The sequence below is a fragment of the Oscillatoria sp. CS-180 genome (genome assembly GCF_028330965.1).
GTDB lineage: Bacteria > Cyanobacteriota > Cyanobacteriia > Phormidesmidales > Phormidesmidaceae > Halomicronema.
In genome coordinates, this window is the sequence record NZ_JAQMUB010000087.1 from 57,672 (window position 1) to 139,554 (window position 81,883).

General features: G+C 49.1%; 79 protein-coding genes and 1 pseudogene. 37 read left to right on the forward strand and 43 right to left on the reverse strand.

The features are described 5' to 3' along the window. The first annotated feature begins 189 nt into the window (after nucleotides 1-189). Complete coding sequence (locus PN498_RS21630; RefSeq protein WP_272065487.1) at nucleotides 190-900, forward strand: response regulator transcription factor; 711 nt, start codon at nucleotides 190-192, stop codon at nucleotides 898-900. Nucleotides 901-993: 93 nt separating this feature from the next. Here PN498_RS21630 and PN498_RS21635 read toward each other — a convergent pair whose 3' ends face one another. From PN498_RS21635 to PN498_RS21650, 4 genes are all read right to left on the reverse strand, one after another. After that, nucleotides 994-1,545 carry an NUDIX hydrolase gene (locus PN498_RS21635; RefSeq protein ID WP_272065488.1) on the reverse strand — a complete coding sequence of 184 codons (552 nt, stop codon included), beginning with the start codon at nucleotides 1,543-1,545 and terminating at the stop codon, nucleotides 994-996. Between the two features lie 110 nt (nucleotides 1,546-1,655). Continuing rightward, nucleotides 1,656-2,159 (reverse strand): 2-amino-4-hydroxy-6-hydroxymethyldihydropteridine diphosphokinase, encoded by a 504-nt coding sequence (folK, locus tag PN498_RS21640; protein WP_272065489.1) that lies wholly within the window; start codon nucleotides 2,157-2,159, stop codon nucleotides 1,656-1,658. An 85-nt stretch (nucleotides 2,160-2,244) separates the two neighbouring features. After that, a complete protein-coding gene (locus PN498_RS21645; RefSeq protein ID WP_272065490.1) occupies nucleotides 2,245-2,379 on the reverse strand; it encodes a hypothetical protein in 135 nt (44 codons plus the stop codon). Nucleotides 2,380-2,561: 182 nt separating this feature from the next. Next, nucleotides 2,562-2,969 (reverse strand): hypothetical protein, encoded by a 408-nt coding sequence (locus tag PN498_RS21650; protein WP_272065491.1) that lies wholly within the window; start codon nucleotides 2,967-2,969, stop codon nucleotides 2,562-2,564. 181 nt (nucleotides 2,970-3,150) lie between these two features. Here PN498_RS21650 and pyrE point away from each other — a divergent pair, with 181 nt between their 5' ends. After that, nucleotides 3,151-3,768 (forward strand): orotate phosphoribosyltransferase, encoded by a 618-nt coding sequence (gene pyrE / locus PN498_RS21655; protein ID WP_272065492.1) that lies wholly within the window; start codon nucleotides 3,151-3,153, stop codon nucleotides 3,766-3,768. Between the two features lie 23 nt (nucleotides 3,769-3,791). Here the strand turns inward: pyrE and cruG are convergent, their stop codons facing one another. Both cruG and cruF read right to left on the reverse strand, forming a co-directional pair. After that, nucleotides 3,792-4,994: a 2'-O-glycosyltransferase CruG gene (cruG, locus tag PN498_RS21660; RefSeq protein WP_272065493.1), complete on the reverse strand. Its 1,203-nt coding sequence runs from the start codon at nucleotides 4,992-4,994 to the stop codon at nucleotides 3,792-3,794. A 21-nt stretch (nucleotides 4,995-5,015) separates the two neighbouring features. Further along, a complete protein-coding gene (gene cruF, locus PN498_RS21665) occupies nucleotides 5,016-5,942 on the reverse strand; it encodes a gamma-carotene 1'-hydroxylase CruF (protein WP_272065494.1) in 927 nt (308 codons plus the stop codon). A gap of 662 nt (nucleotides 5,943-6,604) precedes the next feature. On the opposite strand from cruF, the gene PN498_RS21670 reads away from it, so the two are divergent. From PN498_RS21670 to PN498_RS21720, 11 genes are all read left to right on the forward strand, one after another. Next, complete coding sequence (locus PN498_RS21670; RefSeq protein ID WP_272065495.1) at nucleotides 6,605-7,771, forward strand: F420-0:Gamma-glutamyl ligase; 1,167 nt, start codon at nucleotides 6,605-6,607, stop codon at nucleotides 7,769-7,771. A gap of 208 nt (nucleotides 7,772-7,979) precedes the next feature. Beyond that, a complete protein-coding gene (locus tag PN498_RS21675; RefSeq protein WP_272065496.1) occupies nucleotides 7,980-9,239 on the forward strand; it encodes a GNAT family N-acetyltransferase in 1,260 nt (419 codons plus the stop codon). A gap of 41 nt (nucleotides 9,240-9,280) precedes the next feature. Continuing rightward, entirely contained in the window at nucleotides 9,281-9,763 is a 483-nt protein-coding gene (gene ruvX / locus PN498_RS21680) for a Holliday junction resolvase RuvX (protein ID WP_272065497.1), read from the forward strand. Beyond that, entirely contained in the window at nucleotides 9,760-10,329 is a 570-nt protein-coding gene (locus PN498_RS21685) for a DUF3727 domain-containing protein (protein WP_272065498.1), read from the forward strand. Before ruvX ends, PN498_RS21685 begins: the two co-directional genes overlap by 4 nt. Nucleotides 10,330-10,522: 193 nt before the next feature. Then, nucleotides 10,523-11,650, forward strand: a complete 1,128-nt coding sequence (mltG, locus tag PN498_RS21690) for an endolytic transglycosylase MltG (protein WP_272065499.1) — start codon at nucleotides 10,523-10,525, stop codon at nucleotides 11,648-11,650. Between the two features lie 58 nt (nucleotides 11,651-11,708). Beyond that, on the forward strand, nucleotides 11,709-12,227 hold the full coding sequence (locus PN498_RS21695; protein ID WP_272065500.1) for a YqeG family HAD IIIA-type phosphatase: 519 nt from the start codon (nucleotides 11,709-11,711) through the stop codon (nucleotides 12,225-12,227). Nucleotides 12,228-12,625: 398 nt separating this feature from the next. Continuing rightward, nucleotides 12,626-13,747: a glutamate 5-kinase gene (proB, locus tag PN498_RS21700; RefSeq protein ID WP_272065501.1), complete on the forward strand. Its 1,122-nt coding sequence runs from the start codon at nucleotides 12,626-12,628 to the stop codon at nucleotides 13,745-13,747. Between the two features lie 284 nt (nucleotides 13,748-14,031). Beyond that, on the forward strand, nucleotides 14,032-15,039 hold the full coding sequence (gene galE / locus PN498_RS21705; RefSeq protein WP_272065502.1) for a UDP-glucose 4-epimerase GalE: 1,008 nt from the start codon (nucleotides 14,032-14,034) through the stop codon (nucleotides 15,037-15,039). Nucleotides 15,040-15,237: 198 nt separating this feature from the next. After that, entirely contained in the window at nucleotides 15,238-15,495 is a 258-nt protein-coding gene (locus PN498_RS21710) for a hypothetical protein (protein WP_272065503.1), read from the forward strand. Between the two features lie 8 nt (nucleotides 15,496-15,503). Next, on the forward strand, nucleotides 15,504-15,704 hold the full coding sequence (locus tag PN498_RS21715; RefSeq protein WP_272065504.1) for a hypothetical protein: 201 nt from the start codon (nucleotides 15,504-15,506) through the stop codon (nucleotides 15,702-15,704). Continuing rightward, complete coding sequence (locus PN498_RS21720; protein WP_272065505.1) at nucleotides 15,701-15,985, forward strand: hypothetical protein; 285 nt, start codon at nucleotides 15,701-15,703, stop codon at nucleotides 15,983-15,985. The genes PN498_RS21715 and PN498_RS21720 overlap by 4 nt, the downstream gene beginning before the upstream one ends. 85 nt (nucleotides 15,986-16,070) lie before the next feature. On the opposite strand, the gene PN498_RS28515 is transcribed toward PN498_RS21720, so the two are convergent. Then, nucleotides 16,071-16,313, reverse strand: a complete 243-nt coding sequence (locus PN498_RS28515; protein ID WP_334312279.1) for a hypothetical protein — start codon at nucleotides 16,311-16,313, stop codon at nucleotides 16,071-16,073. A gap of 498 nt (nucleotides 16,314-16,811) precedes the next feature. Here PN498_RS28515 and PN498_RS21730 point away from each other — a divergent pair, with 498 nt between their 5' ends. From PN498_RS21730 to PN498_RS21750, 5 genes are all read left to right on the forward strand, one after another. Then, nucleotides 16,812-17,651 (forward strand): alpha/beta fold hydrolase, encoded by an 840-nt coding sequence (locus tag PN498_RS21730; RefSeq protein WP_272065507.1) that lies wholly within the window; start codon nucleotides 16,812-16,814, stop codon nucleotides 17,649-17,651. A 196-nt stretch (nucleotides 17,652-17,847) separates the two neighbouring features. After that, nucleotides 17,848-18,021, forward strand: coding sequence for a MerR family DNA-binding transcriptional regulator (locus PN498_RS21735; RefSeq protein WP_272065508.1), 174 nt, complete (start codon nucleotides 17,848-17,850; stop codon nucleotides 18,019-18,021). Nucleotides 18,022-18,218: 197 nt separating this feature from the next. Next, nucleotides 18,219-18,515 (forward strand): BrnT family toxin, encoded by a 297-nt coding sequence (locus PN498_RS21740; RefSeq protein ID WP_272065509.1) that lies wholly within the window; start codon nucleotides 18,219-18,221, stop codon nucleotides 18,513-18,515. A gap of 34 nt (nucleotides 18,516-18,549) precedes the next feature. Beyond that, on the forward strand, nucleotides 18,550-18,789 hold the full coding sequence (locus PN498_RS21745) for a hypothetical protein (protein WP_272065510.1): 240 nt from the start codon (nucleotides 18,550-18,552) through the stop codon (nucleotides 18,787-18,789). 362 nt (nucleotides 18,790-19,151) lie between these two features. Continuing rightward, nucleotides 19,152-19,958 carry a hypothetical protein gene (locus tag PN498_RS21750; RefSeq protein WP_272065511.1) on the forward strand — a complete coding sequence of 269 codons (807 nt, stop codon included), beginning with the start codon at nucleotides 19,152-19,154 and terminating at the stop codon, nucleotides 19,956-19,958. Between the two features lie 351 nt (nucleotides 19,959-20,309). Here the strand turns inward: PN498_RS21750 and rimK are convergent, their stop codons facing one another. Continuing rightward, on the reverse strand, nucleotides 20,310-21,215 hold the full coding sequence (gene rimK, locus PN498_RS21755; protein WP_272065512.1) for a 30S ribosomal protein S6--L-glutamate ligase: 906 nt from the start codon (nucleotides 21,213-21,215) through the stop codon (nucleotides 20,310-20,312). After that, nucleotides 21,212-21,721, reverse strand: a complete 510-nt coding sequence (locus PN498_RS21760) for an ATP-dependent zinc protease family protein (RefSeq protein WP_272065513.1) — start codon at nucleotides 21,719-21,721, stop codon at nucleotides 21,212-21,214. Before PN498_RS21760 ends, rimK begins: the two co-directional genes overlap by 4 nt. A gap of 260 nt (nucleotides 21,722-21,981) precedes the next feature. Between PN498_RS21760 and typA the strand changes: the two genes are divergently transcribed. Further along, nucleotides 21,982-23,772: a translational GTPase TypA gene (gene typA / locus PN498_RS21765; protein WP_272065514.1), complete on the forward strand. Its 1,791-nt coding sequence runs from the start codon at nucleotides 21,982-21,984 to the stop codon at nucleotides 23,770-23,772. A 141-nt stretch (nucleotides 23,773-23,913) separates the two neighbouring features. On the opposite strand, the gene PN498_RS21770 is transcribed toward typA, so the two are convergent. The 3 genes from PN498_RS21770 to PN498_RS21780 form a co-directional block, all read right to left on the reverse strand. After that, the gene (locus tag PN498_RS21770) at nucleotides 23,914-26,712 is read right to left on the reverse strand and encodes a UPF0182 family membrane protein (protein WP_272065515.1); all 2,799 of its coding nucleotides are present in this window, start codon (nucleotides 26,710-26,712) and stop codon (nucleotides 23,914-23,916) included. 248 nt (nucleotides 26,713-26,960) lie between these two features. Then, complete coding sequence (locus tag PN498_RS21775; RefSeq protein ID WP_272065516.1) at nucleotides 26,961-28,808, reverse strand: lipase family protein; 1,848 nt, start codon at nucleotides 28,806-28,808, stop codon at nucleotides 26,961-26,963. A gap of 213 nt (nucleotides 28,809-29,021) precedes the next feature. Next, nucleotides 29,022-30,893 (reverse strand): hypothetical protein, encoded by a 1,872-nt coding sequence (locus PN498_RS21780; protein ID WP_272065517.1) that lies wholly within the window; start codon nucleotides 30,891-30,893, stop codon nucleotides 29,022-29,024. 571 nt (nucleotides 30,894-31,464) lie between these two features. Between PN498_RS21780 and nfi the strand changes: the two genes are divergently transcribed. From nfi to PN498_RS21795, 3 genes are all read left to right on the forward strand, one after another. Next, complete coding sequence (gene nfi, locus PN498_RS21785) at nucleotides 31,465-32,196, forward strand: deoxyribonuclease V (RefSeq protein ID WP_272065518.1); 732 nt, start codon at nucleotides 31,465-31,467, stop codon at nucleotides 32,194-32,196. Between the two features lie 416 nt (nucleotides 32,197-32,612). Then, nucleotides 32,613-34,037, forward strand: coding sequence for an NADP-dependent phosphogluconate dehydrogenase (gndA, locus tag PN498_RS21790; RefSeq protein WP_272065519.1), 1,425 nt, complete (start codon nucleotides 32,613-32,615; stop codon nucleotides 34,035-34,037). A gap of 105 nt (nucleotides 34,038-34,142) precedes the next feature. Next, entirely contained in the window at nucleotides 34,143-34,427 is a 285-nt protein-coding gene (locus tag PN498_RS21795; protein ID WP_272065520.1) for a DUF3288 family protein, read from the forward strand. Between the two features lie 854 nt (nucleotides 34,428-35,281). Here PN498_RS21795 and PN498_RS21800 read toward each other — a convergent pair. After that, nucleotides 35,282-35,923, reverse strand: a complete 642-nt coding sequence (locus PN498_RS21800; protein WP_272065521.1) for a hypothetical protein — start codon at nucleotides 35,921-35,923, stop codon at nucleotides 35,282-35,284. Between the two features lie 102 nt (nucleotides 35,924-36,025). Here PN498_RS21800 and PN498_RS21805 point away from each other — a divergent pair, with 102 nt between their 5' ends. Both PN498_RS21805 and PN498_RS21810 read left to right on the forward strand, forming a co-directional pair. After that, nucleotides 36,026-36,256 (forward strand): helix-turn-helix domain-containing protein, encoded by a 231-nt coding sequence (locus tag PN498_RS21805; protein WP_272065522.1) that lies wholly within the window; start codon nucleotides 36,026-36,028, stop codon nucleotides 36,254-36,256. Between the two features lie 118 nt (nucleotides 36,257-36,374). Further along, a complete protein-coding gene (locus PN498_RS21810; protein ID WP_272065523.1) occupies nucleotides 36,375-37,925 on the forward strand; it encodes a hypothetical protein in 1,551 nt (516 codons plus the stop codon). Nucleotides 37,926-37,934: 9 nt separating this feature from the next. Here PN498_RS21810 and PN498_RS21815 read toward each other — a convergent pair whose 3' ends face one another. The 6 genes from PN498_RS21815 to PN498_RS21840 form a co-directional block, all read right to left on the reverse strand. After that, nucleotides 37,935-38,267 carry a DUF5895 domain-containing protein gene (locus PN498_RS21815; protein WP_272065524.1) on the reverse strand — a complete coding sequence of 111 codons (333 nt, stop codon included), beginning with the start codon at nucleotides 38,265-38,267 and terminating at the stop codon, nucleotides 37,935-37,937. Between the two features lie 98 nt (nucleotides 38,268-38,365). Further along, on the reverse strand, nucleotides 38,366-38,752 hold the full coding sequence (locus PN498_RS21820; protein WP_272065525.1) for a DNA phosphorothioation-associated protein 4: 387 nt from the start codon (nucleotides 38,750-38,752) through the stop codon (nucleotides 38,366-38,368). 171 nt (nucleotides 38,753-38,923) lie between these two features. Continuing rightward, complete coding sequence (locus PN498_RS21825) at nucleotides 38,924-39,247, reverse strand: HEPN domain-containing protein (RefSeq protein WP_272065526.1); 324 nt, start codon at nucleotides 39,245-39,247, stop codon at nucleotides 38,924-38,926. Beyond that, nucleotides 39,237-39,647 (reverse strand): nucleotidyltransferase domain-containing protein, encoded by a 411-nt coding sequence (locus tag PN498_RS21830; protein WP_272065527.1) that lies wholly within the window; start codon nucleotides 39,645-39,647, stop codon nucleotides 39,237-39,239. Before PN498_RS21830 ends, PN498_RS21825 begins: the two co-directional genes overlap by 11 nt. Continuing rightward, nucleotides 39,640-39,804: a hypothetical protein gene (locus PN498_RS21835; protein ID WP_272065528.1), complete on the reverse strand. Its 165-nt coding sequence runs from the start codon at nucleotides 39,802-39,804 to the stop codon at nucleotides 39,640-39,642. The genes PN498_RS21830 and PN498_RS21835 overlap by 8 nt, the downstream gene beginning before the upstream one ends. Before the next feature lie 27 nt (nucleotides 39,805-39,831). Then, on the reverse strand, nucleotides 39,832-39,996 hold the full coding sequence (locus tag PN498_RS21840; protein ID WP_272065529.1) for a DUF4058 family protein: 165 nt from the start codon (nucleotides 39,994-39,996) through the stop codon (nucleotides 39,832-39,834). A 166-nt stretch (nucleotides 39,997-40,162) separates the two neighbouring features. Here PN498_RS21840 and PN498_RS21845 point away from each other — a divergent pair, with 166 nt between their 5' ends. Next, nucleotides 40,163-40,891 (forward strand): Uma2 family endonuclease, encoded by a 729-nt coding sequence (locus PN498_RS21845; protein ID WP_272065530.1) that lies wholly within the window; start codon nucleotides 40,163-40,165, stop codon nucleotides 40,889-40,891. Between the two features lie 11 nt (nucleotides 40,892-40,902). On the opposite strand, the gene PN498_RS21850 is transcribed toward PN498_RS21845, so the two are convergent. After that, nucleotides 40,903-41,061, reverse strand: a complete 159-nt coding sequence (locus PN498_RS21850) for a hypothetical protein (RefSeq protein WP_272065568.1) — start codon at nucleotides 41,059-41,061, stop codon at nucleotides 40,903-40,905. Between the two features lie 91 nt (nucleotides 41,062-41,152). Continuing rightward, on the reverse strand, nucleotides 41,153-42,685 hold the full coding sequence (locus tag PN498_RS21855; RefSeq protein ID WP_272065531.1) for an AAA family ATPase: 1,533 nt from the start codon (nucleotides 42,683-42,685) through the stop codon (nucleotides 41,153-41,155). Nucleotides 42,686-43,133: 448 nt separating this feature from the next. On the opposite strand from PN498_RS21855, the gene PN498_RS21860 reads away from it, so the two are divergent. Then, complete coding sequence (locus tag PN498_RS21860) at nucleotides 43,134-44,672, forward strand: peptide ligase PGM1-related protein (RefSeq protein ID WP_272065565.1); 1,539 nt, start codon at nucleotides 43,134-43,136, stop codon at nucleotides 44,670-44,672. A 67-nt stretch (nucleotides 44,673-44,739) separates the two neighbouring features. On the opposite strand, the gene PN498_RS21865 is transcribed toward PN498_RS21860, so the two are convergent. The 6 genes from PN498_RS21865 to PN498_RS21890 form a co-directional block, all read right to left on the reverse strand. Next, entirely contained in the window at nucleotides 44,740-45,555 is an 816-nt protein-coding gene (locus tag PN498_RS21865; protein ID WP_272065532.1) for a Nif3-like dinuclear metal center hexameric protein, read from the reverse strand. Between the two features lie 57 nt (nucleotides 45,556-45,612). After that, the gene (locus PN498_RS21870; protein ID WP_272065533.1) at nucleotides 45,613-46,692 is read right to left on the reverse strand and encodes a D-alanine--D-alanine ligase family protein; all 1,080 of its coding nucleotides are present in this window, start codon (nucleotides 46,690-46,692) and stop codon (nucleotides 45,613-45,615) included. A 431-nt stretch (nucleotides 46,693-47,123) separates the two neighbouring features. Further along, on the reverse strand, nucleotides 47,124-47,297 hold the full coding sequence (locus PN498_RS21875; protein WP_272065534.1) for a hypothetical protein: 174 nt from the start codon (nucleotides 47,295-47,297) through the stop codon (nucleotides 47,124-47,126). 175 nt (nucleotides 47,298-47,472) lie between these two features. Beyond that, nucleotides 47,473-49,026, reverse strand: a complete 1,554-nt coding sequence (kaiC, locus tag PN498_RS21880) for a circadian clock protein KaiC (RefSeq protein WP_272065535.1) — start codon at nucleotides 49,024-49,026, stop codon at nucleotides 47,473-47,475. A 162-nt stretch (nucleotides 49,027-49,188) separates the two neighbouring features. Continuing rightward, nucleotides 49,189-49,503 carry a circadian clock protein KaiB gene (gene kaiB, locus PN498_RS21885; RefSeq protein WP_272065536.1) on the reverse strand — a complete coding sequence of 105 codons (315 nt, stop codon included), beginning with the start codon at nucleotides 49,501-49,503 and terminating at the stop codon, nucleotides 49,189-49,191. 86 nt (nucleotides 49,504-49,589) lie between these two features. Continuing rightward, nucleotides 49,590-50,480, reverse strand: a complete 891-nt coding sequence (locus PN498_RS21890; RefSeq protein ID WP_272065537.1) for a circadian clock protein KaiA — start codon at nucleotides 50,478-50,480, stop codon at nucleotides 49,590-49,592. A gap of 337 nt (nucleotides 50,481-50,817) precedes the next feature. Between PN498_RS21890 and PN498_RS21895 the strand changes: the two genes are divergently transcribed. Then, nucleotides 50,818-52,797, forward strand: coding sequence for a sensor histidine kinase (locus PN498_RS21895; protein WP_272065538.1), 1,980 nt, complete (start codon nucleotides 50,818-50,820; stop codon nucleotides 52,795-52,797). 71 nt (nucleotides 52,798-52,868) lie between these two features. Here the strand turns inward: PN498_RS21895 and PN498_RS21900 are convergent, their stop codons facing one another. The 4 genes from PN498_RS21900 to PN498_RS21915 form a co-directional block, all read right to left on the reverse strand. Continuing rightward, nucleotides 52,869-53,333: a response regulator gene (locus PN498_RS21900; RefSeq protein ID WP_272065539.1), complete on the reverse strand. Its 465-nt coding sequence runs from the start codon at nucleotides 53,331-53,333 to the stop codon at nucleotides 52,869-52,871. Nucleotides 53,334-54,076: 743 nt separating this feature from the next. After that, complete coding sequence (locus PN498_RS21905) at nucleotides 54,077-54,427, reverse strand: hypothetical protein (protein ID WP_272065540.1); 351 nt, start codon at nucleotides 54,425-54,427, stop codon at nucleotides 54,077-54,079. Between the two features lie 150 nt (nucleotides 54,428-54,577). After that, on the reverse strand, nucleotides 54,578-54,979 hold the full coding sequence (locus tag PN498_RS21910) for a CsbD family protein (RefSeq protein WP_272065541.1): 402 nt from the start codon (nucleotides 54,977-54,979) through the stop codon (nucleotides 54,578-54,580). 522 nt (nucleotides 54,980-55,501) lie between these two features. Continuing rightward, a complete protein-coding gene (locus PN498_RS21915) occupies nucleotides 55,502-55,714 on the reverse strand; it encodes a YqaE/Pmp3 family membrane protein (RefSeq protein WP_442951438.1) in 213 nt (70 codons plus the stop codon). 169 nt (nucleotides 55,715-55,883) lie between these two features. Here PN498_RS21915 and PN498_RS21920 point away from each other — a divergent pair, with 169 nt between their 5' ends. Next, a complete protein-coding gene (locus tag PN498_RS21920; protein WP_272065543.1) occupies nucleotides 55,884-56,906 on the forward strand; it encodes a DNA topoisomerase IB in 1,023 nt (340 codons plus the stop codon). 128 nt (nucleotides 56,907-57,034) lie between these two features. Then, complete coding sequence (locus PN498_RS21925) at nucleotides 57,035-57,502, forward strand: phage holin family protein (protein ID WP_272065544.1); 468 nt, start codon at nucleotides 57,035-57,037, stop codon at nucleotides 57,500-57,502. Nucleotides 57,503-57,681: 179 nt separating this feature from the next. Here PN498_RS21925 and cax read toward each other — a convergent pair whose 3' ends face one another. Continuing rightward, nucleotides 57,682-58,809, reverse strand: coding sequence for a calcium/proton exchanger (gene cax / locus PN498_RS21930; RefSeq protein WP_272065545.1), 1,128 nt, complete (start codon nucleotides 58,807-58,809; stop codon nucleotides 57,682-57,684). Nucleotides 58,810-59,255: 446 nt separating this feature from the next. Continuing rightward, nucleotides 59,256-59,825, reverse strand: a complete 570-nt coding sequence (locus PN498_RS21935; RefSeq protein ID WP_272065546.1) for a phycobiliprotein lyase — start codon at nucleotides 59,823-59,825, stop codon at nucleotides 59,256-59,258. 270 nt (nucleotides 59,826-60,095) lie between these two features. Here PN498_RS21935 and PN498_RS21940 point away from each other — a divergent pair, with 270 nt between their 5' ends. The 3 genes from PN498_RS21940 to PN498_RS21950 all read left to right on the forward strand — a co-directional run bounded on the left by PN498_RS21940 (nucleotide 60,096) and on the right by PN498_RS21950 (nucleotide 64,509). After that, the gene (locus tag PN498_RS21940; protein ID WP_272065547.1) at nucleotides 60,096-60,602 is read left to right on the forward strand and encodes a GNAT family N-acetyltransferase; all 507 of its coding nucleotides are present in this window, start codon (nucleotides 60,096-60,098) and stop codon (nucleotides 60,600-60,602) included. A gap of 120 nt (nucleotides 60,603-60,722) precedes the next feature. Further along, a complete protein-coding gene (locus tag PN498_RS21945) occupies nucleotides 60,723-61,355 on the forward strand; it encodes a hypothetical protein (protein ID WP_272065548.1) in 633 nt (210 codons plus the stop codon). Between the two features lie 433 nt (nucleotides 61,356-61,788). Next, nucleotides 61,789-64,509, forward strand: a complete 2,721-nt coding sequence (locus PN498_RS21950) for a cation-transporting P-type ATPase (protein ID WP_272065549.1) — start codon at nucleotides 61,789-61,791, stop codon at nucleotides 64,507-64,509. 426 nt (nucleotides 64,510-64,935) lie between these two features. Here the strand turns inward: PN498_RS21950 and PN498_RS21955 are convergent. The 5 genes and pseudogenes from PN498_RS21955 to nuoH form a co-directional block, all read right to left on the reverse strand. Next, nucleotides 64,936-65,859 (reverse strand): annotated as a pseudogene (locus PN498_RS21955) (NAD(+) kinase); the annotation flags it as partial. Between the two features lie 65 nt (nucleotides 65,860-65,924). Continuing rightward, nucleotides 65,925-66,230, reverse strand: coding sequence for an NADH-quinone oxidoreductase subunit NuoK (nuoK, locus tag PN498_RS21960; RefSeq protein WP_272065566.1), 306 nt, complete (start codon nucleotides 66,228-66,230; stop codon nucleotides 65,925-65,927). Between the two features lie 130 nt (nucleotides 66,231-66,360). Beyond that, nucleotides 66,361-66,975 carry an NADH-quinone oxidoreductase subunit J gene (locus PN498_RS21965; protein WP_272065551.1) on the reverse strand — a complete coding sequence of 205 codons (615 nt, stop codon included), beginning with the start codon at nucleotides 66,973-66,975 and terminating at the stop codon, nucleotides 66,361-66,363. A 67-nt stretch (nucleotides 66,976-67,042) separates the two neighbouring features. Next, nucleotides 67,043-67,645, reverse strand: a complete 603-nt coding sequence (gene ndhI / locus PN498_RS21970) for an NAD(P)H-quinone oxidoreductase subunit I (RefSeq protein ID WP_272065567.1) — start codon at nucleotides 67,643-67,645, stop codon at nucleotides 67,043-67,045. A gap of 66 nt (nucleotides 67,646-67,711) precedes the next feature. Continuing rightward, nucleotides 67,712-68,830 carry an NADH-quinone oxidoreductase subunit NuoH gene (gene nuoH / locus PN498_RS21975; RefSeq protein WP_272065552.1) on the reverse strand — a complete coding sequence of 373 codons (1,119 nt, stop codon included), beginning with the start codon at nucleotides 68,828-68,830 and terminating at the stop codon, nucleotides 67,712-67,714. A 212-nt stretch (nucleotides 68,831-69,042) separates the two neighbouring features. Here nuoH and PN498_RS21980 point away from each other — a divergent pair, with 212 nt between their 5' ends. Beyond that, nucleotides 69,043-69,999 carry a ribonuclease Z gene (locus PN498_RS21980; protein ID WP_272065553.1) on the forward strand — a complete coding sequence of 319 codons (957 nt, stop codon included), beginning with the start codon at nucleotides 69,043-69,045 and terminating at the stop codon, nucleotides 69,997-69,999. 157 nt (nucleotides 70,000-70,156) lie between these two features. On the opposite strand, the gene PN498_RS21985 is transcribed toward PN498_RS21980, so the two are convergent. Next, nucleotides 70,157-70,801 (reverse strand): LysE family transporter, encoded by a 645-nt coding sequence (locus PN498_RS21985; RefSeq protein WP_272065554.1) that lies wholly within the window; start codon nucleotides 70,799-70,801, stop codon nucleotides 70,157-70,159. A gap of 153 nt (nucleotides 70,802-70,954) precedes the next feature. Here PN498_RS21985 and PN498_RS21990 point away from each other — a divergent pair, with 153 nt between their 5' ends. Both PN498_RS21990 and PN498_RS21995 read left to right on the forward strand, forming a co-directional pair. Next, on the forward strand, nucleotides 70,955-71,329 hold the full coding sequence (locus tag PN498_RS21990) for a response regulator (protein ID WP_272065555.1): 375 nt from the start codon (nucleotides 70,955-70,957) through the stop codon (nucleotides 71,327-71,329). A 198-nt stretch (nucleotides 71,330-71,527) separates the two neighbouring features. Beyond that, complete coding sequence (locus PN498_RS21995; protein ID WP_272065556.1) at nucleotides 71,528-72,523, forward strand: homocysteine S-methyltransferase family protein; 996 nt, start codon at nucleotides 71,528-71,530, stop codon at nucleotides 72,521-72,523. 96 nt (nucleotides 72,524-72,619) lie between these two features. Here the strand turns inward: PN498_RS21995 and PN498_RS22000 are convergent, their stop codons facing one another. Both PN498_RS22000 and PN498_RS22005 read right to left on the reverse strand, forming a co-directional pair. Next, nucleotides 72,620-75,484 carry a hybrid sensor histidine kinase/response regulator gene (locus PN498_RS22000; RefSeq protein WP_272065557.1) on the reverse strand — a complete coding sequence of 955 codons (2,865 nt, stop codon included), beginning with the start codon at nucleotides 75,482-75,484 and terminating at the stop codon, nucleotides 72,620-72,622. Nucleotides 75,485-75,888: 404 nt separating this feature from the next. Next, entirely contained in the window at nucleotides 75,889-76,575 is a 687-nt protein-coding gene (locus PN498_RS22005; protein WP_272065558.1) for a hypothetical protein, read from the reverse strand. Nucleotides 76,576-76,691: 116 nt separating this feature from the next. Here PN498_RS22005 and PN498_RS22010 point away from each other — a divergent pair, with 116 nt between their 5' ends. Together PN498_RS22010 and PN498_RS22015 are read left to right on the forward strand one after the other, a co-directional pair. Next, on the forward strand, nucleotides 76,692-77,048 hold the full coding sequence (locus PN498_RS22010) for a DUF6464 family protein (RefSeq protein ID WP_272065559.1): 357 nt from the start codon (nucleotides 76,692-76,694) through the stop codon (nucleotides 77,046-77,048). A gap of 89 nt (nucleotides 77,049-77,137) precedes the next feature. Continuing rightward, complete coding sequence (locus tag PN498_RS22015) at nucleotides 77,138-79,693, forward strand: glycosyltransferase family 39 protein (protein ID WP_272065560.1); 2,556 nt, start codon at nucleotides 77,138-77,140, stop codon at nucleotides 79,691-79,693. 16 nt (nucleotides 79,694-79,709) lie between these two features. On the opposite strand, the gene PN498_RS22020 is transcribed toward PN498_RS22015, so the two are convergent. Then, the gene (locus PN498_RS22020; protein WP_272065561.1) at nucleotides 79,710-80,291 is read right to left on the reverse strand and encodes a hypothetical protein; all 582 of its coding nucleotides are present in this window, start codon (nucleotides 80,289-80,291) and stop codon (nucleotides 79,710-79,712) included. Next, entirely contained in the window at nucleotides 80,288-81,253 is a 966-nt protein-coding gene (locus PN498_RS22025) for a DUF6208 family protein (RefSeq protein ID WP_272065562.1), read from the reverse strand. Before PN498_RS22025 ends, PN498_RS22020 begins: the two co-directional genes overlap by 4 nt. Nucleotides 81,254-81,883 lie beyond the last annotated feature (630 nt).

Consider the following 81,883-nt stretch of genomic DNA (forward strand, 5'->3'; position numbering starts at 1 on the left):
CCAGCTTTACCAATACTTCACAGAAAGTATTGATTCAGTCTAGGAAAAGCTCGGTACAGTTTTTGCTGATTCCTTGAGCTCTCCTGGAAAAGAGTTCTGAAGAAACATTGCCGATGTGACTATCCCCCTAGTGCGATCGGTCTAATGTTAACAAAACCATCTGTGTCCTTCTGGTAAGACGTTTGCGCTATGGCTACCGCCAAGATCCTCGTTGTTGACGATGACCCCGCTGTTCGTAACCTCGTATTTCGCTTCCTGTCTAAACAGGACTATCAAGTTGAGTCCGCTCAAGATGGAAAAAGCGCATTAGCCGTTTTTGAGCAACTCAATCCTGATCTGGTTGTATTGGACGTTAATCTGCCAGATGCGAACGGTTATGACCTGTGTAAAGAAATGCAGACACGTACGGGTGTTTTCGTACTGATGCTCACAAGTCGCAGCGACGAAGCCGACAAAATTCGAGGATTTACTGAGGGAGCTGACGACTATCTCACCAAACCATTCAGCTTAGGCGAACTGGAGGTCAGAGTTGGAGCAATTCTGAAACGCCAACGTCCTGTCACAACAGCAGAACAGCAGCGCCTTAGCTTCAATAGCTTAGAAATTGACCCGGTGCGCCGCGAGGTGACTCTGGCTGAGGAGATTGTTCCACTGACAGCACTAGAGTTTGACCTGCTGCATTTCTTAGCCAGTCACCCAGGTCGGGTATGGCGCCGAGCTGAGCTAATTCAAAAGGTCTGGGATTACGAATACGTTGGCGATCAGCGAGTTGTTGACGTACATATCGGACAAATTCGTAAAAAGATTGAAATCGATACCAGCCAACCCGCAATGATTCAGACCGTACGCGGCGTGGGATATAAATTTGAGCCACCCGCTACCGTTGTCACATCGAATTAATTCATTGCGCTTGGCGAGTCCGTCCAGATTGGGGCGTAATAATCTGTCGCGGATCTCCGCCAAGCGCTCGGCCAACTCGTTTCGAGGAGTACCTCAAGAAGAGAAATAGGGTTTGGCAATGAAATAACTGGCAATGGATTTGGCATCGACGCCTTCACCTTTGAAGATGGCGCGTTCAAACTCCTCACAGGTCATGTGAACGACGTCAATATCCTCATCGACGTCTCCCTCTGGTGGATTGTCTACCGCTTCTAAATTAGTTGCCAAAAAGGCATAGATAAACTCGTCAGAATATCCGGGAGCTAGAGGAAAGTTACCCAGAGATTGCCAAGTATTAGCCCGATATCCAACTTCCTCTTCAATTTCTCGCTGAATGGTTTGTGCTGGCGTTTCATTCGGTTCCACTGTGCCCGCTGGAAACTCTAGCAAGCGTCCTTGGACGGCAAACCGATACTGACGGGTCAACACCAATTTTCCCTCAGCCGTCACAGGAATAGCCAGGGCACCCCCTGGATGACGAATACATTCCCAATCGCCTTCGGACTTGTTGGGAAGGCGCAGACTATTAATTTCAAAATTGAATTTACGTCCTCTGAACAGCAAGCGCTGCTTCAGCAACTGAGGGGGTTCATTACCAAGGGGCATAGGGGTTCAGCAATATCAGTAGCATCAGCCTACAGAGTGTCCTGCAGAATCTTCTCCGACGGCCCGTATGGATGCTACCGTACCATACTGAAGATTCTTCTCTAGTCATCTCAAGCCAAGAGAGTGACTCCGGGCAATTTTTTAACGCCCTGATGGGAAATAGCCGCAGCAATCTGAGCGATCGCCTTACCTGAAATGGGATCCCGCCAGTCACCAGCCACCTCTGCCAACGGCACTAGAACGAATGCCCGCTCATGCATTCTGGGATGGGGAATTTGCAGGGTTGGGGTAGTCATCACAACATCCCCAAACAGCAATAAATCCAAATCCAGCAGCCGAGGTCCCCATCGCTGGCGCCGTACCCGTCCGAATTGGGCCTCTATGCGCAAGAGGGTACGCAGCAATTCCTCAGGGGCTAGATCGGTTTCTAAGAGGGCACAAGCATTGTAATAGTCGGGCTGAGGAGGACCAATAGGAGCAGTCGTGTAGACACTAGAACACAAGACTGTTGAGATATTGGGGTGTCGCCCTAGGGCCGTAACAGCTCCCTTCAATATGATCAGAGACTCTCCTAGGTTGCTACCCAACGCGATCGCGCTAGAAACAGTTGGCATTCGACACCACAGCAAAAACTGGTCAGGCAATTATCCTAACGCTCACGGCATTGGGGAGAAGACAAAGGATGATGTTTTCCTAACATTACGTCTCAGAATGCTGTCTATAGCCGTCGCCAATTCCATTAAGACAAGACGGCGAGTCATCTGGCAAGGATTTAGGGTGAGGGCTACAAAGGTGAGGTGTACCCAAGACAAAGCGCTCAATAGCTGAAGTCATAGTAAACTCCCAGCTAAAAACAGGCTTTCATCCAACCTAGACGAAGCCTGTTTTAGTAAAAGCTTTGAAGTGTGCTGAGCAGATTTGAGGAAGTGAGGTACCAAATGGATTCAGAGCAACCGCCAGGAAGCTATGAAGTGCCCTGCAAACGATAACTTCTTTTTGAAATCTCGTCGAGGCATCTACTCAAAGATGAATTCGCTACCAGAAATGGCGCCTATTGGAGACGTCTCCGGCAAGAAGAGGATGGATGTGTCGTAGGGATTGATTAAGTCAGGGACACGAATCGTATCGTCTGACCGAGTTTGCTGCTCCATCAAATAGTTGTAGACATCAAACACAGCATAAGCGTCATCTACAACGGCTTGCTCAGGGAAACCAAGAACCCCAAACATCGTTCCTAGCTGGCCGCCAACAGTCCGATTGATGGCATAAGAGCCCGTATTCGAAAAGAAAATATCGTTTACTGCATCGGGAACGTAGGCTGATCTAGCAATAGGAGGTTCGTCGGCCTGAGCCGTAGACGCGATCGCGACGGTTGCAGCGATCGCCGCCAATGCGCTGACAGAGCATACTAAAAATTTAGACATCTCACTTCCTCACTCCACTGAATCCACAAGCAACGCAGAATGGTTTTTAATGCCGCCCTGCCTTGACGAAGGCGTACACTAAGTTCCACGTCGTACGGCTGATAATGAATATTATCTTGGCCGCACGTCATTTATAGCGCATACCTGCAAAAGCGGTACATCTTTTCTTCATTTTTTCCCTATGGACTTCACCACAAAATCCTCCATCTTGTCTCTGACTACGTTGCAGTTGTCAAATCTTCGCGATCGTCTGCTCGATCTGTTCTGCGAGGTAGCTTACAAAGAAGGCGATTTCACATTGTCTTCGGGGCAAAAGAGCAGCTATTACATCAACGGCAAACAAGTTACCCTCCATGCCGCAGGCGGCATCATGGTCGGACGATTGCTGCTGGACAAACTTCCGACAACAATAACAGCGGTAGCAGGACTCACGCTGGGGGCTGATCCAATAGTGACAGCAGTCAGCATCGTGGGGGCCTATTGCAATCGCCGCATCACTCCGCTTATTGTTCGCAAAGAGGCGAAGGGACATGGTACCCAGGCTTACATTGAGGGACCTGTACTGCCACCTGGTGCATCTGTAATCGTGCTAGAGGATGTGGTGACAACGGGGCAATCTGCTTGGAAAGCCGTCGAACGATTACGCGGTGCCGGATACGCCGTAGATACGGTGCTGGCGCTTGTAGACCGACAGCAGGGTGGCAGCGAGTTTTATGCGGAGAAAGGATTGACCTTCGAAGCGCTACTGACGATCGCCGATATCCAAGCGCGATATGCAGAACAACAGACATCAACATGACCATCTAAGAACGGTGTAACGCTTCAGGTCATATCGTATTGCCGACCACGCCAAGAGGTTGGGGTCTGCACAGAAGACAGCCAGATACGCAGGACTGCCAGCGGATCGGCCAAGGGTGAGAGCCAGAACGCCCAGCGACTTTGGGCTTGACTGAGGTCATAAGACGGCAGAATCGCAAACTGCAAGGCAATACGAGCGGCAATCAAACTAGCATTGAGGCCGAGACTGAGCTGCACTGGCAGAGTTGGGTTTTCAACGGTTAGCCCCATCAGCAGAAACGGCAAACCGAGCCAGGGTAGCGCCTGCACACAAGTCAAGAACCAGAGGTCGCCACAGACCTGGCTAGAAGACGAAGCGTCCTTCAGGTCAAGCGATCGCCCCCATTCTCTCCATGTTTCCTGAAGCCCTTCATACATTCGCACTTTCAACACTGCTGAGCCATCCCAAAAGCCGACTTTGGCACCTATTTGAGCTGCCTGCCGGGCCAAAGTGACATCGTCGCAAAAGGACATCCGGGCAACGGTGTATCCCCCCAGTTGATCGAGCAGTTCCCGCCGACAGAGAAAACACTGGCCGTTTGCCATAACCCGCTCTGCGCCACTCTCAGAAGCCCCGGTCGGCCCAAACCGATACACCAGCGTCATCAACAAAGCAGGCTGTAGCCAGATCTCCCCAAGACTTTTCAGAATAAAGCGTGGAGACAGCGAAACCAGGTCATAGCCTTCGGCCTCAGCAGCGGCAATGAGAGCCGGAACCAGACCGGGTTGAGGTTGGGTATCGGCGTCAATGCCTAGAATCCAGCGGCTTTTGTCTGAGCTATGGGTGTAACCATAATGCAGGGCCCAAGGTCTACCGACCCAGTTGTCAGGCAATGGATCGTCCGTGAGCAATCGCAGTCGGGTATCCGTTTCCTGGGCCTTTTGCACCAGTTCGCGCGTACCATCCTGGGAACGACTGTCAACCACCAAGATTTCTCTGACCTCATAGGTCTGCTTGGAGAGACCGTCTAGACACGGAGAAAGTCGGGCAACTTCATTGAGGGTCGGCACTACAACGCTCACAGTCCCTAACTGGTCAGGCTGGGCTCGCTGGGGTTGCAAAGGCGGACGACGTGTTGGCCCCTTTAACAAACGAGACATCAACACCATCACCGCAGGCAGCTGAAGCGCCAGCAAAATCAAAGAAACAGCACTGCTGAGCACCGAGGATGTATCAGTCGTGATCATTCAAATCGGCCCTATTCAATGCTATTTGGAAGCAGCAGCAGGGGTTGCAGCCATTTCAACGATAGGCACCTTTGCCTGGCTGGCAGTAGCCGTCTCCAAAGATGCATCAGTCTTATCCGGAGCCAGCAACCAGCACACGATCGCGGGAATTGCGCCAACGATAAGACCTAACAGGATGGGCGTGAAAATGCCGCCTCCCATACTCATGAACATGGCGAAAGCAAAGTTAGCGAGATACATGACTAACGGCAGCGTCAATCGTCTGCGAGTGAGGCCCTGTACTTGCTCATTGCGGCGCCAGAAAGTAGCTGCAACAGCCATGAAAATCATGCCTGTGAAAAACCATCCGGCGAAATTCTCATAGGGCATGCCGAAAAAGGCACCCGGCTGATGCCAATACCAAAACGGCATCGCCGTCTGACTCATCGCCGGATCGAGAACGAAATCCCAGGACATGAGGAGTAGCGCGCCTACCGCGATCGCAGCCCCCTGTCGCCATACAGACGACACCCGGTTCATCAACCCTCCCCGAGCCAAGAGGTAGGACGAAATGCCGAGATAGAACCACGACAGTGGAATTGTGAAGGGAACCAATCCAGCAATTTTGTAGCCAAGGCCATTCAAATAGGTATAGTCGCCAAAGGGAAAGCCTGTGCTAGTGCCCGACAACTCGCTCGACAAAGAGATGGCGATCGCTGGAACAAGAAATGTCAATAATGCCTTAAGTCCCAATTCTCGATACGCATAGAGTGAGACTGCTGTCGCTCCAAGCAAAATGTAAATAACACCGCCGCCCGCCATACTCCAGCGATATAGCACGGGACCTGCGGGCAGATACTGCAAAATTTCAGGGTGGGGCATTACCCACAAAAGCCCTGCCAAACCAAATGCCATTGAGAGAACGTGGCCCCAAAGACACCACTTTTCTATACGCATCAACCGAGTCATTTAGATAAACCTCAAACCGCATTTCAAGCTGCCGCTAATTTGCCGCCGCAGGAGAGTTGCAACATTTCTTATTGAAATCGTGCCCCACTTCTCAGATTTTGTAAAGTTTCCTGAAAATCGCTTTTGGGGTGACACCAAGTCCATCAACGAAGAACGCATTCACGACTCAGTGTATCCATGCAGGCGCTGCGTAGCCACTTTGTCGCTGCTCCATCAGTCCCAAAGTTCACGAATCGGCCTGCTTTAATTTCCCAAAATCGAGGACCTACAAAACTTTGAGGCCCCAAGACTTGGGAAGTCAAGGACACAAATCCAGACTCAATGGCCTAAGTCCTGAGTTGACAGTTCTGCCTATCCTCTGCTGTTCCGTACACGAAGTCAAATGAGTGGGCTGCAAAGTCTCAAAGTGCTCTACGACTCTCTGCTCGCAAAAAGTCGTTTGCCCTGAAACCGATTCATGAGTTGATTACTTTGAATGTGCACTTCTAAAGGAACTTCCTCCAAATGCTCGCCTGGGAATAATTTCGAGCGTTCTCAGCATAGTTGCTCTAAATTAGCTCTCAAGAAAGGGTGCAAAGTTTTATAGACTGACCCTTTAGGCAGGGATTGCCCTTTAAAGCGGATGTCCCTGCGGGTAACGGCAATAGGGATGGCGTAAATTCATGATTCTCGTTTGGTTGCTAGGGGCGATCGCTCTGTTAGGTCTACTCATCTGGGGCTGGCTGGAATGGCAGTATCGTCAGCGTCCTGGCAATCGGCTAGCTTTTGCAGCGGGTCAGTGGAATCTAGAACAGTATGATTCTGACCACTACCAAATCTTGGGCACGCCGGAACTCATCAACCGTACACAGGCCCTTGAAATCATGGTGCCAGAACTGACTGCGGAAACGACGCTGTTGTCCGGAGACAGCCTAGACGGAATTCAGGTCAACGTCTCCATCGTGCCCAACCATCCTGATGCTGAGGCCCGTTCTGATGGCTACTGGTTCGCTTATATCGTCAAGCTGCGAAAGCGGACTCAGTTCAAAGTACAGGTGGATATTACCGGACCAGGCTTGCGATCGCTCAAAGCCCTTTGGGTACGCATTCACTACATGACCTATGGTCCGGGAGGGCGAATTCCTAAAACAGGGCACGTCATTGTTCCGCTAAAATTCCCTAAATCCGATGCGATTCCGGCCTGGCGAACAACGCCTCAGGCCGAGGTTTTGCCCATTCCGACCCACCTGTTAACTCATTTAGATACGTCTGTTGAAGTCATCAAACGCTATGTGGCACCCCATGCCAAGCCCGGCGATATTGTGACCCTGGGTGAAACCCCCCTAGCGATCATGCAGGGACGCTGGCGACATCCTGCAACGGTCCAACCGGGTTGGCTAGCGCGGCGCCTGTGCTATTACTTCTTGCCCACCTCTAGCTTGGCAACGGCCTGTGGTCTGCAAACCCTAGTAGATGTCGTCGGTGCCTGGCGAGTATTTTTTGCCTTTGTCGGGGGCGCTTTTATGAAAGCTGTTCTGCGTCGGGGCGGTGGGTTCTATCAGCTTGCTGGAGAACAAGCCCGCTTGATCGATGATGTGACGGGGACATTGCCCCCCTACGATCAGTTCATTGTTTTGGGGCCAGAAGCACCCCAGCTTGTGGTCGATGAAATTGAGAAAGCAACCGGACTCGGGGCTGCGATCGTCGATGTCAACGATTTGAAGGCTGTCAAAATTGTGGCCGCTAGCGCTAGCGTGAATGCCCAACTCGTTGCACAGGCTTTGATCGATAATCCTGCGGGCAATGCCGATGAGCAAACCCCTTTGGTCTTGGTGCGTCCGCTGGCTTGAGGAGCGCGATCGCTCAGTTGTCTCACCAAAACTTTTTTGTACGAAAAAAGCAATTGACGCGCTGACGTTGAGACGGTACGAGGCAAGAAGACCTATCTTCACTTAACAGAAGATCTAACCCTTCCTTCTAGCTAGAACAGACTGCCGCGTTATGATGACAGCACGAGACTTTTTCCCAGCTCTCGCTGATGCTTGTGGTTAATTCAGCATGACACACCCAGATCTGCAAAATTCGGATTTGCATTTACGTCCTCTTTATCCGAGGGATGTTGATGTTTTAGGAAGCTGGCGAGATGCAGGGGTTGCTATTCCAGATTTAACCTCTGAATTTCCCAATCACAGCAATCGGCGTCTAGTTCACCATCCTCTAGCCGTGATGTGGCAGCGCATGACTGCGGTGGCATTACCCAGTCGCCCCAAATGGTCTGGGTTTGTCGCCACCCTCAATGACAATCTCTGTGGTGTGATTGAAGTTTCTCCCTTCAACCGGACTCGTAGCACCTGGCAGGTCGATCGCATCGTTGTCAATCCTGCTTCTTTGCCAGCGGACACTAAAGGACCATTGGACAGCGTTGGTTCTCAGCTACTACGCCACTGTTTCGACAAGGTCTGGGAAGCCCGCATGTGGCTAGCAGAAGTCGATATTGAACAAAAATCAGCTCTGGCACTTTACCGTCAGAATGGGTTTCAACCCTTAGCCCAGGTCACCTATTGGGAAATTTCTCCCGATGCTTTGATGGAGCAGGCAAAGCAGGGAGCTGATTTGCCTAATCTAATGGCGGTGAATAATGCTGATGCGCAACTGCTCTATCAGCTCGACACAGCGGCCATGCCGCCGTTGGTCAGACAGGTGTTCGATCAGCAAGTACAGGACTTCAAAGTCGAGCCTGTTAAAGGCATGACTCGAACGGCCCGGCACTGGATGCAGCGAGAAAAGCGGATCCAGAGCTACGTGTTTGAACCTCAGCGTAAAGCGGCGATTGGGCGCTTTGATTTGACGGCGTGTCGCGGCAAGCATCGCTATCACTCCGCCGAACTTACCGTTCACCCCGCTTATACCTGGCTCTATCCGGAGTTACTCAGTCACATGGCGGGGATTCTGCAAGGCTATCCTGCGATGCCGCTGCGAGTCACCTCGCGGGATTATCAGCCTGAGCGCGAGGAATTCTTGATGCAGATTCAAGCGACACCGGTGGAACGAACACTAATGTTGTCGCGCTCGGTTTGGCACAAGGTGCGGGAGGCTAAGCCGGCGGCACTGGAAGGACTACAGCTACCTGAAGTCCTAGCAGGATTACAACCTGCTGGCAAGCCGATTCCTGGCCGCTTGTCATGGCAAAACGATTGGGACGAGACGCTTTTGAAGCGATCGCCTTCACCCAAGTCCTTTAAGCGCACTGAGAAATCTGACACTTTTGAGCCGCCTCATCGACAAAAACCGGATAATCTGTCAGGCCAATCAGGATAGAGTATTGGCAGAGCGACAGCTAATAGGACGAGGTTTCAAACGTGCCCCAGGAGTATGTCTCTGCACTTGGTCTAGACATCGGTCATAAGCGCATTGGAGTTGCTGGGTGCGATCGCCTGGGTCTGCTTGTCACCGAATTGACCACTCTGAAACGAACCTCTTTCCGCGCTGTAATTGTTGCCCTGACCCGCTTGATAGAAGAGCGCCAAGTGACTGTGCTCGTGGTGGGAATGCCTTACACCATGAGTGGCGAGGTAGGGCAGCAGGCCAAGCGAGTAAAATCTTTTGCCGAACGTCTTTCATCCGTGCTCCAATTACCCGTAGAGTATGTAGATGAGCGGTTGACTTCCTTTCAAGCTGAGCAAATGCTGATTGCCGAAGGAACGTCTCCCTCTCGAAACAAAGGTTTGATTGATCAAAAGGCAGCGGCTATTATTTTGCAGCAATGGCTAGACCAGCGCTCTGATCGTTTTTCAGACCCACTCGTACCCTCATTTGAGCCTGTTACAGGAGACCCGGAATGACTTCGGATTCTGAATACGTCCAGGATGGTCCCCCTATTTCCCTCAAGGACGATTCGGGAAGGACTTTAGTGTGTCAAGTTGAGCAAACATTTGAGATCGAAGGAAAACAATATGCCCTATTGCTTCCCTTTGATACGCCTGTCGAGATTTTTTCTTGGGAAGAGGATGAGGACAACAACGGTGACTCTTTAGTCGATGTGGATGAACGCGATATTGATCAGCTATTTCCGACTGCGCGAGCTGTTTTAGCCGAACATGATCTCACTTTGCAACGTAGTGCTGTTACGCTGACGGTGGTTGGTACTATTCCAGAACCTGATGACGAAGAATGTTTCACTCTAGAAATTGGTGAAGTGGATTCTCAAGGTGAACCAGACACTGAAGAGTTTCAGACCCTTGCGACGTTTTTTCATAAGGACATCGAATATACGGTCTGTACGCCAGTCGATCCGCTCTTGCTCTTTGCTCAGATTTCGGACGCAGGTGACGCTCGGATGATTCCTCCTGAAGAGTTTGAACGATTGCGTTCAGAAATCGAGTCCACTATCTTCGATGTTTTGGAGTAAGCTACCGTCTAGATTGAGCTTAGTTTCGATCAACTGTTGCGAGCAGATCAGGTGTCTGATAGCGATTTATAGCCGTAGCCAATTAGCTGGAGACGGACAAGCTTACCCAATCCATAGGGATGAGGGATTGATTCTGTTTTCCGCTATAAAATAGCCACGGTTGAATCGTTGCTCTATTTAACTCCTAGGACTGATGGCTTCTCGTCTACCCAAAATTCTGTTTTTCTTCTTGTTGCTGCCGATCGCTTTAGGTGTGGCAGGCTGGCAAGGATGGACCTGGTGGAGTTGGGCCACATCCCCAGTCAAAGCAGAGATAAAACCAATAAGTGACAGCCCAGAGGGTGATGCAGCTGAGGTTTCCAACCCCACACCTGCATCGGAAACCGTACAAATTCAAATTCCTCAAGGGACACCAGGCCAGCAGATTGGACGTGATTTGGAAGCTGCTGGCCTGATTCGATCTCATGTTGCTTGGAATGTGTGGAGTCGCTGGCAAAACCTGCGTCAAGACGTGGGCTATCAGGCCGGTACCTACGCGCTTTCACCCGCTCAGTCGATGCAGGATATTGCTCAGCAGATTCGTCTTGGAGACGTTTTGGAAAGCTCTTTCACGATTCCTGAAGGATGGACCCGTGAACAAATGGCGATCGCGTTTGAAGATCGAGGCTTTTTCTCAGCTGCTGCCTTTCTGGAGGTTACGCAGCAGATCCCTCGCGATCGCTATCCCTGGCTGCCTCAAAATCTGCCTCATTTAGAAGGCTTTCTCTACCCTGACACCTATTCCTTACCTGCCGAAACGGTCACTCCTGAAGGAATTCGAGACCTCATGTTGAGCCGCTTCGAAACAGTGGCACTCCCTGTATACCAGCAGAACGGCTCCGATTTTTCCCTACTGGAATGGGTAACACTGTCCAGCATTGTGGAACGGGAAGCCGTTATTCCAGAGGAACGCTCAGAAATTGCAGCAGTTTTCAATCGTCGCCTCGAAGAGGGCATTGCGCTAGGCGCTGACCCGACTGTGGAATATGGTCTAGGAATAACTCAAACACCAGAGCAGCCTTTGACCTTGAACCAGGTCAACACGCCTTCCCCTTACAACACTTACCTTAACCCTGGATTGCCGCCGACACCCATTGCCGCTCCCGGACTTGCCAGCCTAGAGGCCAGCTTGAATCCACCCGACACGATTTATCTCTACTTTGTAGCCCGCTACGATGGCACCCACGTGTTTAGCCGAACCTTAGCAGAACACGAAGCCGCACAAGCGCGTATTAGAGACGCCATTGATGCCCAAGGAACGGATAATACGACGGCGGAATAGTTGAAATTCCTGGAAAACAATCTGCATGTTTCAAAAAGGGGAGGGGTCCTGAGTTCATATGTGCAACCATAAACTACAGCCCGATTTGGTTCTAGGTGAACCTGTTTTGGGGATCACACCAGAAATTATTCATCGCTACCGGCTACGAGGCCTGATACTTGACGTTGACGAGACGCTAGTGCCCTTCCGGGAAATTGAGACAACGTCGGAAGTCATAGCGTGGTTCAATACCTTAAGAGAACAGGTCCCGATTTGGCTGGTCAGCAACAACATGAACGAGTCTCGTATTCGTCGCATTGCCGAGAGTCTGAAAGCGCCTTACATCATCGCGGCGGGCAAACCCTCTCGGCGCAAACTACGCCAGGCAGCGGAGGCAATGAAGCTGCCGGTCGAGCAAGTGGCTATGGTCGGCGATCGCCTCTTTACTGACGTTTTGGCCGGCAATCGCTTAGGCATGTTTACGATCCTCGTAGAACCGATGGTTTATCCCATGGGCAAACCTGGAAAGTATCTTTTGAGGTCAGTCGAGGTTTGGATATCTCAGGTTTTGGGCGTTTCTCTCCATTCCGCACAGTGATTATCTTGTTACAAGAGAAAACTAGTTTTCACAAAACGCAAGGAAGATGAAAACTAAAGAAAAGATTATGAAACTTTTAGTTAAGTTCCAAAGTCGGCGACCATAAGAGTAATTACATGGGGTCAAGCTTAATAAAGACCCTAGTTTATAAGAACGCCTGTTAGGGCATTGTTTCCGTTGAGGGCAATGCCCTTAGTTTTTGCCGTTTCAATTCCTTTCTTCTAGCCGGTGATCTGCCTCTAGCCCTCTTGCCTTGTGTACACCCAATAGCATTTAAGTATCTAGCCCATAGCCAAATGGCTCGCCGCTGGTCCTAACGGAACTGGCGACGGCCATATCACTTCACAAAACGCTACTAGCTGTCTATGATGACTGCTGGAATGGGCATAGGTGAGAGCGTGGCACACCCACAGACCGTTGTGGTCAAGATTGGAACGTCGAGTTTAACAAAACCCAATGGGCATCTGGCGATCGCCGTCATTGCTAGTCTGGTGGAAACACTCTGCGCACTTCAAGCATCAGGCCATCAAATCATTCTGGTTTCCTCAGGAGCGGTTGGGGTCGGCTGTGCTCGTCTGAATTTGTCAGAGCGACCCAAAACCATATCTATGAAGCAAGCCGTTGCCGCCGTCGGACAGGGACGACTGATGCGGGTTTACGACGACTTTTTTACGACGTTGGGACAGCCTATCGCTCAGGTCTTGCTAACCCGTAGTGACCTAGTGCAGCGATCGCGTTACGTCAATAGCTATCGAACGTTTTGTCAGCTACTACAGTTGGGCGTCATCCCCATCGTCAACGAAAACGACACCGTAGCAATTGAAGAACTCAAGTTTGGAGACAACGATACGCTGTCCGCACAAGTTGCTAGCTTGGTTGGAGCTGACTGGCTCTTTCTACTCACAGACGTTGATCGGCTTTATTCTGCGGACCCCCGCTATCATCCTGAAGCCCAACCCATTCATATTGTCGAGCGCATCGAGCAGCTAGAAGACTTGCAGGTGAGTATTGGCGATCGCGGTAGTCAATGGGGAACTGGAGGCATGTTGACCAAAATTGAAGCAGCCCGGATTGCCGCAAACGCCGGTGTCCGCACGGTAATTACTGATGGTCAGCATCCAGAAAACTTATCCAAAATCCTGAATGGCGAATCCCTCGGTACGCAGTTCTCACCCAAGTCAACGGTTGCTAATGCCCGTAAGCGCTGGATTGCCCAGAGCCTCATTCCAGCTGGCAAGCTCTATTTAGACGATGGTGCCGTCAAAGCAATTCAAACGGGTGGAAAATCGTTGTTACCCGCTGGCATTACCGAAGTTGAGGGGGAATTCGAGCCGCGATCTGCTGTACAGATCTGTGATGCTCAAGGACAAGAGATTGCGCGGGGAATCGTCAACTATAGCCACACTGAGCTGACTAAAATTTTAGGGCATCAGTCAGAGGATATTGCGAAAATTCTAGGCTACGTCGGTGTAGACACGGCTGTTCATCGAGACAACATGGTCATCTCCGCTTCGTCCTAACCGTATCGTCAACAATGCTGGAAATTCGCATTAATGAGTCGGAATTTGCAGACTAGGCTTGAACAAGCTGATGTGTGCGAGCGTCCTCTCCAATGAAGGGATGATGAACTTACCCAGATCTACGGATCATTCTGCATAGCTCTGCCTCACGTTGGGAATAATTTTGCCAAATAGTATTCTTGGCATAGCCTGCTGAACTGCGAGTTTCTCGATAAGCCAACACTCTGCTTCAAGAACAATAGCGTGCATTCTATTCCAACGATTTGGAGAAGGAGAACCCCACAATGTCCGCAGAAAAACCGACAATTCTGGTGACTGGCGGTGCCGGTTACATTGGCTCTCATGCAGTTCTGGCACTGGAAGCCGCTGGTTATCCGGTCATTATTCTGGACAGCTTGGAGTATGGTCATAAGGAGCTAGTCGAGCAATCTCTCAAAGCGAAGCTGATTGAAGGCAAAACGACCGATCGCGCTTTACTCGATCACATCTTCCAAACCCACAATATCGGCGCAGTGATGCACTTCGCAGCTTATATCGCTGTAGGAGAATCGGTACAAGAACCTGCAAAGTACTATTACAACAATGTTGTCGGGACGCTGACGCTATTAGAAGCGATGCTGGCTGCTGACATCAAGCAGTTCGTCTTCTCCTCAACCTGTGCCATTTACGGACCGCCTAAGACAGTCCCCATCCCAGAAGATCATCCCAAAAATCCCATCAGTCCTTACGCCTCTAGCAAGCTGATGGTTGAAGAGATGCTGAAGGACTTTACAAAATCCTATGGCTTGAACGCAGTTGTTTTCCGATACTTCAATGCGGCAGGTGCCGATCCACAGGGTCGATTAGGAGAAGATCATCAGCCTGAAACCCACTTGATTCCTCTCGTTCTACAGGCAGCCTTAGGACGTCGAGAGAACATCGCCATGTTTGGGACCGACTACGATACGCCTGATGGCACCTGTATCCGCGACTATATTCACGTAGCGGATCTCGCTTCTGCCCATGTCTTAGGGGTCGAGTATCTCAACAAAGGCGGCGAAACAGCCTTTATCAATCTAGGCAACGGCAACGGCTTTTCTGTCCGAGAGGTCATCGAGACAGCTCGTCAGGTCACAGGAGAAGCGATTTCGGCTGTGGAGCGCGATCGCCGCCCCGGAGATCCACCCCGTCTCATTGGTAGCAGCGAACAAGCCCGTCGAATTCTCGGCTGGCAACCTCAATATGCTGATCTAGAGTCCATCATTGCCCACGCCTGGCAATGGCACCTACACCGTCACGGTCGCGCCTCATAACCCCAAAAATCTATGTAGGGTGGGGTCCTCAACCCATATCTCCAAAGCGTTCCACCAAACTATGGAACGCTCCACCCTATCCAGATCTATCGCATTCCTTATTCATCCTTACGAACGTCCTACACAAAGTAGGAAACATCGCCCTATGAGATCCTCAATGTAGGATGGAGCCATCTCGACAACTAGAAACACAGTTCCATGACGGTCATCAACCTGGTCAAAATCCCTATCGAGACCATCGACCTATCACCAGGGAGTCACTTGCTCATTCCCAACGTGACTTGGCAGCAATATGAATTACTGCTCAGCGAGCTGGGGGAGGATCGCCATATTCCCCGGATCAATTACTGCAACGGTATTCTGGAACTTATGGCTCCTCTCCCAGCTCATGAACGTCCGCAGTTTTCCTATACGGTTGCCCTGGGGGATCAAATGAATTATCATCACCAACCATAGCTGCCTCCGTGCAGCTTGCTTCCCCGAAAATTTGGTCGGCGGCACTGGCAAGTGATGGCAACACAAACCAGCGCCTAACCCATAGACAGTCCACGCCTGTCGTACGGGCTTTGCCTATTTTAGGTCGCCCTACCGAAGCGCTCCGTCTAAGGGCGACTGAATCTTCGGGGATTCCAACCCAATCCAATTCTTTGGAGGAATCCTCGTGATTACCATTCAATATTTTCTGCCGTCTCATCACACCGAGGCGGCACCGCCGTCGTTGCCGAGTAACCCTGCTCATCCCCAGCGACGACACAAACGCCTGCGCCTCTATCTCGTCGGCACCGAAGCCGATACCCAAAGCGCGATCGACCTCTTCCACCTGCGGAACTGCATCGAGCGCATCGAGTGGAGTCCGAAGATCGACGTGCCGGAAAACGGCGTGCTGATTCGCCAGGATCCCGGCGATGTGTTGCGGTACTTGCAGCGCGATCGCTTGTTTGAGTAACGACTGATTGAGGAGTGCTAAGGGGGAAGGGGCGATCGTGGCTCTTTTTGGAAGGAGGCGATCGCTCCGGCCCAGTAGAGATCTTTCACTTACCCTCAGCCATCCAGCGGACTTCGCACCCTTCACCACCCTGACTCAAAACATAGGTATCAATCATCAGGGTCTTGACATCTTTATGACCAAGTAACTCTTGCACTGTACGGATGTTATAGCCATCTTCTATATAGATGAGCCGCAAAACTGTGACGCCAGGTATGGCAACCGCCATGTTTGTGAATACTCGCAGTTTGTACAGCCTTTCTAACGACTCTCTGGATTGATTGTTCATAGACATGATGCCGTCGGATCTGCTGACTGCGAGGATCAACAGATCGCTTCCATGCGGGGAATACAAGTTGCCAGTTCCATTCCCTTTCAGCATTCGGATACTGGCAGGCAAGGGCATAAGGGAGTTCTACCAAACCATATTTCATCGACTCCCATTTCGCTAGGATGGCGCTTTTGGTGGAACAAGATGAAATCTTGAATCTAATAGATGTAGGATTTCTCCGTTTTTGAGCTGAAATGCCGCAGCCGTGTGGACTGACGTACTGGGTCAAGCCAGCGAGGCTTCTGAGATTGTGTCATGGAGATCAGAAGTGCTGGATAACACCCTACATTCCCAGAGTTAACTATCAGATTTGCTATCTAACACCCCGAAAGGATGGAGTTAGAACGTGAAGTGGCCATATAACGCCCAAGAAATTGGGTGTTATCCGGCAGATCTGAGATATAACTGCGGGCATGTGGGGGATTATCTGGCAGATCTGACGTTGATTATATAGATATGCAAGCAAGCAGACGAACAATTGGTGACCTTGGCATGATCGAGTTCGGTTTCTCAAGTAGCGGGACCAGGGTGATCTTCCTTCATGGCGGGCCTGGCCTTTACGGATACATGCAGACTTTTTGCGAAGGATTCGCCAAACACTGCAGTGCGGTCTACTACGAACAAAGAGGTTCGAAACAAGGAGACATGGGTATTGGAATTCACCATCACCTCCAAGACTTAGAACGAATTGTGGATTATTATTCCGGCGAATCTAAACCTATAATAGCTGGGCATTCATGGGGTGCCATGTTGGCCATTCTTTTTGCTGGCCGCTATCCGAAGTCAATTCAGAAAGCAATTCTGACCAGTTGCGGCCCATTGAATCAAGTCCAAGGCGATGAATTTCAAAAAGTGATTAATGTTCGATTTGGCGATCGTAAAGAATACTACGATAATCTTTGGAATGCTATTGATAAGGAAAAGGACGAGACGAAGCAGCAGAAACTGGCAGACCACTATATCGATAATATTATGGAAATCTACCAAATGGATTCCATTTCTGGTTCAAAAATCCAACCACGCTATTGGGACTACAAAGGTGCACATAAAACGATGTGTGAATCTGACGAGTATATATTCAAAGGTGAGTATGAGAGTGCTTTATCCAAAATCCACACTCCATTGACAGTTATTCATGGAACATACGACATCATGAGTCCTGATTCTATTTTTAGCTTGGTTCGGAAGCATGTTCCACATGCGAGAACATTTGAGCTAGCGAGAGCCGGTCATTACCCATGGGCTGGACCTCGCCGCGAGGAATATCTTGAAATCCTAAAGCAGGAAGTGAAATAGCATATCAAGTCGGTCGTCACAACTCTGGCATCGCTCCGCGCTACCTCCGCGTCTTATCCCTTATTACGAACAGATGCTTGATGCACTCGTCCTCACTCTTCCGTTTAAGCAATCTCATCCTATTGATGTAATTGACCTAGGATGCATATTACAAACCGCAATCCACAATCCTCTGAAGACAGGAGCCGAGGCGACGATGGATTTGATGAAGATCGGGGATTTAGCCAAGCAGACAGGGCTTTCGATTAGAACGTTGCACGACGACGACGAAATCAGGTTGCTGTCGTCCTCCCATCGTACCGAAGCTGGACATCGACTGTATGACAGTCGGGATATTATGCGCCTACAACAAATTTTATCGCTGCGTTAACTGAGTAACTCAGGAATTGGGCTAAGGCGATCCTAGCTACATTTAAGTACGCATAATGCTATCTGATACTTTCAGACAATAGACAGATAACGGCCAGATAGGGGTGCCTGTCTACAACACTGTTTGCCCCAATACATAACTCACACTTCACATAGTTGTATTGACGTTGTAAATACGTCTTGCTTAAAATACACAATATGGACGTGTATTTTGTACTCAACGGTATTACGTTTGTCTGGAACGATAAAAAGGCGCAAATTAACCCCCAAAAGCATGATGGCGTAACGTTTCAGCAAGCTGCTGAAGCTTTCTTTGATCCGCTTCTGGTAGTTGTTGATGCAAATCGCAATGACGAAGCACGGGATGCCATTATCGGTCTCGATAGGCGTTGGAATCTCTTGTACGTCGTTTTTATTGAGCGCGAAGACGACATGATTCGCATCATTTCAGCCCGTCAAGCCACACGAAAGGAACGTGAATACTATGAAAACTGATGCATTGAAAAAGCGGTTAGATAGAAACCGCCCAATGACAACGATTACAATTCGGATGCCCGAAGATGTTATCGAAGATTTGAAAAGAATTGCACCCTTGCTTGGGTTTTCGGGGTATCAACCCCTGGCTCGTGCCTATATTGGGCAAGGTCTTCGGGCTGACTTAGAACGCTTAGAAGGAGATACCGTCTCTGCATTAATTGCCAGTCTAAAGCGCCATGGTGTCAGCGATGAAATTCTGCAAGAAGCTCTCGGCGAAGTGACTCAAAAATAGCCAAGTTTAGCTGTTTTGGCTGAGTCTCCTAACAATACGTCAGTGCGGGCGGAGCAAAAGCTATCGACTAAAGTCAAAGTTGCCGACCGCCGCACAATTTAGCCGTTAGCTTGCAAAGCCTGGTTAGAACCCACATCCTATTTTTAAGCAGCAGTTTGGAGCTATCCATAGTGTGTAAAAAATCTCATAGCGAGCGTGTGAGGGGATGATTTGGTGTAATAAGTTAGTTGGATAGTGCTGAGTCTAAAGGGGTTTTTGCACTAGTGATTCTTGCCCAACACTGCTAAAAGTTTTCTTTGTATGCTGAGCATCTATTTATTAATTCTCTGCGCGAAAAGATGAGCAATCTAACGTATAATTCAATGTCTAAAACTGTCACTTTTGCTATGTGTATAAGTTTGATGGCTCTTGCAGCATGTTTTGAGGATCAAGAAACTACACAGTCAAGACAGGCAGCAGACCAAACGATGCAATCGGCTCCACCTCTAGAGTGTCCAGAAGTTACTCAAGGAATGTTCTACGAAGAGTTTCGGAGTAAATTAATAGACTGTCAGTGGATCGCAGACACAACTAATCCTACGAGCATATCTGAAGACAGAGAAAGAAGACTTGCTGAAACTAAAGGCTGGAGCGAAGTACAATCTTGCGTGCCGACAGGCTTGGGCGGTTGTAAATTTAAGTTCCATAGAAATACTGGAGAACAGTTGCTTGTAACAACAGTAGGCGAAGGACATGAGGTTGATGATTGGGAAACCTCATGGGGGACTGATTCCTCGCAAGAGACAACACCGACTTTAAGCGATGAGAGTATCGAGAGTCTGTTAGATGGAAGATACTTTTATGGAGAAGCTGCGAGTCCAGACGAGCAAGGTGCTAACTACGCTGTGTTCGAGAAAGCAGAGAATGTAGTCACTGGACTTTTGTACATTAATATTAACAGTGGAGATTTTGCTTGTTTTAAGGGAGAGATTGAGGTCGATACTGTGTCTATATACTTCTGGCTAGGCCCAGACGAAGCGATAAGGTTGGCAGATCCAAACGTAAGTTCTATCGATTTAGGTGGCTACACAAATTTTCCATTTGAATCTTTCGAAGAGCTCAATGATATGCTTCAAAGAACTCTGGAGTATTGCATTCAGGGTTTAGAGAACGAACAACTTCCTCTATAAATTTAACGGCTTCCTTCACGATATAGATGCTTACAATTGAGATCAATATTTCACTATTTGGTGTAATTGCTGCTTTGGAAGTTGGGTTTACACAAGGGAATTCAGTGTGAGTCGTTGTGTGGATTTGAGCAAGTAATTATGTCCTCGTGCGCTTTTGTGAAATTGTGGATGGAAAGTTGCTTTCGAGTTTTTTCTATGAAGACAATACGGTACTTGGTTAATAACAATTGAACCAGTGACCACTGGTCACGCAACGATCATTCCAAGGTGCATGTAGTGTGTTTAATGGACATGGACTAAGAAACAGGCAGACTCTGTTTCAATAGTTTTGACCGTCTAAGCAGCGTGCAATCAGTACTGAATGCGATCGCGGTCCTTATTAGGTCCAGCATTTTTTTCGATGTAGTCAATAATCTTTCCAGCAACATCAATACTGGTGTATTTTTCAATGCCCTCTAGCCCTGGTGAAGAGTTGACCTCCATGACGACAGGACCGTGGTTAGAACGCAGCAAATCAACCCCGGCTACTCTCAGTCCCATCGCTTTGGCAGCCCGGGTTGCAGTGCTACGCTCCTCAGGCGTTAGTCTAATTTTTTCGGCAGAACCGCCCCGATGAAGATTAGAGCGGAATTCGCCCGGTGCCCCTTGACGCTTCATGGCCGCAATCACCTTATCGCCGATGACGAAACAGCGCAGGTCAGCTCCTTGGGCTTCTTTAATAAATTCCTGGACCAGAATATTGGCATCCAATCCTCGGAAAGCTTCGATCACAGATTTGGCGGCCTGATAGGTTTCTGCCAAGACAACACCAATGCCCTGAGTGCCCTCTAGCAGCTTGATGACGAGAGGAGCACCCCCCACCAGATCAATGAGACCGTCGATGTCTTGGGTTGAGTGGGCAAATCCGGTGACGGGCAGACCAATGCCGCGACGGGCCAGAATTTGCATACTGCGGAGTTTGTCGCGCGATCGCGAAATGCTTTGGGATGTGTTTGCGGTGAACACGCCCATAATTTCAAACTGACGGACAACCGCTGTTCCATAGAACGTATTAGACGCACCAATGCGGGGAATGATGGCATCGACTGATTCTAAAGGCTTGCCCTGATAGAGCACCTTTGGACTATGGGAAGTGATGTCCATATAGCAGCGCATATGGTCAATCACTCGCATCTCATGCCCTTGTGCTTCTCCCGCTTCTTTGAGTCGTCGAGTGGAATACAGGGTACTGTCACGAGACAAAATGACAATTTTCATAGCACATTAAACTCATCAATTTCTTCGTCGGCGGATTCTGAAGCAGGAGCAGCACTAAGCAGGTAAGAGCTTCCTGGATTGACCAAAAACCGTCGTCGCACCGCTTCTCGACCCAGCAACATGCGAAACCCCATGACATCTCGGTTTGTCAGCGTCAGTTCAATAGGCCACACCTGCGTCCCCAAGGCAACAGATGTTTGAATCACAGGTCGCTCTTGAGCCTGTCCGCCAGAATTCCGAACTTGTCTCTTCTCAAGCACGGATGCAGTCACAGGAATAGAGAGCTTAGTATCCCGCTGTAGAGGATGCACTTTGAAATGCACCATCAAACAGCCATTTTCTTCAAAATAATCGACATCAAATGCATGGATGGCAGAGGTTCGTGCTCCAGTATCAACTTTAGCTTTGATTTGGTGAATGCCTAATTGAGGTAGGGTCACCCATTCGCGCCATCCGATGACGCTTAAATTGTCTGAAGAACCTACAGAATCAGAGGTTGTTTCCACTAACGAAATTATTTCAACTCTCCAATTTTACTCAGTCAGTCGAGTTTACAGATCATTCCTGTGATAGAGCCTGATATCTTGAGCGATCGCCCGTTTTTTCGACGAGCGAGACAGGTCTATTATTTTTCTCTCAAGATTCCAAAATCGAAGACACACTAAGGGATAGAAGCGTGCGTTACAATTGTTAAGATTGGCTACTGTTTGGGGACATCCCTTTACGCGATCTCAACTTTCTAAATACAACAGGCTTTCGAAGAATCATGACTCTTCCCATTCGCAACGTCGCTATCATTGCTCACGTTGATCACGGTAAAACGACGCTCGTAGACGCGCTTCTAAAACAGTCCGGTATTTTCCGTGAGGGGGAAGATGTTCCAGACTGCGTGATGGACTCTAACGACATTGAGCGGGAACGCGGTATCACGATCCTGTCGAAAAATACGGCTGTCCGCTATCAAGATACGCTGATCAATATTGTCGATACTCCGGGTCACGCCGACTTTGGTGGCGAAGTGGAGCGCGTGTTAGGGATGGTAGACGGCTGCATTCTAATTGTGGATGCCAACGAAGGTCCCATGCCGCAAACTCGCTTTGTGCTCAAAAAGGCCCTTGAGAAAGGACTGCGTCCCATCGTGGTCTTGAACAAAATTGACCGTCCTCAAGCTGATCCTTACAACGCGATCGACAAAGTTTTAGATCTGTTCATCGAGCTAGGAGCCGATGACGATCAGTGTGAGTTTCCTTACCTCTATGCATCCGGCCTAAGTGGATTTGCTAAAAAAGAATTGGACGATGAGGGTAAAGACATGCAGCCCCTCTTTGAGTCAATTCTTGACAATGTTCCCCCTCCTGTCGGCGATCCTGAAAAGCCGTTCCAAATTCAGGTGACAACCCTGGACTACTCTGAGTATCTAGGTCGCATCGTTATTGGCAAAATTCACAACGGCACTATTTCAACCGGACAGCAGGCTGTATTAATCAACCGAGACGGTTCTCAAACCAAGTCGAAGGTGAGCAAGCTACTGGGCTTTGAAGGTCTACAGCGGATTGAAATTGAAAAAGCCAGTGCTGGGGAAATTGTTGCGATCGCAGGCTTCTCCGACGCCAATATTGGTGAAACGATCGCGTGTCCAGACAATCCCGAAGCGCTTCCTTTGATCAGTGTTGATGAGCCTACACTCAGCATGACCTTCGCTGTAAACGACTCGCCGTTTGCCGGTCGGGAAGGTAAGTTTGTCACCTCTCGTCAACTGCGCGATCGTCTGATGCGCGAACTGGAGACCAATGTCGCTCTGCGAGTCGAAGAAACAGACTCTCCAGACCGCTTTTCAGTCGCCGGTCGTGGTGAACTTCACCTCGGCATCCTGATTGAGAACATGCGTCGAGAAGGCTACGAGTTCCAGGTATCTCAACCTCAGGTCATTTTCCGAGAAGTTAACGGCAAACCCTGTGAGCCTTACGAATTGCTAGTTGTAGACGTGCCTGAAGATGCTGTGGGTGGCTGTATGGAGCGTCTAGGTCAGCGGCGCGGTGAAATGCAAGATATGCGAGTCACCGGCAACGGCCGCTCCACCCTAGAATTTGTGGTTCCAGCACGTGGACTGATTGGTTTTCGTGGTGAGTTTATGCGGATCTCTCGGGGTGAAGGTCTGATGAACCACAGCTTTCTGGAATATCGTCCCATGAGCGGTGATGTTGAAACTCGCCGCAACGGCGTTTTGATTGCCTTTGAGGAAGGAACCGCCACCTTCTATGCGCTCAAGAATGCTGAAGATCGAGGCGTCTTCTTCATCACTCCTGGCACCAAAGTCTACAAAGGGATGATCATTGGTGAAAATAATCGCCCACAAGACCTAGAGCTGAACGTTTGCAAGACTAAGCAATTGACTAACCACCGCTCAGCGACTGGCGATGAATTGGTTCAGCTTCAGACCCCAATGGAGATGAGCTTGGAACGTGGTCTGGAGTACATTGCATCTGATGAGATGGTAGAAGTTACTCCGGAGTCTATTCGCTTACGGAAGCTGTCCAAAAAACTCGTCAAGCGATAAAAAGACGCCTTGCAAAAAAACGCCTTCTCAGTCCATCGAGATTGAGAAGGCGTTTTCCGTAAGGTCCATCAATCATCAGGACACAGCACAATCATTCCTATCAACATTGTGTAGGGACGCGATGTATCGCGTCCCTACCCTCTACAGCTCCTCACTCAGCTGATTCAAAATGGATTCTAGTTCCTGTTGTGCTGCGCCATAAGCTTCCCAGTTTCCGTCTTGGAGTGCCTGTTGCCCCGCTTCGTAAGCATTTAGGGCCTCTTGGATGCGGCTGGCTTGATCAGCAGAGAGGTTGGGCACCTCTGCCGACACTGTATCAGAAGCGGGTGTGACGGCTGCTTCTGAAGGAGAAGGGCGATCGCCAAAAATAGCGGAGAGACCTTCCTCCAACGTCTCCTGCATCACCACATCATTGTCATAAGCCACAATAACCCGCCTTAGTTCCGGGAGTTCTCCCTGCTCTGCTCGCAAATAGACCGGTTCGACATACAGCAGAGACTGTTCGATGGGGATGACCAATAAATCGCCTCGAATCACCCGCGATCCCTGTTGGCTCCAGAGCGTTAGCTGCTGAGAAATTTCTGGCGTTTGGTCAATGCGCGCTTCAATCTGGCTCGGACCATAGACCAACTGCTGCTTGGGGAATTCGTATAGCTGTAGCCTGCCATAGTTATCGCCATCCGAGCGCCCAGCCATCCACGACACCATATTGTCTTTATTAATGGGCGTGAACGGCAGAATGAGCATAAATTCCTCCCGCTCAGCATCGGGCAGGCGCATGATCAAGTAATACGGCTCCATGCGAATTTGGTCTTCTTCATAGACCTGGGTGGGGAACCGCCAAACGTCCTCTCGGTTATAAAAGACCTCTGGATCGCCCATGTGATAGGTGCGATACATGTGCGCTTGTAGCGTGAATAGGTCGTGAGGATAGCGAAAATGTTGCCGAACCATGTCCGGCGTTTCATTAGCTGGCTGAAATAGGTCAGGAAAAATCTTGCGATAAGTTGCCAGAATCGGATCGGCTTCATCCACAACATAATAGTTCAGGGTGCCATCATAAGCATCGATAACGACTTTGGCGGCATCTCGTACGTAGTTGTTACCACCTTGTGCTAAGTCGTTGATAGTGTTGTTGCTTTGTAGCGCACCGATATCGTTGCTGCGAATAAGGGGCTGGGAATAGGGATAGCGATCGCTCGCCGTATAGGCATCAATAATCCACTTCAGCCGCCCATCAATGACAGCAATATAGGGATCGCTGTCATAGGTTAGGAAAGGGGCAATCTGCCGCGCACGCTCCAGAACCGTGCGGTGGTAATGTACGCGAGACTCTTCTGTAATGTAGTTAGAGATCAGCACCTTGAGACTACCCATGTCGTAGGCGTAAGCCAGACGCCGCAAAAAAGAACTTAGCGGTACGCCTCCAGTCCCGTCATATCGATAAGGGGCGTTCGTGTCGCCTTGGGGATAATCGAACTCGTCCGTCGTGGTTCCCGTAAAGACATAGGAATCAGTGGCCTCACCGTAATAGATACGAGGCTGCTCGATTTCCAAATCAACCGTGTAAACAGGCGGCACATTCTGAATCATCAACTCCGGCAGCCCTTCAGGCGTAACGCGATTCACCGGACTCATCACAATGCCGTAGCCGTGGGTAAATTTCAGTCGCTGATTGACCCAGGTCTGGGCTTCAGGAGGCGCTTCGGTATAGTCTAATTCCCTCGCTGAAAGCATAACCTGACGATAGTCGTCATTCAAGACATAGCGATCCACATCGACATCTTTGAAACGGTAGTAAAGGCGAATCTCCTGGAGCTGTCGATAGGTGCTCAGCAGAGGACGATAGTCCCAAAGGCGAATGTTATCAACCGTCGAGGCATTATTAGAAAGGGATTCTCGGTCCAAAGCCTCCTCCGCTGGAAACGGTTCGGACCGAACCTGATCGAGGTCGTAGGCTTCGTTGGTAAAGGCAATGCTGTGTTCGATGTATGGTTTTTCCCGGGCAAGTTCATTCGGCTCCACCAAAAACCGCTGCTGAAACCAGGGATACACCCCCCCAACAAGAATGAACACCAAAAGGTAAAGGCTGATTCCGACCGTGGGCCAGACAAAGCCGCTGCGCCATAGGGACAGAATGAAAAGAACCGCGATCGCCAGCGTGACGAACGCCATTGTCCACTGGGCATGAAGTCTGGCGTGAACATCCGTATAGCCGGCACCAAAAACAACACCATCGGGGGAAAACAGCAGGTCATATCGTCTGAAGAAAAATCCGACCGAGACCGCGATCGCCATTGCAGCTAGCAAAATACACAAATGGCCTTTGACATTTCCCGTAAGGAAGTATTTCCAGCCGCGTTCAGGTCGAATTTCTCCCTTCAATAGGTAAATGCCCGACACCAGCACTAGTGTGCTAATAAGAAGATCGACAATCGCGGACAGCAACCCCTCATAAATCGGCAATCGAAAAACGTAAAAGCTAATGTCCTGTTGAAACAGCGGATCAACGTCATTAAAGGGAGTGAAGTTAAAAAACTGGAGGATATTATCCCAGGCTGCTGCACTTCCCGTTGCCGCATTAAAGGAAACCAAAACAACAAAGGCGATCGCGAGGTAGCGAGGGAGATAGTCCGCTAGAGCATCCAGGTTATATTGCTCCAGCATTCGCCACGAAGATTCCCGAGTTAGCCAGAGCGCCAGCCGATAATTGACGTATAGAAACGCGCCATAGCTCAACAATGCCAGCACCCAAATTAGAATCTGCCATCGCAGGCGCGTCCAAAAAACGTTGTCGTACCCAGTTGCCGCAAACCACCAAGACTCCGTAACCAAATGAACGATGGCTCCTGATAAAGCCAGGATGAGGAGCAAGGCGACCGCCCCCAACAGGACCAACGGAGGGCGACGACCGAAGTCAGGTAAATTAGCGCGTTTCACAATCGATCTTTATCTACACAGTACTGAGTTATTCATAGCCTTAGCTATCTAGACTAGTACACCTAATAGCATCTAGGTGCTTAGCGCCTAGCACTTAACGGCGGAAGTATATGCATCATTCCAAATGCTCAAAAGTTTCACTATGAGGCAGTTTTGCATTTGAATTTTGCATTTTGAATCCGGGTAGCGGTACTAGCCCGATGGCTTGCCATCTTGTCCTGACGGAACTGGCAACGGCTATCTCTAGCCTAGCGAGCTTTATTCATTTCTAGAATTTCTCTGGCTTCTAAAGCATCTTCTCGTTTGGCTTTGAGGCGATCTTTTTCAATGTCCAACTCTTTTTGCAGATACCGCACGTAGAATTCCATCTTGTGGTCAGCGACGATATCGGCTCCCGGCTGGCCTAGCCCGGCAATGAATCCTAGCAAACGGTCAAGCCAGCGCTGGCTTAGATAGGAGTTGTCGTGCAGTTTGCCCCGTCGATCAAAGTACCGAAAGATTCCCATGTGACCGTACAGGCGGCCTGGATTTAGAGGATTGACCTGGGGGGGAATGAGCGGCACAACGTCGTTATTGTTGACATAGCGGAACATGCGATCGCCCATGTGAGTATTCACCTGTCGAGTAAAGCTCCAGTCACCGACTCTCGGTTGCCCAAAGGTATAAAGTCCTGCTATTGGAAATCCTTGATATTCCAAAGAGGTCGCAGCAAGGGCTGCCAACGCGCCGCCCAAACTGTGACCTGTAATCCAAAATTGGGTTTCGGGTGTCCACCATTTCTTTAAGCGATACAGCACACGCTTCTCAACGCTTTGCCAAGCATCCTGAAATCCGCGATGAACCTCTCCGGTAGGAATAGCATCATCCTGCTGGGCATACGTAATGGCAAACTGCTTCATGCGAAACTTGAAATTGGTCCCCCAATCTGCTGATTGCTGGCTTCCCCTGAAAACAAGAACAATGTGCTGATTTTTCCGAAAGATAAAGGCCTGAGTATCGGTGACACGATTCAGCAAATACTTATAGCTGTCACTAATATCAATGTTGCGTCTGCTGTCGCCTTCTTTAAGCCAGTGTTTAATCACATCAATCGCGTAATCGGCTGGATTTTGCTTCATCCACCGGTTGTCACTATCATCACTGAGCCAGAGACGAACAATATCTTCGACATACTCTTGGTCTTCATAAACGAGGTGAGCCGCTTTTGCCATGCAGAGCGCTCTGAAGGCATCCATCACAGAATTGTCGCGATCAATATTGACGAAATCATGGGTGGAGTAGGGAGGCGGCAGAATCTTGTAGCCGTACCGTTCGAATAAGCTTTGGACACCCGTATATCCGGCCCAATAAATATAGTGAAAAAGCTGATCGTAGAATCCAGAGCCCCCATCGCGACGAAACCGGCGATCGCTAATAACCTGGACCCAATAATAAATAAATGGCTTTAAATCTTCAGCGGTCACAATGCCTGCAACAATTGCATTCTCACAGGCTTCCAATGCGCCGAGGAACTCATCGAACCAATCCCGCAGTGTCAGTTCAAGAACAAATTCTTCATCCCGATATTTCTCTAAAACACGCACCGTGTTTTCGTCCATTTTCCCGGGCTGCTCGGCCATCTGCGTGAGAATATTCAGCCCGCGTCGCGTTTTCACCATTTGGTCGTGGGAGCGCAATGCCCGCTGGAGCCGCTCATCCGTTGCCTCGAAGCGAATTAGGCGATCGTCCTCTGGCAGACGGGTTTCAAACAGCCGGTATTCTTCAAAATCCAGAATGTCGGCAACGTTGCGGATTGCCTTTCTGCGGGTAAAGTCTTCAACAACGCTGCGAGCCAGTTCGCGTCTTTTCCACTGCTTGTCTTTGAGATAGCGATCAATACCGGCTACGGCTGCGATCGCCGCCATCAGCAAAGCAAAAGCCGCCATCCATTGAGCACCTAATTGCGACTGAATCAACACCTCTTCAAATGTCGGTGCGCTTTGCGCTAAAACCGCCGATCCCAAAGACGTCTCTGCGGCTGCTACGAGGGGAATAGTGAGACTTATAAGAGAAAACGCTAATAGTGCAAATGCAGTGGATGCTAGTTTAATACCCATAAATTCTGTCATTCTGGTGGAGTTTAGATGCCTCTGATGCTACCCAAAAAACAGACAATAGCATCCACTCCTAATTCTAGGACTCGTGTAGAAACCATTGTTAATAGGCCTTACGCATCGCCCTAGCATCCTTCAAAATCTGAGGCCGCCGGGGGGCAATGCGTAAGACCTGAAAGTAATTGACCGTAGCTAGTTCGCGATTGCCACAAGCTCTCACTCAGCTGATGTTCTCCAGAGAGTACTCTGAAAAATTCGCTCGGCTATGGGTGGAGCCTCGGTTGGGATTAGCCTAAGCGGACCAACTTCCTCAGGGGGGCTGGTCAAAGGCTCATAGGCAATGGTGATAGGAAAACCCCGCTGCTCAAAACGGGTGAGCAGTTCTTCACGAGTTTTATCAGCTGGATCGAGAAAGGTGCGGTCATAGTCAAAGTACGCTTGGGTGTCGCCCGCCACTTCTATTTCGGGAGTCCGCAAATCTTCTTCGTAAGTCAAGGTGTAGTTGATGAAATCAGGCCGCCGTTCACCGACTTGAATGCGATCGCGAATAACGATTCGGTTCCTCACTATCAAGCTATAGCGACTTTTCGCACCATCATCATCCCCCAAGTAGAGTCTTTTGAGATCCTCTCGGGCTGCCATAGTGACTCGTTTGCCCGCAGGGAGTCTCAAGTTACTCATTTCAAATTCAGAGCTTTTGGCGACCTGACGCTCGGTAAAGGAGAACGTATCGGCAGTGGAGGAGTCAAACGTAGAGGTCGAACTGTCGTCGTTGAGGTGAATGGAAAGCAGGGGGAGCTCAGTCGCCTGGTTGCTGACAAAGGTCAGAGCTGGACCAGTCGGATTTAGCTCAGCATAAAGCTTTAGCGTCTCATCAGCAGCGAGCGGAATAGTCGAAAAATTAGCGGTGTAGCCAGGACCCGTAAGTTGCAAGGTCACTAACTGCGTAGCCAACCCCGCTTTGCCACTGAGGGTAATTTGCAAGGGTTCGTTTAAGAAAGCAGCAGGCAAATGATAGCTAGGCGGCACATCTTGATTAAGCCCACCTTTAAAGGGAACAACCGTCACGGGTTCTGAAACGTCAACACTGTCATTCGCGCTGCCATAGGGAACAACCGTCAGCGTGCCTTCACCTATGAGGCTAATTTCGATCGTCGGTTCAACTGAGTCGGAGGTTTCGGCATTGCAAAATGGGCAGGTAAAAGGACCTCTGTAGGGTGGATCATCCTGCTTTTCAATCTGTCGCCACGAGAGCTGAGTCAGGTCAATGTTCTTGCTAGTAGCGTCACCTTTGAATTCAGGACTGTCAGAGGTGGGTTGATAACGCCAAGTGTCTGCGTTCGTGTCAAACTCTACGTACAGATTGGACGGGGTATCGGTTCTGCCAACCGGATAGTTACTGTCGTAAACATAGACCCAGTACTGTCCATCGCCTTTGTTCTCAACTTGGTAGGGCAGTAGCGCGTGACCTTCCATCAAGCCGCCTCTAACAATGTGATAGATACCCATCGTGAAGGGATTCAACGAGCCCGTCGCAAAGATATCCAGAATGGTGAACAAGATCTCTGTGGGCGTAAAGGTTTCTCGGATGTCTTGAGTTGGCTGAAACACTTCCGACACCCCCTGCATTAAAAACAAATTGGCGATGAATGTTTGCAGTTCAAAGAGCGATCGCGCTAACCCAAACACGACTCGCCCCACTAAGAGGTTGATCAGTCGCTGCCACCAAGGAATAGCTTGCGGGGGATTTTGCTGCCATAGCGATAGGGCCGCCGCTGCCATGCCCTCGCCAATGCCCAAATCAATCCGTTCCAGCTGAGTTTGGAGCCAGTCCTTAGCCGCCGAGGTCAGCACACAGGCTCTCACTTCACTACCAATGCAGACCTGAGTGCCAAAGAGCTGTTCCAGTTGTTCGGTTAGGACTGCTTCCCAAGCTGCCGCATCACGCTGCAAGTTAATTGCGTTCACTAGTTCTGAATTGGAAAACTGAAACGTGTTTTCGCTGAGATCGAAGTTGGGCAGGGAGACAGTGCCATTAGGCTGAGCTTGAATTTGAGCCAGCAATGCTTGTCGGCGTTCAGAACTCATGGCACGGGTAGTAGAAAACACAGGCGAAGAACCTTGAACGGCTGACACTCTCGGCGGAGCTTTGGCAAGCGCCACATAAGGGGAAAACCATACGGCCAGGAAAGTGGTCAGGAGAACGATTGCGACCCAACGCCCTTTCATGAACATCTTGCGTAGTCCCATAGGAGACTTAGTCCTAGTAGTACTGGATGGCATAAGTTTTGGCACTGTTACCGAGAGTAGGGGAGCAGAGGAGCAAGTACCGCTACGCGGAATTCAAAATTCAGAATACTCTGCAAGAAGAGCAAAGCTCTATAAAACTAAGGCAGATAAGCTTTCCGAGCGTTTTAAAGGGTGAGCCTATGTCTGCCGTAGTGTACTAGACGCTGGATTAGTCACTATACCTCTGCCGTCGAGGACTAGGCTCGATCAAACGGGTCAAGGTATAGTTAACCTGGCTTACGGAGAGCAGTTAGCAAGAGACCAGACGAGTGATAGGGACTTTCGCTCTAGCTACTCATACCGACTTCGAAATGCCTCTCTCTCCTCATTGTGCACCAGTCTTCAATTCTGGATTGATAACGTTGTTCCGATGGATTTTGTTTATCCCACTGCCTGGCCTGAGACGGCTGCTGAGGCGATCGCACTCCAAAATGAATTGCGATCGCAAATCTCATTGCAAGATGAGTTACCAGAGTCGATTGAGCTAGTTGCAGGGGTCGATGCTGGGTTCGAGGAAGGTGGCAACGTGACTCGTGCCGCTGTTGTCGTGCTGGAATTCCCATCGCTACAGCTGGTTGACTATGCCCTTAAAAAGCGTCCGACTTCGTTTCCCTATGTTCCAGGACTGCTGTCTTTCCGCGAAATCCCAACTGTTTTGGATGCGCTTTCAGCTCTGAAACTCACGCCCGATCTGATTCTTTGCGACGGGCAAGGTTTAGCTCATCCTCGTCGTTTTGGTATCGCTTGTCATTTGGGGCTAATTGTTGATTGTCCCACCATTGGTGTTGCCAAATCGCGATTAGTAGGAACTCACGCAGACGTGCCATCAGATAAAGGGACTTGGGTACCGCTATTAGATAAAACGGAAACGATTGGTGCAGTGCTTCGCAGTCGAACCAACACGAACCCCCTCTATATTTCACTAGGCCATCGCATCAGCTTGTCTACGGCGCTGGAATATGTGCTGCGCTGCACGCCTAAGTATCGTCTACCCGAAACAACCCGACTAGCGGACAGATTAGCCTCAGATCGCGGCAAACTGCCACCGATTAACTCTGGTCAGGGGAATGCCGATGAGGGCGAGCAGATGACGCTGTTATGACAATGACTGGTAGATAGGGGGACTGTGTGATGGGGAACTGTGTGATGGGAAAAGGGGCCTGGAAGATAGAGCTTTAGCCATTCAAGCTAGTGCACCAACGAGCATCCGGGTGCTTCGCGATCGCCAGATAGCCCGTCGTCTTGTCTCAACAAAACTGGCACTGGCTATAACAGAATGCTCCGGGCGATTTTGATGAAGTATTGACAAACTACATCAATAGATAGATATTTCTCGCTGCATTCCAAAGAAAACCTTTGAGTTAATTCCGCCGCCGAAAAAGTTGTTTACCCTAAACACAATCGCTGTGATGCGTTGCCCTGGGATGTGGATGTGCGCACCCCATTAAAGTACCGTTTGAGGGCAAGCCTGCTATCAGCATCCATATTGTTCGCTTAGGCAAGTTAGAGAGACTTTTTATGGCACAGAGTTTTGGTGTAATCGGCCTAGCGGTCATGGGTGAAAACCTGGCCTTAAACGTAGAACGCAACGGCTTTCCCGTTGCGGTGTACAACCGATCGCGCGAAAAGACCGACCGATTTATGGCTGAGCGGGCTGGCGGTAAGAACGTCAAGGCTGCTTTTACTTTAGAAGAATTTGTCGCTTCCCTTGAGCGTCCTCGTCGCATTTTGGTGATGGTGAAGGCGGGTGGCCCAGTTGATATTGTCATCGATCAGCTCAAGCCTTTACTTGAGGAAGGTGACATGATTATTGATGGTGGTAACTCCCTCTACGAAGACACTGAGCGTCGGGTAAAAGAGTTGGAACCAACGGGCTTGGGCTTCATTGGTATGGGTGTCAGTGGTGGAGAAGAAGGTGCTCTGAATGGTCCCAGCTTAATGCCTGGAGGAACTCGCGCCGCTTACGCAGAAATTGAGCATATCGTCACCAAAATTGCGGCTCAAGTCGATGACGGTCCCTGTGTAACCTACATTGGTCCCGGTGGTGCAGGTCACTACGTCAAAATGGTGCACAACGGGATTGAGTACGGCGACATGCAGCTCATTGCCGAAGCCTATGACTTAATGAGAAACGTTTTAGGTCTAGGTCAAGATGATCTGTATGAGGTGTTTGCTGACTGGAACGAGACGGAAGAGTTGAATTCGTTTCTGATTGAAATTACAGCTGATATCTTCACCAACTCAGACCAAGACGGTAATCCCCTCGCTGACATGATTGTGGATGCTGCCGGACAAAAGGGAACGGGACGATGGACCGTCATCAGTGCCCTTGAAATGGGAGTCGCGATCCCCACTATCACTGCGGCTGTAAACGCCCGGATTATGTCTTCCATCAAGCAGGAACGTGTGGCAGCTTCCAAGGAACTGAGTGGACCTAGCACTAAGTTTCAAGGCGATATCAAAGCCACCGTCAACAAAATTCGGGATGCGCTCTACTGCTCAAAGATTTGCTCCTATGCCCAGGGCATGGCGCTCATTGGCAAAGCCTCTCAAACCTACGACTACGGTATCGATTTGGGTGAAACAGCTCGGATCTGGAAAGGCGGCTGCATCATTCGGGCGGGTTTCTTAAACAAGATTAAGCACGCTTATGATGAAAATCCTGCGCTTGCCAACCTGCTGTTAGCGCCTGAATTTAAGCAAACGATTCTAGATCGTCAGAATGCTTGGCGTGAAGTCGTTTCGATGGCGGCTGAGTTGGGTATTCCGGTACCCGCTTTCAGCGCCTCGTTGGATTATTTCGATAGCTATCGCCGCGATCGCCTACCTCAAAATTTGACTCAGGCTCAGCGCGATTATTTCGGTGCCCACACTTACGAACGGGTAGACAAGGAAGGCACGTTCCACACGGAGTGGATTAAGGCCCCAGCTAGAGTCAAGTAAGTGATGACATGCTTGGGTGACAGGGGCATAGGATAACGGTATGGTTGTTCCTACGCTGCCTGTTGCCCAAGGCTGTTGGCTGCTTGAATTGTCTTTTTCTGCGCAATGACTGATAAAACTGACCAGGATCATCCTCAGTATCGAAGCGATCGCGCGATCGTGAATCAGCTGCTGGCTGAGGAACTCACTAACTATAATCTGGCGGAGCTGGGTCGATTGATCATTCGCTACCGAGGGTTTCCAGGTGCACGGGATATTCAGCGAGATCTCAAAAAGGCGCTGGATAAATCTGGCATGACTGAAGACGAACTGTACGAGAAGACCCGAGTTTTGCATGCCCAAGGGGGACTGTACCAAAATTTGGGACGCAACCGCGAAGACTGGAGTTAACTAATGGTCGGAAATAAGAAAGACAGCATCAGCACGATAGCCGCGATCGCGATCGCCCCATCTTCTCACCAATAACCTTTGTGCCATTCGCCTCAACGTCGTGTTTAGGCGGCGCTGCTACATAATTTCAAAGCTTCTTCAAGTCAAGAGTTTTGATCTGAAAGGCTCCTTTCCTAGCCTGAAGGAAGGGTATTAGATAGCCAATTGTGTTTTACCCTTTATTGGCTATAACTCCTTTGTTTGAGAGATGTCTGTCATTCCCAAACTAAAGCCCTTAACTTTTCTATCTTGAAGACAAGAATCTCTTGCTCTGGAATCAGAAATGTCCAGTAATCAGCCTGTGGACTTCATCCCCATCCTGGAAATTGCTCCTTGTCATTGGAATAGTCTCAAATGACAAGGTTGCCGGTTCACTTGGCAGCTATATCAAATTTGTACTCAACTGTAATGACTGAACCCTCTGAGTGAGTAACTGCTCGGTCTACCTCTGATTGCTGATACTTCAGTCTTCGGAAACATCCAGCACCTTATAGTCAGGAGATAACTATTATGGCACAAAAAGACCATTATGTAATTTTTGATACTTTAGCCACTGAATCCTCCTTAAAAACTATGGAGCTAAAATGAAAGAAGCTACTAGAGCAAGTCTGTGAGATCGGATGAGAGTAGATGTGGTCTTGGCTGTAGCCCTGGAGATTAGCCATCACCGTTCTTAGATGAGTGCTCCAATCAGGGCAGCGCTGATATCACCGCCAGCCTCTTTATAAATGCGCACTGCCTCTCATAGCCATTCTTCGTCGTAGGTGAAGGCTTCCCTATCAAGGGGCATGATGATTTCCTCTGAGGCTTCCTAATTAAGCTTCCTTGGGTGCTGGAGTGCCGGAGCCGTGCAAGTTGCGATCGCACAAGTTAAAGAACATCCGCAACAGTCCCAGCAAGATCGACATTTCACCAATGCCATACAGCAATGATTCAGACACTTCCCCCTGCCGAGTTAGCTGATAGAACTTCCAGCCCTCACCATTGGTAACGATGCCATAAGTGTCCATGTCTTGCCCTATCTGGCGGTTTGCCCACTGGCAAGCGTGCATCTCAACCAGGCACTGGGCTGCCCCTTGCTCGAAGTCATCTTTCTTGGCTTCAATGATGCAGCCAAACGGTGCTTCTAAATAGGCTCGCCGCTCTGCAATCAAGTATTCCACATTGCCGCAAACAGTTTCTCCCTCTAGGTAAGCTCCCTTCCATACCTTCAATCTTTCATATCCCTCCAATCCCTCTTCACAGATAGCATCAATCAGTAGTGTTTTAGAGACTTCCAGACTTTCAAGGTCAAACCACTGCAGCCGCTCTAATCGCTGGCGAAAAAAATCACTGATGGGAACGGGTTCTGCCGAGAGTTCCCATCGCTTGAGCTCGGTGATGCCTAGATGCTTGAAGGCTTGCCGATAGGTAAAACTGGAAAAGGGTTTCTTTCTTTGCTGAATGGCTTGGGTCATGGATCAATGGAGCAGGGAAGAAACGTTTGATGATGAGGTAATTAAACGGAAGAAAGCTACCCTCACTTTACTCTTAACCATTCTCTCTGACACGATCAGAGCATGGGAAAGGCAAGCCAAGCACTGAAGCAAGTTTTAGACACTTACAGCATCAGCCAAAATCGGCTGGTTGTAGAAATGGGAATTAGCCGTGCCAATGTAGGGCGCTGGTATCACGGTTTAGATCCCAGTGCTGAAAATATTGCTCAGATTACTCAGGCGCTTAAGGTGCTTAATCCAATAGCGGCTAAGGAGTTTGTGCGATTGTATCTAGGGGTGATTGTGGATGAATAACCCGCGTTCTCTCATTCTCACCAAGATTGCCCTTAATCTCTCATCGCCTAATATCCGCTCCTCAACATCAACTTTCACTTATAATGACAATCATTTACTGCATCAAATTCAAGAATAAATGATTTTCCGCCATCAAAATTTCCCTGGAAAATTCAATTTTCGTGAAGAAGCAAGCATTTGTGCAAAGGATTTTTCATTTAGAGTAGATGTAGATATTGCAATTGACTTTCATGACAAAATAAGTGTTTCAACCAAAGTCTTCAAGAGAACAGCTTCCAGGAAAATAGAAAAAGGATCACATGAAACTCTCGGCTTTATAAATCAGTTCAAGAATGAAACTAAAATTATAATTCCTGGGAAGTTGATTATTTTCGGTTTTTTTACTTCTATTCAAACCAAGCTCGACAGTTCAAGAAATTGTGTAGAAAGCGGAATTTTTGCAGCATACGAAATCATCTCCTTGGAGTTTCCTGGATACGTTCGTTATCAAGAAGATGAAATGAAGCATTTCTTGCTTGACAGAAATAATGAACAACCAAACTCTATTAGATTGAAAGTATATCTGTCTGATGAGTTTTCGTTTAAGGACAAATATAATATTTCTGAAAGCTTGAACGTTGACAATAACGTAGTTTTACCTGAAGTCTTCTGTCTTCTTAAGTCAGGATACTTATTCAGGTGTGGAAAATCAAGGAAGAGCTTTTCCTCTGTCGAAACCGTAAGTATTGATCAACAAATCATTTATAAATTTTCTTTTTTTGATCTCAAGTTAGAAAAGCAAAACTTAATGGGCGAAATTAAGGTTGACGGTGAAGAGACCAATAACTTTAATGGCTGTGCAGATGTCCTGAAACAGTTAGAACTGATTAGCATGAAACTGTGCGATTATATTTCGATCATTGCTGGTCGAGTAATCGAACCTATCTACTACGAATATGAAGTTTCAATTTCAGGAAGATCTATAAATGGTCTTATGTTACCTGTTTTTGAACATATTCGGTTAAATACAAATGCAACTCACTGGCCTACTCAAAACTCAAGCAGTTCAGATCTAAGCTCAATGCTTGAAGCTTTTCTAGAGTGTTGTCCTCTTGAAGAAAGGATGGAGAGAGGTTTATTCAACTTAAAGTCTTCACTCTCTAAAGACTATTCTTCCGGTTTGCAGATCCTGGCTATCTGCTCATCAATTGAATACTTTTTTGCTCATTGGTTTTGGGGCTTGAGTGGGTATAGTTTTCTAATGAATCATCCTGATGTCGCACAAAGAAAGAAGAGGTCTATGGAGAAAAATCACGCAGATGGAAAGACTCCTGCTCTATCCACTTACCTTAAAGTATTCTTAGAAAAAATAGAAGTGATATACAACCACGAAGAAACTCTAAAACTACTCGAATATAGGCATAAGATACTTCACGGTGGCTTATTCTCTGAAACATCAGAATTTTTGTTGACCATTCAAACGGGCAGAAGTTTATCTGCTCAAATTATGAACTCCATCCTAAAATCCATATCAAAATCTGACAACACTGATGTTTATGAGCAGATTGTAGCTGCCCCACTAATTTCCTCGTACCTAAATTCTTCTCATTGGCTCGATGTTGAAAGTGCCAGGAATGAATTGGTCAATTTTGAGTCTTCCGAAATTCTTGGAAAATACTGGTCAATCTAGATTCTGTAATCACATAGAAGCTGAAAGTTTTGAAGAACTTCCTCTTAAGAAAAACGAGCGCCTCATCACTGAGATGATCGCTCCGATCGCTACCCCGTAAGCTTTGCTCATCTCGCGGTGGAAGTTCCTCACTGTTTCGCCAAAGCTGCTGCTGCAGGAACCTTTGGTGGTCAGCATCAGCGGCGATTCGTGCATTAACTGCTTATCCTTGGTGATTAAGTAGGCACGATAGGACTGCTTCAGGATGTGGATGACGCAGTCGTAGACGGATTTCTGGTAATAGCCGATAAACTCACCAATGTCGCAGTGATACATCATCAGCTTGGACTTGCCCAGAATCATTGGTCTAGCCAGCAAGGAGCAATCGCCTTAGCGCTATAAAAAACGAGATAGGTCAAACTCCTGATCGCCCCGCCCTGTCTCTTTCTGCATCTTCAGCATCAGCAATAGCTGCTCCGCATAATCCACGTGCCGCTGAGTTCTGCCGACAGAATTTCCAAACCCCCGTTCACATATTCCTGAAAAATTTCGACGCGGCGGCGATCGCACTCATCGTCATCGCGCAAAATAGCTGGGGCTTGAGTATCTGCCAGCGCTATCAAACCAATGTTATTGGCATTGCGGAACTGCTCTTGGGGCACTGGGTCAGGCTCCTTGCGGGAGTAGCTATCTAGCGGCACCTTCCGCGATCCGTTAAAGCCCACCACCGCAGCAAACGATACAACATCGGCATAGGTGCGAAACGGCCCCGTATTGCCCTGTGCTGACCGCAAGTTTCTGACTAGCTCGGCTTTATCTTCTGAAACGTAAACCCGCGCGATCGCCATCCTTCAAATCCGTGAAAGTTGTCCTTTATCTTACAAATGGAATTTCAGATTTGCTCGTTTACGTCACGGCCATCCCGCAGCGATCGCACCCGTTCCGCCTTATCCTTCGCAATCCGAATCCGACTATCTGCCATATTATCTCAGTTACTTTCTAGTGGCTTCAGCTTTAATCTAGGAGCGTCCTTCAACAACCTTCTGCACTAATGAGTACAACGCTTGTACTTGCATAAGTGTCGATGCTCTTTCAATCACAAAACTCTCCTCTAACAAGACTTGATACCTAAGCTGAACGGCAAAGGCGTTGTATTTCAAGAGATCCCAGAAAGCAGCAACATCGCATTGGTGTTGCTCTAAAAAGCTCAGCAAAACTCCCAAATCATGGGTGTAAGGATACACTTCATCTAATGCCGCAATCCAAGCTTTGAGGCATTTTTCGATCGCCTGCTGCACATGAAATCCAAAGATTTCGTCAGCAAACACAGTTTCATTCTGCATCCCCTCCAGTGCTCGCAAGTCCCTTGCCGCTACCTCTAGCAGCAGTTTGGCCTGATCGAGGTCGTTCATATAGCACTTGCCCGTCCTGCAAAGCTCGCGTTGTGACATGATTTCGGCTGCCTTGCCAGGTGTCTACTTCGTTCCGGCTATACAGCACGATGTCAGTCGGCACACCAAATTTAGCCAAAGAACGCCAAATCTTGGTCATTTCTGTAATGCGGCTACGGTGAGGCCCAAATGGTTCTGATTGGATGATCAATAAATCAACATCAGAATGATGACCCGCTTCCCTTCTAGCCTGAGAGCCAAACAAAATTACTTGCTCAGGTGCAACCGTTTGCACGATCGCTTGCACCATCCTTTGAATTAGCTCATCGGTAACTGTCGCTATTTCACCCATGTCGCTGCACCTCCACGATTTCGGTGAACTCAAACTCATCGGGGCTTCGGCGAATCAGCGGGTAGGTCTCGCCGCCAATGTGCATCGAGTCCGCCTGCACGGCATTCTTGGACGAATTGTAGACCAGCACATATTCCCGTCCGATGCGATCGCGCAATCATCGTTCACTAGGTAATAACACCTCTCAAGTTCTATCATCAGCTGTTGATATCTGGTCTGTCAGCCAAGCGGCATCGTCTGCTACTAAAGGCGGCGCAAGCGGTTGTTCATAGTCAATCGCCAGATAGTATCGCCCTTTTTTATAAATTCGCAGCAGCAGCGGTTGAAGCTGCCAAATCAACCATCGCATTCGTAGTCCCAAACGTGCTAACGATGTTCTTATGGTAAAGGTTGTCTTAATGGGCAAATGTTATGAATCGCTGGACTTGGGGATAAAAGGGAGGATTGCGATCGCAGGATCAACTTGCAGGCGTTAGCGTAGAATAAGTTCATCCGAGAGCGTACATGTGTTCGCTATGGTTACTACTCAAGACAGTCAAGCCACAGTCACCTCCACACCAGCTGAGGTGAACCCCGAACCAGCCGAAGAGATTGTTGTGCCTCCCGGCGATCTTTACAGCGACGAACCCCAATTGGAAAGCGACTTACACCTGCGACAAATTGTGGCCTTGCTGACTAGCCTGGAATGGCTCTGGCAAGATCGACAAGACTTTTTCGCCTCTGGCAACCTGACCATCTACTTCAGCCCCAAACAAATCAAGTCTCAAGATTTTCGGGGACCGGATTTCTTTGTGGTGCTTGATACTGAGCGCCGCACTCGTAAAAGCTGGGTGGTTTGGGAAGAGGGTGGCAAGTATCCCAACGTCATTATCGAGGTTTTGTCGGACTCAACCGCGAAGGCCGACAAAACCTCGAAAAAGCAGGTCTATCAAGACATCTTTCGAACACCAGAATATTTTTGGGTTGATCCCGTAACCTTAGCGTTCGAAGGATTTGTGTTGATGGCAGGAGAGTACCAGGCAATTGAGCCGAATGCTCACGGTCATCTACACAGCCGTCAGCTTGATCTGTATCTGGGGATTCACGAGTCTCAACTGCGGTTCTTTACCTCTGACGGGATGCCGGTGCCGACCCCCTCAGAAGCGGCTAAATCCGCAGAGCAGCAGGCTGAACAAGCCCAGCAACGAGCTGATCGATTAGCTGCACGGCTGAGAGAGATGGGACTTGACCCTGACTCAGAATGAATTTTGCAAGCTCACATATCCATCAGGTCATAGCGCTTTTGCAAGTCGAGGAGTTGAACGCGAGCCTCGCCCGCGTTGTCTGCTAGATCCGCAAATTCTAGAAAGCGTCGCAGTTCCTTGCGGAGGAGCGATCGCACGATCAGAGTGGCAGTATCAGTCACAGTTGCCATACCGGTTATAGGAGATGCTACTGATATCCTATCTAGCTTAATGTGCAGTCATCGTCAGGCTTCATTAGCCTCCATCCGAGAAAGCGCATTTCTACCTGACGCTGACGAATCTTTCTTGGGCAACGACTCGGAGCTTATGCAGGTCTTCGCGGCGGCTGACGGATAGCGGTACGGTTGCTTTGACTTCTTCGACAATCAGCTCTGTGTTAACGGGGCGTCTTTCGTGGATGGCTTTGTAGAGGGAGGTGATAATGACTTGTTCGATTTCAGCGCCGCTGAAGCCGTCTGTGGCCTGGACTAATTCTGTAAGTTTGAAGCGTCTGGGGTCTTGTTTGCGGCGAATGAGATGGATTTGCAAGATGGCAGCGCGTTCGGTTTCGTCAGGGAGATCGACGAAGAAGATTTCGTCGAAGCGGCCTTTTCGCAATAGCTCTGAAGGGATGCGGGATAAGTTATTCGCGGTTGCTACAACAAAGACATCTTCTGACTTTTCCTGAAGCCAGGTCAGAAAGTAGCCAAAGAGTCGGCGGCTGAGTCCGCCATCGGTGTCGCTCTCGGACTGTCCCATGCTCTTTTCAATCTCGTCAATCCAGAGGACGGCGGGCGACATAGTTTCGGCTAATGTCACAGCTCGACGAAAGTTCTTTTCGGATTCGCCAATAAATTTGTCGTAAAGTCTGCCTGCATCTAGCTTTAGCAAAGGCATTTGCCATTCGCGGGCGATCGTCTTGGCTGCCAAAGACTTGCCGCACCCCTGAATACCGACAATTAAGATGCCGCGAGGAGCAGGAAGATTCAAGGATTTTGCCTGGGCGCTAAATCCCACCCGAGCGCGTTTCAACCACTGCTTCAAACCGCTGAAGCCACCGAGTTGAGCGGGATTCATTTCGGGTGGAATATACTCTAGCAGACCCTCTTCGTGGAGCACTTGCACTTTGCGCTGCAGGACTCGCTTGACGTCGTCTTGAGTCAGCTTGCCGTCATCAAGGGCGGCAAAGGCGATAACCTGACGGGCCTGTTGTAGAGTCATGCCGCGCATGGCTTGGACCAGTGCTCTCATGCCCTCGGGAGCAATTTGGACTGAGATGCGGCCTTTGAGCGATCGCACCACCTCTGCGATCGCCTGATGCAGTTCGTCGGGTTCAGGCAGCTTGAGGTCAAAGTACACCACGGCTTGGGCGATGTCGGGTGGCAGCGTGATGTTGTGTCCGGTAATGACCAGTGTTGATCGATTGTGAGCAAACTGTTGAATCACCTCACGCAGCTGTCGGCCAATCACCTCATCTTTCAGGTGCGGCCCCAAGTCTTTCATCCAGTAGATGGCCTGAAACTGGATATCTTCAATGTGTTTCAGCGCATCTACCGGATCGCTGGTGCGCTCTAAAGCTTGGGGCTTTTGAGCGCCGGGTGGAGCGTATTCATTGGTCCAGCGGTTATGAATGTTACCCTGCGATCGCGTCAATCCTTGCGCCACACTCCACTCAAAAACGGCCATCTGCAAATCGTTAATCGCAGTGTTGATAAGTGTACGGACTCGCTCCTCCTCGACCGTTTCGATCACAATGGCGGAATGAAAAGACATCACCAAAGTCTGAAACAGACGGACGCTATTGGAGAAGGTCATAGGTCTAGGGGTGAAGAACATCTGAGACTAGAATGCCCGCATGAGTGTGGCTATTCGTAACCGGATGCGCCCGTGGAGAAAGGCAGACGGTAGACCTTAGACGGCAAAATGGAATGCCTGCTGTGTAGGATGTGGCAACTGTTGCCTTAAACAAACTACTTGCTATGACCCTTGTTAGAGGACTACAAGTCGTCCTGGTGGATTCCAAAAATTTTCTCAGAACGGTCTACGCTGGGTCTTGGCTCTTAAGAAGATTTCTAAACATAACAATACCCAGCTGTGGTGCATTGCGCTGTGCTAATGGCGCCCTCCCAGCGGTAAATTCTTTCCTGGAGATCCTCTAAGCTTTTTCCGTAGATTTCCCAACGATTTTTCAAAGAAGGTGTTGATTTGCCAGTGAAAATGTCAGTCTATTAAAAACCTATGACTGCTGTTGGATGTTTTTATGATGATCGACACCCTCTCTGCCCCTACCCAGCCATCCATGCAGTTTCAAGATCTTCAAACGCGGCTCAAGTCTCTCTGGCGATCGCCTGACGAATTTGATGTTGGCAATTGTCAGGTTTTAGTGGTGCCGTCTCTGAGTCTTGATCAGTCAGAACTGCAAAAGATTGAAGGATCCCATTATTACGAAGAAAGGCTGCTCTTCTCACTGGCTCGGTTGCGGAATCCCCACACGCGATTGATGTATGTGACTTCTCAGCCGCTACATCCCAGCGTCGTAGATTACTACCTAGAATTGCTGCCGGGGATTCCCAGTTCCCACGCCCGCGATCGCCTCGATCTATTCGCGACTTACGATGCGTCCCACAAGCCACTGACCCAAAAACTGCTAGAGCGCCCGCGACTGCTGGAGAAAATCCGTCGGCGTCTGCATCCTGAATATGCCTACATGGTGTGCTACAACTCTACGCCTTTAGAACGTGAACTCGCGCTGAAGTTGGAGATTCCGCTGCTAGCGCTTGATCCAGATTTGCTGTACTGGGGGACCAAGAGCGGTAGCCGTCAAATTTTTGCTGAGTGCGGCGTGCCTCATCCTGATGGCAGTGACCTGGTAGAAACTGCTGATGATCTAGCTGAGGTGACAGCAGATTTATGGGAACGACAGCCTCATCTAAAACGTATTGTCATTAAGCTCAACGAAGGATTTTCAGGAGAAGGTAACGCGCTCTTGCAGCTTCAGCCCCTCATCGAAGCGGATATCCTTGCGTCGAGCCGAGGCGAGCGGGTCCAAGCTTTGCGTAAAGCCCTAGGGGACTTGCGCTTTCAATGCAAAACAGAAACTTGGGAGCACTTTGAGAGAAAGATTCATGACCTGGGTGTGATTGCAGAAGCCTTTGTCGAAGGTGGTGAAAAGCGATCGCCCAGCGTGCAGGGACTCATCAATCCTTTAGGCTTGGTTGAAATGCTTTCGACCCATGACCAAGTTTTAGGCGGACCAGATGGACAAATCTTCCTAGGCTGCTCTTTTCCGGCCAATGTGGAATATCGGCTGCGGATTCAGGCGATGGGCGAAGCCATTGGCAAAAATTTGGCGCAAAAAGGCGCCCTTGAACGCTACGGCGTGGACTTTATCGCGGTTCACAAACCAGAGCAAATTCCTGAATGGGAACTGCAAGCTATCGAGATCAACCTGCGAAAAGGCGGCACTACCCATCCCTTCATGGCCCTCAAGCTGCTGACGGATGGTCGATACAACAAGCAGGATGGTTTGTTCTATACTCGCCAGGGACAGCCTAAGTTCTACCGAGCTTCCGACAACCTGCAGAAGCCGGACTATCGCGGACTGTTGCCCAGCGATTTGATGGACATCATCATGAGCGATCGCCTCCATTTCAACAGCATTGAAGGGGTCGGCGCTGCCTTTCATCTCATGGGCTGTCTCTCTGAATATGGCAAGCTTGGACTAACCAGCATCGGCAACTCTCCAGAACAAGCTGACGAAATCTACGACTCGGTTGTAGATTCTCTTGATCGCGCAACCTGAATAGAGTGAATAGGCTGTGAAACAGCAGACGATGCTGCTGTTTCTGAGAATGAACTGGTCCAATATCTCAACCCGAGCCAGTCGAGAAAAACTGTCGAAAATCCTCATCCGCATCGCTGAGTTGGGCTGCCTTCGCCCCTAAAGCGGTTAGTTTTTCAACTAAATGTGCACAAGCAGGACGTTCCGTAGCGTAGTGCCCAGCATCAATGAGGATAAGACCGCGATCGCGAGCCTCTTGAAACTGGTGAAACTTACAGTCTGACGTGAGATAGACTTGTGCTCCAGTCTTCACGACATCGTCTATAAAGCTAGCCCCCGATCCACCTAGCACAGCCACTCGATCAATGTGCTGATGCAAATTCGCGTCAGGTGAATAGATGAGATCCGGTGGAGACAACTGCGTTTGAATCATCGCAAGCAACTGCTGAAGCGTCATAGCATTAGATAGATGACCCACACGACCGTATCCAACTTCCGGCTGAGTGGGGACAACTGGCTCGACGGCCTGTAGCTGAAGCATCTGAGCCAGCACGTCGGCGGTACCATCCGCCACCTGATCGAAATTGGTATGAGCGCTGTAAATCCCAATTTTGTGAGTGATGCTGAGCTGCACCATCGCCCCAATGCCATCCTTCTTTTGCACGGACTTTAGGGGACTGAAAATCAAGGGATGGTGGGCAAAGATGAGATTGATAGGAATGCCAGACTGTTGTAAGGCGATCGCCTCATTCATGACCGATAGCGTTGGCGTCAGACACACCAAAGCATAGGCCGGAGCATCTAGAATCCCCGGTTCCACCTGCCAGCCGCAGTTATCCCACTTCTCTTGCCAGGAGGGAGGTGCCCAGGCTTCAAAGGCTTGAATAAGTTGTGCGATCGTCATAGCGATGATTCTGAAACGAAGAGCAAACTGTAGATACGCTAGCAGCTTCCCGCTAGGTTAGGAGTCCTCAGGGTCAACATTGCCCGTGCGCTCAAAGCCCAGCTGTACAAGTCGATCAACTAATTCCTCGAAGCTGACGCCACTAGCCTGCCACAGCATAGGATACATGCTGGTTTGTGTGAAGCCAGGCAGCGTATTGATTTCGTTAATGAAAACTTCGCCCGAGGATTCCACATAGAAGAAATCAACCCGTGAAATGCCAGCCGCATCGACTGCTTGAAACGCCTGGACAGCCATTTCCTGAATCCGGCGGCTAACCGTCTCAGGAAGATTAGCCGGAATTGTTAGATCAGCCTGCCCTGCCGTATATTTTGTGTCGTAATCATAGAAGTCACTGCTGAAGCTGATTTCACCTACAACTGAAGCTTTGGGCATATCATTGCCCAGCACCGCGCATTCGACTTCACGCGCCTCAACTCCCGCTTCCACAATTAAGCGACGGTCGTAGCTAGCGGCACTGTCCAGAGCCGCTTCCAACTCCTGACGCGATCGCACCTTTGCGATCCCTACAGATGACCCCAGATTGGCAGGTTTAACAAACGCAGGATAGCCCAATGCTTCCTCAATGCGATCGCACAACTTTGGAAACACACAGGGATTCGACCATACCTCTGCCCGCGATACCGCAACATATTTGACCTGGGGCAAACCCGCCTGAGCAAATGCCGTCTTCATCGCCAGCTTATCCATGCCTACAGCGGACCCCAGCACCCCCGACCCGACAAACGGCTTTTTAAGCAGCGTCAGCAGTCCTTGAATTGTGCCATCCTCGCCATTGGGACCATGCAGCACAGGAAACCAGATATCGATGTTTGCCAATTCCGCTCCACCCGGCAGGCGGTTAGCGGCATCATCATCGACCTCAACCGTCATCGGTTGCCCCACTTGCAAAACCTTTGCCGCCTCAGTGCCAAACATCCAGGCCCCCGCCTTGGTGATATAGACCGGGAGGACCGTGTAGACATCGCGATTTTGTCCCCGTGAGAGCGCATTCGCGATTGCCTGGGCCGAGCGAATAGACACCTCATGCTCCCCAGAGCAACCGCCAAACAATACCCCCACTTGACACTTCGCCATATCTGTCTCCCCTCCTCGGCTCATTGATTCAATCAGTATAGGGGTGAAAGGCTGAAGGATGCGGTTCGCTACCGCGAAGTAGTGGGGTGGAACGACACCTAAGAGAAACAAAATCAGGTGTATAACTAGCTTGCTGGATAGCCGTAAAAAAGCTTGGCAAAAAAAGACCCCAAGCCTCGCAAAGAAGCTCAGGGTGCGACAATCAGGGTGCATCTACCACTACACCTTTCGATGTAGAACCCACCCGTCCGGAGAGAAACGAAGGTTTACGCAAACTTTCTGAAGTGTTTATCGTGACACCCTCAGCGATCGCTGCTCGCCATCAGATCCGAAAAACAGTGTAGGGCGATCGCAATTGATAACAATGAAGGGACCTGCAGAAATCCCTAGCAGAGACACCAAGGCTTTACACCAGTGTAGAACTACCCAAACTAATTTCGCCGTTGATCACGGTTGTACCGTCTTAGCTCTGCTAGAGTCACTTCGCCATCGCCATTCAAATCAGCAGCGGCATTGCTCAGAGAAACCTGCTCTGCATTAGCGATCGCGGCAAACGTTCCAGTGCTGATGAACATTATCAAAGTAGACAATAAAAGCCGTCTCATTGTAGAAACCTCAATTCAACAAAAGTCAAAACCGCTATGCGATACGGGTTTACTTGCTTGGTTTCTAGTGTGAAAGGCGTAGCTGAGACGGCAATCAGCAGCAGTTGAGTGCTGATTAAAAGACGACTGAGATTCCGATAAATTTCATCCTAAGGGATGATGGATCGCTTTTTTCCTAAAGGTTGTCTTGTTGGACGCCCTGGACAATACGAGAAAGCTCCGTTTTCTCATCGACGCTGATGCGAGTGGGTGAACCACTGATGATGCGCTCTAGATTGCGGAAAGAGTCCTTAATTTCTGGTCCTTGATCCGTGATGGTGTATTCGCGAATGCCTTTATCATGCCAAGACCCTCTCATCTTGAAGACGTTGATGGCCCGTGACATTTCGCCCCGGACTTCAACGTATTGGAGCATGAGAATCGTGTCGGTAATGGTCGAGATGTGGGACTCGGTAATGGAATGTAGCCCCATGAACTGCTCGGTGGTGTTAGTAAAAAAGCCTGTGATTTCTTCTTGCTTGGCATAGCCCGTGACACCAATAACGAACTGCCGGAAAGAACTGTTGCTGACGCCACGATCAAGAGCTGAGAGCGAGTCGATCGCAATGCGAGCAGGCTTGAACTGAGAAATTTGGGACTTAATAATCTGTAGATGATCCTCTAGTCCAGCTGATTCAGGATAGGCACAGAGAATTTTCAAGAGGCCCTGCTGCTCTAAATCTTCAAAATCAATTCCCCAAGATGTCGCATTACGTAAGAGTTGTGCCCTGGATTCTTCGTATGCAAAGAGAATAGCCCGTTCTCCACTCAAGCAACCCGTTTGTAGAAACTTACTGACCAAGAGCGTTTTGCCTGTTCCCGTTGCCCCCGTCGCCAGAATGATTGAATCGCGGAAAAAGCCGCCGCCGCACATTTCGTCTAAGGTTTCCACGCCGGAGGATACACGAACGTTAGAAGACCGTTGAGTCAAGCGCATCGCTCCCAATGGGAAGATATTGATGCCGTCATTCACAATTGTGAAGGGATATTCTCCCTTCATATGAGTCGTGCCACGCAGTTTTAAAATCTCAATCGTGCGACGGCGACGCTCCCCCTCCAGCACATTACGGACAATGACGACGTTGTCTGAAACAAATTCCTCGACGCCATAGCGAGCCACAGGCCCGTATTCATCAACTCGCTCCGTGGTCATGATGGTCGTCACTCCCATTTGCTTCAGACGGGCCGCTAGCCTAAAAATTTCCCGTCTGACCACAGACGCAGCGTCGTACTGCTGAAAAACAGCCGTGACTGAATCAATCGAAACCCGCTGAGCCTTATATTTGCGAATCGCGTACTGAATCCGTTCGATTAATGCCGATAAATCAAAGCTGCCGACAACATCCTGGCCTTCAGGATCTGGAGAAGCATCCAGAATAAACATTTTTCCTTCATCGATCAGCTTTTGTAAATCCCAGCCAAAACTCTTAGCATTTTTGATAATGTCAGAGGGAGACTCTTCGAAGGTCACGAAAACGCCAGGTTCTTCAAAATGAATGATGCCTAAGTAGAGAAACTGGACTGCCATCAAAGTTTTGCCCGTGCCCGAAGTGCCGCTTACAAGCGTTGTTCGACCAACCGGTAAGCCTCCATGACTAATATCGTCAAACCCTTCGATCAGGGTACGAATCTTAGCAATGCTATCGGAACGATTAATCGAGTAAGTATCGTTCTGGGAAAGTTGACTCATAAGAACTTGTAAAACAGCTGGGCTGAACTGTCGAGCTAATTCCTGGCTTTAAACTCAGCCTTTAAGGTTAGCGCGATCGCGGCGTATTGTGAAATCTTGATGCGGATGATGGACAACCAGGTCAGTTTGAGGCCCTAATTATCCTTAGTCACCTAACTATCCTTAGTCATTTGAGTCGTCTTCACGCAACTCCTCGTACAGCAGATCCAGCCCAATGAGAACCCTTTCCCGATCAGACAAGTCACCAATGATTTTACGAACGGGGGGCGGTAAGATTTTCGCCAAAGTCGGTGTTGCCAAGATTTTGTCCTCTTCAGCTAATTGGGGATTTTTGAGCACATCAATGACCTTCAGCGCATAGACCCCCTGAAATTCTTCTTCTAATATCTGGTTTAGCGTTTTCAAAGCCCGTACCGAGTTCGGTGTATTACCCGCTACGTATAGCTTCAACACATAGGTCTTTTTTAACGTGCTCATGGCTCAATCATTTAAAGGGTCAGAAAACAGGGCACACGGTGCAGCAGCTTAATGCAGCCGTCTTTTGGAATGATACATAGAGAAGATTAAGCCTCACGGGGAATAGAGCGGCGGTACATTTCGCACAAATGAGCAATGACATCGATTAACGTTAGACGATAGTCCAGTAAAATCTCTTCGCTGCGACCTTCTAACTTCAACTGTTTCGAAAAGTTGTCCATCAGCTCCATGTGAACTTCCACGAGCTTGGAAACAGAAATATCTGCAAAGAACACGGTGTTCACAAAATTGTCTATTTTCTGATTCAGGGCTTCATCTTTAGCAAAGTAGCTGAGAATGATGTTTCGATAGTCAAGCCGTAGTTTTTCTAAAACTTCAGATCGCTCGGCTGGCGTTAAATGACGCAGAAAATTGTCAGGGTTTCTTTTGTAATAGACTCCGAGATATCCCAGTCGTTCTTGTAGCTTTTCAGATAGCCGCTGCTGCTGCAAACTTAACAAAAAACGGCGTGTGTCCTCCAAAGAGGGAATATTTTCTTCGCTTGAGAGCTGATTGAAAGGCAGATTGAGAAACTGACTGATCGCTCGATGGATATGGTGTTCAAGCTGAGATAAGTCAGAGCGATCTATACATATTGTTTCCTGATGATACTGGGCTAGTAGTTCATGGGTGGCATTGGGACTGAAGCGATCGCTGGCCTGAGTCTCCCCTTGAGCAGATGCATCAGACAGATCAATCACAAGCATTGGCAATAAAATGTCTTGTGATCTCAGGGTTGTCAGCAGCGCAGAAAGGGGGAGTGACAGCTCAATGACTAAGCAGTCTACTCGATGGCGATTTTGCTCAATCCAGTGCAGAAAGGAGTCCTGGGCTTCCCCGAGGTGAACGTGGTGGGTTTGCGTATCCAGTTCAGCTGTTAGGACTTGGCTTAGCTCACGCGACTCAGCAAAACCTCCAATCAGAAATTGTGAATGCAAGGGTTCAAACTCTCTAAAGAATCATAGATACGTTGCTTTTTCTGTATCCAAAAATCTCTATAACTGTTGCCATAGATAGCGTTAAAGCAACCAGCGGTAAGCGTTTCATATTGTTTCATTCTACTGCATGCGTCCTTGAGTAGAACATGGCAGCCATAACGGAGGAAGGACAGGTCTTAATTTCGGACAATTTTATACCTTAATGATTATCTATATAGATTACAGTCTGGGGATAAAGCGTTATCTTAAGCTGTGTAGACAATCTTTTGTCAATACTCAGCGCTTAGTTTTAGCCGATTGAGTCCTATAGCACCCACTCACTGAGGCGGTACAGGGTATGTCTTTCCCACCGCTTTCTAGATTCATTCACTATGTCCCTGCCAGTTTGGCTTCCGATGATCCGAGTCGATGGCTAGAAAATTGCCTTACAGAAGGCCTGGATCGCCTTGTCTTAGTCAATGAGGAGCAGGCCCCTGTCAGAGTACTAACTCTGCATCAACTGTTTGATGTGGTTGATTTTTCAGTGTCTTTTTCACCGACAGCAGGAGGCTCTGAACCGGGTCGTAATCCTGTTAAGTCCATCCCTCAAAACTTGATGGAGGCGTCTACGATCAGTCTTCAAATCGTAGATATTACGGCATCTACGATCGATGTGGCCGAAAGAGTTGCCCTAGATCCGGATCTTTGCTGGGTGGTAGTTGACAAACACCAGCAGTACTTGGGCTTGCTCAATAAAACTCGTCTATTAGCAATCGTCTTTAGGGAGTTGGGGCTAGAGGATAGCAGCCGTCGTGGCAACTTGGAGACGAGCGCATCGGAAAGCAATACGGCTTTGCTCACTTATCTTGGCCATGAACTTAAAACACCATTAACGTCATTATTGGGCCTCTCAAGTCTTCTTAGGACAGGCGGTTTGGGAGAGCTTAATCCTCGACAAAACCGCTATGTCAGTTTGATTCAGCAGCATTGTCGTCGATTGGCAGCTTGGGTTAATACTCTGATCGATCTAGGCCGCATTGAGGGGGGCACCTTACGGTTAGTGCCGCAAATGGTTGATCTGTCAAAGGTGTGGCAGGAGGCCTATCGTCAAGCGGCTTTGAGAACAGGACAAGAAAACACCTCTGCTCCATCCCTGCCTGAGATTTTGGATTCCACCGGAGATGCGATCGCACTGGTAGCCGATCCTGCTCGGCTGCAGCAAATGTTGAGCTGTTTGATGCAAACCGTCTTAGCAATTCAATCAACGGCTCAACATTCGGCTTTGTCACTTGAGATCGATGTGCGGAAAGGTTGGATTGGATTCACGATCTCAGGGCTAGATGATTGGCTTCCGGCTGAGCAACTGTCTCAAACAACGTTGGCCTTGCCTTTTCCAGTGACGTCTGAAACATCGACATCAATTCCAGCAGAGATGGGTCATTGGCTGGAATGGCTGTTAGTTCGTAAGTTGGCCCAACAGCACCAAGGAGAATTTGTCTTATCTGTTCATCAGGATGGAAAAATCTGCCCGTCTTTAATTCTGCCAATGTCGCCGGGGTTAGCCCTAAACACAAATAGCCGATTTCTTTTGGTTGTTGCGCCCCCTGATAAGGATTTTCTCAAGGTTCTGTGGCAGCAAACCGACCATCTCGACTATCGTCTTTTAACAACTCATGACCTCAAAGATGCTGTTGAAATCGCGTCTCGCTTGCCTATCAATGCGCTCTTGGTCCTAATCCACTCTCGCCAAACCATTAAAGAATTGAGATTGATGAAAACGAGTTTGAAGAAGATTGAAGGGCTGACGGTTGCTCTGGTTCCAACTCATTATTCATCTATGCTGGGCGAATTGCCTGTAGATCGAGAGAGTATCTGGCCTACAGATAGTTTGGGAAGTATTTTGCTACAGCCGGCTACTGCTGTGCCGCCTACTAGCCGCCTCACAATTCTATATATCAAAACTTCTGAACAGGTTGATACTAGTGACCAGCGATTTCCTCAAATCTTTCATACCTTTGGTTGCCGCGTTCTAGAAGTTGATGATTTGGAACAGGCCAGCTTGTTGCGTCGGGTCTGGCAACCTAATGTCGCTGTTTTGGATCCGGCGATCGCAAGTCCTGCCAGTTATCTTGAACGGTTGGGACAATCACCTGAATTATCTTCCCTGCCGCTAATTACATTGACCATGGCAGCGACGCAAGCGGCCCATGCGATCAACTCGCTCACTGTGTTTCCCTGTCTTGTTGCTGAATCCGCTTGGAATACCCCTGAAGCAACCGAGCGATTGACCGCCTGGCTCATTCAAGCCCTACAGCTGGCAGCAACTGACAAGAAATAGGAAAGGCTACTAACCCTCATTGACGTGGCTTCTGTCGAGATCAATACTCAAAGAGATTACAGTCCCCTTGTTTAGACTCTAACAGGAAGATAGAGACCAATCAATTTTTCAATGTCGCGTAAGAGATAAGGCTTGCTGACATATTGATTGAAACCAGATTGAAATATGGATAGCTTGTCCGAAAGGCTAGCCATAGCAGTGACTGCAATGATAGGAATCAAAGCAGTGGCTTCGTCTGCCCTCAGGGTACGAACAATATCTAATCCACTAATTCCAGGCAGCCGAACATCTAGCATCATTAGATCTGGCTTAAGATTGAGAGCTCTTTCGAGAGCAACTTTGCCATCCGTTTCACAGAAAAGCGAGCAGGGAAACGGCTCTAATATATAGCTGAGCAAAACAAGGTTATCGACATCATCGTCAGCAACAACAACAACAGGCAAATCCGCATCTGCTGTTGCTGCACGGCTTCCAGAAGATTCTCCGTCAACGGCTGGTAAATTCAACATTTTCAAGAGTTCTAGAGAGCTAGACATTAAGCGACTTAACCAAAGAGTGTTTCGAGAGGCACTCCCAAAAGTGGTTTAACAGCACTTAAATGGATTGGCTCAGAGCTATGACCGAATCTTACTTACGAAATCTTAAACAAATTGAAGAAGTTCCACTGCTACGCAGATTACAAACCTTCCCTTAATACCGTTGCCTTAGAAGCAGCCTTGAAGTACCTCTAAAGGCAGAGCCATAGACAAGTAACCAGATAGATTACTCATACAACAGTATCATCCTATCTCGCTTTCTGAGACTCTAATATGGGAACAACGGTATTTCTTCTCTAACACTCTTCTACACAACCGTTTCTGGACAAAGCATTCAGCAATTTGTCTGGACAAGTTTTACTGACACAAAACTATAGCCAAAGGCAGAGGACAAGAGGAAAGTTAATCTCCGGCTTAACGAGAGCTGTTGCCAATTCTATTAGGACAAAATGGTAGGCTATCTGTCTATGCGCTAGGTCTTTGAACACGAGTACCGCTACGCGGAATTCAAAATACCCTTTGGGAAGGGCAAAGCCCTACAAAATTCAAAGCCAAGGTAGATAAGCTCTCTCAGTGTTTTGAATGGTGAGCCTATTTCTGCCGCAGTGTACTAGTAAGTAAATTAGCCCAGATAGCTCAAGCTTAAAGTCCAATATACCGATTATTTTAGGCCAAGTGGCGGCGCTATAAAAGCAAAAAAAAAGCCCCAGTTTGGGGCTTAGCAACTTGTCAGCCTGTGAGGCTTAGTTGCCAGGAGTAATACTTTCAAGCAAATCCTCAGCTTGATCGCGCACGGTCCTAGCTTCTTGGGAATTAGCAGGGTTGTTCATCTTCTCAAGATTAGCGGCCCCTTGAACTCCATTAGGACCTCTGTTTGCTTTACGCTGGATCTCCTCAGGATTGCGAGGCTCTTCCTTGACAGACTGCCTTGAAGTTTCCACCATGTCATTCATCTGAGGAACCCCTTCTCTAGGGCTGCTTGTGTCGCTACCAAAAGCAAAGGCGGGAGACGCTACGCCAAGCAGCATAACAGCACAAACCAATGCGGCGATTGCAGCACTGATGGTACGACGAAGATTATTGAAAAAACGCATTTTTTAATGCTCCTGAACTTACAACAAAATTTGATACAGCCTACGAACTTTGCTAGCTAACGCTCCTACTACCTTCAAGTCTTTAAGGTTGACTCAGATCGAAGATCAGGATCAGGTGTAAGTGCATCAGCTTCGCTTAGAAGGCAGCGCTTAGTTTCCAAAAAAGTCTTTGACAGATTCGACCAAGCCTTCTGCTGAATCCTTAGCAGAGTCAGCTGCGCTCTCTGCTGCCGATTGGGTTCGCCCAACGCCTTGCTTGGCTTTTCCACTAACTTGCTTAGCGATACCTTCAGCTTCGTTCTCTGCTCCACCAACCTGGCGCTGTAAGCTACCAATACCTTCCTGTACCTTGCCTTTTACCTGCTCGGTTGTTCCTGCGCCAGCCATGCGGTCAACTTCTCGTTCAGCTCTGTTTTGAACAATCTGACCCGCTTCATTCATGGCTTCGGCAGTTGGGCTCCAACCTAGTATCAGGCTCGTGAAAATTGCCAAGGACGCTAGTCCTAAACAAACTGCGCGTCGAATCCTCGATGCGATCGCTTCAATAGTCATAATTAATCTCCTAAATGCAGTGACACTTGCGCGATTTGCACGAGTATCAACACTCCCAATATGTAAACCAAAAAACGGAGAGGCATATCACCCGAACGGCATATTTTGAGCTTTGCGAGCGAGGTATATCTAGGAAAAGTAGACGACAAGTTCCGTGTCAAAAATATGGAGTCCTTGCATGTATAGTCAACGTACTGTCACACTATTCCGCCAATATTTTTCTATTCATCAGCGAATGAAAAATTGAACCTACAGGAATTGACTGTCAACCTAAAAAAAGTCCCAAATCCAGCTTTTAGATAGCTGAATTTGGGTGGTTTGTAGTTCTTAAACAAGTCTTAGCTAAATGTTCCGTAACTCAAGCTTCCGTTGAAGAGCTTCACAGTTACATTCCCCTACTTTAGGGAAAAGAGGCATTCTATCTCAGGTCATATGTGTCCCCTATTTCCAAAGAGACGGTGACAGTAGGGGGAACCAATCAGACTCTTGAATGGAGTTTCCAAGAACAAAGCTTGAAGGACTCTATCGCTTCAGAATGATCCAAACTGCATGAATGATCCCAGGAACATATCCCAGCAAAGTGAGCAGAACGTTGAGCCAGAACTGTGGCTTTAATCCAACTTGAAGAAAAACGCCTAAAGGGGGTAGAAATATTGCTAAAATCAGTCTCAGGATGTCCATTAAGGTTACCTCATTGTTTAGCTCTATACTGCACTGAAGTTTCAGAATGGACATCCGTCTTAGGCATGTACTACGTTCTATCTACAGAATGAATGTCGAAATTTAATTTAGAGGAACGTGGGTTTATAGGGTTTCCCAAAAATATCTCTAAGGACGGTTACATCATTCTTAAGAAGCCAATTAGACCTTAATAAGTGAACGAACTGCATGTTTAATCAGTACCTTGGAAGCTTGCTCTAAAGAACTTGCTCAAAAGTCTGGACTACGCTACGTAACAGACAAAATACCTGGAATTCGCCGACAGAAGGTGGGAAGAGGTTTCAGCTATCTCACCCCTGATGGTGAGCGAATTCAAGATCGTGGAAAGCGCGATCGCTTCAAGCAATTAGCCATTCCCCCCTCTTGGGAAGACGTATGGATTTGTCCTTTCGAAGAGGGTCACTTGCAAGCCACTGGAAGGGATGCAAAAGGGCGAAAGCAATATCGCTATCATCCCAAATGGCGAGAGATTCGCGATCGCATCAAGTTTAATCGGATGGTTGATTTTGGCGAGGCGCTGAGTGACATTCGTCAACAGACAAATGCTCATCTCAAGCTCAAAGGTCTTCCTAGAGAAAAAGTTTTAGCGCTAGTTGTGCAGCTATTAGAAACGACATTGATTCGAGTTGGTAATACCTCCTATGCCCGCTCTAATAAGTCCTATGGTCTGACAACGTTACGCACACGACATGTAGAAATTGAAGGGCATCAGGTAGAGTTTGAATTCACAGGGAAAAGTGGTGTTGAACATCACATCGAACTCACTGATAAGCGACTAGTGAATATCATTAAAAAATGCTATGAAATCCCTGGGTATACGGTTTTTCAGTATTTAGATGATGATGGCGTGCGCCAGAGTATAGATTCAGGTGATGTCAATGATTACTTGCAGCAGCTAACAGGAGAAGACTTTACCGCTAAGGAGTTTCGAACTTGGGCTGGTACGGTCCTTACCGCTCAAGAACTCAGCAAAACAGGCACAGAAGCGATTGAAAACCTTTCTAAACGTGACGTTACTCATGCTATTAAATTAGTTGCAAAGCAGTTGGGGAATCGTCCTGCAACCTGTCAAAAGTATTATGTCCATCCCAAGATTCCTGAATCTTACCTGTCAGGAATCTTGATCCCTAAAATGAAGTCTGCATGTCAAACAATTCAGCATTTAAAGCCCTATGAATGTGCTGTTCTAGACGTTCTTACTTCATGAAGAAGTCTACTTGAATCACATGATGGAGGCAAAATATCTCTTGTAGCAGATGCTTTATCCGTACATCAATCCTATTGTTGTTTACAGCACAAATTTCAGATACTGAAATATTTTTTCAAGGAGAGAATATGGTTTCTATTCTTTTGTCCGGGCTTGTAACGGCCTTAAGTCTGCTTGTTGTTGATCTAATTGTTCCAGGTGTACAGCTAGATACAATTACTGCAACTGCAATCGCGGCGGCCTCTGTAGGCGTTGTGAATGCTTTTATTAAGCCTGCCATCAGCACCCTTGCTATACCCGTTAACTTGTTGTCCTTTGGCCTGTTCTCTTACATTGTGAATGGTCTTTGTTTCTGGCTAGCATCATTGGCTGTTCCGGGCTTCAGAGTTTCCGGCATTTTAGGTTTTCTGTTAGGACCTGTTGTCCTGTCTTTTGTCAGCACTTTCCTCAGCAAGTATTTGGCTGATAAGTACCCTCAGATGATGGAAGGCGTACCCAACAGCAATCGAGAAATTGCCGGTACCTCTAATCCAGAGATGAGCAATTTGTCGTCTTCTGAAATGGCTTCTTCTGATCTATCTACGACTGAAAGCTAGATAGAGTTTTCATCCAATGAATCAGGGCTATAGGCACATGGAGTAAAGATGCCTATGGCCTTTTTGCGTGCATTGCAATACTTCGTTTGAGGTAAACATTAGCTGAGTGCAGGATGGCACTCCTGTTGCTTTCGGTTCTTTGACTATTATGCTGTCCCCATAACGGGTTGACCATCGTTTTACCCTGTAATGGGGTGAAAATAAAAGGCGAGACCCAAGATGACGTAGGTTGCCAGCAGCAGTGTTCCCTCCAGCCAGTTTGAGCGACCATCCGAACTAATGGAGTTGGTAATCAAAACCGCTACTACGACTGCGACCAGTTCCAGCGCTTCAAAGCTAAGATCCATAGGTTGTCCCAAAACCCACCCCGCAAGTACCAAGATGGGAGCAACGAACAGAGCGATTTGCATACTGGACCCAACTGCTACTGAAACAGAGAGATCCATTTTGTTCTTCATGGCAACGGTGACGGCAGTGGCATGTTCAGCCGCATTGCCGATAACGGGCAATACAATCACACCGGTAAACAGCGGCGATAATCCCAACGCTTCAGTTGCAGGTTCCAATGCGTTGACGAGTAGTTCAGATTCAACCGCAACTGCCAGGGTCGCCACTACAAGTACTGAGATCCAAAGTATGAGGTTGGGAGCTTCTTCAGGCTGGGATACTTTGGCAGGATCGCTGCTGGCGATCGCTGGATCTACAGTTTCGTTATCTTCAAATTCCGCAGTTCCAGCATCGTAGAGATAAGTGTGGGTCTTCATGGAAAATAGCAACGTCAATCCGTAAACCCCAATTAGCACGACTGCGACAGCATCGGATAGCTTCTGTAAAGTGACTTCAGGAACGACTTCTGAAGTGAAGCCTACAGCGCTAGGAAGCAGGATAGCAATTACCGCCAAGTTCATTGCTGAGGCATTCACCCGAGCGATGACCGGCTGAAAACTTTGCTCTCGATATTTGACACCGCCTAGCAACATCGAAAATCCCAATACGAGTAAGAGGTTGCTGATGATAGAACCGACAATACTGGATTTGACAACGTCAACAAGACCTTCCTCCAGCGCAATCAGAGCAATGATCAACTCTGTGGCGTTACCAAATGTGGCATTGAGTAAACCTCCCCAAGACGGACCCAGCACAATCGCAATCTCTTCGGTCGCTGCTCCCATCCATCCGGCTAAAGGAACAATCGCTAGACCTGCTGTAATGAAAATGATAGGTTCACTCCAACCAAGATATCGAGCGGCGATTGAGATAGGAATGAAGATGAGCAGGCCATAAAAGATGAGATTTTTGATCAACATAAGTGCTGTATGAAAAGGTTGGTAGGAATAGTTCAGGCTGAAAGGCTTACCAACGCTAGCGCATAGTATAGCTTTAGCCATTGAAGCCGTTGCACCGACTAGCATTCGGGTGCTCAGCACAGCTCACTGTGTTGCCCCAGCGGAACTGGCGACGATAGCAACTCGGCGTGACTCCCTCATTTCTGGTCCTAGGAGACCTCAAGTCATACCTCCCTGGTGGAGGGAAGCCAATGCTCCCGCCGATTAGCAATACCAACACCGAATGCCATAAAGCATTAGCCTTTATCTCTCAGTTTTACGGGCTTTTTAGAGACCTTTCGGTGAGGCTTGGACTAAGGTTATTGCAGTCTTCATTTTTCGGCCCTTCGGCTAGGCGTTTGTTCTGCCTACAATCCGGCGGCAGCAGTCGCATTCTTCGTTCCTTCTGCAAAGAATTGGATCTCCTTTTAGGTCGTAGCTTCAGTCTCTTTCTGCTCAACCCCAAATCCGGCTAGCAAAACAGTTTCAAGGGGTGAGTGGTCTACAGGAGGTCGCTGATAATTCAAAATGCGGCGAATTCGTAAGGTGGGATTCACCAGTGTAATTGAGTCAACTGAAACAACTTTTGTGTAGCGAGTGGTCATTAAGAGTTCTCGCGTATTTAACCCATAGCGGAAGTGGGAAATAATGGGCCGGCTTTCTTCGTAAGCCTGATCCCGTAGGTAGTCTCCTTCTAGAAAATCATCCCGCTCTACCTTAGGGACAAAAAGCATTCGCAACTCCTGACTGACTTCTTCTCCCGTTTCGGAGACGGTATGAAATCCCAGCCGAAAACCTGGCAAATCAGCCAGCTCTGCCACATCGCCATATTGATTATCAGTCAGAACCTTTTGCTTGAGATCCTGCGTGATGGGAGCTACAGCGAATTCTGTGCGCGATCGCTCCACGTCCTGATGCGTCAGATAGTGATAGGTTCGTTCAGTTGTCCACTGACCGATGCAGCAGTCAAAAAAGTCGTGAAAGGCCCGAATATTCATGATCGCGATCGCTCCTTTAATCCGCGGAGACTCTACTGTTATGCATGGTAGGGCATTTAAAGAGTCCCTCATCAATACCTGCCGCTGAATCTATAGCCCTGTGCAGCTGAGTTAACTTCATTTCAGTGTCTTAAGGGAGTAGGAAGAGGGGAATGGGGTGTGCTCTCGTCAAACTACGTTTTTCCTAAGGGCGATCCGATTCTTCTAGACTAGATAGCTACAGCGTTTTATCTCTGCGGTAGAAGATCTCTTAAGGAGGCGGATAGTCTCATGATACGAAAGACGACAGCTGAAGACTTCGAAGCAATTTTTAATATTATTAACGATGCCGCGATCGCTTACAAAGATGTTATTCCTGCAGATCGATGGCATGATCCCTATATGTCTCGAAAAGAACTTCAGGCACAAATTGAAGATGGCGTTGGATTTTCATGTTATGCCGATGGTGATGAGCTTATTGGCGTTATGGGCATTCAAGATAAAGGAGATGTAGCGTTAATTCGGCATGCCTATGTCAGAACACAGCAAAGAAATCAGGGCGTTGGAACACGTTTACTGCGGGCATTGATCAAAGGTTCGACAAAACCCATTTTAGTGGGGACCTGGAAAGCAGCGAGTTGGGCTGTTCGGTTCTATAAAAAGAATGGTTTTTCTCTCGTTAACGAAGCAGAGAAGAATCGATTATTAAAACAATATTGGTCAATTCCAGATCGACAAGTTGAGACTTCAGTTGTTTTAGTAGATGAAAAGTATTGGCGCGATTCCTCACCGTCTTAGATTAAGACTAATGCTACAGTTTGACAGAGAGCTTACCTTCCATATCCATTGATTTCTATAGCAACAGGTTTCTACTATCAATGGTTTTTTAGGTTAATCAGATACTAAGCACTTTGGCTTATGACATCCCTGCAAAAGTTGGGTGGTATTGCAGCTTTTCTTAATGCCATTGTGGCAATCGCGACGCTGGCTATTGTGGTGTTTTTGATTCGACTTTCAGCGATCGCGGATCCAACTAAACTCAATGAGTTGGCGATTCATAACCCTCTTCCACTGCTGGTTCAAGATGGTCTGAAGTTGTTCTCCGCAGCTCTCTCAACTGTGCTGGTTCTAGCACTAGCAAGCTATTTGCGGCGGCATGATTCTGCTAACAATTCAGCAACTTTAGTTGCATCTAGCTTGGGCATACTCTCTGCTTTATGTTTGGCAGGAAATGCTGCTGTTAGTTTGTATGGCATTACTCAGGCGACAACGCTTGATGATCTCACAGAATTTAATGGGGATCAACTCAACAATTGGATTCGTTTTTTAGCGTTAGCAGCCATTGGGTTGGATGGTTTGTGGCTTTTTTGGATCAGTTGGCTCGCTCTCAAACATCGTCGACTACCTGTTTATTTGTGCTATTTTGGCTTAGTCATGGGGATGTTCAGCTTAATTCCTCCCTTAGGTCTTATTGTGCTGATCTTAGGTATATTTTGGTCGATTTGGATAGGAAACGTACTCCTTCAAGACGCCCTGACAAACGAGATATGAGAGCGAAAACCCATCAAATTTATTCAGTTTAACTAGCACTTTATTTCATCTCTCAATTTAAAGAAAAGTTGTCGAGTCATTGATTGGCCTCTAGCCTTGATGAAGGATTCTTTTTGCACTTGGGAAAGCGTTCATGGTGCAGATTGATTCAACAAATGATACGGTTTATAGAATGAATTTGACTACGATCTCAGTCTGCTGGCTTTGGAATCTAACTGTGCAGTTGACTGACGCAACTTCAAGTCTCGATAGTTAAACCTTAATATTAGGTTGGTGCAAAATTGAGTGATGTACCTTTGTCTACTGTTTTCATTAATAAAAGTGATACTCCGTTTCTTGGATCTTCGAGTAAATAAAGCGATCGCTTCTTCACTCGAATTAATGATTAGAAATCTGAAAATGCCTTTCAGAATTTATTAGCAACTTTAGACTCATGGAAACAGCAGAATCTCATCCCTTTCTATGCCATCATCTGTCTACGCAGGAGGTTCTGGGATACTTCACAAGTGATGCGGAAGCCGGGCTATCTGCAGAAGATGTGGCCAATCGCTATGAAAAGTACGGCTTGAATGAGTTAACTTTCAAGCCCGGAAAACCTGCGTGGCTAAGATTTCTGTTGCAGTTCAACCAGCCTTTGCTCTATATTTTGCTATTTGCGGGGGCGGTCAAGGCGTTACTAGGCTCTTGGACCAATGCTGGGGTGATTTGGGGCGTCACGGTTATCAACGCTGTGATTGGCTACATCCAAGAGGCTAAAGCAGAAGGGGCGATCGCGTCTCTGTCCAAAGCGGTCACGACGGAAGCTAGCGTCTTGAGGGATGGGCAACCGCTGCGGATCCCCTCACAGGAACTTGTGCCCGGAGACGTCGTGCTGCTAGCTTCTGGGGATAAGGTACCAGCCGATTTGAGACTGCTCAAAGTCCGTAACTTACAGGTAGATGAGTCAGCATTAACTGGAGAAGCCGTCCCAGTTGAGAAGTCGGTTCAGCCTTTACCACCAGACACGCCTTTAGCTGAACGCCATAATATGGCTTACGCTGGCAGTTTCGTGACCTTTGGTCAGGGCACAGGGCTGGTCGTGGCTACTGCCAATGCCACTGAAATGGGACAAATCTCCCAGTCAATGGAGCGTCAAGTGCCCCTCATGACGCCACTGACTCGAAAGTTTGCCAAATTTAGCCGCATTTTGCTTTATGCCATCTTGACGCTGGCTACTCTGACGTTCGTGGTGGGCTTGGGTCAGGGCGGGGAGTTGCTTTACATGTTTGAAGCGGCGATCGCTCTAGCAGTCAGTGCTATTCCAGAAGGGCTGCCAGCCGTTGTCACTGTTACGCTCGCGATCGGCGTCAACCGCATGGCTAGCCGTCATGCCATTATTCGCAAATTGCCCGCTGTGGAGGCTTTGGGTAGCGCAACTGTTATCTGTTCTGACAAGACCGGAACGCTGACCGAAAACCAAATGACGGTGCAGGCGATTTATGCGGGCGAGCAACACTACACGGTCAGCGGTGGCGGCTACAGTGCCAAGGGTGAAATCCGGTTAGGGACTGACACTCCGTCTAGCGATTTGGTTGAGTATGACTGGCCGCCTGCGTTACGAGACTGCCTAGTGGCCGGTATGCTCTGCAACGATTCTCAATTGAAGCAAACGGGAGAGGATTGGTCGGTTGTCGGCGATCCGACTGAGGGCGCACTGATTACCTCAGCAGCGAAGGCGGGCTTTAGTCAGGCTGGACTGGCCGCGACTCAGCCTCGCCTAGACGCCATTCCCTTTGAGTCCGAGTATCAGTACATGGCGACACTGCACGATGGCAGCCCTCGCACCATCTATATCAAGGGATCTGTTGAGGCACTGCTCCAGCGCTGCTCACAGATGATTGATCAAGGGGGCCAGGCGATCGCGATTCAACCTGAGGCCATTGAAAAAACAGTAGACAGCATGGCGGCTCAAGGTCTGCGGGTGCTGGCATTTGCCAAGAAGGAGGTCGGCTCCCATCAGCATTCGGTTGACCATGATGATATTGAAGCAGGGCTGATTTTTCTGGGTTTGCAGGGCATGATTGATCCGCCTCGCCCCGAAGCGATCGCGGCGGTTCATGCCTGTCAGGCGGCGGGCATTCGGGTGAAGATGATCACGGGTGATCATATTGCTACGGCGCAGGCGATCGCTCAGCGCATGGGGATTCAAGCCTCTTCAGACGTCACGGCTTTTGAAGGACGGCAGCTTGCGCAGATGGAGTCTCGTCAGTTGGCTCAAGCGACCGAAGACGGGGCGGTTTTCGCTAGGGTCGCTCCGGCCCAAAAGCTTCAGCTAGTGGAAGCGTTGCAGTCTAAGGGCGATATTGTGGCGATGACGGGGGACGGCGTGAACGACGCTCCGGCCCTCAAGCAGGCCGACATTGGGATTGCGATGGGCAAAGGCGGCACCGAGGTTGCTCGGGAATCAGCAGACATGCTACTCACCGATGATAATTTTGCCTCGATTGAAGCTGCTGTCGAGGAGGGGCGCACAGTTTATCAAAACTTGCGGAAGGCGATTGCCTTCCTGTTGCCTGTCAATGGTGGCGAATCCATGACCATCTTCATCAGTGCTTTGCTGGCGCGGGAGTTGCCGATTCTCTCGCTACAGGTGCTGTGGCTGAACATGATCAACTCCATCACAATGACTGTGCCCCTTGCGTTTGAGGCCAAGTCTCCGGGCATCATGCAGACTGCGCCCCGCAATCCGAACGAACCCCTGATTACCAAAACGCTCTTGCGGCGGATTTTGGCGGTGTCGCTGTTTAACTGGATTCTGATTTTTGGCATTTTCGAGTGGGCTAAATTCACGACAGGCGATATTCCCACTGCTCGTACGATGGCTATTCAGGCGCTGGTGGCTGCCCGTGTGGTTTACCTGCTCAGCATTAGTCAGTTGGGACGAAGTCTGGTAGCTTACCTGCTGGGACGAACAAGCCGCATTACGAATGCACCCTACATAGTGCTGGGTATTGTCGTGGCGATGATCTTACAGATCCTGTTCAGTCAGTGGGGCCTGATGAACATCCTGTTTGAAACTGCTCCTTTGACTTGGAATCAGTGGCTCGTTTGTTTGATTCCCATGCTGCCTATGGTGCCGTGGGCGATTTTCGCCAACCGCATCGATCCGTCCTAAACGTCTTTGAACACACAGCCTGATTTGTGTTGCTTTGAGGTGGTCGGAGTGGGAAAGTGGAAAGGTGGAATGGAGAATGGGGAGTGGGGAACAGGGTGTCCTTGATTTTGGTTAGGTGCACACTGCTCTAGATGACTTAAAAAAGGATAGCCGTTGCTAGTTCTGTGAGGACAAGACGGTGAGCCATCTAGCTATGGGCTAAGTACTTGGTTGCTATTAGGTGCACAAGCCTAGTGCTTTGCCAAAGCTAAAAATGGGAGTGGATGTAGGTTAGGCAGAACAAAGTTGGCGGAGCCTTTCCGAAGGAATAACCTAGCGCTGCCAACGGTTTTGTCGGGTTTGCTAGACGTTAACCCAACCTGGAAGAACAAGCCACAGTCCACTAGATGGCTAAAGCTATCTTTCAGGACATTGTCTCAATGCAAATCAATTGCGGTGGTTGTTGTCGTAGCGAATCCGGGCACCGGCCCAAAGCAGTTTGCTGCGTAAGGTCCGATAATAAGAATATTCCTCTGACAGGATGATGAACTGTGCCCAGAAGGGAGCGACTCTGATATCCACTCGCTGTCCGGGCCAAATGGACGCTGCCATGACGCCATCCATCCACAGTTTCGTCGCGTGGTCGGGGTCAGCCAAGGGCCAGACGCTCACCACGCAGCCAGGGGGGAGGACAAGCGGACGGCTTGACAGGCTCATGGGGCAGATGGGGGTGACAATCAGCGCGTCCATGCCGGGATGTACGATGGGACCGTTTGCTGCCACGGTGTATCCTGTTGATCCGGTCGGCGTACTCACAAGCAGGCCGTCACCTTGGTATTGATCCACCACCTCATTATCAATTTCCATTTCTAAGATGGAGGTGATCATACGGTCGGGTGAGGCAGGCTTCACGCACATTTCGTTGAGCGCAAAGTAGGGATTAGTGACTGGCTCTAAATAAATTCGACTACCTTCGAAGATCTGAGCCTGTAACATCATGCGGCGCTGCACGGCGAAGCGATCGCCCATCAGCCGTTCCCAAATGTGCTCAAAGTCGGTTTCTTCAGGCGACTCGGTCAGAAAGCCTAGGTGCCCCCCGATGTTGATAGCAAGGATTGGAATGTGGTCGGCGGATAGATTACGAGCTGCTGCTAGTGCAGTCCCGTCTCCTCCCAGAACAATAGCCAAATCAATTTTGTGTTCTGCAGACTCCAGAAAAACAGGGTAGGGGTTGTCTTTAGGGCCACTGGGACCAACAAAAGCATGACACCCAATCTTTTCCAGTTGCTCAGCACAAGCTTCTGCACGGGTCTTGCTTAAGCGGTTTCCGGCTTTGTAGGTAATGATGACCTGTTTTAGCTGCACAGTCGTGCGATCGCTCCTGCGGAATGAATGCCTCTGAAGGACGAAGGTTCACTACCATCAAAGCGCAGAGATTACCATTTCAGCAAGTTAAATTCTTCCATATCGACAGTGTCGCGGTTTCGATAAATAGCCAGCACGATCGCTAGACCGACGGCTGACTCAGCGGCAGCAATCGCGATGACAAACACTGTAAACACCTGACCCGTTGCCGTGGCCGGATCAAGGTAGTTTGAGAAGGCCATCAAGTTCAGGCAAACAGCGTTCAAAAGCAGCTCGATGGACATCAGTACTCGGATGACGTTGCGGCTAGTCACCAAGCCATAGATCCCGATGCAAAACAATGCTGCTGCCAACAAAAGAAAGTACTCTAGCTGAATCATGCTCTAAACAACTCCCCTACCCATCTCGTCATCAACCCTTGTCAAAAGTCCCTCAAGCAAAGCTACGCTCTGAGCTATACAAACCAGTTTCCGCCTATCTCAAACTAACGGAATCAGCGTTACCCTTTCACTCTTCCGAACTGGATTCTCGCCCTGCAGGAACTAGCTCACGCGGACGTTCAGGGAGTTTCAGAGCATCAGAAACAGAATCTGCTGGGCGCTCGTCTGCAATGAATTCTCGGCGAGCCAAAATAATGGCCCCAACTAATGCCATCAGCAGCAAAACAGAGGCCAGCTCAAAAGGCAACAAAAAATCAGAGAAGAAATGCTTGCCAATTAAGATAGTTGCTTCGTCACCGATAGGAATATCGGTGGAAAACTGCCAGGGCGTTCCCAGAATAACCGTCGAAAGCAGCGCAAAGAGTCCAAAACAGACTCCACTCGTAGCAGCTAAGCGAATCCAACCTCGACGCACGGGCACAAAGTCTTCTCGTTTGTTAACTAGCATGATCCCGAACAGGATCAGAATGTTGACCGCACCGACATAAATTAATATTTGAGCCGCAGCCACAAATCCAGCATTCAGGAGCACATAGAGGCCCGAAATGCTGATGAAGACGCCTCCTAACAAGAACGCTGAATAAACAATATTAGAGAGCAGGACTACTCCAAGGGCAGACCCAATCACTAAAACGGCCAACAGACCAAACGAAACGAGTTGAACTCCTTCAGCAAGTGTCACAGTGGTGACTCCATATCGACAGCAGGCTCAGACATCACTATACGATGTCTAATTCATCAAAATTCGGTTAATTTACCGATTCTTCTTTGGCTGGCTCAGCTTCTTCCAAGATTTCTTGAGGAAGCTTTCCAGCCCGACGAGATCCTTCAGGCAACTCGTGAGGAGACATAACGCCTTTCGGTAGGTAAGCCAGTTCTCGTAAAGGCGTAACCATAGGATCCTGAGTTACCTTGTACGGCAAGCGTCCCATCGCTACGTTGTCATAGTTGAGTTCGTGGCGATCGTACGATGCCATCTCGTACTCTTCAGTCATTGATAGGCAATTCGTGGGGCAATATTCCACGCAGTTGCCGCAGAAGATGCAAACGCCGAAGTCAATACTGTAATGATTGAGTGTTTTCTTCTTCGTTGCCTTGTCGAATTCCCAATCGACCACTGGCAAGTTGATAGGGCACACCCGCACACAAACCTCGCAGGAGATACACTTGTCAAACTCAAAGTGAATTCGTCCCCGATACCGCTCAGAGGGGATGAGCTTTTCGTAAGGGTATTGAACTGTGACTGGTCGCCGCCGCATATGGTCGAAAGTCACAGACAATCCCTGACCAATAAACTTGGCAGCTTGTACGCTTTCTTTTGCGTAATCGCCAACCTGCTTTAAAAAGTTCAGCATGGATCTTATCTAACGTTAATGACTACAGATGACTACAAACGAATCGTGAATTGCTAACCCTGTTCATCCCCCAAAGGCTACAGGGAAGGTGATTTTCAAAGCAGCCGTTAACAGCAAGTTGACCAATGAAACGGGCAACAAAAACTTCCACCCCAAATCTAGAAGCTGGTCAATCCGAACTCTTGGAACTGTCCAGCGCAGTAAAACTGCTAGAAAGACTAGGAAATAGGCTTTGACAACCGTCATCATAATGCCGATCGCTGCCGTGATGACTTGCAACCAAGGAGTTGTCTCACTCACACCCAACAGATTGGCAAGCCATTCTACAGAAACCGGGAACTCCCAGCCGCCTAAATAAAGAACAGAAAAAATCAGCGCTGACAGTACCAAGTTCACATATGAACCGACGTAGAAGAGGCCAAACTTCATGCCCGTGTATTCAGTCTGATAGCCTGCAACCAGCTCTTCCTCAGCTTCCGGCAAGTCGAAAGGCAGACGCTCACATTCGGCTAGAGCCGCCACCCAAAAAATTAGAAAGCCAACGGGCTGTCGCCAAACATTCCAGCCCAAAATGCCGTAGCCCGATTGCTGCTGCACGATATCAATAGTGCTAAGGCTGTTGGACATCATCACGATCGCTAACACCGACAGGGCTAGAGGCACCTCATAGCTGATGGATTGAGCCGCTGCCCGCAAACCGCCAAGCAGAGAGTACTTATTGTTAGATGAGTATCCAGACATTAGTAAGCCGACGGGCGTAATGCTGGACAGAGCAATCCATAGGAAAATGCCTACTCCAATGTCGGTGATGACCATGTTCTGGCCGAAAGGCACAATTAAATAGGATAGAAAGACGGGAATAACAACCAGCGCAGGTCCCAAAGTAAATAGAATTGGGTCGGCCTTCGAGGGCACAATATCTTCTTTGAACAGGAGTTTGATACCGTCTGCTGCCGCTTGCAACGTTCCTAATGGCCCAGCATATTCAGGACCAATACGCTGTTGAGCCGCCGCCGAAATCTTTCTTTCCAACCATACCGTCACAAAAATACTGACCGTCGCGGCGATTAGTATCAGCGCCATTGGCAATGGCAACCACAGTGCTTTAGCCGCACCGCTTGGCAGACCCAACTGAGTCAGCAGCTCAACAAAACTTCTCTGAAGATCGATTCCCTGGCCCATGCGAAAGCCTCAATATGTCAGCAGCGATAAGTAAACATTGCGTTACGGTTATCAGTATATCGCCCGTACGCCAAGGCATGACGCTTTCCTGATAGGAAGATCTGTCAATGGATATAGAGCAGACGAATAAGTCAAAAAAGATCAGCGTTGCCACGAGAGAGGCCATGCCAGAATAGAAATGACGCACAACCAAATGTAGTAGGGGGACTTGATTGGAGATCACTTTTTTGGGGACCAGCTCTGGAGTACCAACGCGATCGCGCAATGTCTCCAGCGTGGCGTTGCGGCTGCCTCAGCGCAGCGAAATTTGGCTCTTTGATTGTGGTGAAGGGACTCAGCATCAGTTCCTTCGCAGCGAGTTCAAAGCCAGCCAAATTCGCCGCATTTTTGTAACCCACATGCATGGTGATCACATTTTTGGTCTGATGGGACTGTTAGCCAGCTGTGGGCTAGCAGGAAACCCTCAGCAAAAAGTCGATATTTACGGCCCCCCCAAACTCAACGACTATTTGCAGGCTTGTCGCCGCTACTCGCAGACCCATTTTTCGTTCCCGATTAAAGTTCATACCGTGAAGCCGGGAGACGTCTATGAGGATGGCGAGTTTAGAGTCACCTGTACCTTGTTAGAGCACCGGGTGCCTGCTTATGGCTACCGGGTGGATGAAAAGGATCGCCCTGGTCGTTTTGATGTGAAGCGGGCACAGTCTATGGGCATTCCTCCAGGCCCCATCTACGGCAAGCTCAAGAATGGAGAAGTGGTGACGCTGCCAGACGGTCGTCGAGTTAACGGCAAGGATTTATGTGGACCAACTCTCCCAGGTCGCAGCATGGCCTATTGCACGGATACGGTTTTTTGTGAGCAGGCTGTTGAGCTAGCTCAAGGCGTTGATGTGTTGATTCACGAGGCGACGTTTGCCCATCAGGATGCTGAAATGGCCTATCAGCGCTTGCACTCGACTACCACGATGGCGGCGCAAACGGCTCTACTCGCCCAGGCGAAGCAGCTGATCATGACTCATTTCAGTCCTCGCTATGCTCCAGGCAATACCATTCAGCCTGAAGATTTGCTGTCTGAGGCTCAAGCCATTTTTCCTAATACAGCGATGGCGAAGGACTTCAGCACCTATCTAGTTGAGCGTGTGGAACCTGCGTCTTTGGTGGCTTCTTAAGATCTAGTCCACTACGGCAGAAATAGGCTCACCATTCAAAACACTGAGAAAGCTTATCTGCCTTAGTTTTGTAGAGCTTTGCTCTTCTCGCAGAATATTCTGAATTTTGTAGGGCTTTGCCCTTCCCAGAGGATATTTTGAAGACCGCGTAGCGGTATTAGTCGTTAGTTGCTTGAGCGATCGCCAAACGAATGCCAAAGAAGATGAGTACGGTCCCCATAATTCGTTCAAACCAATGAGATATCGACAGGAATGTTCGCTTCACCGTGCCTTGGGAGACGACTGTTGCAACAAATAGGAGCCAGCACAGTTCAATCCCCACAATCGTGCAGCCGTAGATGATTTGAACGATTAAGGGTGTCCCTGGACGAATAATTTGAGTGAACAGTGCCAGAAAAAACAGTGTTACTTTCGGATTCAAGAGGCAGGTTATCAACCCGCTGCGAAAGGCTGTTCCGGCTTGTGAACTCGGTAAGTGGGGCGAAAGGGGTGCCTGCACTAAACTGTTTGACCGTTTCTCAGCCTTGAGAGATTGGATGCCAATAACGATGAGATAGGCTGCACCAAGCCACTTGATGACATTGAACAGCAGAATTGATTTGGAGATCAGAACGCCAATCCCAACGAGCCAAAGACCAATATGAGTGCAGTCTCCGATCGCGATACCTGCTGCGGTGAAAATTCCAGCCTGTCTAGAGCGAGTGACGCTATTACGGATTGTCAGAAAGAAGTTGGGACCCGGCGTCATGATAACGAGACATCCAGCTACAAATATCGTTAACCAGTCGCCTAAAAACTGCATTATGTTGACCTGATAGTGCTGACAGAGGATTGACGGGTATGGACCGTGACGAAAACAAGGCGGTGGGCCGTTTGGCGATGCGCAAGTTTCAAGATGCTATTGGGTGCATTAGCCTAGAGGGTTAGAGCTATATTCTCATCAAATCATCAACCCATGACTAAATGCATTTTGATTGTGGATGACGAAGCTGACGTGCGGGAGGTCACTAAACTGGGCCTCGAAATGGGAACTGATTGGACAGTATTAACGGCAGCTTCGGGAACCGAGGCAATTGCCATTGCAGTTGAAAACCAGCCTGATGTCATCCTGCTCGATATGATGATGCCTGACATGGATGGGCGCGCAACCCTGAAACAGCTGAAAGCAAACGGTGCCACTCAAGCTATTCCCGTTATTTTAGTAACCGCCAAAGCTCAGCAGTCTACTTTGCAAGATTTTGAGGATTTAGACGTTGCGGCGATCGTCGCAAAACCCTTTCGCCCTCTTAAGTTAGCTCCCGAAATTAGCAAAATCTTGAACTGGACGTAGCGTTAAAGAGTGACAGGCTATTGACGCGATCGCCATTTTTCCTTAAAGCGACCCTTATCCAACATCTAGATCCCTCTCCCACACTCCCCCTCTGTCATACCGCTTTCTTCTCCTTTTCCTCTCGGCCATTTCTCGATTCGTTCTTATCGTGCAGAGTGTTCCAACGAATTGATGATCGGCTGTTTATAAGGAGGTTCCATGCGGTCCATTTCCATGTCACGCTACCGTAACGCTCTGCCACAGCTATCCAACCACCTATTTCTGACGGATGGTGGCCTCGAAACTACGCTGATTTTCCACGAAGGACTGAACTTGCCAGAGTTCGCCGCTTTCGATCTGCTTAAGGATGCCTTCGGCTATCAGGCGCTCCTGAAATATTTTCGGACCTACGCTCAGTTGGCCCAATCTTATAAAGTGGGCTGTGTTTTGGAAAGTGCTACCTGGCGAGCGAGCCTTGATTGGGGAGAAAAGCTGGGATATTCTCGACAGGCGATCGCTGAACTCAATCACAAGGCGATCGATTTGCTTTACGAAGTTCGTGCTGAATATGAAACGGCGTCTACCCCTGTCGTCATCAGCGGCTGCATCGGTCCCAAAGGGGATGGCTACAGCCCAGACATCCGGCTCGATACAACCGCAGCCGAAAACTACCACACCTTTCAGTCAGCCATCTTCAAGGAAGCAGGAGCTGACCTGATTACGGCTGTCACCATGAATTATGTGGAAGAAGCGATTGGTATCGCACGAGCCGCCAAGCTGCAAGAGATGCCTGTGGTGATTTCGTTCACAGTAGAAACAGACGGCTGTTTGCCCACGGGACAGTCATTGAAGGAGGCGATCGCTCAAGTTGATGCCGCTACGCAAAATTACCCCAGCTACTACATGATCAACTGCGCCCATCCCTTCCACTTTGCCCATGTCCTGCTGTCCCGTGAACTTTGGCTGAATCGCATTGGTGGTATTCGCCCCAATGCCTCTATTCAGAGTCATGCTGAATTGGATGAGGCGGAAGAACTGGACGAAGGGAACCCCCAAGCTTTGGGTGCCCAATGCGTAGCCCTGAAAAATAAACTCCCTAATCTACGGGTTTTGGGAGGATGCTGCGGTACCGACCATCGCCACGTTGCCGAAATCTTTGAGGCTTTTCAAAAGGCATCAAACGTCCTGGACCTCGCAGAAAAGGTGTTTGGTTGAGTATTCTCAAGCTTTGGGGGATTATGTGTCGGGTTGCATCCCTTTGCTCTTCTGCAACCGGAATGATGCTGCGTGCTCCATCCGAGCTAGAAACACCTACACTGCTTCGAACCAGGGTGCCGTCAGCTCGATGATGCCGTCATAGTCATACTGCTTGACCTTTTGCGCTAGGTGTTCAGATAAGGTTGAATGGGGCTCAGGAATGGCTTGAATGTATTGCCACAGCAGCGTTGCATCTGCTTGTACGGCTGCTTCATGAAGCTTCTGAATCCACTCTAGTGGCATCACGCCTATGGATATTGGGGCAAGCACTGCTTCAGTGGACAAGTCAGTCAGTTCATCAGTTGCTGCTTGATACACGTATTGAACCCCTAAATAAGTCGCTAGCTTCTCAAAAATGACTCGTTCTTGAAACGGTTTCCGCACAAAGTCGTCACATCCTGCCGCTAGGACAGCCTCTCGTTTTTCTTCGAAGACGCTGGCGGTGAGGGCAATGATTTTAGTGGGGGAGCGGGGAAGTGGAGTTTTGGCCTCTGGCTCCTGACTCTGGACTTCTGATGTCTGATTTTGGTTGGTTTCTAGAGCGCGAATTTGGCGGGTTGCTTCGTAACCGTCCATGACGGGCATTCGCATGTCCATCCAGATGAGGTGGGGCTGCCAGGTTTGATAGCAGGCGATCGCGTCTTTGCCATTGATGGCTTCTTCGATTCGAAAACCGACTTGCTCTAGCAGCGTCCGAATGACTAGGCGGTTATCAGGATGATCATCAACGACGAGAATTCGGTAGTCTTGCTGCCCAGGAGCCAGACGAATCACTTTTCGATAGGGGCTGGCGTCAATGACATCAGCTTGCTGTGAGAATGAGGCTTGAATCTGAAATGTAAACCGGGTGCCCTGATGTACGATGCTCTCGACCTGAATGTCTCCTCCCAAAAATTGAATGAACTGACGGCTGATTGCTAGTCCTAGGCCCGTTCCGCCCTTACTGTAATCAATAGAACGGGATTGGATGAAAGCGTCGAAAACGGTGTCTAATTCACTGGCTGGAATACCTTGTCCCGTATCTTCCACTTCAAATTCCAACGTGAAGCATTCCGGCTGGGAATTTGAGGTGTGCAGGAGTTCTACCATCCTGACGCGCAAGGCCACATGTCCAGCCTGAGTGAACTTGATGCCGTTTCCCAAAAGATTGATCAGAATTTGACGTAGCTTACCCTCGTCGGTGCAGATAAATTGCGGAACTTTAGGTCCGCGCTCAAAAACAAGCTGTACTCCTTTGGCCTGAGAGCGTAACCGCATCATCTCTTCTAAAGTATCCAAGAACTGATAGAGGTCAACTGGCTGGGCGTTTAGCGTGAGCCGTCCCGCCTCAATCCTCGACATTTCGAGGACATCGTTGATTAAGGCCAACAGATGTTCGCCGCTACGATTGAGAATTTTTAAGTGTCTCTGCTGATCGCTGGTCAGGCGATCGTCACGTAACAAGACCTGGGCGAAACCAATGATGGCATTGAGGGGGGTACGTAGCTCGTGACTCATATTGGCTAAAAATTCACTCTTAGCACGGTTGGCCGCATCGGCTGTTTCTTTTGCGGCTTGCAGGTCTGCGGTCCTTTGCTGCACACGCTGTTCCAATTCTTCATTGTTGCGAGCGAGTGCCTGGAAGGAATTTTGCAGCTGCTCTCCCATGTTGTTAAATGAGTCAGTCAAGGTTTCTAGTTCGCGGATGCCTTGGGTTTCAACGTGCAGGGTTTCCACATCATCAATTGGCTTTTCCTGAGTGCTGCGGGCCAAAACCTGACTCATGTGACTGAGTTGTAGGATGGGGCGGGTGATGTATCGAGCGGTCAACACGCCGATCGCAGTGGCGATCGCCAAAGCCCCCAAACACAGCAAGATAGTGGTACGGGTATTAGCTTCGATCTGCTCCATAAAGTCCGCTTCGGGCACGACCACCACAATGAACCAGTCAATTCCCCGCTGGTCGGCAAACCTAGATACCTGAACAAATTGCTTCTGCCGCTGAGTCACAAAATTGAGTTGAGTGTGGTCCTGTAAAGCATTGATCTCAACCGTATCCGCCAAAAACCGAGCCGTCTGTCTAGTCAACGGATGATCACTGTTAATTGCTGGCGTTCGTTCAAGAATGTTGCTGAACTTGATTTTGTATGGCTTCTCCTGCGTAGACGTGGCAATCAAGATGCCTTCACTGTCCATCACAAAAGCCTGTCCCGTTTCACCAATATGCAGACTTTGCAAGAACTGACCAATATCGTCTAAAGAAAAATCAACGCCTGTGACTCCCATAAGGTCCCCGGCGTTGTCATAAACGGGCAATACGGCACTGACAATGAGTTGAGGAATTCCAACACTGCCGTAGATATCGCTCCAAACAGCTCCTTCGGCTTCCACCGCTGCCTGAAAGAAGGGGCGATCGCGAGCATCATAGACTTGAGGATTGACGCGAATGAGGTTTTGGCGGTTACCGCGATCGTCCAGCGAGAAGTAATTGCCGAGAAAGTTAGTGGACCTATCGTTGACCACGACTTGCAGATCATCTTCCAGGGTCTGAGTCACACCAATAAAGGAACCGTCCACCGCACTGCCGAAATACAGCCATGTGACATCGTCTAGGTATTGAATTTGTCGCCACAAATAGCGCTCACTCACAACATCTTGAGTTTGTAAATCGCTCCGACGCACCGCATCAGCATTGACCTGATTAATCAGGTGGGGAATCTTGGAGTGCTCTGCAAGCCGTTCTTGAATGCGATTCGAGATTTCTTGTCGCAACTGGGAGGCAACTTCGTTAACTGCTCGCTGTCCGTTCCTCAGGGAAATGTACCCCGTCAATCCTACGGCTAAAAAAATCTGCAACACAAAGGGATAGACCAGCGCCGAGCGCAAAGATATTTGCCCCGAAAGCTGCTTTAAATTTGATTTCAGGTTCTGAGGTGTCATTGCAGTTTGAGCCTACTGCTTGAAGGTTCATCATATGCGGCGAGTCAGAAGCTGGCTCTCTTCCGTTGACACAGAGCAATCAAATTAAAGTGTAGTACGTTCAAAATGGTGCGGACTCAAAATTTAGATACTCAATAACTTCAGGGGATTGAGAGATTTCAGGTGTCTAACAGGTGAAACCAACAATCAATAACATCAACAGGACTTACGCAGTTGCATCCGGCTTTGGCCCCTTAATCCCCAAATATGGGGAAGCCGGATGCAACATCCCCCAAAATTGGGGGATGCAAGGGGGCCATGCGTAAGTCCTAATCAATTGAATTCAGAACTTATCCTATGGGACGCCAATACTAGAACTCATGTAATTTGCTGCAATGAGTGAGCGACTCAATTCGAACATCTCTCTACTCCGATGTCATCTCCGAGCTACCAATATCATCCAGGTCAGCAAAGTCGAAGGTTTCGGCTGCCTGCACGTCTAGCTCACCTTCCGCTAGTTCAGACGTTGCCATACTAGTAGGGTCTGCCGGGGCATTGTCTGAGTAGGTGATAGCTGGTAATCCAGCCCCTTTTAAGCCTTTTGAGATACGCTCTGGACTACCTGGAAAAACGACGAACAGAGGGCGAACGATATCTGCGCCCTCACTGAGAAGATATTGGTAACGAGCGGGCAGCAGCCATTCATAGCCGCGATCGAACAAAATTTGCGTTTGTCGCCAGCGCATCAGCAGGTCAGAGAAATCTTCGTTGGGTCGATGAATGAATACGCAGATTTCGATGCCTGTTTTGATTTTCCATTCTGGGTCACACATCAATAGCGCAACATCGCAGGGGAGCAAGACGGACTCGCCTGCAGTAAGCTGCATTCCAGCGTGACCTGTTGGCTGAATAGGGTTGCGGACTCGAATGACCGGAAGAGGGATGGTGACAACGCTTTCTTTAGGGCGTCGCATACTGGGTATGGCTTCTAGATAAGGGCGATGCTGCTTTAGAAGGGCGATCGCACCAACATAGTTGCTACAGGTAGTAAGGAGGTTCTCGTACTGAACCTGCTGAATCGTCATAACGCCTCCGGTAGACTGATGCGTCATAGCAATTTTAGCGAACGGTTCTGGGGAGGTGGGGGTGAGGAAGTAAACGGGTTAGAGGATGATCTTATGATGAGAGTCAGGAATCTTTGGCTTGTTAACTCGTTTTGATTTCTGGTATGCCGCAGAACCTGCCTCCGACAGAGCTCATTTTGAATCATCCTCGACGATCGCTGGGGCGTCTTTATCTGGATGGGATGCCGCAGCCAGGGTCTCAGGTTGTCTTTGGTGATCGAGCCTATACGGTGCTGGAGCGACGTCATCGGTACCAATTTCAGGCCAATCGCTATCATCTCCACAAAATCGACCTTTACGTGCAAGCGACCAGCCAGTTGAATGAGAAGAGCCAAGTGGGCGATCGCTGGGTGCTGGGAGATGCGAGCTGTCGCTATAATGCTCACTCTGAGCTAGTACGGTGTGCCGTAAATCCAGAGGGGCCATGCAGCATTTGTGATCACTATGCGCGGAGAGAATAGGCAGACTGAAACGCGCGCATTGGGCTGAAAGGTGATCCCCTCGCCGTACAATACGGGCTGAGTAATCGTGATAAGGCGGGCGATTTGCGATGGCTAAAGGGCCTTCTTCGTGGATGCAAGATTTGGGACGTATTGTCTCCTTATGGGGGGTGGCGATCGCGATCGCAGTGGTGTGGGTCATCCTAGACCGCAAGCCGCCTGCTTGGGACCAAGCAGAGCATTTATCCCTTTCAATGAATCACTGGTGGCTGCTGACTCACAGCAACTGGCTTTCAGCAGAGGGCTTGAGGCAGATGTGGCTCCTAACGCCCAAGTATCCGCCAGTTTTTTATTGGGTGACAGCCAGTATTCATATGCTGCTGGGGCCAGGACCCAATATTGCCATGCTGTCGAATGCGGTCTTTGCCTTGCTGCTGCTGATAGCGACCTACGGGTTAGGACGACATCTTTTCAGTCCCCAAATCGGGCTGTTAGCGGCTGGACTGACGCTGTTGATGCCGCGTCTATTGCAGACAGGACTGGATTTCCAGCTCGATTTTGCAGTAACGGCTCTGGTAGCGGTGAGTTTCTGGTGCCTAACGGTTTGGCGCGACGCTGATCAGGGCTGGCGGCAGTGGTTGTGGATTGTTGCCTTTGGTCTGAGCTACGGCTTGGCGCTCATGACAAAGCAGTCGGCGCTGCTGTTTCTAGCAGTGCCCATCGTGTGGGTCAGTCTGACCTCTCTGTTCAACCGACGTTGGGGGCGTCTGCTACAGCTCTTTGTAGGCGGCATGATTACCTGCGCGGTGATGGCTCCCTGGCTTTCGGTGAATTGGGTTTTCCAGTTCAGCATCCTGGAAAATACGAACGTGCGATCGGCTCAAGTGGAAGGGGATCCCATGCTCAACACCCTGGCCGCTTGGACCTACTATTGGCAAGATTTGCCGTCTGCGGTGTCTTGGGTCTTGTTGATCGTTCCCCTAGTGGGGCTGGTGTTTTGGGCCTTTGGATTACTGCCGGGTCGTCGCTCTTCGTTGATGTTGGATGGTACACCATCAGGTCGTTTCTGGCTGTTGACTTACATTGTGGGGTCTTATGTGCTGTGGTCAGCGATCGTCAACAAAGACCTGCGGTACATTGCCCCGTTCTTGCCAGCTTTAGCGGTTCTGTTTGCTTGGGGACTGGCTTGCTGGTGGCGTAAGTGGCCCTGGGTGACCTATGCCACCTACATTCTGGGGGCGCTGGTCGCTCTGCTGACCATTTTTCCCGTTGGGTTTCCATTAGCGACACAGCTAGCCGATACGTTGGCCCCCAATGCGGCATTTTATCCCTACCTGGGTGAACCCTATCCCCACGCCGAGATCGTAGAGCACATTGCTCAAGCTCAGCCCTATCAGCTTTCGACGGCAGGCGGTCTACAGTCCACAGTTGCCGTGAATCAGCACAACATCAGCTATTACGGCAAGCTGGTGGACTATCAGGTGTATGGGCGACAGGTGGGCAGTCGACCTAGTAAGCATGACTTGGATATGCGATCGCTCTCTTGGTTTTATGCTCAGGGCGACCCGACGCAACCCTGGCCTCCAACCGGAGAAGACGAACAGTCTCAGCTCGTGCGGAAGCTGGAGAGCAACCCAGCATTTGCGGTGGATCGGACTTGGCCATTGCCCGACGATACGCAGCTCTATCTCTATCGCCGTCAGGAATTCCCTGTCACAGTGACGGCTCTACCTGAGAGTGCTTGTTCTACAGAAACGCCGCGTTTAAGCCGCGTGGAGATGCCTGAACAAGGGCCTCCCGGTCAACCCCTGCCGATAACCTACGAATGGACAGGACGCTGGCACGCCTTACGGAACGGTCTTGTTCTCCTGACTTGGGAACCAGAGACAGCGACCCTGCCTGCTGATACCCGACCCTGGATTCACGATCACGGCATCGGCTTAGGAACCCTACGCCCCCATCCCATTCAGCCGAACCAAACTAGCCTCAGCGACGCTGATATTAATCCTGAGGGTTGCTTTCAGGTGACAGAGCGAACGGCAACGTTTCCCCCCGAAACGCTAGTTGCTGGGGAGTATCGTTTAGTGGGAACGTACGTCAATATGCTGGATAAGTCCTCTCAGACGCTTGACATTCCCACGACTTCAGTAACGCTCAACCCTGAAGCCCCGTCAATTCCAGCCCCTGAATTAGACTGGGTGACGCAACTCCGCGAAGTCAGTCGTCTGCTGCCTCAAGGTCCTGATTTTCTAGACGAGGTGTTTGATCCTATCGGACGTATCAATCTCTATGATCCCATTCAAAACTACACGGTGCAGGCCGAGCAGAGTTTGCAGCTACGCTGGCAGGCTAATCCAGAGCGGGTGAACTATGGGTATGGTTTGGTGTTGTCTCAGGTGTTGCAGCTCAAGGTGGATGAGGCGATCGCTTCCCTCCAACAACTCGTTCAGCAAGATGCTGATAATCCCTACGCCCATGCCTATCTAGGATTCGTCAATCTGTATGCTTTTCGACCTGGTGCTGCTCAAAATGCCTTGCAGCCGGCTCTGGAGATGGCTCCAGATTCCCCTGAAATCCAGGGATTGAGCGCTCTCGCATCTTTATTCCGAGGCAACCTATGGGGTGCATGGCAGAAAGGTCGAACTGCGATCCGTTTAATTGAGTAGATCGCACAAGGCCCTGTCAGCCTGCACTGCAGTAGCCATTGAAACTCGTGACGATTTCAGATTCATTATTGGCTAGCGTTTCAATATTTTCAGACGCACCAATAGTATCGTCTCGCAGCAAGCCTAATTTCTCAGAAAGTTCGGCTTCAGACTCTGCTTTGGCAACCTCATCCATGGCATCGCTAATCACGGTCAAGGCCTCATTTAGGCCAGAGAGAACATCGACATAGTCTTGCTGATATGTCATCAGTTCAGCATCATCAAAGGGTAAAGCCTGTAGATCAAACGCCATGTTGCTCAAGGTGCCCATGACTTCATCCACTGCGTCCACATAGTGCGATGCGGCTAGGGTAATGTCCTCCACAGTTTCCGCAGCTGAAGCATCACGAGAGAAATTGTTGATTTCTGCTTCAAACGCCTCAAAAACCTCTCCATTGCGGTTGATGATCTCGGCAAACTGGTTGCATTCCTCTACGGACAGCCGAGACTGGGCTTGAGCAATTTGAACAGGGTCCAACAACAGTAAGCCAATGCCTGTCCCTAAAGAGGCGGTGATGATCTGACGCAGGACGTGGCTGGAAGAAATCTTGGAAATCATAACAGGGTTGTCAATTTCAACGTTTCGGTGGGGAAGGTAGCATCAGCAGACTTGGGGTGTACGCGAATGATGAACACGGCCTTGCGATCGCACGTCTTTGCTAAATGTGTCTCCTCTGTAACGGGATACCACTCTAACGGAAAACAAAACCGATTGTAGAGGCTGAAGAAAATTTCGTGGGTCTCTAACAAATTGGCAGCTAGCTGAATTTGAAGCCGCTCCCCTGTCTTCAATGCGCCGTAGTGAAACTGCGTTTCGGGATTGGGGACGGGCAAAAAAACATCACGAACAAACCTAGCAGGCAGCCATTGCCGAAACCGCAGTAGCGGATAGACGTAGCCATTCAGGCAAGCGTGGATCACGCCCTGACGCTGAATGAGGTCGCGATAGAAACGGTTAGCATCTGGGGGAGCCGCAAGTTGCTTGGCCGCTAAAGCCTCCTGACCATTGGCTCGAATGGTCGGCAGCGTTAGCGGGTCAGACCAGTGGTAATGCCGCAGGCCCACCAGATAACGACCTGGTGGTAGCTTGACAGTTTCCCACTCGTTTTCGCCGGAAATCGTGAGGGAGCTGATATTGGCATGGGTTGTGTAATCGCCCAGAGTGTAGAACACAGCAGTCCAAGTGGGGGTGGACTGAGCGATCTCGCTGACGTTGATGCTCAGCGACTCCGTAACATTAAACGGACCCGCTAAACCAATGAGTGAGTGAAGGTTCCAACGAGCACGACTCATTGCCCACAGTAGTTTAATTGGCTTCGCCAAAAATTCGGCAGAGATAGTTTGCCATTCCGGTTGTTCTTGCTTATTCATGGGATTGTAGTAGCGTCCCAAGTTGGTCAGCACCGCTCGCAACACCCGTGAAAACAGGAAGGACAGCACTCCTAGGGGTATCTCCCAAAGCGCGTCCAATTCAAAATTAATCTTTCGGGTGCGATCGCTCATTCCCTTTCCCCGTCTCATAACCCGCACTATTGTCTCTCAATTCTCGAAAGGCGATCGCAATAAAATTTGGTGTCTAGCAAAAGCGCATTGGCGAAGCTTCTCGAAATAGAAAGTGTAAGATTGCGCTTCCTCGGGTCATTGTGTGGCAGTGCTCAGCTTTCTCAGGAAGCGATTAAGCCAGATTTATTTTGCAGTCAGGAATAGCTCAGCAGAGGACCGCACTATAGAACTCAAGATGATTGAAACAACAAATCAAAAGGAGTTCAACTCTTCCTCTCTAACTCAAGTCCACTCCAGTTACACCAACTTCCCGCTCCCTTGATGCTTGTGTTGAGGGAGCTTTATTCAAGCTTGGTGCCCGAACTCCGGCGACGACGTCAATCATCTCTAGGGCACCAGGGGCCTCAGCTCTCCGGGGTTGAGGCCTTTCTCCACAATACAAAGTCGCTTTGCTCAAGTTCAAATGGACTCCACAAACATCACGCTACCAGCTGCCATCGGAACCCTATCCGACCAATTTTCTGCATAGCCTTTTGCGTTCACCGAATAGACTTAATGGTTTGCTAGAATCCAGCCAACCGCTCTCCTTCCAAAAGTCTATGTTTTCTTGGCCGCGCGTACCGCCAACCGACCCGTCGCGATCGCCTC

Bases quoted from the DNA above. Each gene is read 5' to 3' on its own strand.
- PN498_RS21895 (WP_272065538.1), top strand. From the start codon at position 50,818: ATGTCTTTCCCACCGCTTTCTAGATTCATTCACTATGTCCCTGCCAGT.
- PN498_RS21905 (WP_272065540.1), bottom strand. From the start codon at position 54,427: ATGCGTTTTTTCAATAATCTTCGTCGTACCATCAGTGCTGCAATCGCC.
- nuoH (WP_272065552.1), bottom strand. From the start codon at position 68,830: ATGGGCCAGGGAATCGATCTTCAGAGAAGTTTTGTTGAGCTGCTGACT.
- PN498_RS21750 (WP_272065511.1), top strand. From the start codon at position 19,152: ATGTCTAAAACTGTCACTTTTGCTATGTGTATAAGTTTGATGGCTCTT.
- galE (WP_272065502.1), top strand. From the start codon at position 14,032: ATGTCCGCAGAAAAACCGACAATTCTGGTGACTGGCGGTGCCGGTTAC.
- PN498_RS22020 (WP_272065561.1), bottom strand. From the start codon at position 80,291: ATGATTTCCAAGATTTCTTCCAGCCACGTCCTGCGTCAGATCATCACC.
- PN498_RS21685 (WP_272065498.1), top strand. From the start codon at position 9,760: ATGACTTCGGATTCTGAATACGTCCAGGATGGTCCCCCTATTTCCCTC.
- PN498_RS21925 (WP_272065544.1), top strand. From the start codon at position 57,035: ATGGTTTCTATTCTTTTGTCCGGGCTTGTAACGGCCTTAAGTCTGCTT.
- PN498_RS21775 (WP_272065516.1), bottom strand. From the start codon at position 28,808: ATGGGTATTAAACTAGCATCCACTGCATTTGCACTATTAGCGTTTTCT.
- PN498_RS21675 (WP_272065496.1), top strand. From the start codon at position 7,980: ATGACACACCCAGATCTGCAAAATTCGGATTTGCATTTACGTCCTCTT.
- PN498_RS21795 (WP_272065520.1), top strand. From the start codon at position 34,143: ATGACTGATAAAACTGACCAGGATCATCCTCAGTATCGAAGCGATCGC.
- PN498_RS21910 (WP_272065541.1), bottom strand. From the start codon at position 54,979: ATGACTATTGAAGCGATCGCATCGAGGATTCGACGCGCAGTTTGTTTA.
- PN498_RS21740 (WP_272065509.1), top strand. From the start codon at position 18,219: ATGGACGTGTATTTTGTACTCAACGGTATTACGTTTGTCTGGAACGAT.
- PN498_RS21805 (WP_272065522.1), top strand. From the start codon at position 36,026: ATGGGAAAGGCAAGCCAAGCACTGAAGCAAGTTTTAGACACTTACAGC.
- PN498_RS21825 (WP_272065526.1), bottom strand. From the start codon at position 39,247: ATGCAGAATGAAACTGTGTTTGCTGACGAAATCTTTGGATTTCATGTG.
- PN498_RS22010 (WP_272065559.1), top strand. From the start codon at position 76,692: ATGCCGCAGAACCTGCCTCCGACAGAGCTCATTTTGAATCATCCTCGA.
- PN498_RS21815 (WP_272065524.1), bottom strand. From the start codon at position 38,267: ATGATTCTGGGCAAGTCCAAGCTGATGATGTATCACTGCGACATTGGT.
- PN498_RS21800 (WP_272065521.1), bottom strand. From the start codon at position 35,923: ATGACCCAAGCCATTCAGCAAAGAAAGAAACCCTTTTCCAGTTTTACC.
- PN498_RS21985 (WP_272065554.1), bottom strand. From the start codon at position 70,801: ATGCAGTTTTTAGGCGACTGGTTAACGATATTTGTAGCTGGATGTCTC.
- cruG (WP_272065493.1), bottom strand. From the start codon at position 4,994: ATGATCACGACTGATACATCCTCGGTGCTCAGCAGTGCTGTTTCTTTG.
- PN498_RS22025 (WP_272065562.1), bottom strand. From the start codon at position 81,253: ATGAGACGGGGAAAGGGAATGAGCGATCGCACCCGAAAGATTAATTTT.
- folK (WP_272065489.1), bottom strand. From the start codon at position 2,159: ATGCCAACTGTTTCTAGCGCGATCGCGTTGGGTAGCAACCTAGGAGAG.
- PN498_RS21995 (WP_272065556.1), top strand. From the start codon at position 71,528: ATGCGGTCCATTTCCATGTCACGCTACCGTAACGCTCTGCCACAGCTA.
- nfi (WP_272065518.1), top strand. From the start codon at position 31,465: ATGGATTTTGTTTATCCCACTGCCTGGCCTGAGACGGCTGCTGAGGCG.
- PN498_RS21780 (WP_272065517.1), bottom strand. From the start codon at position 30,893: ATGAGTTCTGAACGCCGACAAGCATTGCTGGCTCAAATTCAAGCTCAG.
- mltG (WP_272065499.1), top strand. From the start codon at position 10,523: ATGGCTTCTCGTCTACCCAAAATTCTGTTTTTCTTCTTGTTGCTGCCG.
- PN498_RS21850 (WP_272065568.1), bottom strand. From the start codon at position 41,061: ATGGCAACTGTGACTGATACTGCCACTCTGATCGTGCGATCGCTCCTC.
- PN498_RS21900 (WP_272065539.1), bottom strand. From the start codon at position 53,333: ATGTCTAGCTCTCTAGAACTCTTGAAAATGTTGAATTTACCAGCCGTT.
- PN498_RS21855 (WP_272065531.1), bottom strand. From the start codon at position 42,685: ATGACCTTCTCCAATAGCGTCCGTCTGTTTCAGACTTTGGTGATGTCT.
- PN498_RS21630 (WP_272065487.1), top strand. From the start codon at position 190: ATGGCTACCGCCAAGATCCTCGTTGTTGACGATGACCCCGCTGTTCGT.
- PN498_RS22005 (WP_272065558.1), bottom strand. From the start codon at position 76,575: ATGACGCATCAGTCTACCGGAGGCGTTATGACGATTCAGCAGGTTCAG.
- typA (WP_272065514.1), top strand. From the start codon at position 21,982: ATGACTCTTCCCATTCGCAACGTCGCTATCATTGCTCACGTTGATCAC.
- PN498_RS21915 (WP_442951438.1), bottom strand. From the start codon at position 55,714: ATGTCCATTCTGAAACTTCAGTGCAGTATAGAGCTAAACAATGAGGTA.
- kaiC (WP_272065535.1), bottom strand. From the start codon at position 49,026: ATGAGTCAACTTTCCCAGAACGATACTTACTCGATTAATCGTTCCGAT.
- PN498_RS21935 (WP_272065546.1), bottom strand. From the start codon at position 59,825: ATGAATATTCGGGCCTTTCACGACTTTTTTGACTGCTGCATCGGTCAG.
- PN498_RS21870 (WP_272065533.1), bottom strand. From the start codon at position 46,692: ATGGCGAAGTGTCAAGTGGGGGTATTGTTTGGCGGTTGCTCTGGGGAG.
- cax (WP_272065545.1), bottom strand. From the start codon at position 58,809: ATGTTGATCAAAAATCTCATCTTTTATGGCCTGCTCATCTTCATTCCT.
- PN498_RS21950 (WP_272065549.1), top strand. From the start codon at position 61,789: ATGGAAACAGCAGAATCTCATCCCTTTCTATGCCATCATCTGTCTACG.
- PN498_RS21635 (WP_272065488.1), bottom strand. From the start codon at position 1,545: ATGCCCCTTGGTAATGAACCCCCTCAGTTGCTGAAGCAGCGCTTGCTG.
- PN498_RS21735 (WP_272065508.1), top strand. From the start codon at position 17,848: ATGGATTTGATGAAGATCGGGGATTTAGCCAAGCAGACAGGGCTTTCG.
- PN498_RS21830 (WP_272065527.1), bottom strand. From the start codon at position 39,647: ATGGGTGAAATAGCGACAGTTACCGATGAGCTAATTCAAAGGATGGTG.
- PN498_RS21810 (WP_272065523.1), top strand. From the start codon at position 36,375: ATGATTTTCCGCCATCAAAATTTCCCTGGAAAATTCAATTTTCGTGAA.
- PN498_RS22000 (WP_272065557.1), bottom strand. From the start codon at position 75,484: ATGACACCTCAGAACCTGAAATCAAATTTAAAGCAGCTTTCGGGGCAA.
- PN498_RS21695 (WP_272065500.1), top strand. From the start codon at position 11,709: ATGTGCAACCATAAACTACAGCCCGATTTGGTTCTAGGTGAACCTGTT.
- PN498_RS28515 (WP_334312279.1), bottom strand. From the start codon at position 16,313: ATGAACAATCAATCCAGAGAGTCGTTAGAAAGGCTGTACAAACTGCGA.
- PN498_RS21840 (WP_272065529.1), bottom strand. From the start codon at position 39,996: ATGCGATGGTTGATTTGGCAGCTTCAACCGCTGCTGCTGCGAATTTAT.
- PN498_RS21860 (WP_272065565.1), top strand. From the start codon at position 43,134: ATGATCGACACCCTCTCTGCCCCTACCCAGCCATCCATGCAGTTTCAA.
- PN498_RS21945 (WP_272065548.1), top strand. From the start codon at position 60,723: ATGACATCCCTGCAAAAGTTGGGTGGTATTGCAGCTTTTCTTAATGCC.
- PN498_RS21865 (WP_272065532.1), bottom strand. From the start codon at position 45,555: ATGACGATCGCACAACTTATTCAAGCCTTTGAAGCCTGGGCACCTCCC.
- PN498_RS21645 (WP_272065490.1), bottom strand. From the start codon at position 2,379: ATGACTTCAGCTATTGAGCGCTTTGTCTTGGGTACACCTCACCTTTGT.
- PN498_RS22015 (WP_272065560.1), top strand. From the start codon at position 77,138: ATGGCTAAAGGGCCTTCTTCGTGGATGCAAGATTTGGGACGTATTGTC.
- PN498_RS21940 (WP_272065547.1), top strand. From the start codon at position 60,096: ATGATACGAAAGACGACAGCTGAAGACTTCGAAGCAATTTTTAATATT.
- kaiB (WP_272065536.1), bottom strand. From the start codon at position 49,503: ATGAGCACGTTAAAAAAGACCTATGTGTTGAAGCTATACGTAGCGGGT.
- PN498_RS21845 (WP_272065530.1), top strand. From the start codon at position 40,163: ATGGTTACTACTCAAGACAGTCAAGCCACAGTCACCTCCACACCAGCT.
- cruF (WP_272065494.1), bottom strand. From the start codon at position 5,942: ATGACTCGGTTGATGCGTATAGAAAAGTGGTGTCTTTGGGGCCACGTT.
- pyrE (WP_272065492.1), top strand. From the start codon at position 3,151: ATGGACTTCACCACAAAATCCTCCATCTTGTCTCTGACTACGTTGCAG.
- PN498_RS21730 (WP_272065507.1), top strand. From the start codon at position 16,812: ATGCAAGCAAGCAGACGAACAATTGGTGACCTTGGCATGATCGAGTTC.
- PN498_RS21710 (WP_272065503.1), top strand. From the start codon at position 15,238: ATGACGGTCATCAACCTGGTCAAAATCCCTATCGAGACCATCGACCTA.
- PN498_RS21990 (WP_272065555.1), top strand. From the start codon at position 70,955: ATGACTAAATGCATTTTGATTGTGGATGACGAAGCTGACGTGCGGGAG.
- PN498_RS21820 (WP_272065525.1), bottom strand. From the start codon at position 38,752: ATGGCGATCGCGCGGGTTTACGTTTCAGAAGATAAAGCCGAGCTAGTC.
- rimK (WP_272065512.1), bottom strand. From the start codon at position 21,215: ATGAAAATTGTCATTTTGTCTCGTGACAGTACCCTGTATTCCACTCGA.
- PN498_RS21650 (WP_272065491.1), bottom strand. From the start codon at position 2,969: ATGTCTAAATTTTTAGTATGCTCTGTCAGCGCATTGGCGGCGATCGCT.
- PN498_RS21875 (WP_272065534.1), bottom strand. From the start codon at position 47,297: ATGAGACGGCTTTTATTGTCTACTTTGATAATGTTCATCAGCACTGGA.
- gndA (WP_272065519.1), top strand. From the start codon at position 32,613: ATGGCACAGAGTTTTGGTGTAATCGGCCTAGCGGTCATGGGTGAAAAC.
- PN498_RS21670 (WP_272065495.1), top strand. From the start codon at position 6,605: ATGATTCTCGTTTGGTTGCTAGGGGCGATCGCTCTGTTAGGTCTACTC.
- PN498_RS21745 (WP_272065510.1), top strand. From the start codon at position 18,550: ATGACAACGATTACAATTCGGATGCCCGAAGATGTTATCGAAGATTTG.